We start from the raw sequence: 112,769 nt of genomic DNA on the forward strand, positions 1-112,769 counted from the left end.
CGGCCGATCCACTCCATCGCGAGCTTGAAGCCCTCCCCGACCTCACCGAGCACGTTGGCGTGCGGGACGCGCACGCCGTCGAAGCTCATCGACGCCGGGGTGGAGGGGCCCATCGTGTGGATCGGCGAGGACTCCCACCCCATCGACCGGTCCACGAGGAACGCGGTGAACCCGCCGCGGTGCCCCTTCTCCGCGTCGGTCACCGCGATGACGATCGAGAAGTCCGCCTCCACGCCCTTGGTGATGAACGTCTTCTCGCCGTCCAGCACCCAGTGGTCGCCGTCCTGCTTGGCGCGCATCCGGATCGCGGTCGCGTCGGAGCCGGCGTTCGGCTCGGTGATCGCGAAGCACGACACCCGGTCCCCGGCGAGCGTGGGCTTGAGGAACTCCTCCTGCTGCGCGGCGGTCGCGCGGAAGAGGATGTTGTCGGCCTCACCACCGAAGACGAACGGCACGAAGGTGCGCCCGACCTCGGTCCACAGCAGGCTCTGCGTGACCGCGGGGAGCGCGGCCCCGCCGAACGCCTCCGGGGTGCCGATGCCCCAGAACCCGAACTCCTGCGCCTTGCTCTGCAGCGCGCGCAGGTCCTCGGCCGGGAGGCCCTTCTCGCCGCGATGCTCGCGCGCGAGGACGTCGTTCTCCAGCGGCATCACCTCGCGGGCGATGAAGTCCCGGGCGGTGTCGCGGATCGCCTGCTGGTCGTCCGAGAGGGAGAAGTCGAGGGTCATCGGAGGCCGCCGTCGATCGCCAGGGTCTGGCCGGTCACGTGGCGTGCGTCGTCGCTGGCGAGGAACGCGATCACGGACGCGACGTCCTCCGGCTGCCCGACGCGCCGCAGCGGCGTGCGCTCCGCGGTCGAAGCCTCGAGCTCGGCGGGGTCGAGGCCCTGCCGGCGTGCGGTCGCGCGCGTCATGTCGGTGGCGATGTAGCCCGGGGCGACGGCGTTCACGCGGATCCCGAACGGCCCGAGCTCGAGCGCCATCGTCGCCGTGAGGCCCTTGATGCCGGCCTTCGCCGCGGCGTAGTTGGACTGGCCACGATTGCCCAGCGCCGACCGGCTCGACAGGCTCACGACCGCACCCGACTTCGCCTTGACCATGTGCCTCTGCACCGCTTGCGTGCAGAGGAACACGGACTTCAGGTTCACGTCGATGACGGCGTCCCAGTCGTCCTCGCTCAGGCGGAACAACAGGTCGTCGCGGGTGATCCCCGCGTTGTTGACCAGCACGTCGATCCGACCGTGGTGGTCGATCACCTCGGAGATCGCGCGTTCGACGTCGTCGCGGCTGGAGACGTCGGCCTGCACCGCCCACGCGCTGCCACCCGCGTCGACCAACGGGGCCGCGACGGCCTTCGCGGCGTCGAGCTCCCGGTCGAGGAGGACGACGGTCGCGCCCTCGGACGTCAGCCGCCGGGCGACGGCGGCCCCGATGCCCCCTGCGGCACCGGTCACGAGCGCCACGCGCTCCGCGAATCTTGCGGACATCCTGCTCCTCCGGACTTCGGGAATCCGACCCCTACTGGCCGGTAGGGCGATGCTACCCCGCGGCACCCGGAGCCAGGAGAACGATCACGGCGGTTCGTCCCGACGAGGGGGTTGCGGGGAAGTCGCAGCGAGCGATGGTGGGGGGCGTGGGGTCAGAGGAGCCCGTCCCTGGCGGCGCCCCAGGCGGTCGGGACGGTCGGGCGGAACCCGAGCTCGCGGGCGAGGGTCGCGTCCATGCGACCGGCCCACGGGTTCGCGAGGGGCTCGGCCGAGCCCTCGATCGGGTCCCCGCCGAGCTCGGTCATCTCGAGGACGGTCAGCGGGGCGTCGTCGGCGACGTTCACGATGCGGCCGTCCATCGCACCCGTGAGCGCGAGCGTGATCGCGGCCGCGACGTCGCGGTGGTGGGCGACCGAGTAGCTGTTCGCCGGGTGCAGGCCGAAGCGCGGGGCGAGCTCGGTCATCGACGCCAGGTGGCCGTCGCCCTCGCCGTAGACGAACGGCAGGCGCAGGATCGACCACGTCAGCCCGCTCTCGCGGAGGTGGTCCTCGGCGGCCAGCTTGCTCGCCGGGTAGGCGGCGGTCGGGGAGCACGCGTCGCCCTCCCGGCTCGGTCGCGAGGTCGAGTGGTCATAGACGTTGCCCGTGCTGGTCATCACGAGCCGCGCGGCGGGAGCCGCCGCATGGACGGCGGTCACGAGGTTCCTGGTGCCCTCGAGGTTCACCCGCCAGATGGCGTCCTCGTCGGGGGTGCGGAAGAGCGCGCCGAGGTGGACGACGGCATCGACGCCGTCGGCCGCCGCACGGAGTGCGTCGGGGTCATCCAGGTCCCCCCGGAACGCGGTCGCACCGCTCGGCAGGTCGGTGTCGCGCCGGACGAGCGCACGGCAGTCGTGGCCGGCGTCGACGAGGCGGGGCAGCAGGCGCGAGCCGACGAGCCCGGTGGCGCCGGTGAGGAGGAGGGTCGGCATTTTGATCCTATCGCTGATCATCAGTAATTCTGACGATCAGCGTAGCACTAGACTCGGGCGATGCCCAGCGACGAAGATCTCGGTCCGCAGCTGAGTGGTCGTCTCGGCTACCTGCTCAAGCGCGCGCACCTCGGCCTCGCGGAGCTGCACGAGGAGGTCCTCGCGCCGTTCGGGGTCAGCGACCGGGAGCTCGCGATCCTCCTGCTGCTCGACGGCCGCGAGCCCGAGTCGCAGCAGCAGCTGGCGCACCGGCTCGGCGTCGACCGGACGACGATGGTCGCGCTGATCGACGCCCTCGAGCGCAAGGAGCTCGTGGCGCGCCGTCCCGATCCGGCCGACCGCCGACGCAACGTCATCGCCCTGACGGACGCGGGGCAGCAGACGCGACGCGACGCGACCAGGGCCAGCGACGAGGCCGAGCGGCGTCTCCTGCACGACCTCGACGACGCGGAGGCCGATCGGTTCCGCGCCCTCCTGCGACGCGTCGCGCGGCCCCGCCGCGACTGACGCGCCGGTCCGGCGGGGCGCGACCTCGGGCGACGCGTCTCCCCGCGCGCCGGTGACCCTCGAGGCTCAGACCCAGAAGTCCGGGACCCGGATCGTGTCGCCGCTCGGTGCCTTCCGTCCCCCGACGCACAGGAGCTCCAGGCCGTCGTCGCCCGCCTCGAACGCCCGCACGACCGGCGGCGCGACCCGCACGACGTCCCCGGCGACGACGTCGACGATCTCGTCGTCGAGCTTCGCGCGGCCGGAACCGGCGACGACGACGTAGACCTCCTCCTGCTCGCGGTGCGCGTGGCCGAACGGCATCCGCTTGCCCGGCGCGTAGGTGAAGCGGCTGACGCCGAGGTCCTTCGAGCCGACGGCGTTCCGGGAGAACCGCCACTGCATGTCGGCATCGGTGCTGCGGTCCTGCAGGTCCGCGAAGTTCTTCCTCGTCCAGTCCGCCATCCCCGGATCCTCGCCGACGCGGGGCCGCCGCGGCTGGGAACGGGCCTCGACGTCTGCGATCGTCGCCCCATGCCGGCGACGAAGCACATCGGGATCCTGCTCTTCGACGACGTCGAGGAGCTCGACGCGGTCGGGCCGTGGGAGGTCCTCGCGTTCTGGACGCGGACCTTCCCGGACGACGGCTGGAGCGTCTCCTGCATCGCCCGCGAGGCGGGACCGGTGCGGTGCGCGAAGGGCCTGACGATCCACGCCCACCACGCGATCGACGACGCGCCGCCGCTCGACGTCCTCGTGCACCCCGGCGGGCAGGGGACCCGGCCGCAGCTCCGCGACGAGGCGCACCTGGACTGGCTGCGCGCCGCCCGCCGCGAGGTCCCGCTCCTGACGAGCGTCTGCACCGGATCGCTGTCCTACGCCGCCGCCGGGCTCCTCACCGGGCGCCCGGCGACCACGCACCACGGCGCGCTCGGCCTGCTTGCGGAGCTCGACCCGACGATCGACGTCCGCCCCGACGACCGCTTCGTCGACGACGGCGACGTCATCACCTCCGCCGGGGTCTCCGCGGGCATCGACATGGCGCTGCACCTCGTCGCCCGCCTGGGGAGCCCGGATCGCGCGCGCGAGGTCCGGCGGGGCATCCAGTACGACCCGCAGCCGCCCGTCTGAGGGCCGCCGCGGCCCGCCACCGCGTACACCCGCGACCCGCCGGGCTTGGACGGGGCGACCACGCGGCGGCGCCCGGCGTGCGGTGGGATGGAGATGAGCCGACCGGTGCCCGCGCGCCGCGTCACCGTCGATGCCCCGCACGCCCGCCACGACCCTCTCCGAACCACCGTCCACCCCGGGCGGCGCTCCGCGTGCGGGGGCGGCCGGCGGCCCGGCCCGCGGAGCGACGGGATGACCGTGGCGCCCGCGGACGACCGCGTGGGCGAGGCGGACGGCGGGACGACCGCCGTCGTCTTCCCGCGCACGAAGTTCCACCGACCACCGGCCCGTGACGAGCACGTGCCCCGCGAGCTGCTGCTCGACCGCATCGACCGCAGCGGCGCCCGGATGCTCTCCGTCACCGCGCCGCCGGGCTTCGGCAAGAGCACGCTCCTGGCGCAGTGGGCCGCCACCCGGGAGGACCCGGCGCGCAGCGCGTGGGTCTCCGTCGACGCGGACGACCGCGGCGCGCGCCTGTGGGCCGCGGTCCTGGCGGCGCTGCGGCCGGTCCTCGGCGACGCGCTCGACGACGCGTTGCGGGCGTCGACGGCCCCCGATGCCGACCTGCGCGACGACGTGCTGGTCGCCCTGCTCGACGCGCTGGCGGCGACGGACGAGCCCGTCGCGCTCGTCCTCGACGACGTCCACGTCGTGCTCGACGACCAGCGCACCCGGTCGAGCGTCGACTGGGTGCTCGACCGCCTGCCCGACCCGCACGCCGTCGCGCTCGGCTCGCGGCGCACCGCGGACCTGCGGGCGCTCGGTCGCAGAAGGGTCCGCGGGGAGCTGTTCGAGGTCCGGACCGACGAGCTGCGGTTCGACCGCGACGAGAGCGCCGCGTTCGTCCGTGACGGCCTCGGGCTCGACCTCGACGACGACGCGCTGGACGTCCTCGGCGACCGCGTCGAGGGGTGGCCCGCGGCGCTCTACCTCGCCGCGCTCCGGGTCCGGATGGGCGAGCCGATCGCCGAGCTCCTCGGCGGCAGCCTCGGCCGGGGTGACGAGGAGCTCTTCGGCGGCCTGGCGGACGAGGTGCTCGCGTCCTGGCCGCCCCACCACCGGCGCTTCGTCCGCGAGGCGTCGATCCTGCCGCGGTTCACCGCCGACCTCTGCGTCCGCACGCTCGGCGGCGACCCCGACGAGACGCGTCAGGCGTTCCGGGAGCTCACGCGCACGTCGCTCCTCCTGATCCCGCTGGACCGCGGCCGCACGTGGTTCCGCTGCCACCACCTGCTGCGCGACGTCCTCCGCGGCCGGCTCGAGGACGAGGAGCCCGAGCGGGCCCGCGAGCTCCACGTGCGCGCCGGAGCGTGGCTGGAGAGCGAGGGCGGCGAGAGCGAGCTCTACGAGGCGCTCGAGCACTACCTGGCGGCGCGCAGCTGGGAACCCGCGGCCGAGCTCCTGGCCACCCACGCGCTCCGCCTCGTCGGCTTCGGGGTCCTCGCCGCCCGCGCCCGCGACTGGCTCGCCCGGTTCCCGCCCGAGCTGCGGCACCGCGACGCGCGCCTCGCGTACGTGGCGGCCCTCGTCGCGGCGGTCGACGGCGACCGCGCCGGCCGCGACGCCTGGCTCTCGAGCGGCGCCGAGGCCGGGTGGGACGGCCCGATGCCCGACGGCACCGCGTCCTACGCCCTGGCGGCGGACGCCCTCACCGCGCTGGTCTGCTTCGACGACGTCGGGACCGCGCTGGCCGCCGGCGCCCGGGTCCTCGACGCGCTGCCCCGCGCCGCGCCGGCCCGATCCGCCGTCGAGGCCGCGACCGCCTGGCACGAGCTGCTGCGCGGCCACCTCGACGCCGCGGAGGCCCTGGCCTACCGCGCGCTCGCCGGGCAGGAGCTGCTGCCGGCGGTCGGCCTGCCGCTCGTCGGCCCGCTCTCGGCCGCCGTCGTCGCCCTCGTGGCGCTCGACCGCGGGGACGTCGACGTCGCCGCCGGGTACGTCGCCGACGCGGAGACCGCGCTCCAGCACGGGCCGCTCCGCACCGCCCCGCAGGCCCTCCCGGTCGTGGCCGCCCGCGCCCGCCTGGCGCTCGTCCACGGTCGCAGCGGCGACGCCGTCCTCCTCTGCCGCGCCGGGCTCGAGCACGCGCGCGGCTGGCGCGACCCGTCGCTGATGGTCCCGGCGCTCCTCGTCGAGCTGGCCCGGGCGTGCACGGCGGAGGGCGACCACGACGGGGCGGCGGAGGCCCTGCGCGAGGCCCGGGAGCGCGTCGACCCGGCGCGCGACCCCGGCGCGCTGCGGGCCTCGATCGCCGCGCTCCCGGCGGGCCGGCAGGTCCGTGCCGCGGGGAGCGGCGCCGAGCTCAGCGAGCGCGAGCTCGACGTCCTGCGCGCGCTCGCCGGGTCGGGCAGCCTGCGCGACGTCGCCGCCGGGCTCCGCGTGTCGCACAACACCGTGAAGACCCACGCGCGCACGCTCTACGCGAAGCTCGGCGTGGCCTCGCGGGCCGACGCCGTCGCCGCGGGCCGGGAGCTCGGTCTGCTCGGACGAGGGGGGCGGCCGTGAGCCTCGGCGACCGGACCGTGATGGTGGTCGAGGACCACCAGTTCCAGCGGCTGACGATGCTCCAGATCCTCGCGAACCTCGGGGCCGGGGAGATCCTCGAGGCCGCCGACGGCGAGGGGGCGCTCGAACTCGTCGACGGTGGGCAGGTCCCGGACGTCGTGCTCTGCGACCTCGACATGCCGGGGATCGACGGGGTCGCGTTCCTCCGCGAGCTCGTCGCCCGCGGCGTCGCCGCCGACGTCGTGATCGTCTCCGGGCTCGAGGGCGACCGCCTGGCCGCGGCGGAGGCCGAGACCCGCGCGGCCGGCGTCCTGCTGCGCGGCACGATCGTCAAGCCGCTGACCGCCCGCCGCCTGCTGTCGGTGCTGTCGTGAGCCCGTCCGGCCGCCGCGCCCCGTCCATCCGCCAGGCGCTCGGCGGGCTGCTCGGGATCGTCGTCGTGCTCGCCGTCGCGCTCCTCTTCGTCACGGTGCTGCAGCTGCGCACCGCGAACGACCGGACGACGGCCGAGCAGTCGCGGATGACGTCGTTCCGGCTCGCCGACCAGATGCGGCAGACGTCCAACGACCTGACGCGGATGGTCCGCCTCTACGTCTCGACCGGCCAGCCGCGGTACCGCGGCTACTACGACCAGATCCTCGCGATCCGTGCCGGCGAGGCACCGCGGCCGGTGCACTACGACTCGTCGTTCTGGGACCGCGTGCTGTCCCGCGGGTCGAAGGGGATCGCGACCGGCCCGCCGGTCTCGCTCAGCGAGCTGATGCGCCGAGCGCACTTCTCGACCGAGGAGTTCCGGGCGCTCGGCGCCTCGCTCGACGCCTCCAACGCGCTGGCGACGACCGAGCTGCAGGTCATGACCCGCGTGGCGCCGCGGATCCGGCGCGGCGTCGACGCGGACTACGCCCGCGACGTGCGCGGGCAGTACCGACGTCTGGTGGACGCCGAGTACCACCTGATGAAGGACCGGATCATGGAGGCGATCGAGCGGTTCACGAGCGTCGTCGACCGCCGCACCGGCGCCCGCGCCGACGCGCTCCAGGCCCGCACCAACCGGCTGCTCGTCGCGCAGGGCTCGCTCCTCGCGCTCCTCGTCCTGGCGTTCGCGTTCGTCCTCGCCTACTCGGCCCGCGCCGTCGTCCGGCCGCTCGGGCGCCTCACCGCCGTCGCCCGCCGCATCCGCCAGGGCGACTGGTCGGAGCGCGCGACCCCGGCCGAGGGCGTCCGCGAGCTGCGGCAGCTCGCCGGCGACTTCGACGAGATGGCCGACGCCGTCCAGCGCGACCAGAGCGACCTCCTGCGCGCCCGCGAGGCCGCGGAGACCGCCGACCGCGCGAAGTCGGCGTTCCTGGCGATGGTCTCCCACGAGCTCCGCACGCCGCTGGTCGCCGTCACGGGCACCCTCGAGGTCCTCGCCCTCGACGAGCTCGAGGACCGCCAGCGCGAGCTCGTCGACGTGGCGCTGCGCTCCGCGTCGACCCTCCTGGCGGTGATCGGCGACGTCCTCGACTTCTCGAAGATCGAGTCCGGCCACCTCGACCTCGATCCGCGTCCGGTGGTCGTCGGACGGGTCGTCGAGGAGCTCGCCGCGCAGTACCGCCACACCGCCTCGGCGAAGGGCGTCCGCCTGCGTGCCCGGGTCGACCCGGCGCTCGCGCCCGTCCACCGCGTCGACGCCGACCGCCTGCGACAGGTCCTCGGCAACCTGCTCTCCAACGCCATCAAGTACACGCCGGGCGGCGCGGTCGACCTGCGGCTCACGGTCGGCGGGCCGGGTGCGGCCGGGTCGCCGACCTGCGAGCAGGCGGGGGCGGACCCGGACGCCACGGGGTCCGGCGTGGCCCGGGCGGCCGCCGCGGGCGATCACGACGACCTCGGCGTCCCCGGGACCGACGGGCCGGGCGATCGGTGCGTGCCCGTCCAGCACGTCACGTTCGAGGTCCGGGACACCGGGATCGGCGTCGCGCCGGAGGACCAGGAGCGGCTGTTCGCCCCGTTCGCGCAGGTCCGCGCCCGGACGGACGGCACGGGCCTCGGGCTCGTGATCGCCCGGCAGCTGACCGAGGCGATGGGCGGCAGCCTGACGATGGAGAGCGCGGTCGGCGCGGGCACGACGATGCGCGTGGCGCTCGACCTCCCGGTCTCCGACGAGGCCGAGCAGCACCTGCTCGCGACCCCTCCCGGCGGCACCACCGCGCGCCGGCGCCTGCCGACCCGGGCGGAGTGCGAAGCCGACCGCTCCCTCGTCCTGCTCGTCGAGGATCACCCCGTCAACCGCGAGGTCCTCCAGCACCAGCTCGAGACGATCGGCTTCGTCACCGACGTCGCCGCCGACGCGGGCGAGGCCCTCGAGCACCTCCGCGCCACCCGGTACGGGCTCGTCCTCAGCGACGTCCAGCTGCCCGACCGCGACGGCTACGCGCTCGTCCGCGCGTGGCGGGCGGAGGAGCGCGCGATCCCCGGCCGCGAGCGCGTCCCGATCGTCGCCCTCACCGCCAGCGCGGTGCACGGCGAGGAGGAGCGCTGCCGGGCTGCCGGGATGGACGACCTCGTCACGAAGCCCGCGCCGATGGCCGTCCTCGCCGGGACCCTGCGCCGCTGGCTCCCGCACGTCGCCTGGTCGGAGTCCGTCGTCACCGGCGCACCGGGCGGCACCGGCTTCGACCTCGACGTCCTGCGCGAGCTGACCGAGGGCGACGTCGAGCTGGAGGAGCGGCTGCTCCGGACCTACGCGGAGTCGATGCGGGAGGACCTCTCCGCAGCCGACCGCGTGCTCGAGGACGGCGACCGGACCGCCCTGCGCCGCGTCGCGCACCAGGTCGTCGGCGCGAGCCGGACGGTGGGCGCGCGGCGCATCGCCGACGCGGCCCTCAGGCTGCAGCGCGCCCTCGACGACGGCGACCCCGACCCCGTCGAGCTGGAACGCCTGGTCGAGGCGCTCCGGCAGGCGACCGGGGCGCTCGTGGCGGTGGCGTAGCCTCGGTCCATGAGCGGCACGATCGACGGGGTGGACGACGAGACGGTGCGGGCGCTGCTGGCCACGCCGCGGACGTGGGCGGTCGTCGGCTGCTCCCCGCGTCCCGACCGCGACAGCCACCGGATCGCGGCGCTCCTGCGCTCGTGGGGCAACACGATCGTCCCGATCCACCCGCAGGCGGACGAGATCCTCGGCGAGCGCGCGTACCCGTCGCTCGCCGCCGCACGGGCCGACCACGCGATCGATGTCGTCGACGTCTTCCGGCGCTCCGAGGAGGCCGGGGTGCACGTCGACGAGGCCGTGGAGGTCGGGGCGACCGCCGCGTGGCTCCAGCTCGGGGTGATCGACGTCGATGCGGCGGCCCGCGGGAGGGCGGCCGGGCTGACCGTCGTGATGAACCGCTGCCCCGCGATCGAGGGCCCGCGGCTGCGGAGTTGAGCGCCCGTGCACCCCCCGATCGTCCGGGTTCGCGAAAGAGGGCGCATCCACGCGCGAGATCGTGGAGTATTGGCAGGTAGTGGTCGTCTGCAGCGGCCACTGCTGTCCGTGTTGTCGATCCCCGCTGAGCGCCCGCGCGCGTCGGACACGGACGAAACGCGAATGCGTTTCCCACTGGCCGGGCCCTCGCTGACGAGCGAGGGCTCGCGTCGTTCCGGGGCCGTTCTCGACGGTCTGGCCCCTCCGGCGTACGAGGCTCGCCCGGTGGTCCCCCGCCCCGTCGCCGCCGGACGCGTCCGGTCACCGGCGCACATCGCGCTGCTCGTCCTCCTGCTCCTCCTCGCCGCGGTCGCGGCCGGACCGGCGTCCGCCGCGGCCCCCTCGGGCAAGCCGTACGTGGCCCTCGGCGACTCCTACTCGTCGGGGCCCGGCCTCGAACCGACGCGCGAGCCCGGCTGCGCGCGGTCGGCCGTGAACTACGCCTCGGTCCTCGCGCGGGAGCTCGGCCTCGGCGCCGAGCGACGCGGCCGCTGGGCCGACTACAGCTGTGCCGGGGCCACCGCGGCCGGACCGGGCACGAGCGTCCCCGTGCAGGTCGGCTGGGCCGCGGCGGACCGCACGATCGGGCCCGCGACCCGCGTCGTCACGTTCACCGCCGGCGGCAACGATCCGTGGGCGGGACGCGACCACGACACGCTCTACGACGTCCTCGCGGCATGCGTGCGCGCCGGGACGCCGTGCGGCCCCGCCCGCCGCGCGGGACCCTTGGCGCAGCTGCTCCCCGACGCGCTGACGGACCTGCTCCCGAGCGACCTGATGCGCGCCGTCGCCTCCGTCCTGGCCGGCGACGACGAGCGCTCGCGGTGGCTGTCGCCCGACGACCTGACGCCGGGCCGCATGACCGCGACGCTGCGCCCGGCGGTCGCCGCGATCCGGGCCCGGGCCCCGCGCGCGACGATCGCGGTCGTCGGCTACCCGCGCGTGGTCCCGCCCACGGGGTCGTCCGGGTGCGCGGGGCCCGTCGGCCTGGGGTGGGCGCTCGACGCCGACGAGGTCACGTACCTCGACGCGCTGCTGGCCGCCTACGACCGGGCGCAGCGCGCGGCCGCGGCGGCGCTGGGCCGCTCGTCCGGGCCGGTCCGCTTCGTCGACGTGCGCACGCCCAGCGCCGGGCACGACCTGTGCGCCGGCGACGCCGCCTGGGTCAGCGCCCCGGTCCTCGGCGGCCTCGGGTTCCTCGGCGAGAGCCTCCACCCGAAGGACGCGGGGATGGCCGAGATCGCCGGGCTCGTCGAGCGCGCCACGTCGGTCGAGGGGCTCCGGCCGCGGCGGCGGTGAGGCGCTTCAGCAGTTGGACGACGGCCGCCGCGCGTGGAGCGGGTCGGCGTAGGTGATCCGCCACTTCCCGTCCACGCGGACCAGCGTGTAGACGAAGTCGAAGCGCCAGCAGCCGTCCTTGTCCAGCGTCCGCAGGCCGACCCCGACCCGGCCCGACGACGCCCCGGCGCTCAGCCGCGTCACGCGGTCGAACTTCACGCGACGGAGCCCGTCCTGCGTGGCGATCGGAACCCACCGGGCGGCCGGACCGGCCTTCCGCAGGGCGCTGCCCGTCAGGAACCCGTGGGCCTTGTAGTAGTCGTTGTCGGCCCGTGCCTGCCAGTGGCGGCGGAGCGTCTGCTCCATCGCGCCGGTGTTCGTCTCGGTCCGCCAGGTCTGGTGCTCGGCGCCGATCAGGCCCTCGTTCGTGCTGCTCGTCGTCCGCTGCCGCCCGTTGGGCGGACGGGTGGGTTCCGGCGGCGGCGACGCCTCGGTCGTCGGCGGTGCGCCCTCCGTGGTCGGCGGGTCCTCGCCGGTCGACGGATCCGTCGTGGTCCCGCCGGACCCGGTGGTGGTGCCGCTCCCCGTGGTCGTGGCGGTGGTGCTCCCGCCGGAACCGGTCCCGGTCCCACGGGTCGTCGTGGTGTCCGGCCGCGGCCCGGTCGTCACCGCGGCCTCGGTGCTCGTCGTCGGATCGCCGTCGTCCTGCGAGAGGACGATCGCCGCGGCACCGCCGACGATCGCGAGCGCGAGGACCAGCACCGCGGCGATCAGTCCGCCACGGCCGCGGCCCGGCGACGGTGCGCCCGGCGGTGGGGTCTGCGACCACGCGTTCGACGGCGGTGGCCCGCCGAGCGGCGCGCCCTGCGGCGGTGGGCCGGAGGACGAGCCGGTGCCCGGCCGGCCTGCGGCGGGGTGGACGGCGGTCGGGTCGTCCGCGGGGTGCGGGCCGCCGGGGACGCCCGCTGGGAAGCCGGCGGGCGGACCGCCGGGGCCGGGGCGGTCGGCGCCCGCGGCACCGGCGCCCGGGGTGGCGGACGCGGGGTGGCCGGGCCGATCGCCGGTACCGGGATGGGCGACCGTGGGGGCCTCGGTTCCGGTGCCGGCGGCCCCGGTGGGCGTCGCCGGGAGCGGCCCACGGCCGGCTCCGGTCCGTGGGCCGGACGCGCACCCGGTCACGGCACAGCCCTCGCCCTCGACCCAGCAGTCGTCGTGGTGGACCGCGCTGCACGTCCCGCACTGCACGACCTGGGCGCCGGACTTCAGCGGGAACCGGCAGTACGGGCAGGAGCGGCCGACGTCGTCCTGGGTCGCCGTGCGGCTGGTGGGTTCGGACATGGCTCGGGCGGTCGGACGCGGGCGGAGGCCCCGGGACGGTGGACGGTGTGGGCGGCGCTCCCCGCGGACGACGCCGGCGCGTGGAGTGCGACGAGGTCGAGGGCGGGGCGCGCCCGTGGACGGCGTGCGCGGAAGCATGACGGCCGGCGGGGCCCGGCGCCAGGGGCCGTTCGGCGGATCTGCCGGTGCGGGGCCGGGGACGATGTCCTAGTGTCCGGCCCGATGCCGGCGCCGCGCACACGGAAGCTCGCTCCCGGGGCGGCGTCGCGCGGCCGGGCGCTCGCGCACGGGACGGCGGTCGCCCTGGTGCTCGGCCTCGCCGGGTGCGGCGGTGGCGACGACCCGGACCCGACCCCGCGCGCGGCGACCACGCAGGAGGCCCCGCCCGTCGAGACCCGCGCCGCCGCCACGACCACCACGACGCCGACGACGACGGAGGCCGCGCCGACGACGACCGCGGAGGCCCCCGCCACGGCGTCGGAGCTGTCGGACGCCGAGGCGCTCGGGCAGATGGTCGTCGCGCGGTTCACCGGGACGACGCCGTCGAGCGCGCTGCTGGGGCGGATCGAGCGCGGCGAGGCCGGAGGCGTGATCCTCTTCAAGGACAACGTCACGGGCGGCACCGCGCAGGTGCAGCGGCTCGTCCGGCGACTCCAGGCCGCCGCGCGTCGGGGGGACCGTCCGCCGCTCCTGGTCGCGATCGACCAGGAGGGCGGTGAGATCCGGCGCCTGCCCGGGCCGCCCGCCGCCGACGCCGCGAACATGGGCACCGCGACGGAGGTCCGTCGCCAGGGCCGCCTGACCGCCCGCGCGCTGGAGCGCGTCGGCGTCAACCTCGACCTCGCACCGCTGGCCGACGTCTCCAGCGGGCCGTCGTCGTTCCTCGGCGATCGTGCCTTCGGGAGGTCGCCGTCGCGGGTCGCCTCGCGGGCGTGCGCGTTCGCCGACGGGCTCCGGTCCGGCGGCGTCGGTGCCACGCTCAAGCACTTCCCCGGGCTGGGCCGCGCGACGACGAACACCGACTTCGACCGCACGCGGATCCCCGGGTCGCTGTCGACGATCCGCCGCGACTACGCCGCGTACGAGCGGTGCGGGAAGGCGGCGACGACGATCGTGATGATGAGCAGCGCGATCTACCCCGACGCGCTCGGCCCCGACCCGGCCGTGATCACCCCCGCCGCGTACCGCCGCGAGCTCCGCCGCGCCACCGGCGGCGACCCGCTCACGATCAGCGACGACCTGGAGACCCCGGCGGTCCAGGCGCACTCCCGGCCGTCGCGACGCGCGGTGAACGCCGGACTGGACCTGCTCCTCTACGCCCGCACCGAGCGGGCCTCGGCGCAGGCGTACGGGGTGCTCGTGAAGGACGTCGCGGCCGGGCGGATCGAGGCGGCGCGGGTGCAGGACGCGGCTCGGCGGATCGTCGCGCTGAAGCGGCGGATCGCCGAGTAGCGGCCGGTCTGCGGGTGTCCGGGCGCCCCGCCGATGAGTCCGGCGCGCCGCGGCGGTCCACCCTCCACGGACCTCCGGCACGAGGAGCACGATGAGCACCCTGATCTACTCGGCGACGATGTCGTTGGACGGCTTCATCGCCGGTCCCGGCGGCGACATGTCGTGGCTGACCCCGCACCTGGAGGGGCCGAACCCGGACGCCGACGCGCTGGTCCCGCGCGTCGGGGCGGTGCTCGTCGGCGGCACGACGTTCCGGGGTGACGACCCCAATCGCGGCGACGCCGAGAAGGAGGGTGCGTTCAGCGGCGGATGGGAGGGACCGCACGTCGTCCTGACCCGTCGTCCTCCGGTCCGTCCCGCAGCCGGACTGACGTTCGTGAGCGACGTCGGCGAGGCGATCACGACTGCCCGTGAGGCCGCGGGGGACCTCGACGTCCACGTTCTCGGGGCGGTGACGGCTCGGGCCTGCCTCGACGCGGGCGCCCTGGACGAGATCGTCGTCTTCGTCGCGCCGGTCCTCTTGGGCGACGGCGTCCGGCTCTTCGAACGGCCGGGCGGCACCGACGTCCGCCTGGAGCGGCTGGCGGCGGGCGGCCCGCCGAACGCGTCGTACCTGCGGTACCGCGTCCTGCGCTGAGCGGGAGGCCCCGAAGGCGGTCGTCCGGGCGTTCCGGGGTCGCGGATGGTCGGTCTCCGACCATCGGTGACCGTGGCGTCCGAGACGGCGGTTGGCTCGGGGTTCGGGAGGTCACGGATGGTCGGTCTCCGACCATCGGTGACCGTGGCACCCGGGTCGCCGGCGGCCACGGGGGTCGGCGGTCGTCGGTGGTCGGTCTCCGACCATCGGTGACCGTGGCACCCGGGTCGCCGGTCCGCGGGCCGCCCCGAACCCCGACCACCCACCGACCGGGTGACCCCGTCCTTCACCTGGGGTGAGGGACGCCGCCGACGGGTGAGGCGTCGGCCTCCCGCTCACCCCCGCGGGGGCCTAGCAGCCCCGGGGGTGAGGTGAACGGCGCCGTGGTCGTCCCGACAGGCGCCCCGACGTCGTCCATCGGGCGCACGGCGACCGGCCCGGCGGGCGGGACGCTCCTCCTGTCCAGTCCACCGACGTCGCGACCGCCTCTCCTTGGGCGGTCGCGGCGCTCGGCGGACCGGACGGGCGTCGTCCTCACCGGCGGCGCCCTGACCGTCATCCCGGCCGGCCCACACCGACCGGACAGGACCCGGCCGGCCCACACCGACCGGGCAGGACCCCGGCCGGCCCACACCGTCCGGGCGACATCCCCGCCGGTGCACCCCGGCAGGGCAGGACCCCGGCCGGCGACCCCGACCGGGCAGCACCCCGGCCGGCCCACACCGCCCGGGTCCACCGCCGGCCGGGTCCGCCCCGGCCGCCAACCCTGGAGGCCGTCGTGCCAGCACGACCGAAGCACCGCACCGCACGTACATGGATGGCGACCGGGCTGCTCTGCGCAGTCGGGATGTTCGCCACCGGCTGCGCCGGAGACGACGACACGACCACCGCGTCGAGCACCAGCGGCGGCAACACGATCAAGGTCGGCGTCCTGCACTCGCTGTCGGGCACGATGGCCATCTCCGAGGTCTCGGTGAAGGACTCCGAGCTCCTCGCGATGGAGGAGATCAACGCCAAGGGCGGCGTGCTCGGCAAGAAGCTCGAGCCGGTCATCGAGGACGGCGCGTCCGACTGGCCGACGTTCGCCGAGAAGGCCCAGAAGCTCATCTCGCAGGACAAGGTCGCAGCCACCTTCGGCGGCTGGACGTCGGCGTCGCGCAAGGCGATGCTCCCCGTCTTCGAGCGCAACAAGTCGCTCCTGTACTACCCGGTCCAGTACGAGGGCCTCGAGGCCTCGCCGTACATCTTCTACACCGGTGCGACGACCAACCAGCAGATCATCCCGGCGCTCGAGTACCTGAAGGAGCAGAAGAAGACGAAGACGATCTACCTCGTCGGCTCCGACTACGTCTTCCCGCGCACCGCCAACAAGGAGATCAAGGCCTGGGCCAAGGCCAACGGCATGAAGGTCCTCGGCGAGGAGTACGCGCCGCTGGGCTCGACCGAGTTCTCGACGATCGTGAACAAGGTCAAGGCCGCGAAGCCCGACGCGATCTTCAACACCCTGAACGGCGACTCGAACGTCGCGTTCTTCAAGCAGCTCGAGGGCGCCGGCCTGCCGTCGAGCAAGCTGCCGGTCGTCTCCGTCTCGGTCGCCGAGGACGAGGTCCGTGGCATCGGCGCCTCGAAGGTCAAGGGCCAGCTCGTGGCGTGGAACTACTACCAGACGACCAAGGGCGCGACGAACGACGCGTTCGTCAAGGCGTACAAGGCGAAGTACGGCCAGAAGCGCGTCACCGACGACCCGATCGAGGCCGGCTACGTCGGCGTGAAGCTCTGGGCCGCCGCGGTCGAGAAGGCCGGCTCCACCGACCCCGAGAAGGTCAAGGCCGCGTCCAAGGGCCTGACGATGGACGCCCCCGAGGGCAAGGTCACGATCGACGGCGAGAACCAGCACATCTACAAGACCGCCCGGATCGGCGTCATCAACGACAAGGGCCTGATCGACACGGTCTGGGAGTCCAAGGGCCCGATCAAGCCCGACCCGTTCCTGAAGACCTACCCCTGGGCCGAGGGCCTCTAGGACGGACCCGGAGGCCGGTCGCGGCCGCCCGGATCCCACCCGACCGTCCGGGCCGGCGCGCACGCAGCGCGCCGGCCCGGACACGGTGCCGGCGGCGACGCCCCGGCGCCTGCGTCGTGGGACCGGGGTGCCTCGTCCACCCGACCTCCGCCCGTCCCGGCCACCCGAAAGGAGCCCCCGTGGAACAGCTGCTCTCCCAGATCTTCGTCGGTCTCAGCATCGGCTCGATCCTGCTGCTCGTCGCGCTCGGCCTGACGTTCACGTTCGGCCAGATGGGCGTCATCAACATGGCGCACGGCGAGTTCATCATGGCCGGCGCGTACACGACCTACGTGCTGCAGCAGGCGCTCGGCGACGGCGCGACCGCCACCGCCTTCCTCCTCGCCATCCCGGTCGCGCTCGTCGTCGCCGGCACCATGGGCCTGCTCCTCGAGGTCCTCCTCATCAAGCGGCTCTACGGGCGACCGCTCGACACGCTGCTGGTCACCTGGGGCGTCGCCCTGATCCTCCAGCAGGCCGCCCGTGACATCTTCGGCGCCCAGAACGTCGAGGTGAAGAGCCCCGGCTGGCTCGACGGCGGCACCACCCTGATCGGCGTCGACGTCGCCTACAACCGGCTCTTCATCATGGCCCTCGCGGTCGCCGCGACCGCCGGCGCCTGGTACGTCGTGTCGAAGCTCAAGCAGGGCCGCCGGATGCGCGCGGTCATGCAGAACCGGCAGCTCGCCGCGGCCTCGGGCGTGAAGACCGCGAGCGTCGACCGCCGCACGTTCTTCCTCGGCTCCGGCCTCGCCGGCGTCGCGGGCGTCGCGCTGACCCAGCTCGGCTCGGTCGGCCCGACGCTCGGCACGAACTACATCATCGACGCGTTCCTGGTCGTCGTCGCCGGCGGGCTCGGGAAGCTCCGCGGCGCCGTGATCGCGGCCGTCGTCCTCGGGCTCTGCAACTCGCTGATCGAGTACTGGACCGAGGCCAGCCTGGCGAAGGTCATCGTCTTCGCGCTGATCGTCGCGTTCCTGCAGTTCCGGCCACAGGGCATCGTCGCCCAGGAGACGAGGGGTCTCGCATGAACACGTCCACGGACACCACCGGCGCGGCGAAGGCCGCGCCGGCCGGCGGGACGGGCACGCCCGGTCCCGGCTGGTTCAAGCGCCGCGTGATCGGTACGAAGGCCGACGTCGTGCCCCGGATCACCTTCGCGGTCGTCGCGTTCCTGCTGATCGTCGTCGCGCCGGGGATGCTCACCGCGTTCCGGCTCGACCTGCTCGCGAAGTACCTCGTCTTCGCGATCGTCGCGGTCGGGATCGCGCTGGCCTGGGGGCGCGGCGGGATGCTCGTCCTCGGCCAGGGCCTGTTCTTCGGCCTCGGCGGCTACGTCATGGCGATGCACCTCCAGTTGGCGGACGCCGGACCGGGGGAGAAGCCGATGTTCATGAGCCTCACCGGCGCCTCCGACCTGCCGGGGCTGTGGGAGCCGTTCCGCTCCCCGGTCTTCACCCTGGTGATGGTCGTCGCCCTGCCGATGGCCGTCGCGACGCTCCTCGGGCTGCTCGTCTTCCGCAGCCGCGTCCGCGGGCCGTACTTCGCGATCCTGACCCAGGCGCTCGCCGCGGCGTTCGTGATCCTCCTCGTCGGCCAGCAGGACCTGACGGGCGGCACGAACGGCCTGACGGTCTCCACGTTCTTCGGCCTGGACCTGGCGAAGAACAGCGACAAGCTGACGCTCTACTTCATCGTGCTCGCGGTCCTGCTGGTCGTCTTCCTGATCGCCCGGCAGATGGTCAAGAGCCGCTACGGCCAGCTGCTCGTCGCGGTCCGGGACGGGGAGGACCGCGTGCGGTTCCTCGGCTACAGCCCGACGACGGTGAAGGTCGTGGCGTTCGCGACCGCCGCCGGCATGGCGGGCGTCGCCGGGGCGCTGTTCGTGCCGATCGTCGGGATCATCTCGCCGACGTCGCTCGGCATCGTGCCGTCGATCGAGATGGTCATCTGGGTCGCCGTCGGCGGCCGGGTCTCGATGGCCGGGGCGATCGCGGGTGCGCTGCTCGTGAACTTCGCGAAGACGGAGCTCAGCGAGGCGATGCCCTCCGGCTGGCTCTACGCGCAGGGCCTGCTGTTCATCCTCGTCGTCGCGTTCGCGCCGCGCGGGCTGGCGGGCGTCGGCGACTGGTGGCGCGAGAACCGCGACCGCTTCGACCGCTTCCGACCCGGGGCACGCACGGCCGCACCCGCGTCCGGCGCGGCCGCGGGGGAGGGCGCATGAGCCGCCGCACGACCACCGGGGCGCCGAGCGCCGGGGACCACCGGACCGCGAGGCACGCATGAGCACCGACACGGCGACCGCGGCTCCCACCCGGCGCGACCCGACGGCCCCCTGGCCGATCCTGCAGATCCGCGGGCTGGGGGTGACGTTCGGCGGCTTCCAGGCGCTGACCGACGTCGACCTCGACGCGCGGCAGGGTGAGGTCCACTTCCTGATCGGCCCCAACGGCGCCGGCAAGACGACGCTCGTCGACATCATCACCGGCCTCACGAAGCCGACGACGGGGTCGGTGAGGTTCGACGACGTCGAGCTCACCGGCCACAAGGAGCACCGGATCGTCCACCTCGGCGTCGGGCGCTCGTTCCAGGCGGCGACGGTCTTCGAGGCGCTGACCGTCGCGGAGAACCTCGACATCGCCGCGAGCTTCCGCATGGGCCTGCGCGGCCTGCTCCGGCAGGCGCGCGGCCGGCGGCCGGAGGTCGCGGAGGCGCTCGAGGTCACCGGCCTCCACGACGTCGCCGACCGCCCCGCGGGCGCGCTCGCCCACGGCCAGAAGCAGTGGCTCGAGATCGGGATGCTCCTGACCCAGAAGCCGCGGCTCCTGCTGCTCGACGAGCCCGTCGCCGGCATGAGCCCCGACGAGCGGACCCGCACGGGCGACCTCGTCCGCTACGTCGCGAAGGACTGCACGGTCCTCGTCGTCGAGCACGACATGGACTTCATGCGGCGGTTCGCCGACCGCGTGACCGTCCTGCACGAGGGGAAGGTCCTGAAGGCGGACGCGACGGTCGCCGAGGTCCAGGCCGACCCGGTCGTCCAGGAGGTCTACATCGGCCGTGCGAAGGACGACCGCAACTCGGTCTCGCGGGCGGCCGCGGCGACCGACACCACGACGGAGGAGACGGCATGAGGCTCGCGGCCACCAGGCTCGACGTCGCCCACGGGCGCACGCAGGTCCTGTTCGACGTGGACATGGCCTTCGAGGAGGGCGGCAGCACGTGCATCCTCGGGCGCAACGGCGCCGGGAAGACGTCCTTGATGAACGCGATCATGGGCGTCCTGCCGGTGCGCTCGGGCACGGTCACGCTCGACGGGGACGACATCACCGGCAAGGCGCCGTGGGACCGCGTGCACGCCGGGATCGGCTACGCGCCGCAGGAGCGCTCGGGCTTCGGCGGCATGTCCGTCGCCGAGAACCTCGCGGTCGTGCTCGAGGCCCGCAAGGGTGCGAAGCGCTCCGACATCGACGAGGTCCTCGACCTCTTCCCGCGCCTGAAGCCGCTGCTCAAGCGCCCGGTCGCGTTCCTCTCCGGCGGCCAGCGCCAGCAGCTCGCGATCGCCCGCGCGCTCCTGACGAAGCCCCGGCTGCTCCTGCTCGACGAACCGACCGAGGGCATCCAGCCGTCGATCGTCGCCGAGATCGAGGAGTCGATCCTGGCGCTGCGCGACCGCGACGGCATCGGCCTCTTGATCGCCGAGCAGTACGTCGAGATGGCGCTCCGGATGGCCGAGGACTACGTCGTGCTCGAGGCCGGTCACGTCGTCGCGAGCGGGAGGACCGCGGACATGGACGAGGCCGCGGCCGGGAAGCTGCTGGCGATCTGACGCCCCGGCCCGGTCCGGCCGCACGGCGTCGCGGTCGCCGCCAGAGGGGGGAGTGGCGGCGACCGCGTGGGGAGCGGGGGACTCCGGTGCGGTGGCCGGGTCGCACCCGTGGGGGCGGGCGGGACGGCCCCGATGGTGCGGGCCGGACGGGGGGATCCGGGAACCGCGGGCGGGACAGGCCGTGGGATCAATGTATGCGCCACGCGTGCCGTCGTGGCCGGTCTCTCACGACCTCCTCATGGTCCGCGGCGGCCCCGGCGGCGGCGTCGGGACCATCGGGTACGATCCGCGCGCCGTGCAGCGTCGGCGGGTCCCGTCCGCGACGCGTCGCGGTTCCGCGGGCCGTGCCCGGTGCCCGTCAGAAGCCCGCCGTGCCGTCCCGACCGTCCTCGCCCCGACACCCGCGGCCCCGAGTCCGCCCGCCCCGGTCGTCGTCGCGCCCAGCCCGTCCGTCACCCCGCGCGCTGGTGGCGGTCGTGGTCGCCCTGCTCGCGGCCGTCCTCGTGGTCGTCGGCCCCCGCGCCGCGACCCCGGAGGCCGGCGCCGCCGCCGTCCCGCCGGACTGCCTGCGCGCCAACGCGGGTCCGAACAGCACCCAGGCGCTCCGGACGGAGGTCTCGCCCGACGGCGTCGTCGTCCCCGAGCGGGTCTCGCTCGCCACGCAGCGGATCGGGCTCGGCGCCTGGAGCTACTTCGGCGACCAGCGCTCCGTCGTCTTCGGGCCGTGGATCTACACGGGCTGGATCACGACGACGGGCCTCGTCCGCGTCGGCCGCTTCAAGCCCGGCGCCGCGAAGCCCGTCCAGACCGTCACGCTGGGCCGCACCGGCAGCGACGACCACAACAACCCGAGCCTGATGGTCACGTCGAAGGGCCGGATCGCCGCGTTCTTCAGCCCGCACTCCGGGCGGTATCTGCCCCACGGCACCGCGGCGCAGCTCTACTACCGCTTCACCGAGAAGCCGGGTGCGATCAAGGACTGGACGCCCGCGAAGCCGCTCCCGGTCAACGCGCCCGGACAGCTCGGGTTCACCTACCCCAACCCGATCGGGCTGAGCGCCGACAAGACCTTCCTCGCGTGGCGCGGCGGCTGCTGGAAGCCGACGTTCGCCCTGCGCGAGGGCACGACGTGGGGGCCGGCGCGGGAGATCGTGCAGGGGCCGTCGGGCCAGCGCCCGTACGCGAAGTACGCGGCCGGCCTGCCCGGAAGCGGCGTCGTCCACATGTGTTACACGGAGAGCCACCCGAAGCAGAGCAGGACGGGGATCCACTGCCTCGAGTACAAGGACCGCCGCTTCAGCAAGGCGGACGGCACGCGCGTCGCGGGCCTCTCGGAGCTCCCGATCCCGGCGGCGAACGGGGACTCCGTCTACCCGTATGACCCGAAGCTCGGGAAGGCGTGGGTGATGGACGTCGGCGACGACGGCCAGGGGCGCCCCGTCGTGCTCTTCTCCGTCGGCTACTACCGGACGTGGCAGCGCTTCATGTACGGCCGGTGGACGGGGACCCGGTGGCAGGTCACCGAGATCACCCCGGCGTTCTCCGACAACAAGCAGCGCCACACCGCGGGGCTGTTCGAGACGGGCGGCATGACGCTCGACCCGCAGGACCCGGGCACGGTCTACCTCGGGCGCGTGATCGACCACCGCGCGAAGGTCGAGAAGTGGGTCACGCCCGACCAGGGGCTCACGTGGCAGCGGGCGCAGCGGATCAGCCCGACCGGGCAGAACTGCTTCCGGCCGACGGCGACGGTCCTGAAGGGCGGGACGACCGTCCTCATGGTCTGCGGGACCCTCCGCAGCTGGACGAGCTTCGACACGAAGATCCTCGCCGTGACGCTCGGTCCGCCCGGGTCGACCCCGCCACCGGCGGACCCGACGCCGAACCGCAACCCGCCGGTGACGACGCCGGCGGTCCCGTCGGCGCCGGCCGCGTCGCCGACGCCCGTGGGCTGACGGACGCCGGCGGGCCGGTCGGCACGGGCCGGGCACCCCGAACGAGCATCATGGGTCGAGGACGCGGCGCCCCGACGTCCCCCAGGAGCACCGCATGTCCGCCGACCGTCCCGAGCCCCCACCCCACGCCGCGTCGACGGGCGCCGCAGCGTCGTCCGCCGCCACCGCGCCCACGGCAGACGCGCCCCCGCCCGCCCTCGAGCGCATGACCCCGCGCGCCTGGGCCGTCCTCCTCGTCCTCTCCGGCGCGATCTTCCTGGAGGGCCTCGACGTCTCGATGATGGGGGTCGCGCTGCCGTCGATCCGCGAGGACCTCGACCTCTCGACCGCCACGCTGCAGTGGGTCGTCAGCGCGTACGTGCTCGGCTACGGCGGGTTCGTCCTGCTCGGCGGGCGCGCCGCGGACCTCCTCGGACGCCGCAGGATGTTCCTCCTGTGGTTGTCGATCTTCCTCGTCTTCTCCGGCCTCGGCGGGCTCGCGCAGGACGGGCCGACGCTGATCGCCGCGCGCTTCGTCACCGGGGTCGCCGCGGGGTTCATGACGCCGGCGGGCCTCTCGATCATCACGACGAGCTTCGCGGCCGGCGACGCCCGCAACCGCGCGCTGATCGTCTACGGCGCCGCGGGGGCGGCCGGCTTCTCGATGGGCATGGTCGCGGGCGGCCTCCTGACCTCGATCGGCTGGCGCTGGGTCTTCTTCGCGCCCGTCGTGATGGCGGCCGGCATCCTCGTCGTCGCGCTCCGGATCCTCCCCGAGACCGCCCGGCCCGCGCGCGTCCGCCAGCGGGTCGACGTGGGCGGGGCGGTGACGGTCACCGCGGCGATGCTGCTCCTCGTGTTCGGGGTCGTCCGCGCTCCGGACGTCGACGCGGTCCTGACCGTCGCGACGCTGCTCGCCAGCGGCGTCCTCTTGGCCGCGTTCGTCGCGATCGAGCGACGCGCCCCTGCACCGCTGCTCCGCCTCGGGATCCTCCGCACCGGCGCGCTCGTGCGGTCGAACGTCGGGGCCGTGCTCTTCATGGGCGCGTTCGTGGGCTTCCAGTTCATCGTCGTCCTCTACCTGCAGGAGCTCCGCGGCTGGACGCCCCTGGAGACCGGTCTCGCGCTCCTGGTCTGCGGGATCGACGTCGTGCTCGCCCCGACGTTGACACCGCGCCTGGTGCGCCGGTTCGGCAACCTCGCCGTCCTCGTCGCGGGCATGGTCGTGGCCGCCGTCGCCTACGCCTCGTTCATCGGGATCGGCGCCGACCGCACGTACCTCGCGATGCTGCCGACGTTCGTCCTGATCGGGATCGCGTTCGCGCTCACCTACGGGCCCCTCGCGATCGCCGCGACGGAGCACGCTCCGGACGACGAGCAGGGCCTCGCCAGCGCGCTCCTGAACATGGCGATCCAGTTCGGCGCGGCCCTCGGGGTCGCGGCGGTGACGATGGTCGACGTGGCCGCGACGGGCGGACCCGGCTCGCACGCCGGCCTGCTGGACGGCTACCGGGCGGCGCTCGTCGTCCCGGTCGTCGCGGTCGCGCTCGGTGCGGCGATCGCGGGCTACGGGCTGCTGCGCGGACGCCGGGCCCCGATCGCGGCCGGCGCGTAGGGTTCGAAGGAGGATCGTGGTCCGCGTCGGCCGCCCGGCGGGCCGACGCCACCGGGCCGGAGGTCACGGATGGTCGGATGGCGACCGACGACGACCTCGCGCCCTCGGGCCGACCGACCGGAGGTCACGGATGGCCGGAGAGCGACCGACGACGACCTCGCTCAGCCCGCCGCGCGCGACCCGACCGCCCGGCCGGTGAGCGCGGTGCGCACCGCGGCGAGCGCGGGGGCCCGGCGCGTCGCCGGCGCGGACCCGGTGCCGGGCGCGACGGGCCCCCCGGGGTGGCGCGCGTGGTCGGCGACGAGGACCCGTCGGACCTCGGCGAGGCGACGCGAGGCCGCGGGCCGCGTGGTGGTCCGGCGCGGGCCGCCCCCGACCATCGGACGGGCGGGGGCGGCGCGGGCGGTGAGCTCCTGATGCTGGGGGCCGGGACGCATGTGGATCCAGCCTAGGCCGCACGGCGCGCCGCGCCTTGGGCCGGTCGTACAAGCCTGGGCCCGCCCGGTGAGCCCGGCCGGACCGCGGCCGCGGGGGCGCGGTCCGGCGCCGACGGGCATCGGGGCGGGACCTCAGGCGGTCGCGCCGGCGGTCACGGCGCGATGGATCTCGGCGACCTGCTCCGCGATCGCGGGGACCTGACGGAGGATCGCCATCTCGCCCTGCAGCTCGGTGAGGAGGGCACGGACGTCCGTGAGCGTCGAGGTCGTCTCCGCGAGGGTGCGCTCGACGGTCTTAAGCGTGCCCTCGACCGAGGTCAACGTGCCGCTGACCGTCGTGAGCGTGCCGTCGACCGTCGTGAGCGTCCCGCTGACCGTCGACAGGGTGCCGTCGACGCGGCCGAGCACGACGTCGACGTTCTCGATCGTGCGGTCGGCACGGCCGATCAGCTCGGCGGGGTTCTTCGGGATGAAGCGGGCCACGGCTGGTGTCCTCCGATGTCGAAGCTACTGGCGGTAGGATCCTAGTCCGCGCCGGTACCGGCGTCCAGTGCGGTCGCCCCCGCGCGCGTGCCGCCGTCAGTCCAGCGCCGAGCACCCCGGCAGGACGACGGTCGCGACCGTCTTCTTGGCCACCACGAAGACGGCCTTCCGGTAGACGGGGGTCCCGTCGGAGCAGACGGTCAGCCGGCTGAGCGAGACGGTGCCGGTCCCGCGGACGGTCGCCGCGGCGCGGGAGCCACGGCGGTGCCGCTGCTTCACGGTGATCCGGCCCTTGCCGACAGCGGTCCCGTCGGACCAGCCGCTCCAGTGGAGACGCCCGGCGCGGACGGTCTTCGACGCCGCGAACGAGCGGGGCCCCTCGAGCGCTCTGCCGCGCCGGTCGATCACGACCGCCTCGATCGGGTCGTCGTCCTCGGTGGCGTCGTCGTCGGCGCTGCCGTCGTCGTCCGGGCCGCCGTCGTCGCCGATGGTCTCCCCGGACCCGTCGTCGGCGGTGGGGTCGTCGTCGACGGCGGGGTCCTCGGTGACCACGTCGTCACCGGTCGCGTCGTCGTCCCCGGCGCGCAGCAGCGTCGCGCTCGCGGCCGACGCCGGACCCGCGGCGGCCCACGACGGACCGCCGTCCGCGAGCGCCGCGCCGGGCGTCAGGGCCAGGCCGGCCGCAGCGACGCCCGCGACGAGGACGCCGAGGGCGGCGAGTCGTGGTGCGGAGGCGGTGGCGGACGGGTCGCGTGGGTCGGTCGCGGTCATGGGGCGACGGTAGATCCGCGCCGCCCCGCCGGTCATCCGCGACGGACGGACGGCGCTCCCGGAGGTGGACGGACGTCCCCTGCGGATCCGCGACGGCCGGCCGACGGGGCCGGGCCGGCCGCGGCTCCGCGGCGGCCGGTCGATCAGTCGGCCGCCGCAGATCCGGTGACGCCGGCCGACGGCCCCCGCCGGTGTCCTCTCCTACCGACTGCGGACCTTCACCGTGAACGGCCAGAACGTCGTGCCCGTGCCGCCGGCGTTCGACGCCTGGACGGCGCAGCTGACGGACCAGCCGCGGTCGGTCGAGCGCAGCGTGTAGGTCGACTTCGAGGTCAGGCCGCGGTTGCGCTCCTTCTTGCCCTTCACGAAGACGAAGGCGTACTTGAACTTCGAGCCGCTGCGCCACGAGCCGCGGCGGCAGCGGACCGTGCGTCCGACGCGAGCGGAGCTGCCGGTCAGCTTGACGCTGCGTCCGCCGCGCGGCGAGAGCGGGGTCTCGGCGGCGGTCACGTCGCGCTCCTGCAGCGCGGCGTCGATGAAGCTGCGGATCTCGGGGGCGGCGACGTTGGCGTAGAGGTTGCGGCCCTCCTCGCACGCCTCGCCCGACGTGTCGATCACGCCGGCGAGGTACGGCGCGCTCGCGGGCCCGGTGGCCGCGGTGCCGCCGCTGTCGCCCTGGCAGGCGCCGCGCCCGGACTGGTCGGAGCAGAGGAGGATCGCGGGGGCGTCCGTGCCGGCGGCGCTGACGCTCTTGTCCTGCTGGCAGAAGCCGATCGGGATCGCGGTGACGTCGACCTTGCGCAGCGTGCCGTAGTCGTCGCCGTTCGTCGTGCTCAGCCCGAAGCCCGTGAGTCGCACTGCCCGCGAGGTGTAGGCGTACTTCGACCTCGGGAACAGCGACGTGTTCACGGCCGGGAGCGGCAGGGCGCGGGTGCGGCCGGTCGCGAAGTTCAGCGGGGTCTTCAGCGTGACGACCGCGACGTCGTCGTCGAACTCGGCCGGCAGGTAGCGCGGGTGGGTGCGGACCGCCGAGGCGCCGACGATGGTGGCCCCCGGGTCCGACGCCGCGGCCGCGAAGGAGGCGGAGCCCGCGACGATCTGGACCTGGGACGGCTGGGCCTTCGTGCCGTCGCTCTCGATGAAGCAGTGGGCGGCGGTCAGGACGTGCGTCGGGTCGAGGATCGTCCCGCTGCAGCCCTCGCCGCTGTCGGCGGTCAGCGACGTGTAGACCGCGACGGTGTACGGCGCGCCGAGGCTGTCGGGCAGCTGGGTGCCGCCCACGATGCGCGGGCTCGCCGCCGCACCGGACGCCTGCGGGGCGGGCAGCGGCGTCGCGTCGAGCGCGGCGCTCGCGGGGACGGCGGCCGCCAGGCAGGCGACCAGCGCTCCCACGAGGGTGGCGAGGGTGCGCACGGCGGAACGTGGGGAACGGGGCGTCATCGTGGGTCTCCTACCCGGGCGCGGCGTACGCCGCGCGCGTCGAACTCCCGCAACCGTAGTCGGGGTGGAGGCGTCCGCGTCGCAGGGCCTCGCGCGCAGGGAGCGTGTCCACGTCTGCACCCGCGACGCACGGGCCGGGGCCCGCCCCGCCTGCGGGTGGACCGTGCCCCGTCGCGGTCCAGTGCGGTTCGGGCCCGCGACGCACGGGCCGGGGCCCGCACCGCCTGCGGGTGGACCGTGCCCCGTCGCGGTCCAGTGCGGTTCGGGCCCGCGACGCACGGGCCGGGGCCCGCACCGCCTGCGGGTGGACCGTGCCCCGTCGCGGTCCAGTGCGGTTCGGGCCCGCGACGCACGGGCCGGGGCCCGCACCGATGTCTTCAGTGCGGGACGTGCGTGGTGAGGACCTCGGCGCCGTCCTCGGTCACGAGCAGCGTCTGCTCCTCCTGCGCGCAGCGGGAGCCGTCGATCGTCACCGCGGTCCAGCCGTCGGCCTCCCACACCCGCGCGTCGGGGCTGCCGAGGGTCAGCATCGGCTCGATCGTCAGCGTCTGGCCGGGGAAGAAGCGCTCGGTCCCGCGGCGGTCGTAGTTGTGCTGGATGTGCAGGCCGTCGTGGAAGTCCGGGCCGATCCCGTGGCCGCCGAACTGGTGGACGATCCCGAAGCGCTTGCGGACGACCTTCTCGATCGCCTTGCCCACGTCCCGCGTCTGCCCGCCGGGCCGGACCGCAGCGATGCCGGCCTCGAGCGCCCGCCGGGTGGCCTCCATCAGGTCCTTCGCGTGCTGGTCGACCTCGCCGACCGCGAAGGTCTGGTTGAGGTCGCCGTGGACGCCCCCGTAGTAGGCGGTGACGTCGATGGTGACGATGTCGCCGTCGCAGAGCTCGGTCCGCAGGTCGGGGATCCCGTGGCAGATGACCTCGTTGATCGAGATGCACGTCGACTTCGGGTATCCGCGGTAGTTCAGCGTCGACGGGTAGGCGCCACGGGCGATCATCGTCTCGTGGGCGGCCTCGTCCAGCGCGTCGGTGACGACGCCGGGAGCGATCGCGGCGGCCGCGGCGGCTAGGGCCTCGGAGGCGATGTCCGAGGCGATCCGCATGTTCGCGAGCTCCTCGGCGGTGCGGGCGCGGGGCGGCGACGTCGGGCCGGGCTCGCCGAGCAGCGCGTACGACGGGCGCGCGATCGTGCGCGGGACCTTCCGCCGGGGTGAGAGCGGGCCGGGACGGAGCTGCGGGCGCGTCTGCATCACCTGCACAGGCTACGCCGACGCGTCCCGTCCGGCCGCGACGGACGGACGTCCGACCGGGGGATCGCCCGGTCCCGGGGCGCTCGGCCCACTCCGCACAGATGCGCGTGAACCGGCTGTTACCCTCGGTCGTGGTGCTGCGGTGAAACTCCGCTCCCGACTCCCGGCGCCGGCGCATGGTTTCCACTACCGATCACCGTGAAGGCCCCCGCGACGAATGCGGCGTCTTCGGCGTCTACGCCCCCGGGCACGACGTCTCCAAGCTCGCCTACTACGGCCTCTACGCGCTCCAGCACCGCGGCCAGGAGTCCGCGGGCATCGCGGCGGCCGACCTCGGCGGCTTCATCATCACCCAGCGTGCGCTGGGGCTGGTGTCGCAGGTCTTCAAGGAGCACGACCTGCGGGCCCTGACCGGCGACATCGCGGTCGGCCACACGCGGTACTCGACGACGGGCGGCAACGACTGGGAGAACTCCCAGCCGGTCCACCGCAACGATCGCCGGGAGCTCGCGCTCGCCCACAACGGCAATCTCGTCAACGCGGTCGAGCTGCACACCGAGCTGGCCGCTCAGGGCGTCACGTTCCGGGCGACGACCGACTCGGAGATCATGGCCGCGCTCCTGGCCACGACGGAGGCCGCGTCGCTGGCGGACGCCATCGTCGACGTCATGCCGCGGCTGAAGGGCGCGTACTCGACGGTCGTCATGGACCGCGACCGCGTCCACGCGTTCCGCGACCCGCAGGGCATCCGGCCGATGGTGCTCGGGCAGATCTCCGAGGGCGCCTGGGTCGTGGCGTCGGAGACCTGCGCCCTCGACATCATCGGTGCCACGTACGTGCGCGACGTCGAGCCGGGCGAGCTCGTGATCCTCGACGAGCGCGGCGTCACGAGCATCATGGTCCAGCCGGGGCAGCGCGAGTCGTTCTGCCTCTTCGAGTACATCTACTTCGCCCGCCCGGACTCGCGGATGAAGGGCAACCTGCTGCAGTCGAGCCGCGGTCGCATGGGCGAGATCCTCGCCCGCGAGGCCCCGGTGCCCGGCGCCGACCTCGTCGTGCCGGTGCCCGACTCCGGGATCCCCGCGGCGCGCGGCTTCTCGCGCGCCACCGGCATCCCGATGGAGGACGGGTTCGTGAAGAACCGCTACGTCCAGCGCACCTTCATCCAGCCCGGCAACGAGCTCCGTCAGCAGGGTCTGCGGCTGAAGTTCAACCCGCTGCCCGAGGTCATCGGCGGCAAGAGCCTCGTGGTCGTCGACGACTCGATCGTCCGCGGCAACACCACCCGGCAGCTCGTGAAGATGCTGAAGGACGCCGGCGCGCGGGAGGTCCACTTCCGGATCACCGCCCCGCCGATCCGGAACCCCTGCCACTACGGGGTCGACATGTCCGCCCGCGAGGAGATGGTCGCCCACGAGCGCACCGTCGAGGAGATCCGCGAGCACATCGGCTGCGACTCCGTGGCGTACCTGTCGCTCGAGGGCGTCTACGAGGCCGTCCGCGGCGATCGGGCCGGGCACTGCGACGCCTGCTTCACGGGGGAGTACCCGCTCGCGGGCACCGAGGACCACCTCGGCAAGTTCGCGCTGGAGCACCAGCTGCCGATGGTTGCCCGGTAGGGCGGAGGCGCCCCGGCCGTCGACGGTCCCGTCAGCGGCTGAGCCGCACCGTGCGCTGCACGGTCGAGCCGGTGCTCCTGCAGGCGCCCGAGGAGCTCTCGGCGCAGACCCTGACGGTGTAGCGGCCGGCCGGGGTCGCCCGGGTGCGCGATGCCCTGGGGGCTCTCGCGCACGTGAGCCGCGACGGGATGCGGCCCTTGAACGAGGCGGTCCCGGTGGCGGTCCGCCGGCTCCCCACCGGGGCCGAGCAGGTGCGGGTCCGTCCGGCGACGCTGAGCTGTCGCGTCACCCGCGCCCGGTACCCCGGGGCGCGGACGAGGTTCGTCGCGCGGAACGTCGCGGTGCGGCCGACGCGCGCCGACGCGGGGCCCTTCAACGTGGCCTTGGGCAGGCTGGGCCGTGCGGCGTAGACGGCCTTCGCGACCGCCGTGTGGGCGGCGAGCGTCGGGTGGACGGGGTCGGCCCCGGAGTCGCCGGTCCGGGCGAACCAGCGCGTCCCGGCCTCCTGGCAGATGTCGTGCCCGGCGGTCGCCTTCGTCGTGTCGACGAAGCCGATGCCGAGCGCCTGCGCCGCCGCGGGCTGCGCGCCGAAGAGCGCGTTCGTCGCCGCCCGCGCGTAGGCGTTGGAGCCGGCTGCCGCCGGCGTGGTGACGAGCTGGTCGGTGCGGCAGATCGGGTCGGTCGACGGCAGCACCTGGGCGTACTCTACGAGTGCGATCCTCGCCTTCGGTGCCAGGGCCCGGATCCGGTCGAGCGCCGGCTTGGCGCGGGTCACGTACGCGGCGGCCGTGACGCTGCCGGGGCGCTGGTACTGGTCGGCCGGCGGGTTCGCGCCGCAGGACGGGTTGTCGAGGCAGAGGATCGCGCCGGCGAAGAGCCCGAGGCCGCCGGAGTCCCAGCGGTCGTTGCCGCCCGCGGTGAAGGTGACGAAGCGCGTGCGGTCGCCGAGGACACCCGCCTTCTCGGCCAGCGCGACCTCGCCGAGCAGGTCGACGGGGGAGAGCAGCGCCGGGCCCGACAGCGTGGCGTTCGCGCACGAGAGGTCCGCCCAGTCGCCGGTGCGCTCGGCGCCGAGGTCGAGCTTCTTCGCGACCTGCGCCGGGTAGTTCTGCGCCGAGCGCGTGCACGCGGCGGGCTCGCCGGCGTGCGCGGGCCGTTGGTCGGCCATTCCGAGACCGGACGTGTAGGAGTCGCCGAAGGCGACGTACGTGCGACCCTCGGCCGCCCCGGCGGGCGCGGCCAGCGCGGTGCCGCCGGCGAGCGCGACGAGGATCGCCAGCGCGCCACGGAGGAGGGGACGGGGACGGGAGGCGGGGGACATGGTGGTGCGTGCACGGTACTCGCTGCGGTGTCCCGTCGGTGCCGGATCCTCGCCGCCGCCGCGTGCCGGTCCCGCGTCGTCCCGGGGCCGCGGCCACGAGACGGAGCGGAGGCCGTCCGTGCCGATCCCGTGCCGGACCGGTGCCGGACCGGCACCGGTCCGCTGTCGTCTTCCCGCGCCTCTACCGTGCAGGTCGATGCCGGTCGCGTCCCGCCAGGAAGACCCGCTGCTCGGCACGCTGAGCGGGGTCTTCGGCTTCCCCGGGTTCCGGCCGGGACAGGAGGACGCCGCGCGCGCGGCGTTCGGTGGTCGCGACGCCCTGGTCGTCATGCCGACGGGCGCGGGCAAGTCGCTCACCTACCAGCTGCCGGCGCTGTGCCGCGAGGACCTGGCGATCGTCGTCTCCCCGCTCGTGTCGCTGATGCGCGACCAGGTCGACCAGCTCAACGGCCGCGTCCTGCAGCGGGACGCGGAGGCCGCGCCGCCCGCCGCGCTGCTCAGCGGGCAGCAGGACCCGGCGGAGAACGCGCGGACGGTCGAGCGCGCGGTGGCGGGCGACGTCCGGCTGCTCTACGTGGCCCCGGAGCGCTTCGGGTCCGCGGCGTTCCTCGACCGCATCCGGCACGCGTCGGTCGGGCTCTTCGTCGTCGACGAGGCCCACTGCGTGTCGCAGTGGGGCCACGACTTCCGGCCCGACTACTTCCGGCTGGCCGACGCCGCGCGCTGGCTCGGGGCCACGTCGATCCTCGCCGCCACCGCGACGGCGACGCCCCAGGTGGCCGACGACATCGAGCGCCGCCTGCACCTCGACGACCCGGTCCACGTCCGGACGGGCTTCGACCGTCCGGCCCTGTCGTTCGTCGTCCGCCGGTGCTCCGGGCAGGTCGAGCGCCGCGGACGGCTGCTGGCGGCGCTCGCGGCGCCGGACGCCCTGCCGGCGATCGTCTACGCCGGCACCCGCGACAACGCCGACCGCCTCGCGACCGATCTGGGGGAGGCCCTCGGCGTCGAGGCCGTCGCCTACCACGCGGGCCTGGACCGCGAGACCCGCGACCGCGCCCAGCGCCGGTTCATGGGCGGCGAGGTCCCGCTCGTCTGCGCGACGAACGCATTCGGGATGGGCGTCGACAAGGCCGACGTCCGCACCGTCGTCCACGACAGCGCACCGCCGTCGATCGAGGCCTGGTACCAGGAGGCCGGGCGCGCGGGCCGGGACGGCGCGCCGGCGACGGCCTTCATGCTCGCCGACGGCCGCGACAAGGGGCTGCACCGCTACTTCATCGAGCGCGGCGAGGTCGACGAGCAGACGCTCGACCGGATCGCCGACGCGCTGCAGCGGTCCTCGCACGAGAACCGCTTCGACGTGACGGTCCAGCAGCTCGGCGTCGACGGGGAGACCGCGCGTGCGGTGTTCGGGCACCTGACCCAGGCGGGGATGGTCCAGCCCGCACCGGGTCCGCCGGACCGCCTGAAGGGCCGGCTGCTCGGGCCCCACGACGATCGCGTGCGGTACGAGGTCCGGGCGCTCGCGGCGGAGGCCCAGCAGAAGCGCTGGGCGCAGTACCGCGCGCTGTGGGCGTTCGTGGAGAGCGACGTCTGCCGGCGCGGGGCGGTGCTGCGGCACTTCGGCGACCCGTCGGTGGGGGCGGGCGACGAGGTCCACGGCGACACGACGGGCTCTCCGGCGCGCGGCCGCGCGGGTCGGCCGACGGTGCCGTGCTGCGACGCCTGCGCGCCCGTGCTGCTGCCGGACGCCGGGACGACGGGCGGCGGGCGCGTCGCCGCGGGACGGCGGGACTCCGCGGGCGCCCGGTCGGCGGCGCAACGACTGACGGGCGGGGCGCGGTCGCTGGAGGGCGCGGAGCGCGCGGCCGTCGACGCGTCGATCCTCGAGGTCGTCCGCGACGCCGACCCGCCGATCGGCCGCACGCGGATCGCCGAGGTGCTGCGCGGCAGCCGCTCGCGCAAGCTGCTGGACGGCGGGTACCACGGGCTGCCTGCCTACGCCCGGCACGCCGACCTCCGCACCGGCGACCTGCTGCTCCGGATCGACGAGCTCCTCGAGTCCGGGGCGATCGCGACCTCCGGCGGGGCCTACCCGACGATCGGGGCGGGCCCGGCGCGCACCACCGTCGCCGGCGACTGACGGACCGTCCGGGCGACGGTCGCCGGGACGGGCCGCCCGGCGGCGTCCGTCGCGCCCGCCGTATCCTCGGCGGCCCGATGGCCGCCGCACCCGATCCCGTCGCACGACCGCTCCGCGTGGGGGTCCTCGCCTCCGGCGAGGGGACGAACCTGCAGGCGCTGCTCGACACCGTCCACGGCCGCGAGGCGCACGTCGCGGCGCTGGCGTGCGACAAGCCCGACGCCCGGGCGCTGATCCGGGCGGCCGGCGCCGGGGTCCCGTCGAAGGTCTTCCCGCGCGCGGACTTCGCCACCCGCGAGGACCGCGACACCGCGATCGCCGCGTGGCTCGTCGCCGAGGGCGTGGAGCTCGTCGTCCTCGCGGGCTACATGGCGATCCTGACCCCGGTCTTCGTCGGCGCGTTCGAGGACCGCATCGTCAACGTCCACCCGTCGCTGCTCCCCGCCTTCCCGGGGATCCGGGCGATCGAGCAGGCCGTCGACCACGGCGTCGAGGTCTTCGGCGTCACCGTCCACCTGGTCGACGACGGCGTCGACACCGGCCGGATCCTGCTGCAGGACGCGATCCGCATCCCGGGGACACCGAGCGCGGCCGAGGTCCACGAGGCTCTGCGCCCGCTGGAGCACCGGCTGCTGCCGGAGGCGGTCCGCCGGGCGGCCGCCGGGCCGCTCTGAGGACACGCGCCCGGCGCGGCGTCCCGGCACCGCGCCGGGACGTGACCCGTCCCGACGCCCACGCGCCGGGACGGGACGGACGCCGCGCGGTCAGCCGACCTTCAGCGCGCCCTTGGCGGTGCGGGACACGTTCCCGGCCCCGTCGATGCTGACCGCGCGGACCACGTAGCGGCCCTTCGGCAGCCGGCGGGCGGGGATCCGCACGTTCCAGCTGCTGCGGCCGCGGGCGACCAGCGACAGCGGCGCGCCGCACGTCAGGCCCTTCGTCAGACGCCCGGCGTCGGTCAGGAACCGGCACTTCGAGCCGCTGCGGAGGCTGATGCTGACCTGGACCCGCTCGACGACGCCCTTCGCCGCGCCCTTGGACCGCGTCGCGACGCACCCGGTGTCGGTGGCGGTCCCGCGCAGCGCGACCGTCCTCGCGGCACGGACCGTCCGAGCGGCGAGCTTCGTGGTCGGGCGGGCGCGGTCGACGCAGACCTTCGGCTTCGCGGCGGCCGCGGTCACCGCGGGCCGGTCGGTGACGACCGCGTCGAGCTTGGGCAGGACCGGGTCGCCGGCCATCCGCGTCAGCGGCACCGTGGCGGGGCCGGTCGACCCTGCGGCCGCCGGGTCGGCGGGCTCCTGGAACGCCAGGTCCGCCAGCTGGATCGCGCCCGTGGCCGGAACGCCTGCTCCGCCGAACCGCAGCTCCACCCGGTCGAGCGTCTTCAGGTCGATCCCGGTGAACGCGGACAGCGGGATCCGCTGGCCCTGCAGCGCGATGTGTCGCGGCTGCGTCGTGCTCGTGTTCTGGCCGAGCGTCGACTCGATGCCGCGCGTGTGGTCGGTGAGCTTGACCTCCTTCTCGGCCCCCGAGCGGTCGACGAGGGCGATCCGCAGGTCCTGGACCGGCCTGCCCGCGACGAGGCTGGTCGGGTTGGCGTCCCAGTTGAAGCCCGTGCTCAGCGGGTTCCGGGCGACGTCCGTGAACTGGTACGCCGCGCGGAAGCTCAGCGAGCGGAACCGCGTCGCGTCGCGGGCGTCACCGCGCAGGCCGGCCGACAGCGTCGCCGGTCCGTCCCAGGCCAGCGCGAGCTGCGGGCCCATCGAGCGGTTGTACGAGTTGGCCGTCGACGATCCGACGTTCGGGCCGGCGCACGCCTTGATCGGGGTCGTCGTCTGGGTGGACGGCGGGTTCGCGGACTGCGGGTTCGCGAACGGGTCCGGGTTGCACCAGTCGAACGTCGCGAACCCGGAGCCGGTGTACGTGCCGCCGGCGTCGTCCTTCGCCGTCGGGCTGGCGGTCGTCGGGACGGCACCGGATCCGGGCCGGACGATGTCCTGCCGCTCCGCGGCGGGCGCGATGTACGAGTACTTGATGAGGTCGGGACAGGCGATCGCCTTCGACGACGGGTCGCTCGGGCACGCGGACGCGGGGGTGCCGCTCTCGCCGGTGATCCACGGCTTCAGCGCGGACTCGCCGCCGCCGTACAGGCGGAGGAAGAGCTCCATCGTCGCCAGGCCGGTGGCCCGCTGCTCGGCCATCGTGAGGCGCCGTGCGGTGGCCGGCGTGGAACCGCAGGCGCTGTCCGAGCCGGTGCGGTCGCTCGCGACCCAGCGCGTGTTGTACCAGTTGTGGTTCGCGCCCTCGACGTAGAACCCGTACTTCGCGAACGGGTCGTCGTCGTTCCCGTACTTGCTGCGCTCGAACGCGTTCCAGCCGCTGATCGAGCTGACGTCGCCGTCGCAGGCCGGGGCCAGCGTCGCGTAGTTCGTGCCCTGCGGGTACTGCTTGTTGCGGTCGATCGGGGCGAGCGCGAACGCGCCGGTGAGGTTGTAGCGGGCGCCCGGGCGCTGGCGGTTGTAGGTGATGTACTGGGTGACGCCCTCACCGCCACGCGAGTGGCCCATGATCGCGACGCGGCTGAAGTCGAGCTTCCCGATCAGGTTCGAGCCGACGGCACCGGGACCGGGCGTCGTGTTCCAGCTCTTCAGGAGGTCGAGCGAGTTGGCGATGATCTGGGCGCGTGCCAGGCCGCCGGCGTCGATCGAGCCGGTGACGTTGTCGAACGTGACGAGCGCGCCGGCCGAGACGGAGATCACGACGTAGCCGTGCGACGCGAGGTCGTCGGCCATGTACTCGTAGCCCTCCCACGACGGCCAGAAGCCGGTCACGGGGTTCGGCGGCACCTTGCTCGGGCACGTCCCGGCGGGGAACGCCTGGGTCGAGCCCGCGCCGCCGTCGGTGCCGGCGGCGCCGACGCAGGCGTTGTGCCGGCCGTGCTGGAGCAGGATGACCGGGTAGGGCCCGGCGCCGCGGGGGCCGTCACCGGTCGGCCAGGTGACCGTGCCCTCGAGCGGCTGCGGGAAGCTGTTGCCGTTGCCGGTGGTGCTGTCGCCGGGGTTCAGGCCGGTGAGCCCGTTGCTGCAGGCGACGGGCGTCGGCGAGGTGGAGCCGGTGCCGCAGCCGGTGCTCGTCACCGTCAGCTGGAGGTTTCCGGCGTTGTAATAGCTCCGGTTGACCTCGTACGGACCCTTGGCCAGCGGATCGGCGGGGTCCGCGGCGATGGCACCCTGCGTGGCGGCCAGCGACGTGGCGAGGGCGGCGACCGTCGCGAGGACGGCGGCGAGGCGTGAACGCCGACGGGCGAGGCCTGATCGGGGTGCGGCTGATGGCTCGAGCACGTGCGTGGTCTCCGGGCCGGTCGCTCGGGGCGACCGACGATCTGGGGTCGTGGCGATTCGCCCGAAGGTGGGCCCTGAGGCAGCGGCCCGCCGCACCCGCGCCGCTCGGCCGCGGCGGTGGGAATCGGGCGAAGACGGCGACCTTATGGCGTCCGTTCGTGCGCGTTCGTGGTCATTTGGCGCGTCGGCAGTCATCGGCCTTCGACGCGTGGCCAAACATGCATCGGTACGCCTTGGTACTCCTGTTCTGGTATCTAAAAAACCCTGGAAAAGGCCGGTATACGGTGGTTCATGCGCCGATGGCGCCCGTGGCGCGCCGGCGATAGGGTCGGCCGTCCATCGGGAGAACGAGAGACGCTCTTGCGCACACGAACGCACAATTTCGATAGCGAGTCTGGCCATTCAACGAGCCGTTCAGGTCGCCCACGCATGGGGACCCTGTCCACCTCCGCGGTGCTCGCCTGCCTCGCCCTGGGTGCCACCGCGACGGCCGCCGACGCGAACGTCCTGCGGGTCGACGACGACCGCGTGCAGTGCCCGGCGGCGGACTTCACGTCCCTCGTCGACGCGGTCGCCGCGGCCTCGCAGGGGGACACGATCCGCGTGTGCGACGGCGTCTACCCCGTCCCCGGCGGGGTCGGGTCGTCCGGGCTGAAGATCGAGAAGAACCTCAAGCTCCTCGGTGCCGGGGCGGACAAGGTCTTCGTGCAGCCCGACGGCTCCGCGCCGTCGACCGCGGCGACGACGCCGAACGAGCGCGACGAGTTCGGCAACGTCATCACGGTGAAGCGGCGTCTCGTCGAGCTCTCCGACGTCCAGATCTCGGGGCTCACCGTGCGCGGCAGCGGCACGGCCGTCGAGGCCGGGATCGCGATGATCGACGTGAACGAGAGCAGGATCGGTGACGTCCGGGTGACCGGGATCGCCCCGGACACCGGCCCCGGCACCGGGCTCTTCGTCGGGCCGATGGCGTCGCAGGGGCACGGCATCGTGCTCGCCAACACGATCGAGGGGACGGTCAACGCGGCCACGGTCGAGCGCGTGGCCGTCGACGGGTTCAACAAGGCCGGCATCGTCGTCGACAGTCGGACGCTCGCCGGGACGGGCGAGCGCACGAACACCATGCGCGCGACGATCTCGGACAGCCGCATCACCGGTGCGGGCACCTCCCCGCTCGTCGCCCAGGACGGCGTCGAGGGGTGGGGGCGCAGCACCGCGCTCGTCCTGAGCCGCACCCTCGTCACGGGGGTCGCCGGTCCGACGGCGACCCCGGGCGCCGGCGCCGGCGTGTACCTCCGGGGCGTCGATCCCGGCAGCGTGGTCGGGGGCGTGCGCACGGCGTCCAACACGATCTCCGGCAACACGTTCGGCGCATGGGCGGGGACCTTCGACGGCACCGCCCCGGCGCCCGTCGCCATCGACGCGCGCTCGAACTACTGGGGCAGCAGCAACGGCCCCAGCCTGCCGCCCACCAAGTCCGGCGGCGACTTCGCCGGGGCGGGCGCTCCCACCTATGGGGCCGGCCTGACGACCGCGCCCTTCCTCGGGACCGCCCCGACCGCCCCCGTCGCCCCGGGCGTCGCGCCCGACGCGGCCCCGACCGGGCGGTTCGACACGCTGACGGACGGCACGAAGGTCGTCGTCGGGGACACCGTCCCGCTCGACGTCGTCGCGGACGACGACTTCGGGGTCACGAGCGTCGCGTTCGCCGTCGACGGCGTGCCGCTGACGAGCGTCGGCACCTTCCCCTACGAGGCCGACTGGGTCCCGGCGGCCGCCGACGACGGCGCGGTGCACCGCGTGACCGCGGTCGTCACCGACTCGGCCGGCCGGACGACCGAGGTCACCGCCCGCGTTCAGGTCGGCGACCTGCCGGTGCCGCCGGAGCCGGTGACCCCGACGACACCCGTGCCGCCGGTCGTCCCGGCGACGCCGGACGTCCCCGCGCCTCCCGGCCCGGTGACGCCGCCCGTGCCGGTCGTGCCGTCGAAGGCGCCGACGCCTGCCGCCCCGGTGGTCTCGAAGTCCACGGTGCGCTCCTCGCGGTCCCGCAAGGTGCTGGTGCGCGTCCGTTGCGGCGCGACGAAGGGCTCGGCCTCGTGCAAGGGCGTGCTCCGCCTGGAGTCCGGGAGGCGCCGGCTCGGCTCGCGGTCGTTCTCGATCCGCGCCGGGCGGACCACCGCCGTGACGGTGACGCTCTCGCGTTCCGCGTACGAGCTCCTGACGCGCCGCAACCGCCTGCGGGCGTCGGTCACGCTGCGGGCCCGGGACAGCACCGGGGCGCTGCGGGCCACGACGGCCCGCGTGACGCTGCTGCCGTAGGTGCTCACGAGGGGCCGGCCGCCGCGGGCCGGCCCCTCACTTCGCCTGTGCGGCCCTGTCCTTCTCGATCTTCCTGCGGGCCGCCTCGATCTGCGCCTTCGCCGCGTCCGGGATCACCCCGGCGGCGTCGAGCCGGTCGACGATCCGCAGCGCGGTCTCCTGGGTCCGGAGCGCGAGCGCCTTGATCCGGGCGCTGCCCTCGGCGGCGCTGAGCTTCTTGGCCTGCACGTCGCGGACGGTCGCCACCACCTGCTGCTGCAGGGCCGCGGCCTGCTTCTGGCTCGCCGCGACGTCGCGACGGAGCGCGGCTCCGGCCGCCGGACCGAGCTTCCTGCTCGCGGCCGCGGTCTGGTCCGCGAGCCGGGAGAGGTCCGGCGTCGACGGTCCGGTGGGGGTGGTCGGGGCGAGCTGGTCCGCCAGGGCCGCGGTCGCGTCCCGCTCCGGGGCCGGGACGGACCGGGTCCCCGCGGCGGACGTCGTGGTCGTGCTCGTCGTCGTGGCCGTGCCGGCGCTCGCGGTCGTCGCGGTCGCGGTCTCCGAGGAGTCGTCCCCGCCCCCGCAGGCCGCCAGGCCGAGCGTCGTCGACAGCAGGCCCGCGAGGGCGAATGCGCGAAGCCTGGGCATCTCCCGATCATGCCGCATGGCGCGACGCCCTGGCGCCGTCCGCAGGCGTCCGGGTGCGGGTCGCGTCGCATCGGCGCGCGACCCCGTCGGCGGGCGGGACCTCCTGCTGCCGTCCCGGGGCGCTACTTCGCCTGCGCGGCCTTGTCCTTCTCGAGCTGCCGGCGGGCGGTCTCGACCTGCTGCTTCGCCCCGGCCGGCAGCGCGCCCGCCTTGTCGAGCTCGTCGGCGACCGCGAGCGCGGCCTCCTGGATCTGGATGCGCACGACGCCGATCCGCTCGTTGCCCTCGGCGTTGGTGATCCGCTTGGCCTTGACGTCCTCGGCGATCTTCACCAGCTGCGCCTGCAGGTCCGTCGCCTTCTTCTGCTGTGCGGCGACGTCCTTCTTCAGCTGCGCCGATCCGTCGGCGCCCAGCTTCTCGCTGGCCTGCGTGGCGGCCGCGGCGAGCTGGTCGGCGTCCTCCTTCTTCACGCCCTGCTTCTGGAGCGCGGCGGACTGGTCGGACGCCTTGGAGTCCTCGTCGTCGTCCCCACCGCCGCACGCGGAGAGCCCGAGCGTGGCGACGAGGAGGCCGGCGACCGCAATAGGACGAAATCCGATCATGAATCGCATCATGGCGCACTCGGCGGGTCCGGGGCGTTGCGCGCGCGGGCCCTCCTGCCGTCCGGGACGGGACCGGCCGGGTCCGGACGGGGGACGACGACTATCCTCGGCCGGGCCATGCCGGATCCGCTCGAGACGACCGCCCCCGACCGCGTCCCGGTGCGCCGAGCGTTGCTCTCGGTGTCCGACAAGACCGGTCTGGCCGAGCTGGCGCAGGCCCTGCACGACGCCGGGACGGAGCTGATCTCGACCGGCGGCACCGCGAAGGCGATCAGCGACGCGGGCCTGCCCGTGATCGCCGTGGAGTCGATCACCGGCTTCCCGGAGATGATGGACGGCCGGGTCAAGACGCTCGACCCGCACCTCTTCGCCGGCATCCTCGGCGTCCGCGATCTCGACACGCACGCGACGGCCGCCGCCGAGCACGGCATCGGCTGGATCGACCTCGTGGTCGTGAACCTCTACCCCTTCGAGGCGACGGTCGCCAAGCCCGACGTCTCGCTCGCCGCCGCGATCGAGAACATCGACATCGGCGGCCCGTCGCTGATCCGCGCGGCCGCGAAGAACCACGGCTACGCCGGCATCCTCACCGACCCCGCGCAGTACCCCGCGGTGATCGAGGAGCTCAAGACGTCCGGCGACGGTTCGCTGGGGATCGTCACCCGCCGCAACCTCGCGCTGCAGGCCTACGCGACGACGGCGCGCTACGACGCCGCGATCTCCGGCTTCCTGCAGGACCAGGAGGAGTTCGACGGCTCGCAGCTGCCGCTCGGCCACCCCTGCGGGCACCCCGCGTCGGGCGGCCGGGTGCCGTTCCCGGCCCAGTTCTCCCGCGGCTACGTCCGCGACCGCACGCTGCGCTACGGCGAGAACCCGCACCAGCGGGGCGCGTACTACCGCCGCGCCGGCGCCCCGGCCCACCTGCTGGGCGGCGTCGAGCAGCTCCACGGCAAGGAGCTCTCGTTCAACAACCTGCTCGACCTCGAGGCGTCCCGTGCGATCGCCCGCGAGTTCGACGAGCCCGCCGCGGTCATCGTCAAGCACAACAACCCGTGCGGCGCCGCGATCGGCGACTCCAGCCTGCAGGCGTTCCAGCGCGCCCTGGCCTGCGATCCGGTCTCGGCGTTCGGCGGCATCGTCACGCTGACCCGCCCGGTCGACCTCGCCGCGGCCGAGGCGCTGTCGAAGCTCTTCGTCGAGGTGCTCTTCGCCCCGGCGTTCGACGACGACGCCCTCGCGCTCCTGTCCGAGAAGCCCAACGTGCGGCTCCTGACCGGCGACGACGCCGCGCTGAAGGGCCTCGAGCGCCTCGACGTCCGCTCGGTCGCCGGCGGCGTCCTCGTGCAGGACACCGACGAGGTCCAGATCGACCCGGCCACGATGTCCGTCTCGACGAAGGCCCTGCCGACCGACGCCCAGTGGCGCGACATGCTCTTCGCCTGGCGGGTCATGCGGCACGTGAAGTCCAACGCGATCGTCTACGCGAAGGACGGCGCGACCGTCGGCATCGGCGCCGGGCAGATGAGCCGCGTGGACTCGGCCCGCATCGCCGCCGAGAAGGCCGCCGAGCACGGGCTCGACCTCACCGGCGCCGCCATGGCGTCCGACGCGTTCTTCCCGTTCCCCGACGGCCTGGAGATCGGCCTGCAGGCCGGCGTCACCGCCGTCATCCAGCCGGGCGGCTCGATGCGCGACGAGCTCTCGATCGAGGCGGCCGACAAGGCGGGCGCGACGATGGTCTTCACCGGGCGGCGCCACTTCCGCCACTAGGGCGGGTGCCACCCGCGGCGTGGTCCGGGGAAGGGTTTCGGACGCAGGGACAACGAGCGCCGGTCAACATCGCCGTAACCTCTCCCGCATGAGCCGCGATCAGGACCGCGTCCAGCGCTTTCACTCCGGCGGGCCGTGGGAGACCGAGGTCGGCTACTCACGGGCGATCCGCGTCGGCGACCGCGTGCTGGTGTCCGGGACGACCGCCGCGCGCGGCGACGAGCCGATCCCCGAGGACGTCGGCGAGCAGGCCCGGCTCGCGCTGGGGACGATCGAGCGCGCGCTGGAGCAGGCCGGGTCCGAGCTGCGGGACGTCATCCGCTCCCGGGTCTTCGTCGTCGACCTGCCGACGAACGGTCCGGCCGTGCTCGAGGCCTACGGCGCGGCGCTGCGCGGCGCGCGGCCGACCATCTCGACGCTCGGCATCGTCGCCCTCGTCGACCCGCGGCTGAAGGTCGAGATCGAGGTCGAGGCGATCGTCGGCGCCGGCGCGGTCTACGAGGGCTGAGGCCCGGCGACCGTCGCGGCCGCGCCGCCCGGGGGCCACACGTCGACCATCCGGCCCGGCACCGCGGTGCCGATCCACGCGTTCCAGGTCTCGTCGTCCGCGGAGCGCTCGAGCACGAGGCGGCGGGACGGCATCTCCTCGCGGGTGAAGACGACGCGCTCCACGTCGGCGTCCGAGACCGGCTGCAGGCCGCCCCGCCGGGAGCGCTGGCGCTCGCCCGTCGCGTCGACCGGGCCGGCGTCCGCGGCGAGGCGGACCCACTCGTGGTTGCGCCACGTCAGGCGCTCGGCGCCCGGGTCCAGGGTGTCCGGCCGCTCGGCGCGCACGGCGAAGACGACCTCGTCGTCGCGCCCGGCGGTCTGCAGCCAGCCGCCCTGGCCGCGGTCGTCCAGGTGCCACGCCGACCACGCCTCGCCGCCCTCCGGGGTCACGTGCTGGACGCCGCGCACGAACCACCGCTGCCGGTCGAACTGCAGCTCGACGCCGATCGCCAGGTGGTCGAGCCCGACGAACGCCGTGCCGTCGTGGGCGGGCATCCCACGCTCGCGCACCGCCGCCTCGTTCCGCGTCGCGATGCGCAGCGGCACGACGAACGCGACGAGCGACGCGACGGCGAGGAGCCCCATGACGATCGCGAGCAGCACCCCGCGAGGATAGGGCGGATCGCGGCGACGGCGGCCCGCGACGACCGGCGGCCCGGCGGTGCGGCGTGCCACCGCGCCCACGTCGCTGCGACCATGGGCGACGACCGCCCGGACCGATGCCGTCCGGGGGCGCACCGTCCGCCACCGACCTCCGCCCGCCGATGACCGACGTCCCCGACCTCGCCGACCACCCCGCCGACGACGCCGACGCCGTCCTGGTCCGGCTGCGCGCGACCGTCCGCGGCACCCCCGAGGAGGTCTGGTGGTCGGTCGCCACCGGCGCGGGGATCGGCACCTGGTACGTCCCGGCGAAGGTCCAGTCCCGCGTCGGGGGCGCGGTCGTCACCGACCACGGGCCCTTCGGCCACAGCCACGGGGTCGTCACCGCGTACGACCCGCCGCGCCGGTTCGCCTACGAGGAGCGCGCGTGGGGGCAAGAGGTCCCGCCGTGGCGGACGGAGGTCCTCGTCGAGCCCGGCCCCGGCGGCGTCTGCGAGGTCCGGCTGACGAGCGGCCTGACGACCGACGGCCCCCGCTACCGCGACGCGATCGGGCTGACCGAGGAGGCCTGGGTCGCCGGGCTGCGGAACCTGCGGCTGGCCCGCGAGCACTTCCCGGGACAGGAGGCCGGGGGCGTCTTCGTCGTCCGCGGCGTACGGGCACCGCAGGGCGAGGCGTGGGCGGCGCTCCTGCGCGCGCTCGGCCTGGCGGACGCGGTCGTCGGGGACGAGGTCGCCGCGACGGAGGGCGCGCCGGCGCTCGCCGGGGTCGTCGAGGAGGTCCGGCCGACGAGCCTGCTGCTGCGGACGACCGCGCCCGCACCGGGCTTCGTCGAGCTCTCCGCCCACACCTGGACGACGACGTCGCTGCTCGTCCACGCCCACCTCTTCGGACCGGCGGGCTCGGCGGTCGCGGAGGCCGAGCGTCCCCGCTGGGACGCCTGGCTGCACGCGCGCTTCCCGGGCGCGAAGCCGACGTAGGGCCCCCGGCTAGTAGTCCGCCCACCCCTTGCGGGTGTAGTCGAGGATCGCCGGGCGGTTCAGCGTCGTCGGGCGGACGTCCCGGGGGCCGCGGTCGGCGGGGAAGGTCGCGGCGGCCCGCAGGGTCGCCTGGTCGAGGAACCGCAGGCCGGGCGGGGGAGGGGAGCCGACCGACAGCGGCGGGGCCTGCGGGGCGCTCGCCGGGCCGGCGAGCCAGAAGCCCCAGTCGCCGAACGTCGGGACGTCCACGTGGTACGGCCGGCCGCGCCAGCCCGCGAGCTGCAGGGTCTTCCCGACCGACCAGAACGCGTCCGCGGCGAAGTACGGCGAGCCCGACTGGACGACCGCGACGCCGCCGGGGGCGAGCACGCGGCTGCGGACCATGCCGTACATCTCGGCGCTGTAGAGCCGGGCGAGGCCCTGGTCGTCAGGGTCGGGGAAGTCGACGATCACCGCGTCGTAGCGGTCCCCGGTGCCGCCCTTCGGGTGGTCGCGGACCCAGTTGAAGGCGTCGCCGTTGGTGACCCGGACCCGCGGGTCGTCGAACGATCCGTGGTTCAGCCGCCGCAGGCGCGGGTCGGTGCGGGCGAGCCGCGTCATCGCCGGGTCGAGGTCGACGAGGTGGGCCGACGCGACCTCGCGGTGGCGCAGGACCTCGCGCAGCGCCATGCCGTCGCCGCCGCCGAGGACGAGGACCTTCAGGCCCCGCGACCGGGCCTCCGGCGTCGTCGCCGCCAGGGCCGGGTGGACGAGGGCCTCGTGGTACCGGTACTCGTCGCGGCTGGAGAGCTGGAGGTCGCCGTTCAGGTACAGCCGCACGTCGGGCGTCCCCTTGAACGTCAGGCTCTCGGTGACGTCGATCTCCTGGTACGGGGTGCGCTCCGAGACGACGATCGGGTCGTCGTAGAGCTGCTGGCGGGCGGAGACCTCGAACCGGCCCGCGTAGGCGAGACCCAGCACCACGGCGACCAGGCCCGCCGCGAGCAGGCCCGTGGACGCGATCGCCCCGCGCCGCGTCAGGTCGCCCCGGAAGACGACGAAGATGATGAGTGCGGCGCAGAGGAGGTTGACGAGGCCGGCCGCCAGGGCCCCGCGCATCTGGCCGAGCAGCGGCAGCAGCACGAACGGGAACGCCAGGCCGCCGACGAGCGCGCCGACGTAGTCCGCAGCCGTGAGGTCGGCGAGCGCGCGGGCCGCCGCCTGCCGGCGCACCCGCTGGAGGAGCTCCATCAGGAGCGGCAGCTCGGCACCGACGAGCGCGCCGCAGACCAGCGAGGCGACGATCACGGCCGGCGTGTAGACCCCGGCGTACGCGAAGGCGGCGTAGCAGGCGAGGACGGAGAACCCGCCCGCCACCGCGACGCCGGTCTCGACCACGACGAACGCCGCGAGCGGCCGCCCGAGCAGCGGCTTGGCGGCCAGCGCGCCGAGCCCGAGCGCGAAGACGAACAGCGAGACGACCAGAGACGTCTGCGTGACGGTGGCGCCGACGAGGACGCCGCCCAGGGCGATCAGCGCGAGCTCGTAGACGAGGGCGCACGCGGCGCACGCGCCGGCGGCGAGCAGCAGGAGCGCCCGGACGGAGCGGGGCGAGGCACCGGCGCCGGACGTCGTGCCCTCCGCCGTGGAGGCGCCGGCGGCCGGGCCGCCGGGACCCGCCGCGGCCGGCGTCGCGTCCCCGGTCGGGCCCGGGACGGCGCCCGCGGCGCCGTCGGCGCTCACGAGATGGAGGCGGCGACCACGGCCCCGACGGCGAGGTGCGTGACCACGGTGATCCAGACCGCCGGGTGGTGGTCGTCGTGGGCGACCATCTCGCCGAGGTCGCCCGGCGTCAGGAGGTCGACGACCTTGAAGACGAGCCCGATGAGGATCACCCCGAGCAGCCCGTAGCCGAACGCGTCGACGAGCCCCTTGCCGAGGTCGTCGTCGGAGCTCAGGATCGCGACGACGACGGTCATCGTGTTCGCCGCGAGCCCCGACGCCAGGACGGCGGTCAGGTCGCGGTTGCGGTCGGTCCAGATCTGCTTCTTCAGGTCGCCCGGGGTCGCGAGGTCGACGGCGACGAAGCCGGCGACGAGCACGAGCAGGCCGACGACGGAGTAGGCGGCGGCGCTGCCGAGGCCGTTCAGGAGGTCGTTCAGGGTGTCGTTCATCGGCCTAGGGGGTGGTGGTCGTGGAGGGCGGGGCCTTCGACGGGCCGGCGTCCTCGCCCTTGCGCGTGCCGAGGAACCCGCGGACGAGCAGGAATAGCGCGACGAGCAGCAGCCCGACGGCGATCGCGATCCCGACGCCGTGCGCCCGGATCCAGTCGGAGCCCGGTGAGCCCGTCAGGCGGTCGTCGTTCGGAGCGGCCCCGGTGGGGGCGACGGCGGTCTCCTCGGCGGGCTCCGCGCCGTCGAGCACGAGGGGGAGCGCGGCGGTCAGGTTGCGCAGCGCGAGGTCGTCGTCGTTCCCGAGCAGGTCGCCGTCCGAGACCCCGGTGAGGCCCTCGAGCCGCTTCGTGGCCTCGGAGCCGGTGAGTCCGGGCACGTCCGTCACGACGCTCCAGCCGGCGCTGTCCTCGGACTCCGACGACGAGCTCGTGTAGTTCAGGCTCACGTTCACCACGACGTAGCCCTTCGCGCAGGACGGCCCGCCGGGGCGCTGGTCGGGCCCGTCGTTCGACAGCACCTCGTCGCGGTCGGCGGCGCCGGACCCGGAGAGCGACACCTGGTAGCCGAAGCAGACGTCGGTGTCGTCCGTCGCCTCCGCGAGCGTCTGGGCGAGCTCGACGCGGTCGGCGGCGTCGAGCAGGATCCCGGGGCCCGCCTGCTCGGCGGTCAGCACGGGCTGCGTGGACGTCGGGGCGGTCGGGTCCACGGGCAGGGTGGTCGTGCTCGACGGCGATGTCGTGGCCCCGGAGCCGGGGAGCTGCGTCGTCGGTGCCGTGGTCGACTGCGCGGCCGCGGGTCCGGCGGTCGCGGCGAACAGCGCCGCCGTCAGGACGGTCGCCAGCGCCCGGCGGCGTGGTCCGGCCGGGCGTCCGGTCCGGTCGGGGCCGGTGCCCGTCGTGGAACGCCGGGACGTCACTTGCCCGTCCCCGGTCCGCCGCCCCGGAAGCCCTCGGCCCGCCCGGAGTACGTGCCGAAGTAGCCGCCGACGAACGGGTACCAGTGCGCGTAGCCGCGCTCGGCGTCGTCGACGCTGATCTCGCTCCCGCCGCCCGTCCGCGGGCGGATCGCGATCAGGTCGTCGGAGTAGCGGAGGAAGACGCCGCCGGGATCCGTCAGGCGGTCGGCGGGCTTCCACGCGTCGGTCAGGCGCTTCGTGACGCGCTCCACCCGCTCGGAGGTCCGGTAGACGTCGGAGCCGTTCCGCTTGCCCGCGGAGGCGTAGTGGTCCTTGACCCAGCTGCGCGGCGACGAGCCGCAGGACGACAGGCCGCCGATCAGCAGGCCGAGCGCGACCAGCAGCAGCACGCCGCCGGCGACGAGCGCCAGGGGGGACTTGCCGCGGAGGCTCATCGGGCGGCCCCGGCGAGGAGCAGGGCGGCCGCCGAGGAGCGGGTCCGGACGACCTCGCCGCGCTCGGGGTAGAGGTGCCAGGTGTCCCACGACACGCCGTCCTGGCGGACGACGGCGCGCAGCCCGGTGGTGGCGCCGGGGACGCCCGGGAACGCGGCCACGAGGCCGTGGGGATCGGCGGCCAGGAGGTCGTGGAGCTCGTCCGAGAGCGCCACCACGGCGTCGGTGCCGGGGACGTCGACGTGGGCCGAGAAGCGGTACCGGACGCCGTGGTCGTCGACGCGGTCGGGTGCCACGGCGAGCGGCCTGCCGGCAGTCAGGCCGCAGGCGACGGTCTCGGTCACGGTGGTCCCGTCGGGGAGGGCGATCCCGACGGCGTGGGAGGCCCCGAGGACCGCGAGCCGCAGCGCGCACGGTGACGCGGGGACGTCGAGCGTCGCGAGGGCCTCCGGGGCCGGACCGCCCGGCCGCAGCGACCACCCGAGCTCGGCGGCGGCCGCGTCGCGGAACGGGACGTCGATCAGCGTGCGCACGTCAGCGCCCGTCCTCTCGTCGGTCGTGGGCCGGGTCCGGGTCCTCGTCGCGGTGCGACCGCAGCGACTCGAGCGCGAGCTCGGCACGGCGGGCCAGGTCGCGCAGCTGCTCGATCCGGGGCTCCAGCGCGACGGCGCGGCGCTCCTGCAGCGCGGCGTCCTCGGCGAGTCCGGCGAGGCCCGGGGCCTCCGCGCGGTCGCGCAGCCGGCGGCTCTCCTGCAGGGCCTTCGCCCGGACCGTCACGACGGCCGCGACGGCCTCGCGCGCGGCGGACAGGGCCTGCTCGGCCGAGCGGATCGCGTCGGACGCCGACGGGTCGCCGGTCGGCCCGCCGGCGGCGCCGTCGGTCACGGTCGGTGCTCCGTCGCGACGCCGTCGGCGCCCCTCACCGGGCGCCCTCGGCGGCCGACCCGGCGGGGTAGATCTCCAGCAGGTGCGCGGCGACCTGGGTCCCGGTCGAGACCTCCCAGGAGCCGTCCTTGGACCAGCGCTCGAAGCCGAGCATCCGGCCGCCCTCGGCCGCGTAGTCGGCGTACCAGGCGGTGCCGACCGCCGGCAGCCCGGTCGTCCCCGCGGTCGTGTACGCCGCCTTGCCCGACTCGACCTTCCTGTAGGTGCGGCCGTCGTGGGTCACGGAGCCGCGCGTGGGGGCGAGGTCCCCGGGGGCCGCGACGCCCTGCCAGAACGCGACGTCGGTGCCGTCGGAGAGGTCCACCGACAGCCACGTCTTGACGTCGCTGCCGGCGTCCAGGTGGTACTCGGTCCACTCCGAGCCCTCCTCGTTGAAGCGGATCTCGCCCCGGACGACGTAGTCGTGGCCGTCGTGGGCGACGACCGCGCCGACGCCGAGGCCGGCCGTCGGGCCGCCCGAGCGGTCCGCGAGGGGGTCCTTCGGCGTGGGGAGGACCAGCTGATCCCCCTTCGCCACCGTGGCGCGCGCCCAGAGGAAGAGCAGCGCGGCGACGATGACGATGATCAGGATGATGGTCATCTGGCCTTCCATGGCGCGGAGCCTAGCGGGAGTGCGCCAGTTCGACGAGCGGCCGCACCGATCCGCGTACCGCGCACGCTTCGCGACCGATCCCGCGGTGTACGCCTCTCAGCAGGCGGTTCGCACCCGTCCGTCGGATCCCCCAACATGGTCGGTCGCGTGACCACCGCTCTCCCCACACCCCCCGGCCTGCGCGTCTGGCAGCAGGAGGTCCTCGAGAAGATGGCCGCCTGGGAGCGCGGCGTCTTCCTGATCGCCGCCGCGCCGGGCGCCGGCAAGACCCGTCCGGCGCTCGAGCAGGCCGTCCGGATGCTCTACGCCCGGCAGGCCGACCGCATCGCGCTGATCTGCCCGACGGCGCCGCTGACCCGGCAGTGGGCGGAGGCCGCGGGCCGGCTCGGCGTCCACCTGGCGCCCGACGCGCCGGAGCTCACGCCCCCGGCCGGATTCCACGGCGTCGCCGTCACGTACGCGCGGGTGGCGATGTCCGCCGAGCGGTTCGCGGCGCAGTGCACGGAGTCGACGATCGTGATCGCCGACGAGGCCCACCACCTCGGCGAGGAGCTCGCGTGGGGCAAGGGCTTCGACCTCGCCCTCGGGAAGGCGCGCCGGTGGCTGCTGCTGTCGGGCACGCCGTTCCGCTCGGACCAGTCCGCGATCCCGGGCGTCGAGTACGACAGCGACGGCGTCACGCAGCCGGACTACGCCTACGGCTACGCGGACGCGGTCCGCGACGGCGTCTGCCGCCCGGTGTCGTTCATCCCCTTCGACGGCACGATGTCGTGGCAGTCCGGCGACGACACGGTCGAGGCGTCGTTCGCGGACGCGGTGTCGTCCGACCAGCGCGCGCGGCGGTACCGGACGGCGATCTCGACCGACCTCGAGGGTGCCCTGCCGAAGATCCTCCGCGAGGCCGACCAGCGGCTCGCGCGCCTGCGGGCGGACTCGCACCCGGACGCCGGGGGCCTCGTCGTCGCCGCCGACGGCGACCACGCGCGCGCCGTCGCCGCGACGCTGCACCGGATCACGGGCACGCCCCCGACGGTGGTCATGCACACCGACGCCATGGCGCACCGCAAGCTCGAGGCGTTCACGAACAGCACCGACCCGTGGATCGTCGCGGTGAACATGGTCTCGGAGGGCGTCGACATCCCGCGCCTGCGCGTCGGCGTCTACGCCACCGCGGCCAAGACGGCGATGATCTTCCGGCAGATCGTCGGCCGCTTCGTGCGCACGATCCCGAACCGGCCGATCGAGGGCTCCTGGCTCTACATCCCGGCGGAGCCGACCCTGCGCGCCCACGCGGGCGAGATCGCGAAGGAGCTCGTGCCGTTCCTGCGGCGCAAGGAGGACGCCGACCCCGACGCCCCCGAGCAGCTCCTCGACGAGCCGTCGGACAAGGCGGAGGACGAGCTCGGCCTCGTGGCGGAGTTCAAGGCCCTGAACGCCGACATGGCCGCCGAGGCGCAGCTCGACCTGTTCGGCGGCGCGACGCCCCTGAAGCCGCAGGCGGCCGCCGGGACGGGGATGGCCGGCTCGACGGGGGCGACGACCGGCGCCCCGATCCAGCCCGTCGGGGCCGGGCCGGGCGGCCACGCCTTCGACGCGGGCGGCGGGGTCGGAGCGTTCGCCGCCACCGAGGTCCCGCTCTGGCAGCAGCGCCAGCGCCTGCGGGAGACCCGCCACCGGCTGGTCGGCGAGCTCGGACGCACCCGCAGGGCGACCCAGCGCGAGGTCAACGCCTGGGTGAACAAGCAGATCGGCATCACCCGCGTCCAGGACGCCACGGTCGAGCAGCTCGAGTCCTCGATCGACCTGATCGAGCGGGCGCTGATGGGGAAGGCGTAGCGCGGGCCCACCGCGGGGTCCCGTCCCGGTCCCGCGACCTTGTGCGCCGCAGCGGGAAGGAGAACGATGGGCCCACCCCGTCGTCGTGCCCCGGAGCCCCCTGTGCCCAGCCCCTCGCCCCGCTCATCCCGTCGCCCGGCCCGCCGGCGTCCCGGAGTCGCAGCGCTGCTCGCCGTCGTGGGCCTCGCGATCGCCGCGTCGCCCGCCGCGGCCGCACCGGCCGTCGACGGGATCTACGACCTGCCCGGCGTCCCCCGGCAGCTCGCCTCCGACGGGACCTCCGTCTGGGTGACGACCGACGACCCCGCCGCGGACGTCGCGCGGGTCGACGCGTCGGGGACGGTCACGCCGTTCGACCTCCCCGGGATCGCCGGGCCCGTCGGCATCACGAAGGGCCCCGACGGCCTGATGTGGCTGACCACCACGGGCGGCGTCGCGCGGTTCTCCCCGGCGAACCCCGCGGGCGCGGAGGCCTTCCCCGTCGCGACGATCACCGATCCGCGCCGGATCGTCAGCGGACCCGACGGCGCCCTCTGGACCGCGTCGAACGACAAGGTCGTCCGCATCCCGACGGCGGCGCCCGCCACGGCCACCGCGTTCACGGTCCCCGGGATGGGGGCCCGGGGCATCGCGTCCGGGACCGACGGACACCTGTGGGTCGCGGACTTCGGCCAGCAGCAGGCCGTCCGGATGGCGACCGACGGGACGTTCACCACCACCGCGCTCGGGGACGCCCCGCAGGAGGTCGCCGCCGGCCCGAACGGCCAGGTCGCCGCGACGACCCCGACGACCCCGCCGCACAGGGTCTCGCTGCTGACGGGCACGTCCGCGGCGGTCCCGACGCTCGTGCCGGGCGACCCGTTCGGCATCACCTACGCCGAGGACGGCGCCTACTGGACCGCGCGGTTCGCCGACTCGACGCTCGGCCGCGTCGGCACCGACGGGCAGCTCACCACCCTCGCCGGGCTGCCCGCGAACTCGGGGCCCCGCCAGCTCACCACCGGGCCGAACGGCACGCTCTGGGTCGGCCTGGAGAACGTGAAGAAGATCGCGCGGGTCACGGGCGTCACGGCGCCGACGACCGGCGGCGGGGGCACGGGCGGCACCGGTGGCGGCGGGACGGGCGGCACCGGATCGACCCCCGACACGACCGCGCCCACCGTCACGCGGCTGTCGCTGTCGCGCACCGTCTTCCGCACGGGCGCGGCGCTCCGGGCGCCGTCGCGCCGTCGGGCGGGGATCGGCACGCGGCTGCGGCTGACGCTCTCGGAGGCCGCCACGGTCCGAGTGGTCGTCGAGCGCCGGACCACCGGTCGCCGTCGCGGGAGCTCGTGCGTCGCCCCGTCGCGGGCCCGCCGCGGCGCGCGGTCCTGCGTCCGGTACGTGGGCGTCAGCGCGCTGAGCCAGGCCGGGAAGGCCGGCCAGAACGACGTCGCCTTCACGGGCCGCGTGTCCGGGCGGGCCCTCGTCGCCGCCCGGTACCGCCTGCGGATCACCGCCGCCGACGCCGCCGGGAACCGCTCGACGGAGACGGTGCGCAGGGTGCGGGTCGTCCGGCGGTAGGGGCGGCGCCGCTCACGGACGACGGGTGCGTCCGTCGTCGTCCGATCGCCGGACGGGTAGCCTCGTCGACATGTCCCGCCGCATGACGCTCTGCGCGATCTTCCCGTACGCGGCCGCGCTGGTCGCGTTCGCGCTCGGCGCCTGACGGGACGCCGCCGCTGCTCCGGATTCGTCACGAACCCGTGAAGGTCCCGGCCTCCGGGGGTCGGGTCGCGGACCCGCGTATAGGGTCGTCCGACGCGCACCCGCGCCCCTCGATCACGACCCGGAGTCCACCATGGACGTCACCGTCCGCCACGCCCCGAGCTTCGCCGTCGCCCGCCTGAACCTGGCGTCCGGCGAGTCCCTGAACGCCGAGTCCGGGGCCATGATGGCGACCTCGGCGGGGGTCGAGATCGAGGCGAAGATGCGGGGTGGCCTCAAGGGCGCCTTCAAGCGCAGCGTGCTGGGCGGCGAGTCGGTCTTCGTCACGAAGTTCACGGCCCCGTCGCAGGGCGGCTGGGTCGACGTCGCCGCACGGCTGCCCGGCGACGTCGTCGTGCTCCCCGTCCACGGGGCGCTCAGCGTCGCCCGGGGCGGGTACCTCGCGGCGGACGAGGGCGTCGACATCGACGCGAAGTGGGGCGGCCTGAAGAACCTGGCCGGCGGCGAGGGCGGGTTCCTCGTCCGCGTGCAGGGCGAGGGCCAGGTCGTGGTGGCCGCCTACGGCGCGATCGACGTCGTCGAGCTGCAGGCCGGCGAGTCGTTCGTCCTCGACTCCGGGCACATGGTCGCCTACGAGGACGGCGTCGAGATGCAGCTCCGCCGCGCGGCGTCCGGCGGGCTGATCCAGTCGGCCAAGAGCGGCGAGGGCCTCGTCTTCGAGTTCACGGGGCCGGGCCGGGTCTGGACGCAGAGCCGCAACCCGGGCGAGTTCATCGGCTGGCTGACGGCCGAGCTGCCGTTCTCGCGGGGCTGATCCGGGCCCGGGACCCCGCCCGGGCACGCTCCACCTCGGGATCCACCCGCTGGTGGATGGCGTTCCGCCGCCCGGATCGTCAGCATGCGCCGCGCCCTTCGTGCGTGCGCGCCGGGGCACGCGTCAGATCCCCGAGGAGCACCCCGCGATGCATCGTTCAGCACCACCGACCGGCGGGCTCGCCGTCGGCCTCCGTCCCGTGCGCCGTCCAGCGGCCGGGCGCCCGGCCCGCCGGGCGGTCCCGGCGCTGCTGCTGGTCCTCGTCGCGCTCGTCCTGCAGGTCGGCGCGACCCCGGCGCACGCCGCCGAGCCGCCGAACCAGAACGACCCGTGTTCCCGCGCCGGCCGCGACAGCTGCGGCACCACCGGCGTCGGGGCGTACAAGACGTACAAGTTCGGGGTCCGCTGGTTCGGCAACTACCGGGGCGCGATCCCGGACGTGAGCCTCCCGGCGTGGTGCATCGACCTGCGGTTCTGGTACCCGTCCGCGAAGTTCGGCTACGCCAAGCGCAGCACCGCCGGCCTGCGCAGCAAGGAGGGCAAGACCCTCTCGGCCGCCGAGCTCCGGCAGATGTCGTGGGCGATCTGGAACAAGGGCCGCAGCGGCTCGAAGTCCCAGACGGGCGCCGTGATGCTCTACGTCCACAGCCTGATGGGCGACGGCGCCCCGGGCGAGGTCGACCCGAGGGCGATCGGCGTGAAGGGCACCTACGACCGGATCGTGCGCGACGCCAAGACGTTCGCGGGCCCGTACAAGATCGATCTGAAGACCGCCGCGAAGGCCACGGCGGGTGACAAGGTGACCGCGAAGGTCCGCGTCCTGGCGGCCTCGGGCCGCGCGGTGCCGGGCGTGACGCTCAGCCTCGCGGGCTCCGACGGCGCGACCGGCCTGCCCGCGCAGGTGAAGACCGGCTCCGACGGGTCCGCCACCGTGGCCGGGACCGCCGACGACGTGAAGAACGGCCTGCGCCTGAAGGTCGCGGCCCAGGGCCTCGCCGCCAACGCGCCGGACCTCTACGTCCCGACGAAGGGCGCCGCCGCCCGCAGCGGCCAGCGCCTGGTCGTCCCCGCGTCGGCCACGGTGCAGGCGGAGGCCACCACGGCGGTCGCCCCGGCGCAGATCAAGGTCGCCACGGCCGCGACGCCCGCGGCGATCCTGCTCGGCGAGCAGAACCGCGACACCGTCACGCTCTCCGGCGCCCCCGCCTCGTGGAAGGGGCAGGTCACGGTCCGGGCCTACGGCCCGACCCGCACCCCGGAGGAGCTCCGCTGCGACGCGCCTCCGGTCGCCGAGGTCACGTACACGGCCGGCGTCGGTGCGACCCCCGCGCCGCCGATCACCCCGACCGCACCCGGCTGGTACGGCTACCAGGTGACGGTGGCGGGGACCCCGGAGGTCCTCGGGACGACCACGCCGTGCGCGGTCCCGGAGGAGCGCTTCCGGGTCGAGGTCCAGCCGGCCGTGCGCACGGAGGTCAGCTCGACCGTCGCCGAACCCGGCGTCGCGCTGAGCGACAAGGCGTTCGTCACCGGCCTGTCCGGCGAGTCCGCGACGGTCGGGGCCAAGCTCTACGGCCCGTACCCGACCCGCGAGGGCATGACCTGCACCGACACCCCGGCGTGGCAGGGCTCGTTCACGGCCCCCGGTGACGGCACCTACCTGACCGACCCGGTCATGCTGAGCGTCCCGGGCTACTACACGTACCGCGAGGACATCCCGGCCCAGGGCTTCGTCCGCGCGTTCCAGGCCCCGTGCGGTGAGGCGTCGGAGACGTCGATCGTCCGCGGCGCCCCGCAGGTCACGACGAAGATCAGCAGCCAGGACACCGCGGTCGGCAGCGAGGTCACGGACACCGCGGTCGTCACGGGGCTCGGCAAGCTCGCGGCGACGGTGAACGTCGAGCTGTGGGGGCCGTACCCGACGAAGGCGGCGATGACCTGCCAGGGCACGCCGTTCTGGACGGGCACCGTGGCGGCCAACGGCGACGGCAGCTACGTCACCGCGCCGGTCAAGCTCGACCGCGCCGGCTACTACACGTACCGCGAGTCGATCGCGCCGACCGAGGCCTTCGCCGGCACGCAGACCGCGTGCGGCGAGGAGGCCGAGACCACGATCGCCCGCGCCGTCCCGAAGGTCGTGACGAAGGTCTCCGCCCCGGTGATCAAGCCGGGCACGTCGATCTTCGACCGCCTCCAGGTCACCGGCCTGGGGGCGACCCCGGCGAACGTCGAGGTCGAGCTGTTCGGCCCGTTCCACACCCGCGCGTCGATCCGCTGCACCGGCACGCCGTTCTGGAAGGGCACCGTCGCCGTCAAGGGCGACGGGAACTACGAGACCCCGAAGGTCGCCGTCCCGAAGGCCGGCTTCTACACCTACCGCGAGCGCATCGTGGGCTCCGAGTCGACGACCGGCACGGAGACCGCATGCGCCGAGGAGGCCGAGACCGCCCTGGCGCAGCCGCTGATCCCGACGGGCGGGACGCGCGCTGCGAACGGGAAGCCCGCGACGACCGACCCGGCGACGGACGCCACGAAGTCCGACGGCGGCTCGCGCCCGACGTCGGTCACGCTGTCCCGCCTGAACGTGCGCGCGGCGATCACGCCGGTCGCGATCGACCTCGGTGACGGCTCGCTCCACGTCCCGAACGACATCAAGCGCGCCGGCTGGTGGGCCGACGGCGCGTCGCCCGGATCGAAGGCCGGCTCGACGCTGATCGCCGGGCACATCGACAGCGCGAAGCGCGGGGCGGGCGCGTTCTTCCGCCTCAACCGGGCGCGCCGCGGCGACTCCGTGCAGGTCAAGAGCCTCGACGGGAAGACCCACAGCTACCGGGTCACGAACGTCCGACGGGTGCTCAAGGCGAAGCTGCCGGCGAGCATCTTCAGCCGGACGGGCGCGCCCCGCCTGGAGCTCGTCACGTGCGGCGGGCCGTTCGCGAACGGCCACTACCGCGACAACGTGATCGTGACGGCGGTGCCGCGGTAGGGGGCGGCCGGCCCTGAGGGGCCGGCCGGTCGACGCCTGCTCGTCGAGTTGTGTCCGCTCAGGGGACACAACTCGACCCGGACGGGCCGGCCGCCTACGGCAGGTCGGCGACGACGTCCACCAGCGGCTTCTTGATGCCGGTGATGAACGGGAGCTCCTCGCGCGTGTGCCGGCGGGCGTCGGCGCCGCGGAGGTCGCGCATGAGGTCGACGATCCGCTCGAGCTCGTCGGCCTCGAAGGCCAGGAGCCATTCGTAGTCGTTGAGGGCGAACGCGCTGATGGTGTTGGCGCGGACGTCCTTGTAGCCGGCGGCCATCATGCCGTGCTCGCGCAGCATCTTCGAGCGCTCGGCGGGCTCGAGCAGGTACCACTCCAGCGACCGCACGAACGGGTAGACCGAGAGGTACTTCTTCGGGTCGGTGCCCTCGAGGTACGCCGGGATGTGGCTCTTGTTGAACTCGGCCTCGCGGTGCACGCCGATCGACGTCCACCACGGGTCGAGCGCCTGCCCGAGCTTCGTGCGATTGAACGCGACGAGCGCGTCCTGCAGCGCGTCGGCGCTCGGGCCGATCAGCCACAGCAGCACGTCGACCTCGGCCCGGAACCCGACCGTCGAGTACGCGCCGCGCAGGATCGCGTCGCCGCCGGTGATCGCGGCCTCGGCGTCGGCGGCGAGCTGCTCGCGGCCGTCCTGGTCGACCCGACGGTGCCCGCGCGCCGCCTTGAACGACGCGTACATCGCGTACAGGTTCGTGTGGTCCGTCTGCGTGCTCATCGCGGGCGACGATAGCGGCGTGGCGAACCCTGGCGGCGGGCCGAGCCGCGGAGCCCTCGGGTGCATCGCCGCCGCGGCCCGTCCACCGGCGGACGTGTGACCACGTCGTGAAGCCGGCCGCGAGGCGTGGAGCGACGAGCGGCGAGGTGCCAGGATCGGGGTGGCGCCGACGGAAGGCCCACCCGCGCCGGACCCGGCGCGTCGGGGTCCCCGCCGTCGCGATCCCCCCAGAAACGCACACCGCGGAGTTCCCCCGTGACTCGGAAGTCGTCATCCCGCCGCGGCCGGCAGGCCGCGGACGCGCCCGCCCGGTCCGTCATCGAACGGCCGCCCACCCTCGAGGAGCTCGGAGCCGGTCCGCCGGCCGCGACCCCGCCGCCGACCCGCTCCCAGCGTCGCCAGATGCTGCTGGCGGCCGTCGCCGGGGTGGCGGTCTTCGGCGCCGGTGGGCCGGCGGTCGCCGGCCCGACCGCCTCGGCCGCGGACCCGGGCCCCGAGCAGGCGGACGTCCCGCGCGCGGGCGTGCCGTCGGCGAAGGCCCGGTGGTGCGGCGTCCCGTTCGTCGTCGCCGCGCGGCCGATCGCGTGCCTGCCCACCCACGACGGCCCCCGCGGCTCCGCGGACGGGGGGTCGTCGGACGGCGCACCCGGTACGGGCGACGGTCCGCCCGCGGGAACGGTCGTCCCGGGAGGCTCCGGCACGCCACCCGTCGACCGGCCGTCGTCGGCGGACGGCGGGGCCCCCGACCTCGTCGGGGACCCGGATCACCGGTCGACGACCGCGCCGCCGGTCCCGGACGCCGCGGCCACGCCGGACGACCGCCCGTCCGACGCCGTCGACGGGCCGTGGACGGCACCGGCCGAGGTGCAGCCGGCTGCACCAGCCGATGAGCAGCCCGCCGCGCCCGCCGAGGGGCAGCCCGCCGCGCCGGACGATGAACAGCCCGCCGCGCCGGACAACCCTGCCCCGAACGCGATCGGTGGTCCGGACGACCGGCCGTCGACGGCTCCGGCCGCGGGGCAGCCCGCCGCGCCGGACGACTCCACGCCGAACGCGGTCGGTGGTCCGGACGACCGGCCGTCGACGGCCCCGGCCGACGAGCAGCCGGCCGCACCGGATGACCGGGCGCCGAATGCGATCGGTGGTCCGGACGACCGGCCGTCGACCACCCCGGCCGACGACCAGCCGGCGGCGCCGGACGACTCCACGCCGGACGCGATCGGCGGTCCGGACGACAGGCCGTCGACCACCCCGGCCGGCGACCGGTCGGCCGCGCCGGACGATCGCGCGCCCAACGCGATCGGCGGACCCGACGACCGGCCGTCGGCGACCGCCGCCGGAGCGGAGGACCCCTCGGACCGCGGCTACCAGGTCGGTGCGACGGCCTTCGACGGGTTCGGGCTCGGAGGACGCGTCGCGTTCAACGACGATCGCGTCGCGTTCACCGGCATCGTCGGCGTCGGGACGGGTGCGTCGGTCACCGCGGGCGTCGCCGACGTCCCGACCGAGAACAGCGTCGGGATCCGCGGCCGCGCGTCGCAGAACGTGCCAGGGACCCCGCTGTCCGTCGGCGTCGAGGGGGAGCTCGGGACCGACGGCTTCACGGGCACGGTGCTGGGGAACGGCAGGACGGGCAACCCGCTGTCCCACGGTCAGGTCGCCGGCTCGATGCACGTCGCCCCGGACGGCACGGTGAGCTTCTCCCACACCGAGGCCGGGCGCTACAGCTGGTCGTCCGAGCTGTCGGCCTCGCTCACGGGCACGGTGGTCGTGGACCGCGAGACCGTCGAGGCGCCGTTCCGCGCGCTCGGCGAGGCGGAGCTCGCGAAGGCCGAGGCGAACAAGGCGATGGGCGACGCCGTGGTCGGCGCGATCGGCTCCGGCTTCTCCTCGCTCGGCTCGGCGATCAGCGGGGCCTTCAGCCCGGATCCCGGACCGGAGGCCCCGACCGCGGACGTCGACGCGATGGGAGGCGGCGTCGGCACCTACGGCGCACCAGACGACGCCTCGACCTCGAGCCGCTCGGCCCCGGGCGACGAGCGCGGGACGGTCACGGGCAACGTCGCGAACGCGCCGTCGACGTCGAGCCGCTCGGAGCCGGGCGACGAGCGCGGGACCGAGACCGGCAACGTTGCGAACGCCCCGACGACGGCGACGAACGCGGGGGACTCCGACACCGGCTCGACCGCGGACGTCGACGCGATGGGGAACAGCGTCGGCACGAGCTACGGCTCGTCCGACGCCGACGCGTCCGCCGCGGGACCCTCCTCCACGGACTCCTCGTCGAGCCGGTCGGATCCCGGTGACGAGCGGGGCACCGACACGGGCAACGTCGCGAACGCCCCGTCCTCGGACGCCGGGTCGCCCTCCGCGTCGGGTTCGGCCGCCTCGGAGTCCGACGACGGCCGCGGCGGGGACACCGGGAACGCGTCGAATGCGTCCTCGTCCGGGTCCTCGTCGTCCTCCGGGTCCTCGGGGTCGTCGTCCTCCGGTTCGGGGTCGTCGTCCTCCGGCTCGGGCTCCTCGTCCTCCTCGGACGCGGGGTCCGACGACGGGCGCGGTGGGGACACCGGGAACGCGTCGAACGCCTCGTCGTCCGGACCTTCCGGTTCGTCGTCCTCGGGCTCGGGCTCGGGCTCGTCGTCCTCCTCGGACGCGGGCTCCTACGACGGGCGAGGCGGGGACACCGGCAACGCGTCGAACGCGTCGTCCGGCTCCTCGTCGTCCTCCGGCTCCTCCGGGTCGTCCGGTTCTTCCTCGTCCTCGTCCTCCTCGGACGCGGGCTCCGACGACGGGCGGGGCGGGGACACCGGGAACGCGGCGAACGCGTCCACCGGCGGTGGCGGCGGCTGGTAGCGGTCCGCGGCGGGCGGTGGGTGCCGCCCGCCGCGCGCCGGACACCGGTCCGGCGCACGATCGGCGGCGCCACACCTCCGCGGTGCCGGAGCCCCGACGGGCGCTCCGGACGGTGCGCCGTCCTCCCGGGGTCGCGCGCAGTGGGCCGCCTGGGACTCGAACCCAGAACCACGGGCTTAAAAGGCCCTTGCTCTACCATTGAGCTAGCAGCCCCCGACGGCGAAGGGTACCCACGGCGGGGGCAGGGCGCACCTCCGCGACGCCCGCGGGCCGCCCGTCAGGGACGCCGATCCAGACCCCTCCGGGCGCGTGGTCCCCGGACGAGCCCCGTGCCCGCCGCCCGGACGCTCGAGACCCCGGCGTCGGTGCGCACCGACACAGCATGCCGCGCCCGGCGCACGGGTAGCCACGGCCCATGGGCAGCTCCGACATCCCCGCCGGCGACGACGCCGAGATCCGCCGCATCGAACGCGAGCGCGAGGCCAACCGGCCGCTCGAAGAGGCCGGGGAGGGCGAGTCCGAGGGCTTCGAGCTCGCCGAGGAGGCGCTGGTCGAGAACGCGTCGCACGGCGACGAGCACGGCACCGCGAAGATCACGCGCGACGCCCGCACGGGGGAGGACCTCGGAGGTGCCCCCGACGAGGAGCTGTACGGCGAGGCCGACGAGGAGGCCCCGGCGGACCTCGGCCCTGGCACCGACGCGGACGCCTGACCGACGCCGGGGCGCGCCCGGCACCTCGGTCCCGGCGATCCCGTTCTACACTTCCCGGGCGACCTGCCCCCATGGTGTAGCGGTTAGCACGCCAGCCTTTCACGCTGGTAGCGAGAGTTCGATTCTCTCTGGGGGTACTCGAGGCGGGCGTTTCACCTCGAACCTCGTCCTCGAGACCGGAGGTTGCGCACCGGTTCGCCGAAGAGGATCCTGAACCGGTCGGAGGTGGAGCGTCGCCACGGCGTTCGTCGAACCTCTCGAACACCGACATGCCTGCACCACGAGCCTCGGATCCCATCGATGTGGTCGACGACCAGGACCGGGTCGTCGGGACTGCGCCGCGGGGAACGGTGCTCGACGACGGGATGAACTTCCGCACGGCACACGTGCTCCTGTTCTCGGCCGACCTGCGCAGCCTCCTGCTGCAGCGACTCGCGTCGGGGCGTGATCGTCACGCGGGGCGTTGGGGATCGTCGGTCGCCGCCTACCTCCAGCACGGCGAGTCGTACCGCCAGGCGGCGGAACGGCGCGTGCAGGAAGAGCTGGGGATCGTCCCGGCTCTCGAGGACCTCGGGACGGTGCCGACACGGGATCGAGACTCCACGAAGTTCGTGTCGGTCTTCTCCGGTGAGGTCGGCGATCGTACCGTGCAAGGCGATGGCACGCACATCGACGAACTGCGGCAGTGGTCGCTCGACGAGATCGATCGGACGCTCGCGGACGACCCGGACGCCTTCACCCCGACGTTCCGCGTGGTCTACGCACGCTTCGTCGATCGGGCCGCAGGCTGAGCGGAGCGCGCATGGCCGACCCCGACGCGCTGCTGTACGCGCAGTACGGAAGGGCGGTCGAGGAGTACCGGTTTCAGGTGGACCTGAACTGGCGCCGGTCGCAGTCGTACTTCGTGTTGTGCGCCGCGGTGCTCGCCGCGTGTTTCGCGGTGCTCTCCGCCGGCGAACGAGTCCCCGACGCGCTCGGGGTCCTCGCGTTCGCCGCGAGTCTCGCGATCACGATCGTCGCGGCAGCGGCCAGCCACACGCAGACCGGGTACTACCGGGCGGCTCGCCAGTCCGTGGCTGATCTCGAGGGTCGGCTCGGCATCTCCGAGTTCGGGCTTCGGACGACTCCCGGGATGGGGTCACCGGTCGCGCGGCGGTACGGCAGGGTCACGACGTTGCAGAACCTCGTGTTCGCCGTCCTCGGACTGGTGAGCGTCGTCGGAGCGTTCGCCGCGGCCGGCGTCGTCGGAGACCGGAAGGACGCCGATGCACCGGAGCCTGCGCGGACGACCTGCACGGCCCGGTCCTCGGACTCGGGTGCGCGTCGCTCGACGACCGGTGGCGTGGTCCTGACCTGTCGGACCACCGCAGGGTGACCGCGGCGGGGCCCGCCCGGCCGAGGCGCCCCGCCGCTCACCCGTTGTGCCCGTGGCCCGCGAGGAGCATCATTCGCCTCCGTGCCCGCGTCCGATCCCGCCCCGCAGCGCCCCGAGGGCCGACCGGTCGGGCGACGGGCGTTCCTCGGGATCGTCGGCGTGGGGATCTCGTCGCTCGTCTGGGGCGACACCGCGACCCGCTGGCTGTCCGGTGCGGCCGACGCGCTGCCCGGCCCGGTCCGCGGGATCCTCCCGTCGAGCGGCTGGCGGATCTACGCGATCAACCCGCCGTACCCCCGGTACGACCCCGCCACCTGGCGGCTGCAGGTCGACGGCCTCGTCGAACGCCCGCGCAGCTTCTCGATGGCCGAGCTGCAGGCGCTCCCGCGGGCCGACCAGACGTCGGACTTCCACTGCGTCACGGGCTGGTCGGTCGACGACGTCCACTGGGGCGGCGTCCGGTTCAAGGACCTCCTGGCCGCGGTGGGGCCCACGGCCGGGGCGGTCGGCCTGTCGTTCGTGTCCGCCGAGGAGGACTACGTCGACACGCTCACGCTGCAACAGGCGGCGGTGCCCGACGCGATGCTCGCCTACGAGATGGACCACGCGCCGATCTCCCGGCCGCACGGCGCCCCGGTGCGCGTGGTGATGCCGCAGATGTACGGCTACAAGGGCGTCAAGTGGCTGCAGCGGATCACGGTCGTGGACCGGATCGAGGACGGCTACTGGGAAGGCCGCGGCTACGACCGCGACGCCTGGGTCGGGAAGTCCAACGACTTCAGCAAGGGCCTGTGAGCGCCGGGGCGGCGGGTGCCGACGGGCCCGGCGGCCCCGCGGTCGCGACGGCACCGCCCGTCCGGGGGCCCGCGCCGGCGCAGACGTTCCCGGCCGGCGCCCGCGTCCACCGCTTCGGCGGCAGCGAGCGCGCCGTCCACTGGATCCATGCCGCCGCGTTCTTCGTCCTCACCGGGTCCGGGCTCGTCATGTACCTGCCGGCGCTCTCGGAGCGCGTCGGCGACCGCCCGACCCTGAAGGCGATCCACCTGACCGCCGCCGTCCTGTGGGTCACCGCGCTGGCGGTGGTGGCGATCCTCGGCGACCGGCCCGCGCTGCGCGAGGCGGTCCGCGAGCTCGAGCGGTTCGACGACGACGACCGGAACTGGCTGCTGCGACGCGGGCGCCCGCGCGGGTGGCGGCGCCTGATCCCGCAGGGGCGCTTCAACGCCGCGGAGAAGGCGCACGCCGTGGTGCAGGCGGCGCTCGCCGTGCTCTTCGTCCTCTCGGGCGTGCTCCTCTGGCTCGGCGAGCGGGACACCACCTTCCGGCTGCCGGGCACGGTCGCGCTGCACGACGCGTCGATGTACGTGGCCGTGGTCCTCGTCCTCGGGCACCTGTACCTGGCGCTGCTGCACCCGCCGACCCGACCGGCGCTCCGCGGGATCCTGCGGGGCGACGTCGACGCGGCGTGGGCCCGCGAGCACCACCGCAAGTGGGACGCAGCGGTGGTCGGCGACGTCGCGCCGGACCGCGTCCGGCGGCCCGGGGCCGCGTCGGTCCTCGCGGCAGTCGTGGCGGTGGCCGCCGGCCTGGCGGTCGTGGTCCTCGTCGTGCTCTGACCCCGACCGTCGAACATGGCGCGTCGGCGTTCGGTGGTTCCACCGATGCGGAACGGGCGGACACCCGGTTCGATGCTCCGCATGATCCGCGTCCGCCGTTCATCGACGTCGACCCTCGCGGCGGTCGCCGCCACCGCTGCGGCCGTGGCCGCCACGGCCCTCGTCCCGGCGTCCGCCGGCGCCGTCCCGAAGCTCGCGACCTACCGGGCGAGCGTCGTCGTCCAGGGCGGGATGACCACGAAGCTCCGGCACGACACACTTGCGACGTGCGCCCCCGGGCAGGCCTGGCTCTCGACGAACACCGTGGACATGGACGTGCGGGCGACGGTCACCGTCCGGGCCGTCGGGGACGTCGTCGGAGCCCGCGCCCGCCGCGCGAAGGGCATCGAGCACGCGGGGGTGATCAGCGACTATCAGGAGTCCAACGCCTGCGCGCCCGCGGCTCCCGTGCGCCTGACCCGCCCGAGCTGCAGGACCTTCACCCTGCCGACCATGCCGATGGGGCTCGGCTCGCAGGGACGCAGCGCGCAGGTGGCCTTCGGTCGTACCGGCGGCCCCTCGCAGGCCCGCGGCGCCTGCGACGTCCCGCGGATCACCACGACGGCCGGGTCGGCCGACCTCTCGCTGCTCGAGCACCCCGGGTCGGGCCTCGTGCTGCCGTTCGACGTCTCCCGGTCGTCGTTCCGGACGCTCGGTCGCGGCAAGAAGCTGATCCGCCGGCTGCGGGTCACGGGGGAGTGCGGCGCGGCGCGCGTGCGGACGGGCAGCGCGGTCTCCTCGCTGGGGCCGCTGGACCACGGCGACTGCACCGTCGACGGGACCTTCAACGTGGAGATCACGCGCCTGCGGTGACCGGTCCGGCCGGACGATCCCGTCGCGACGTACGGCCGGCCGGGCGCGGACCCGGCCGGTGCATGCTCGCGCGGCCCAGGAGGGCCCGTCCCGGCCGCGGCCGAACGGGCGGTGATGCGCCCGGGCCGCCGGGCCTCACACCCGGTCGGGACGGACCGTCTGGTAGAGGAACGCGCCGGCGACGGCACCGACGATCGGGCCGACGAAGAAGATCCAGATGTCGTCCCACTTGCCGGCCAGGAGGTCGGGGCCGAAGGTGCGGGCGGGGTTGACCGACGTCCCGGTGACGGCGATGCCGAGCAGGTGGATCGCCGCGAGGGTGAAGCCGATCGCGAGGGCCGCGAAGCCGGGCGTCACGCGCTTGTCGGTCGCGACGCTGACGATCACGAACAGGAAGATCGCGGTCATCACGGCCTCGACGAGCAGCGCCGAGCCGGTGCCGACTCCGTCGGCGACGGCGTTGTTGCCGAGCGCGTCGGCGTGGGGGAACACGCCCTTCAGGGCGGCGGCGGCGAGGATCGCGCCGGCGAACTGCGCACCGATGTACGCCGGGGCGGCGGAGCGCTCGTGCCGGCCGATCGCGGTCAGGGCGATCGTCACGGCGGGGTTGAGGTGGCCGCCGCTGATGTGGCCGGTCGCGTAGATCGCGCCGGTGATGCCGAGGCCGAAGCCGAGGGCGATCCCGGTGTACTGCAGCGCCGCGCCCTCGCCCGGGATCGCGCCGGTCAGGGCGATCGCCGACCCGCAGCCGAGGAAGACGAGGATGAAGGTGCCGATGGCCTCCGCGAGCGCGCGCTGTGGGAGCGACGGGTCGAGGGGCTCGGTCGGTTCGATGGTGCTCATGGGGATCCGTTTCCGTGGGGATGGAGTGCGAGACCCGGGCGTGCGCCGAGGCGCGCTCCGGTGAGGCCGGAGCCCGGGTCACCCCCTTGTCGACCGATGCCGAGGCCCTCCCCCCGACGGATTCGACCCGCCGTCCCGCGTCCCCGGACCGCCCGGGTCGCGTCCGCCGCGGTCAGACCCCGCGCAGCAGCCCGCCGTCGACCGGCAGCGCGGTCCCCGTGATGTAGGCCGCGCGCGCCGAGCAGAGGAACGCCGCGGCGGCCGCCATCTCCTCCGGCTCGCCCATGCGGCCGGCGGGCACGGCGTCGCGGGCGGCGGCCTGCGCCCGCTCGAGCGAGCCGTGCATCTCGGCCATCCGGCTCGTCGCGATCCGGCCGGTCAGGAGCGTGTTGATCGTGACGCCGTCGGCCGCGACCTCGCGCGCCAGGGTCTTGAACGCCGACAGCGCCGCGGAGCGCTCGGCGTTGGAGAGGACGATGTTCGACAGCGGCTCCCGCACCGACGTCGAGGCGATCCCGACGACCCGGCCCCAGCGACGCTCCCGCATGCCGGGAAGCGTGCGGCGCAGCAGGGCCATCGGCGAGCGCACGAGGTTGCGGTGCGCGGCCTCCCACTGCTCGTCGTCGAACGCCAGCGGGTCGGGGCCGGCGGGCGGCCCGCCGGTGTTCACGACCACGATGTCGATCGGGCCGACCGCCGCCTCGGCCGCGTCGACGAGTCCGTCGGCGCCGGCCACGTCCGAGGTGTCCCAGGCGATCCCCGCGGCGGCCCCGACCTCGGCCGCCGCGGCCCGGGTGCGCTCGGGGTCCCGCGAGGAGAGCACGACCTGCACGCCCTCCGCCACGAGCGCCGCGGCGATCGCCCGCCCGATCCCCGCCGACGCGCCGCCTACGATCGCCGTCCGTCCTGCGATGCCGAGATCCATGCGCCGGAGTATCGCGGGCGCACCGTCAGCGTCCGATTCGCACCCGCCCCGCCGAGAGGGCCACGGTCCGCGTCACCCCGAGCGCCTCGCGGAAGCGGGCGTCGTGGCTCGCGACGACGAGCGCGCCCGGCCAGTCCCGGAGCGCTGCCTCGAGCGCTTCCAGCGACGCGAGGTCGAGGTGGTTCGTCGGCTCGTCGAGCAGCAGGCACGTCGTCCGCCGCAGCGCCAGGACGGCGAGCTCCGCACGGGTCAGCTCCCCCGGCGACAGCGTCGCGGCGGGCCGGACGACGACGTCGGCGGCCAGCCCGAACGTCGCCATCGCCGTCCGGGCGTCCGTCGGGTCGGCACCCGCCAGGGCGGCGACGGCGTCGGCGACGGACGCGTCCCCGTCCCCGGCCAGGAGCGCCCTCCGGGCCTGCCCGAGCGTGGCGACGACGGCCCCCGGGGCCACGCTCCGCCGACCCTCGTCGGGATCGAGGTCGCCGGCGAGCGCGGCCAGGACCGTCGACTTCCCGCTCCCGTTCGGGCCCTGGAGGAGCACGCGATCGCCGTGCTCGATCTCGAGGTCGAGCGGCCCCACGGCGAACGAGCCCCGTCGCAGGACGGTGCCCTCGAGCGCCACCGCCCACGGGGCCCGGCGCTCGGCGGCGGAGAGCACGAGCCGCAGCCGGGCCGGCACGCGCGGCTTCTCGGGGAGCGGTCGGTCGGCCCGGCCCTCGACGACCCGGGCGCGCCGCTGCATGCCCTCGGCCCGCATGCGCACCCACTCCTTCGCGTGCTTGTCGCCGTCGTGCGTGGCCCCGCCGGCCTTCCGGAACGACGCCGACGCGCGGGCGCGCGTCTCGGTCGCCGCGGCCCGCAGCGCGGTGCGCTCGTGGACCGCGTCCTGATGCTCGGCGACGGCCCGGCGCCGGGCCTCGGCCCGCTCGTGCTCCCACGACGCGAACCCGCCGCCGTGATGGAGCGCGGTCCCCGGTGCCGCGTCGGGGTCGCCGAGCACGACGAGCTCGGTGGCGACGTCGGTCAGGAGCGCCCGGTCGTGGGAGACGACGACGAGCCCGCCGCGGTGCTCGCGGACCACCCGGCGCAGGACGTCGAGCCCGTCGTCGTCCAGGTGGTTCGTCGGCTCGTCGAGCAGCACGACGTCGTGGCGGCTGCTGCGCAGGACGGCGAGCCCGACCCGCGCGGCCTGGCCGCCCGACAGCCGGTGCAGCGGCCGGTCCAGCAGGTCGGGGTCCAGGCCGACCTCGTCCGCGGCGGCCGACAGCCGCGCGTCGGCGTCGTCGCCGCCCAGGGCCAGCCAGCGGTCCAGCGCGACCGCGTGCGGCTCGATCGCGTCGAGGTCGCCGTCGGCCAGGCGCGCGGCGAGCCGGTCGACCTCGCGCGCCGCCGCGGCGACCCCGAGGCGCTGCAGGGCCACCTCGCGGGCGGGCCGCCGGTCGGCGTGGTCGGCGAGCTGCGGCAGGTGGCCGACGGACCCGTGGGCGTCGACGGTGCCGTCGTCGGGCGCCTCGAGCCCGGCGAGGACGCGCAGCAGCGTCGTCTTGCCGGAGCCGTTGGGCCCGATCAGGCCGGTGCGGGAGGTGGTGTGGACGCGGACGTCGACGCCGGACAGCACGGTGCGGGGACCGTGGTGGCGGGTGACGGCGCGGGCGTCGAGCAGGATCGACGGCATGGGGACTCCTCGGGGTGTCCGGCGGGACGTCGTCCTGCTGACGAGGACGCGACCCGGCGGGCGGGCGGACGGCGTGCGGGACCGCGGCGAGCACCCGGGAACGGATTCCGGGCGGTCGGTCGTGGCGGCGGTCGAGCTAGGCGGTGCGCATAGGGAGGTCCCGAGGACCTCCGGGGAGGGTAGACCGACGCGCGCGGGACGTCAACGGCGCGCCGCGACGTCCGCCGCGAGCAGCCCGGGGATCACGCGCTCGCGGTGGTCGAAGATGCGGTCGACGTCGCGGAGCACGAACAGCCGCCGCGCGAGGGCGCCCGCCGGCCCCAGGCCGACGCCGTGGTGGACGAGGTCGGTCATCGTCGTGCCGCCGTCGCCCGTCGGCGCGAACCGGTGCTCGTGGTGCCAGAGCCCGAACGGCCCGATCAGCTGGACGTCGACGAAGCGGTGCGGCGGGTCCCAGACCTGGATCACGCTCGTCCAGCGCAGCGGCACGCCGTGGAGGCGCAGCGCGTACTGGATCACCGTGCCGGTCGCCATCTCCACCGGCATCGGCGTGATCGTGCGGAAGCGCAGGAGCGGCGGGGTGATCGCGTCGAGGTTCGCCGCGTCCGCGAAGAACGGGAAGACCTGCTCCGGGGTCCCGTCGAGGCGCTGGGTGCGATGGAGGACGTCGACGCGCATCGGGTGGGGGTACGACGTTCCCGGGCCGACCGGACGCCGCGACCGCCGCCCGGCGGCCCGTCCCCCGTCCGTCGCGCCCCGCGCCCTCGCGGCACGACTAGCATCGCCCCGATGCCCCCGGCCGCCAGGACCTCCTCCCGCCGCCGTCCGCCGCACGACGTGGCCGACCTCTCGCTCGCGACGGCCGGCGAGGCGCGGATCGACTGGGCCGACGCCCAGATGCCGGTCCTGGCGCAGGTCCGCTCGCGGTTCGGGGCCGAGCGCCCCCTCGACGGCCTCCGCGTCGCCGCCTGCCTCCACGTGACGGCGGAGACCGGGAACCTCGTCCGCACGCTCCGGGCCGGCGGGGCGGACGTGTGGCTCGCGGCCGCGAACCCGCTCTCGACGCAGGACGAGGTCGCGGCCGCGCTGGTCCTCGCCGACGGCGTCGCCGTCCACGCCCGCCGGAGGATCGACCGCGCGACCTACGCGCGGCACCAGGAGACCGTCGCGGCCTGCGGCGGCCCCGGACCGCACCTGACGATGGACGACGGCGGCGACCTCCTCGCGCTCCTGCACGAGCCGGCGGCGGACGGCGCCCCGACCCGCGCATCGGCCGACCTCATCGGCGGCACCGAGGAGACGACCGCCGGGGCGATCCGGCTGCGCGCCATGGCCCGCCGCGGGGAGCTCCCCGTCCCGGTCCTCGCGGTCCACGAGGCCGACACCCACCGCGTGGTGGAGAACCGCCACGGCACCGGCCAGTCCGCGCTCGACGGGATCCTCCGCGCGACGAACGTGCTGCTCGCCGGCCGGACGCTCGTCGTCATGGGCTACGGCTCGTGCGGCCGCGGCGTCGCCGCCCGGGCGCGCGGCATGGGCGCCGCCGTGACGGTCTGCGAAGTGGATCCGATCAAGGCGCTGGAGGCGAAGCTCGAGGGCTTCGACGTCGCGCCCTCGCTCGTCGCGGCGGAGCGCGGCGACATCTTCGTGACCGTCACCGGCAACCGCGACGTCCTGACCCGCGAGCACTTCGAGCGGATGCGCGACGGGACGATCCTCGCCAACGCCGGGCACTTCGACGTCGAGATCTCGCTCGGCGACCTGGCCGCCGCGGCCGACGGGCCCCCGGTCGAGGTCCGTCCCCTGGTCGAGCGCTACGTCGTCGGCGGCCGGCGCCTGCACCTGCTGGCCGGCGGACGCGTCGTCAACCTGGCGGCCGCCGAGGGCTACCCGGCGTCGGTCATGGACCTCTCGTTCACGAACCAGGCGCTCGCGGTCGAGGCGCTCGTCCGCCAGCCGGGCAGGTTCGCGCCCGGCGTCCACCGCGTGCCGCAGGAGATGGACGCCGAGATGGCGCTCCTGAAGCTCGAGAGCCTCGGCCTGGGCATCGACGTCCTCAGCGACGCGCAGTCCGCCTACGGCCGCTCCTGGGGCTGAGGCCGCGGCGGCGGCAGCGCCGCGCGCCGCGACCGCAGCGCCGGCCGGGATCCGTCGTTCCGCGGGTCAGTAGTCCGTGCCGACCGCGACCGGCTTCGAGCGGCTGAGCACGTTGCCCGCGGCGTCGAGCGCCTCGACCGCGACGATCTTGTCGCCGCCACCCGGACCGCCGTACCGCAGGAGCGTCTCGAAACCGGCGCGCGGCACGGTCTGGCGCGGGACGAGCGAGGTCGCCGACGCCCCGCCGACCGCGCGCCACGCGGCCACGGTGGTCGCGCCGTTCCACGAGACCCGGACGGCGACGCTCCTGCTGCTGCGCCGCGCGACGGCCTTCGGGGCGCTCAGCGGCTGCGAGGTCCAGTCGGCGCGGTACGCCCGGTACGACTCTGTCCGCGTCGACGCGTACTTCGCCTCGAAGAGCTGCTGGCCGGTGGGGGAGAACTCGGACACGTTGTCCCCGGTGCCGCCCCAGCCGACGAACCAGTTGCCGTTCGGGAGCGCCTGCAGGTTGCCCTGCGTGTTGTTGATCTTCGTCACCGGGTTGACGAACTGGCGCGCGACGGTCGCGGTCCGCTTCGCGTCGTCGAGCTTCAGCACGAGGCCCTTGGAGCGCTTGCCCTTGTCGTTGAGCACCGAGCTGACGTTGTCGAACAGCGAGATCGTGCCGTCGGGCTGCCGGTGGGCGTCGTGCTGCCAGTGGAACGCGGCCCCGGGGCCCATCTTGTAGCTCGAGTCCTTGCCGCCGAGCTTCCAGACGATCTTCTTCGTCTTCTTGTCGATCTTGTAGATCGTGTGCGTGTGCCGGGCGGACACCAGCACGTTCCCGTCGCTGTCGAGGTTCACCGAGTTGGCGTGGATGAAGTCATAGGCGACCTCCGGCCGCGCGGGGAGCGGCAGGTAGGACTCCTTCGGCGACACGGCGTCGGTCGACACCCAGTCCCAGACGACCTTGTTCGTCTTCAGGTCGACCTCCTGGATGGTGTTCCGCATCACCAGGTCGTTCTTCTTGCCGCCCTTGACGGCGGTCGTGCTCTGGCGGACCGGCTTGTACGAGATCAGGAGCGCGGTGCCCTGCGGCGTGAGCGTGAACTCGTGGAAGTCCGCCTGCCGCTTCCCGTCCGGGCTGACGGTGGCCAGCACCCGGAAGTTCTGGTCCAGCACCTTGAACGCGCCGAACCCGTAGCCGCGGAGCGCGCCGCCCTCCCAGTACGTGATGACCGGCTTGCCGTCCAGCAGCTGCGGCTTGAGGTCGAGGATCGAGTTGCCCTTGCCGGCCGGCTGGAACCACACCGGCGAGCCCGAGTTGTCGAAGACCATGGCGCCGGAGTCGATCCCCCCGCCCTTGGGCGTCGTGAAGACGTAGCCGGGCGCCGTGTTCGTCGCCGGCGTGGTGACCCGCACGGTGGTCGGCTTGAGGTCCGGCCGGCTCGGGTAGATCGTGGTGGCGTCCGCGACCGGGGCGAGGGCGGCGAGTCCGGCCAGCGCGGTCGTGACGGCGGCCGCCCGGCGGCCCGGCCTCCGGCTCGACGGACGGTGGGGCGGGACGGCTGATGGCGCGGGCATGGTGCTCCTGAGCGGGGGGAACGCCGACGTCGCGCCTGGTGCGCGCCGCGGGACCGCCGTACTCCGGGGAGGGCGGACGGTGCGGGCGATCCTCCCACGCGGTTCACGCTTTCGCGCCGATTCTTCGTTTCGGCGCCGCGCCGGCGCGGCCGGTCCGGATCCCCCGACCGTCGGCGTCGCGACGGTCCGGGCCCGGCTCGGTCCCCGGCTCTGTGTCTCAGGATGGGTTGGCCGGTGAGGTTGCCGGTGAGAGGCCGTTCAGCCGAGGTCGACCGCCTCGATCAGCCCCGGGGGGTCGGTCCGCGACGGGCCGGTCGGGAACGCGAGCCGCACGAGGCGCTGCCCGTCGACCGCGACGTGGGCGATCACGGGCGGGACGACCGTCGCCGACAGCTCGTCGAGCGCCTGCGCGACGGCGACGAGGCTCGGGCGCACCCGGATCCGCCACGCGTCGACCTTGCCGGCGGGCACCGCGACCTTCTCGCGCTTCTCGACCCGGACGTCCAGCGGCCAGTACACGACCGCCGTGAGCCACACCGGCGGCACGAAGCGGGCCTTCTCGGCCAGCGGCAGCACCCGGAACGCGAGCGCCAGGGCGGGGGCGGGGACCATCTCGCGCGGGTAGGCCGAGATGTCACCGCCCATCTGCGGGACCTGGACGTCGCGGAACGCCGCCGACTCGGCGAACACCTCGCGGTCCTTGTCGGTCAGCTCGATCGACTGCGACTGGGCCAGGAGCGCGCCCGAGCGCCGCCGGAACCGGGTCTCGACGGTGCCCGCGAGCCGCCCGAACGCCTCCCCGCGGATCTCCTGGACGAGCTCCCGGTCGCCGTCGGGGCGGAGCGTCAGCGTGCCGGTGCCGACCTCCTCCCCGTCCACGAGCCCGCGGAACGTCGTCGTCTCGGGGCCCTCGAGCTCGGGATCCGGCAGCGCGTCTTCCATGGGCGGGCACGATGGCAGGTGCGGCGGACCGGGTCGGTGCCCGCCCGGCCACGACGGCGCGCCGCGGCGGGCCGTCCACCGCGCACCCCGGCGCCCGGCGGCCGGGCGGTCCGTGCGCCCACGCACGGTGGGCCGATAGGCGGTTGAGGCGCCACGTCGAGACGGTGTACGTTCGCCCGATGTCGACGCACCCCCGATCACGTCCCCGCCGATCCTCGGCCCTCGTCGCCGTCCTCGGCGCTCTCGCGCTCGGGGCCGCCGGATGCGGGTCCGACGACGCGACGACGACCACCGACGACTCCGCGGCCCGGACGACCACCGCCACGACGACCGCGGCGAGCCCGACCACCGCGACGACGGCCGCGACCGCGACGACCACCGCGGTGGCGCCGACGACCACGACCGCGGCCACGTCCGCGTCGACCACGACGCCCGCCGCGGCGGGCGGACTCCCGGAAGGCGATCCCGCCGCCGAGAAGATCGACCCGTGCTCCCTGCTGACGGACGCGGACGTGGTCGGCGCCGGTGGCAAGGCCGGGGTCCACCGCCCGGACGAGAACGACGTCGGGAAGGGCTGCGACCACGGCGTCCTGACCATCTACGTCGGCGAGCTTCACCCGAACTTCACCGCCTTCGGGGGCGAGAAGGTCCCCGGCGTCGGCGACGAGGCGTACTACCGCAAGCAGTGGCACGACCTGCGGACCCGGGTCGGCGGCGTCCGGGTCGACGTCCAGTGCCGGCTGTGCAGCGGCAGCGAGCTGCCGACGCTGAAGAAGCTGGCGGGCAGGGCCGTCTCCCGCCTGCCGTAGGGGCTGCCGCGGCCGGGGCGGCGCCACCCGTCGTAACCTTGACACGATCGTGGTAAGGTTACGAAGTCCCGCATGGACGCACTGACGATCAACGAAGCGGCGGAGACCACGGGTTGGAGCCCGCGGATGCTCCGCTACATCGAACGCATGGGGCTCGTCGAGCCCGAGCGGTCGACGGGCGGCTATCGCCTGTACGGCCCGGGTGAGCTCCAGCGCCTGCGCACGTTGCGCGGGCTGCTGGACGAGCACGGGCTGGCTCTCGGAGAAGTCGGGTTCGCCCGCCGGATGCAGCACGACGACGCGCTGCGGACGACGGTCGAGGACTGGCTCGAGGCCGAGCCGTCGCGTCCCGCCCACGTGCCCGCCGACGACTGGCTCACGTGGGAGCAGGACAAGCACGAGCGACTGGTGGCAGAGGCCGCACGTCGCGCCGACACCACCGCCAGCAACCTCACGGAGACCCTATGAGCACCGTCCTTTCGAAGAACGATTTCAAGGTCCGCGACCTCTCGCTGGCCGCCGCCGGTCGCAAGCAGATCGAGCTCGCCGAGCACGAGATGCCCGGCCTGATGTCGACGCGCGAGGAGTTCGCCGCGTCGCAGCCGCTCAAGGGCGCGCGCATCATCGGCTCGCTGCACATGACCACGCAGACGGCCGTCCTGATCGAGACCCTCACGGCGCTGGGCGCCGAGGTCCGCTGGGTCTCCTGCAACATCTTCTCGACCGACGACCAGGCCGCCGCGGCCGTCGCCGTCGGCCCGAACGGCACCCCCGAGGACCCGCAGGGCGTCCCGGTCTTCGCCTGGAAGGGCGAGACGCTGGAGGAGTACTGGTGGTGCACGGAGCAGGCCGTCGCCGGCTGGCCCGCCGACGCCCCGGCGAACATGATCCTGGACGACGGCGGCGACGCCACGATGCTCATCCACAAGGGCGTCGAGTTCGAGAAGGCCGGCGCCGTGCCGGACCCCTCGACCGGTGAGTCCGAGGAGTTCCAGATCTTCCTCTCGCTGCTGACGAAGTCGGTCGCCGAGGCGCCGGAGCGCTACACCGAGATCGCCAAGCACATCCAGGGCGTGACCGAGGAGACCACCACGGGCGTGCACCGCCTGTACGAGCTCGCCAAGCAGGGCGGCCTCCTCTTCCCGGCGATCAACGTCAACGACGCCGTCACGAAGTCGAAGTTCGACAACCTCTACGGCTGCCGCCACTCGCTGGTCGACGGCCTGAACCGCGCGACCGACGTCATGATCGCCGGCAAGCGCGCCGTGATCTGCGGCTACGGCGACGTCGGCAAGGGCTCCGCCGCCTCGCTCCGCGGCCAGGGCGCCCGCGTCATCGTCACCGAGATCGACCCGATCAACGCGCTCCAGGCGGCGATGGAGGGCTACCAGGTCACCACGCTCGAGGACGTCATCGGTGAGGCCGACATCGTCGTCACGACGACCGGCAACAAGGACATCCTCACCAAGGAGCACCTCGCCGCGCTGAAGAACAAGGCGATCGTCGCGAACATCGGCCACTTCGACAACGAGATCGACATCGCCGGTCTCGGGTCGATCCCGGGCATCGAGCGCATCGAGGTCAAGCCGCAGGTCCACGAGTGGGTCTTCCCCGACGGCCACTCGATCATCGTGCTCTCCGAGGGTCGCCTGATGAACCTCGGCAACGCGACGGGCCACCCCTCGTTCGTGATGTCGAACTCGTTCACGAACCAGACGATCGCCCAGATCGAGCTGTTCGCGAACAACCAGGACGGCAAGTACGAGAACCAGGTCTACGTGCTCCCGAAGCACCTCGACGAGAAGGTCGCCCGTCTGCACCTCGACGCCCTCGGCGTCAAGCTGACGACGCTCTCGCAGTCGCAGGCCGACTACATCGGCGTCCCGGTCGAGGGCCCCTACAAGCCCGACCACTACCGGTACTGATCTGACTCGGTCTCGCCGCCCCTGAGGGTGTCGCCGGATCCTCGGCAGCACGTGCGTACAGCTCTCGGATTCCGCTCCTACTCAGGGACGGCGATACCTTCGCCAGCTCAGCACCGGTTCCCGCGCTCACCCTGAGCGCGGGGACCTTCCCGAGTCATCTCGGAACCCACGATTCAGCACACGACGGGCGGCCCACGGGCCGCCCGTCGTCGTTCCGCGGTGGCGTGGACGCGGGCAGGCCGGCGGGGGTCGATGCGCCGATGGCTCGCGATACGGGCCAATGACGCATCGGTCGACCGTGAGACCTGGACCGATGCGCCGGTGGCCCGTCATGCGGGCCGATGACGCATCGGTCGCCCCGGTTCGCCCCGCGCCGCCGGCCCCTCGCGAGCATCGCGATATATCGCGCTATTGACGTTCGAAGCAAAGCGATATATCGTGATGGAACACCAACCACGAAGGAGCGTCCTCATGGACAGCAAGCGATGCACCACCAGCAGCACCCCGTCCGACGAGACCCGCGCGGACGATCGTCCGCGGCGTCGCCACGGACGGCATGGCGGACCGCGGCACCGCCGGTGCGCACCGCCCGACGGCTTCGGCGGGCCCGGGGGGGTCGGGCCCGAGGGCTTCGGACCTGGGGATCCCGGTCCCGGCGGGTTCGGCTTCGACGGCTTCGACCGCGCGGGCGGCGACGCCCCCGGGCGCGGCCACGGGCCCTGGGCCCGGTACGACGACGGCCCCGGGGGCCCGGGCTTCGGTCCGGGTCGCGGTCGCGGGCCGGGCGGTCCGGGTCGCGGTCGCGGTCGCGGGCCGGGCGGCCGTGGCCCCGGCGGGCCCGGGGGCGGCCGCGGGGGCGACCCCGAGCTCCCCGGGTTCCTCCCGCCCGGCGCCCGCGTCGGCCGCGGTGACATCCGGGCCGGCATCCTCGTGCTCCTGCTCGAGGGGCCGATGCACGGGTACCAGCTCATCCACGAGCTCCGCGAGCGCAGCGGCGGCGTCTGGCGCCCGAGCCCCGGCTCGGTCTACCCGACGCTCAAGCGGCTCTCGGCCGAGGGGCTCGTGACGAGCGAGGAGGGGGAGGGGCGCGGTCACCGCCGGGCGTTCTCCCTGTCCGCCACGGGCGAGGAGGAGGCCACGCGCCTGGCCGCCGAGTCCACGCCGTGGGAGGCCCTGGTCGACGACGACGACCGCGGCGCCCTCGAGCTCCGCGACCTCGTCGTCAGCGTCGTCGACGCGGCGCGGCAGGTCGTCCGCGTCGCCGAGCCCGAGCAGGCGGCCGCCGCGAAGGACGTCCTCGTCGAGGCCCGCCGGAAGCTCTACGGCATCCTCGCCGCGGAGCCCACGGCGACGGCCGACGCCGCGGCCGCATCGCCGACCGACCCCGCGGGCCCGACCGGTCCCGACGTGTCGGCCGGTGGCGCGCCGGCCACGGACGATCCCGAGGCCGACCCGGCCTGAGCGGTCGGCCGCACGCCGGGTCGCGGCGCCCGCCGCGACCCGGTCGTGCACCCTGTCGGCATGGTCACCGACGCCGCCGTCCGCGCGGACCCGATGCTGCGGCGCGTCGCGATCGTGCTCGGCGTGATCTTCGTGATCGCGTCGACGCCGAAGTTCCTCGCCTACGGCTGGGAGCGTGACGCGTTCGTCCGCTTCGACCTCCCGGCCCCGGGAGCGATGGTGCTCCTGGCCGGCGTCCTCGAGCTCGTCGGCGGTGCCCTCCTGATCGCCCGGCGGCAGGTGGTCGCGAGCTGCCTCGTCCTGTCGGCGGTGATGCTCGTGGCGTTCGTCGCCGGCGGGATCCTCGCCGGCGACGAGATCCCCAGCCTGACCGTGGCCCCGCTGCTGCTGGTCGCGATGCTCTGGGTGGCGACCGTCGCGGTCCGCCGTGCGCGGCGCGGCGCCGGCCACCTGTAGCTCCGGCTACCGCTCGTCGTACGCCCGCTGCGCGGCCCCGACCTCGTCCATCGAGCCCTCGAGCAGTTCGATCAGGCCGAGGAGGTGCTCCGCCACCGACGTCCCCAGCGGCGTCAGGCGGTACTCGACCCGCGGCGGGATCGTCGCCTGGACGTCACGGAGCACGAACCCGTCGCGCTCGAGCGCCTGCAGCGTCTGCGCGAGCATCTTCTCGCTGACCCCGTCGACGCGCCGGCGCAGGGCGTTGAACCTCGTGGGGCCCTGGTGGAGCGCGCCGAGCGCGAGCGCGCCCCAGCGTCCGGTGACGTCCTGCAGCACGGGGCGGGACGTGCACGCCCGCGCGAAGACGTCGGGTTCGAGCGTCGGGTCGACGTCGTCCTGTGGGCCGACGTGGTCCGGCGGGCTGGGTGCCCCGGATCCCGGGGAGGCGGTACGCGCCATCGCTCCATGGTAGCCGAGGATCGATCCGGGCGCCGTGCATAGCAAAACACAAGCACTATCGAAAAGTTTGTGCAATGCTTTCGGCAGGCGGTCGACTCGGCCGCGCATCCCTACCCCGCACCTCGGAGCACCACATGACCACCATCGCCGTCACCGCCGCCACCGGACAGCTCGGCCGGCTCGTCGTCGCCGCCCTGCTGGACCGTGGCGTCGAGCCCGGGTCGATCGTCGCGGCGGTCCGCACGCCCGAGAAGGCCGCGGACCTCGCGGCGCTCGGCGTCGACGTCCGCGAGGCCGACTACACGCGGCCGGACACGCTCGTCGCGGCGCTGCAGGGCGTCGACCGCGTGCTCGTGATCTCGTCGGACCAGATCGGGGACCGCGCGGCGTCGCAGGCGAACGTGGTCGCCGCCGCCGAACAGGCCGGCGTCGCGCTGCTGGCCTACACGAGCATCCTCAACGCGGACTCCACCGCGATGCTCCTCGCCGCCGACCACCGGGCGACCGAGGCCCGCCTCCGCGAGTCCGACCTCCCGGTCGTCCTGCTCCGCAACGGCTGGTACACGGAGAACTACACCGGCCAGCTCGCGACGACGCTGGAGCACGGGCTGGTCGGCGCCTCGGGCGACGGCCGGGTCCAGGTCGCGCCGCGGAAGGACTTCGCCGAGGCGGCCGCGATCGTCCTGACCGGCGACGGCCACGAGGGCCGGACCTACGAGCTGGCCGGAGACGATGAGCTGTCGATGCCCGAGCTCGCGACCCTGTTCGCCGACGCCACCGGGCGCGAGGTCGCGTACCAGGACGTCCCGGTGCCGGTCCTCGCCGAGATCCTCGCCGGCGCCGGGCTCCCGGCCCCGCTGAACGAGATCCTCGCCGACTCGAGCGCGGGCGTCGGGCGCGGCGAGCTGCAGAACGGCAGCGGCGACCTCGCCCGCCTTCTGGGCCGCCCGACCACGCCGGCCGTCGACACGGTCCGCGAGGCGGCCGCCGCCGTCGCGGTCTGATCGCGGCCGCGGTCCGGCCGCGGTCGGCCAGGCAGGCGACGGGGGAGCGGTCCCGGCGGATCGTGCGTCCGGTCACCCCGTTCCGGCCCGGCCGACGCATGCCGGCCCGGTCCGGACCGCCCTCAGGCCAGCAGGTCCTTGAGGGCGGCCAGCGCGGCGTCGCGGGCCTCCCGCGCCGCCGGGCTGAGCGGGGCCAACGCCAGCCAGCCGTGGATCAGCGACGGGTTCTCGAGGTGGCGGACCGTCACGCCGGCGGCCGCCAGGGCCTTCGCGTACGCGTCGCCGTCGTCGCGCAGCGGGTCGAAGCCGGCGGTCGCCACCACTGCGGGGGCGAGGCCCTCGAGGTTCCCGGACGCCGGCGCGGCCCGGGCGTCGGCGAGCCCCGCGGCGATGTCCTGCTCGCCGGCGTACGCCTGCTCGAACCAGCGCATGTCGGAGGCGGTGAGGAAGTAGCCCTCGCCGTTCTCCTCGTGCGACGGGTAGGTGGTCGCCGGGTCGGTGACCGGGTAGATCAGGAGCTGGGCGGCGAGCGGGAGCCCCGCATCGCGTCGGGTCTGCGCGACGACCGCCGAGAGGTTGCCGCCGGCCGAGTCGCCACCGACGGCGAGCCGGTCGTCGCCGCCGAGCTCGTCGAGGTGCTCGCCGACCCACGTCGTGGCCGCGATCGCGTCCTCGACGGCGGCCGGGAACGGGTGCTCCGGTGCGAGGCGGTAGTCGATGCTCACCGTCACGACGTCGGCGCCCGCGGCGACCGCCTTGACCTGTCCGTCGTAGCTGACGGCGTCGCCGAGCGCGAAGCCGCCGCCGTGGACGAAGACCAGCGTGGCGTGGGGGCCGGGGGTCGCGGGCCGGTAGACCCGGGCGGGGATCGGTCCGGCGCCGGACGGGATCTCGATGGTCTCCGGGTCCGGCACGCCGGTGGGCGCCTCGGCCATCGCGAGGCCCCCGAGCATCTGCGCCATCAGCGTGCGGGCGGCAGCGATGTCCCCGCCGGCCATGAGGCCTCCGGACGCGCCGTTCGCCTCCATCTGGTTCAGCAGGGCGGCGATCGGCGGGTCGAGCGGCATCGGGCGATGCTACCGCGGGTCGCGATCGGGCCCCGGTGCCCCGCCGCGGCGGACGTCGACCGCTGGACGAGCGCCTACGCGCCAATATGTAGTTTCTCGTGCAACTTTCGTAGGTTCTGTGGACACCCGGCGTCTTCGTGTTCAAGCGCCCACCGCGGTGGGCGCCACGCCCGAGCTTCACGCCGGGCGGGACAGGCATCGAGGGCACGGTCGGCGATGGGGGATCTCGACCGTGCCCCCGAGCTCTTTCGTCTCCCGCGGCCCACCGGCCGCCACCTCGCAGGAGCAGGACCCGGTCAGACGGCCGTGCCGGCGCGTGCGCGCTCCCGGCGGACCACGAGCCACGCGAGGATCAGCCCGAGGGCGCCGGTCGCGATGTTCAGCCCGATCGCGAACAGCGCGTGGGGTCCGGTCAGGTCGTCCGCGTTGGCGCCGAGCAGCGCGTAGGAGAACCCGCGCGGGCCCGAGGCGACGAGCGTCCCCAGCGCGACGTCGCGGGTCCGCACGCCCGCCAGCCCGAAGGCGTGGGAGAACGGCCCGTCCGGGACGGCGGGGAGCAGGCGCTGGATGACGACGGCGGAGAACCCGTGGCGCCGGGCGAACGAGGTGATCGCCCGCATCCGCTCGCCCGAGACGACGTCGAGCGCGTCCCCGCCGGCGCGCGCCGACGCACCGCGGGCCAGCACCGCGGTGACGACCGCGGCGGCGAGCGACAGGAGCGCACCGGTCGCGGCGCCGAAGAGCAGCCCGGCGGTCGCGGCGAGCACCGCGCCCGGGACGAGCGCGGCGCCGAGGATCCCGGAGACGACGATGTACGCGGCAGGCGCGGCGATCCCGACCTCGTCGACCCACGAGCGGATCCGCTGGGCGTCCAGCACACCACCGAGGTTGAACAGGACGAGCAGGACCGCGAGCGACGCGGTCAGCGCGGCGAGGCGCAGGAGGGCTGCGCGACGCGCGGACATCGGGGCACATGATGCCGGTGTCCGGCGATCCGGCCGTCACCCGCGGATCGACGCCCCGGCGATCGGGACCCGGGGCCGGCGTGCCGGGCGGAGGAGTGGGCGCGGCCCGAGTCGAACGGGCGACCTCCCGGGTGTAAACCGGATGCTCTGACCAGCTGAGCTACGCGCCCGGAGGCTGCTGCAGGGTACCGCGCGTCCGGCCGCGGTGGCGGGCACGCACGCACCGGGTCGGCACGGTGGACGTTCCGCGCTACGCTGGGTCCTCGCCCATGTCGGACACCTCGAAGATCGCGAAGAACCTCCAGGCGTTCCAGATGGCCATCAACGCCCACGACCGGGAGAACCCGACGCACAACGCGTACGGGATCGGCCTGGCGGCGTTCGACATGGACCGTCTCGGGCTCGACGAGGGCGAGCAGATCCTCCCGGGGATCACCATCCACTGCGACGCCGGCGTCTCCGGCAACTTCCGCGTGCTCTGCGACGGCGACCACGACGAGGACCTGGAAGAGGTCGAGGAGGCCGAGGTCGTCGAGGCCGTCAGCGTTCGCTCCGGTGGTCGCTCGGACGACGGGCTCGACACCATCCCGCCGCCGTCGGAGTGGTGAGCGGGACCGCGGCGGGCTGACCGTCGCGGGCGCGGGGCGGTCCGCGCGTCGGGCGCCGCAGCCCGCCGCGCGCGGACCGGCCACGGCGCCGGACCTCGCGCCTCACCGGAGGGTGCGCGCCACCGACGACGACGGGCCCCCGAGGGGGCCCGTCGTCGTACCGCACCGAGGTGCCGGTCGAGGGCCCGCGGCCGGGGGCCGCGGGCCCGGAGGCTCAGGAGTCCTGCGACCCGTCCTCGCCCTCGGGCGTCTCGGCGGGCGTGCCCTCGGCCTCGGCCAGGGCGGCGCGGAGCTTCGCGCCGAGCTCGCCGCCGATGCCGGACTCGCCGACGGAGAAGACGCCGCCCGGGATCGGGGGCTCGCGACGCTCGCGACGTCCACCACGGTCGCCGAAGCCGCCGGGGCCGCCGCGACCGGGACCGCCGGGACCACCCGGGCCGCCGGGACGCGACGGGCGCCGGGGTGCGGCGGCGGAGCTGACGTCCTGCGGGCGGGCGAGGGAGAGGAGCGCCCACGCGGCCTTCTGGTCCTCGCCACCGGAGACGGTGACGTCGACGCGGCGGGCGCGCTCGGCGTAGACCTGCTGCGCCGGCCGGTCGCCCTGGAGCGCCGTGTTCACGCGGGCGATACCGAGCAGCTCGATGGCGGCCTTGACCTGCTCGCGCTGGTCCTGCGTGCCGCTGACCGCGCGGCGGGCGATCGAGACGATGTCCCGGGCGCGGACGGCCGCGAGGACGATCCAGGCGGCCTGGTCGTCGGTCTCCGGCGTGGCGCCGTAGGCGCGGCGGCCGAACTCGCGGCCCGACGAGCCCTCGCCGGCGAGGATGTCGGCGACCTCGAAGCGGCCGGCCGTCTCGACGGCCCAGGTGATGGCCTCCGGGTCCGGGTCCATCGCGCGCAGGATCTCGAGGCGCTGGCGGAGGAAGACCTCGTCCCACGCGAAGCGGCGACGACCCCCGGGGCCGCCCTGCCCGCCACCGCGGCCGGAGCGCTTGCCGCGCGACCGGCGACGCTTCTTCTTCTCGCCGCCCTGGCCCTGCTCGCCGCCCGGCGCCTCGCCCTCCGTCGACGGTGCGCTGTCGGCAGGTGCGTCGCCGTCGATCGGCGCCTCCGTGGCCTGCTCGCCCGTCGGGGCGTCGGTGGCCGACGGAGCCGGCTCCGAGCCGGTCTGCTCGGCGGGTGCGGCGGCGTCGCCCGCGGGTGCGTCATCCGCGGGCGCGGTGCCCGCGGGGGCGGTGTCGGCGGCCTGCGGGTCTGTGGTCGTCACCGCCGGGGAGGCCGCGGCCGGCGGGCCCGCGGCGGCGGCGTCGATCGCGGGATCACCGCCGCCGGAGGCGGAGCCGTCGCCGGCAGGGGCTTCGGGGGCGGCGGCCTCCGCGGCCGGGGCGGGTGCCTCGGCGTCGGGGGCCTGCGGGGCCGCGGCGTCCTGCGGGGTGCCCTCGGGCACCTGCGGATCGACCTGCGGCTCGGAGTCTTCGGGAGCAACCACGGGACCGCAACGCTACCGCGCGACCCGCACGGGCGCAGCCGCCCGTGCTCGTCGTCGCCCGCACGGGCCTGGGATAGCCTCCCGGGGGTGCCGGTCGGTGTCGTCATCCCCGTGTACGGGTTCAGCCCCTACCTCGCCCAGACGCTCGACGCGGTCGTGGGACAGGACACGCCCCCCGCGGACGTGGTGGTCGTCGACGACGGCTCCCCGACCCCGGTGGCGCTGCCCCCCGAACGGGAGGGTCGGATCCGCCTGGTGCGCCTGGACGAGCGGTCCGGTCCGGGCGCGGCCCGCAACGCCGGCGTCGCGGCGCTCGCGCCGGCGGTCGACCTCGTCGCGTTCTGCGACCACGACGACGTGTGGAGCCACGGCTACCTCGCCGCGCACGCCCGGGCGCTCGCCCATCACCCCGAGGCCTCCATCCTGACCGGCGACACGCTCATCGTCGGGCCGGACGACCGGGTCACCGGCGAGCAGTGGCAGGGGCTGCACCGCGGAGGCCACCGGCCCGAGCTCGTGCTGCCGACGATCTACGAGCGCCATCCGCTCTGCACCTCGGCCACCGTCGTCCGACGCTCCGCCTTCGACGACGTCGGCGGGTTCGACGCCTCGCTGCCGCAGGCGGAGGACCTCGACCTGTGGCTGCGGCTGCTCGCCGACGACCACGGCCTGGTCTCCGTCCTCGGGGCGACCGTCCGCTACCGGCGCCATCCGTCGGGCCTGACCCACGACCTCGTCTCGCTCGCGGAGTCGCTCCTGCGCGTCCACCGGCGGCACGCCGGGCACGTCCGTGAGACCGTCGCGCGACGCGCCGAGGCGGCCGACCGGCGCGGGCGGGCGGCCGGGCTGGCACGGGTCGGGCGCTACGACGAGGCCCGGGAGGAGTACGCCGCGGCGGACGCGCTGCTGCCGCCGCTCCTCGGCGAGCGGCTCCGCGCCGGCGTGCTGGCGGTCCCCGGGCTGCGCGCACGCGTCGGCCGGCGACGGCCGTACGGCGTCTGACCGTCGGGGGTGGATCCCGCGGATCCGGGTCGACGGGCACCGCAACAGCGTTCGCTCACCGGCCGTGAACCCGCGCCACGACTGGTGATCCGGGGCGGCGGACACGGCGCACCCGATTCGTGCATACTTCTCGTTCCCCGAGGGGGCGTAGCTCAGTTGGTTAGAGCGCTGCCCTGTCACGGCAGAGGTCGCGGGTTCGAGTCCCGTCGCTCCCGCTCCCAGAGGGATCAGAAGCCCCCGCATCGTCGGGGGTTTCGTCGTTCTCGGGCACCTCGTGGCGAACCGGACCGGCGGGGCGTGACCCGACCGTCCGCCCGGACGCGCCGCGACGGCTCCGGGGCGCGGTCCGGTCGGTCCCACCGCCGCCCGGTGGGTGCCGCGAAGGACGCGATTGTCGTTGCTACCGGCGGTAGGTATGGTGCCCCCATGCCCCGGAACCTCGGTCCCCGCTCGTGACCCGCCGCCGGAAGGGTCGGCTGGACGACGTCCGCCACGGCCTGCTGACGCTCGGGTCGCGGACGCCGAACACCCCCGGGCGCATCGTCCGCCGGATCGCCGCCGGCGGGCTCGCGGGCGCCGTCCGCGGGAAGGTCGTGCTCGTCACCGGCGCGTCGTCGGGGATCGGCGAGGCCACCGCGCTGCGCCTGGGCGAGGCCGGTGCGACGGTCGTGCTCGTCGCGCGCTCCGAGGACGCCCTGCGCGACGTCGCCTCCCGCATCGAGTCCGCCGGCGGGCGTGCCGACGTGCGTCCGTGCGACCTCACCGACCTCGACGCCGTGGGGCGGCTGACGGACGCGGTCCTCGCCGACCATGGGGCCGTCGACGTGCTCGTCAACAACGCCGGTCGCTCGATCCGGCGGGCGATCGCGGACTCCTACGACCGCATGCACGACTTCGAGCGGACGATGCAGATCAACTACTACGGGCCGGTGAAGCTCACGCTCGGCCTCCTTCCCGCGATGCGCGCCCAGGGCCGCGGGCAGATCGTCAACGTGCTCTCCGAGGGACTCCTGCTCCAGACCCCGAAGTTCGCCGCCTACCTGGCGTCGAAGTCGGCGCTCGACTCGTTCTCTCGGTGCGTCGCCAACGAGGTCCGCGGCGACGGCGTCCGGATCACGGGCGTGCACATGCCGCTCGTGCGCACCCCGATGATCGCGCCGACGAAGGCCTACGCCCGCGTCCCGGCGCTCCGCCCGGAGGAGGCCGCGGACCTCATCTGCGAGGGCATCGTCACCCGGGCCTTCGCCGTCACGGCCCGCGAGGGCATCGCGCTGCAGGTCGCCCGGAGCCTGGCTCCGGGGACGCTCGAGGCCGGCATCTCCCTCGTCACGCGACGGCTCGGCGGTCCCGCCGGGCGCACGGGCGGCGTGGAGGCGACGGGCGAGCGGCGCATCCCGGCCGAGCGCTGAGGCGCACCCGGCCGGCCGCTGCCGGTGGTGCAGGAGCCTGCCGGCGGGCGGGAGGAATCGGCAGCGGTCAGGTCGACCGCCGCCGGTGGTGCAGGAACCTGTCGTCGGACAGCACGAATCCGCAGCGCGCCGGGTCAGACGGCCGCCGGGCCGCCGGCCGGTCCGTCGTCGCCCGTCGTTCCCGCCCCGTCCTTCGACGCCAGCAGGCCGAGGTAGGCGGTGCGGGCCTCGAACGTGCGGGCCATCTGGTCCGTCAGCTCGTCGAGGAACTCCTCGCGGTACGCCGAGTCGGTGAGGACCGAGATCGCGTAGTAGAGGCCGGAGAGCGCGCCGATCGCAGCCGATACCCGCAGCAGCTCGTGGGTGATCCGCACCGGGACCCCGACGTCCGGCGGTGACCAGGAGACGACCTCGCCCTTCGTCCCGATCCACGACTCGGTGACGTCGGAGCCGATCACGAGCATCCCGAAGGCGACGAAGAACGCCGTGATCGCGACCGTCACGACCAGCACCTGCAGGCCGTGGCTGATCAGCATCACGAGGCCGACGTTCGCCCGCTGCGGCCGGCGCAGCGGCTCGACGTCGGTCTCGGACTCCGCGGCGACACCGGCCTCGAGCGCCCGCACCTCGCGCGGGATCCGCACCGCGAGGAACGCCAGGACGACGAGGAACAGGAGCGTGCCGGTGGCCAGCATCGAGACGTCCTCCATCTCCCCGAACACCTGCCACATCTCCGTGTTGATGAAGAGGACCACGGCGAACAGCAGGAGCAGCGGCAACGCCCGGGCCAGGAGCGCGACCGACTGCGCGAGCTGGCCCGCCAGCCGTCGGATCGCCCACAGGACGATCGCGCCGATGCCGAAGCCGAAGCCCAGGGCGACGACCCCGAGCACGAAGAGGTTGCCCGCGGCGGTGACGACCGCGCTCGCCCACTGCCCGTTGAAGACCAGCGGCAGGGCGGCGGGCACCAGGACGAACCCGGCGAGTTCCGCCGGCCCGAGGTCCTCGGGGATCGTCAGCGCCGGCCGTCCGCGCCGTCGGTTCACGAGCGCCACGGCGACGAGCGAGAACGCCACCGCCCCCGCGATCGCAGCGAGGTTCAGCAGCACCGGCCAGTCGAGGTTCAGCGCCCCGAGCAGCTCCACGACGAAGATGAGGGCGAGGAGCGGGAACGCCCGGTTGAAGGCGTCGGTGCGCGCGGACCAGTCCTCGATGAAGAGGGGGAGCCCGGCGCGCCGGAACTGCTGCTCGTAGCGCTGAAGCTCGCTCTCCACGCCGTCATCCAACCGGCCGCGCCGGACGACGCCCCGCGCCGCGACCACCGGCGACGGCGGCGACGAGCGCGACGGCGAGCCCCGCGACGGCCAGCACCAGGGCGTCGGTGCGCAGGCCGCCGAGGAGCTCGTCCCACACGGCGGCGGCCACGTCGCGGTCGCCGCCCGAGAGCCCCGACAGGGTGATGGTGCGTCCCACGAGCTCGGCGACGAGCAAGAAGGCGGCGGCACCGAGCACCCCGAGCCCGCAGCGCAGGGCGGTCGGGCCGCGGGCGGGGGACACGAGGAGCGCCAGGAACAGCGCGGCCGTCGCGGCCAGCAGGAACGGGCGGCCGAGACCGCTGAGGCGCTCCGCGCGCTCGGTGCGGACCGCGGCCGTGCGACTCCGTTCGAACCGGAAGATCGGGACGTCACCGGCGCGTCGCAGCACCGTGGTCACGGGGGCGGGCAGCGGCCCGGTCGCGCTCGTGGTGATCCCCGCGACGTCGGTGACGGTGAACGCCACGGTCCAGCGGCGGTCGTCGAGGGTCCGTTTCAGCCCGATGCGTGCGGTCTCGCGCCACGCGCGGCGGAAGCCGTCGGAGCCGACGACGGCGGCCGCACGGGGCGCGACCGCGGACCGGACCGTCGGCGCGGCGGCGGGGGCGACCCGCGTCACCTCGCGCGTGATCGCCCGGACCGCCGCCTCGGAGAGCGCGTCGCGCACGGCGGCGCGACGGAGGACGGCCTCGGCGTGTTCGGCGAACGCCGCGGGTCGGGTGGCCTGGTGGACCTGGCGCAGCGGGAGGCCGAGCGCCACGAGGAGCGTGCCCAGGAGGACGAGGAGCACGGCGGCGTGACGGCGGGCCACCCCGGCATCGTCGCAGGGCCGCGCGACGGCGCGCGGGTCAGCCGGCGAGGGCCGTGACGCCGGCGTCGCGCAGCTCGACGGGCATCGTGATCGACCGGCGGTCGGTCGACAGGCGGTCCACGAGCGCCACGCCGGTGTCGCACCAGGGGCAACGGCGGTCGCCACCGACGAGGACGTGCTCGGTGCAGTCCGGGCACCAGCCGCGCTCGATCGCGTGGTCCTCGAGGCTGGCCGGGTCGATCCCGGCGCGCTCGGCGATCGTCGCGCACACGTGGGTGACGCGCGCGCCGTTGCCGGCGCGGCCCATCGTGATCTGCTCGACGAACCGGGAGCCGCGGGGGAGGTCGATGCCGAGGTCGGCCGCGAGCCGGTCTGGTCCGCGCTCCACGAGGAGGTCGCCGAGCCGGGCCTGGAGCGTGCCGGCCAGCGGCACGTGCAGCACGGCGAACGTCTCCGGCCCGTGGGTGACGATGTCCTCGACGCTGCCGCGCTCCAGGAAGTGGGCGTGCTGCCCGCGCGTGGTCCGCATCGCGACGACCGCCCCGAGCCGGCGCCGGCACAGCCGGAAGCGCGTGCACGTGGCGTCCACCCCGTGACGCTCGACCGAGGAGCGCAGGAGCAGGGCCGTGGGGCGGATGTCGACCCGATCACGGGCCGGCGTGGTGGCGGATGGAGCACTCATAGGGGGACGGCCGACCGACGGGCGGGGCCCGTCGTCCCGGTCCGGGTCAGCATACGTCCGCGGCGGTCCCGTGTGTGAACGGTGTAGACGATGGGAACGCCCGTGGCGCCGTCCATCACGGTCGTCCGAGGCGACCCAGCGGTCTTCCGCACGGCGTGCGTCGTGTCCGCGCCGCCCGGTCGCCGAGGTCCACCGATCGGTGGACGTCGTGGCGCAGGAGACCTCCACCGATCGGTGGAGGCGGAGGCGCCGGGTGCTCCGGGCGACTCCGGGCCGATGCGGTCCGTCGCGCGAGGACCGTCGCGGGCCCGGTGCTGGGATGCGTACGGGGCCGGCGCCGTAGTCATGCGACCCGGAGGTACGTTCCGTCGCGTGCTCGATCTGGGACCTGGGAGGTACCGGATCGGGAACGGGGGTCGGCCGGCCTGGCGGTCCGGGGTCGCGTGCTCGATCTGGGACCTGGGAGGTACCGGATCGGGAACGGGGCCGGACGCGGTCCGCGACCGCGCTCGTCAGTCGACGACCTTGTAGCCGGCCTCGGTGACGGCGGCCACGACGGCCTCCTCGTCGACGTCGCTCCCGTGGACCGCCACACGACCCGTGGCGAGATCGACGTCCACGGCCGAGACCCCGGCGACCTCGGAGACCTCCTCCGTCACGGAGGCGACGCAGTGCTGGCAGGTCATGCCCGTCACGACGTACTGCAGCGGGGCTTCGGCGGTGCTCATCGAGGGGGTCCTCCGGGATCGGCGTTCATACCCAAGGGGGGTATGGATCGAGGCTAGCACCGTCGCCCGCCCCGCCCCTGCGGGCGCGGCGTGGTCCAGGGCGGCACCGCCCGAACGGCCCGCGCCGCCCGGGCGCGCGGCCCGGCCGGCCCCACCATCACGGGGTGACGGGGAACCGGCGGTACGTCCGGGTCTCGGACGTGCGCCCGCCGTACCGCGTCGTCGCGGAGGCCCGGACGCGCAGCGTGACCGTGCTCGACGCCCGGCGCCGGATCGCCCGGTCGAACCGCGCGGTCAGGCCGACGTCGAGCGTCCGCGCGCCGCGGCGGCGCAGCAGGACGGTGGCGGTCTGCGACCCGCTGCCGCCACCGGTCACGCGCAGCGGGAACGTCGCCCGGCACGCCCGGCTGCAGTCCACCGGGATCCGGACGCGGCCGGGGGTCGTCGACAGGTCGAACACGGGGCGCCCCCACCGCAGCACCGGCGGTCGGGCCCCGCTGCGCGTCGAGCGGTCGCGACCCCCGCGGCGCAGGACCGCGACCTGGGGACGGCCGTCGGACACGCGCGGGAACGCCAGGATCGCGCGTCCGCCCCGGGCGGCGGCGAGCGGGCGGGACGACGGGCCGTCGAACAGGCCCGGGAGGTTCCCGCCGCCCAGCGCCGAGACGGCACGGGGCGCGTCGAACGATCGGCGCCCGGGCGTGCGGACCGCCGTGTGGACGGCGTCGTGGTACCCGAACGCGATCACGGCACCGCCGTCCTCGGCGACGGCCGCGCGGACCGACGGGCTGATCGTGCGGTCGCCGGCGACGCCCTTCGCGTTGATGACCCGCGGGACCCGGACGGTGCGCAAGGGCTTCGCGCCACGACGGCCCGCCGCCCGGACGGCGGTGTTGAGCTCGCTCGGGCCCCGGCGCCACGCGACGAGCCGCTCGCTCCCGGCGACGGCGACGGCCGGCGAGTCCACGACCGCCGCGGTGTCGAGCACCCTGGGTCCCGCGAAGGCACCCGGACCGGGGCGGTCGACGGCGATCAGCTGCCGGAGCGGCTGTCCCGCCGGCTGCGCGACGGCGGCGGCGAGCACCCGGCCCCGGGATCCCGCGGCGACGGCCACGTCGGTGGCCGGGGCTCCGAGGATCGAGCCCGACGGCGTCGTGCCGTCGGGCTCGCGCACCCGGACCTCGGCCACGCCGTCCCGCAGCCAGCCGGCGATCGTGGTGCCGTCGTCGCCGATCGCGATCGACAGCGCGGACGAGCCGGGGGCGGAGACGGCGACCGGTGCGCTCAGCTCCCCGCCGGCAGGACGGACCTGCAGGTACGACGTGCCGTCGACGGCGGTCAGCCCGACGGCGACGTCCCCGCGGGCGTTGCGCGCCGTCCGGAGCGTCGTCGACCCGGCGGGGGCGGGCAGGCCGATCGGTGGTCCGAACGCCGCGCCGGCCCCGCGGACGTCGAGCTCGGGCGGGGCGTAGAACTCCGCGGACCCGGGCGGCGCGACGCGCGAGCCGACGACGGCCGACGAGCCGCGCGCATCGACGTCCAGGTCGATCGCGGAGAGCCCGGCGAGGTCCGTCCGGCGGCTCCCGACCGCCGTCCCGCGGAGGACCCGGGCGCCGAGCACGACGCGGTCGCCCGCCGTCGGCGACGGGTCGGTCTGCCCCAGGACCGCGCCGTTCCCCCGCCCGTCGATCGCGACGGCGACGGGCGCGAACCCGTCGCCCGGGAGCGACCGCGGCGTCGTCCAGCCGGCCTGCGCCGCGGGCGCGACGACGAGGCCGGCGAGGACGAGGCCCCCGACGATCAGGGATGAGCGGGGCGGCGGGACGGCACGCATCCTGCACGGGTACCCCGTAGACCGGACCGGTACCGCCGGGCACCGTCGACGCCCCTGCGTCCGGGGGGTACCCTCCGTGCGTCCGCGACCCGGCGCCGCTCCCGCGGACCGGCCGCCGACGACCGCACATGCCGCGCTCCTCCCCGCCGACCGACGCCATCCCCGAGCCGGTGACCGTCACCGAGCCCCGCCGGGCCGGCCGTGGCCTCGTGCCCGCCGTCGCCGCCCGCGGGGTCCGCGGCGCGCTCGACGGGCTCGTCGCGGCGGCCGGGCAGGTCGGCCGCACGGCGCTGGCCCCCGCGGCCGCCCCGGCCCGGGGGATCCTCGCCGCAGCGGGGGCCGCCGCCCGCGCCCGGATCGGCCGGGCCGACCTCGACGACCGCGACAGCCTGCTGGTCCGGGACGTCATGCCGGTGGCGTGGATGGTCGCCAGCACGTGGTTCCGGGCGGAGGTCCGCGGCCTGCACCACATCCCGCGCGACGAGCCGGTGCTGCTCGTCGGCAACCACTCCGGCGGCAACGTCACCCCGGACTCGTTCGTCTTCGCGCTCGGGTTCGCGAGCCACTTCGGGCCCGAGCGCCCGATGCACGTGCTCGTCCACAACCTCGTCTCCGCCTACCCGGGGCTCGGGTTCCTGCGGCGCCTGGGCACGCTGAACGCGGACCCCCGGGTCGCGAAGGAGGCCCTCGCGGCCGGGTCGTGCGTGCTGGTCTACCCGGGTGGCGACCACGAGGCGCACCGCCCGAGCACGCAGTCCACGCGCATCGACTTCGGCGGACGCTCGGGCTTCGTCCAGCTCGCCCTCGACGCCGGCGTCCCGATCGTCCCCGTCGTCTCGATCGGCGGCCAGGAGACGGCGCTGTTCCTCGGCCGGGGCGAGCGGCTCGCCACCTTCCTCGGTGCGGACCGCCACCTGCGGCTCAAGTCGATGCCGATCTCGCTCGCGTTCCCGTGGGGCCTGAACGTCGGCGATCTCCTCGGGCACGTCCCGTTGCCGTCCAAGATCGTCGTGCAGGTGCTGCCGCCGATCGACCTCCGCGCACGCTTCGGCGAGCACCCGGACCAGCAGGAGGTCTACGACCACGTGACCGGCACGATGCAGGAGATGCTCACCGAGCTCGGGCGTCGACGGCGGATCCCGGTCGTCGGGTGGGAGCGCCGATGAGGCTCGCGGAGCGCATCGACGTGCCCGTGGCGCCGGAGCGGGCGTGGCGGACGATCATCGACCCGCGCGTGATCGCGCGGACGCTGCCGGGACTCGTCTCCTTCACGGTCCTCGGCGAGGGACCGCTGAAGCAGGGCACCCGGGTCCGGTCCGTCCTCGCGATCGGCGCCGCGGAGCTCGGGTCCGAGCTCGAGGTGACGGTGCTCCGCGACGGACGCGACCTCGTGGCCGTCGGCGTCACCGGCATCGACCTCCACGTCGCCGTGCGCGTCCGGCCCCAGGGCGACGGCGCCCGCATCACCGTGCGCGCCGGCTACAACCCGCCCGGTGGCGTGCCGGGCGCCCTGGCCGGGCTCGTCGCGCTGCCGGAGATGCGGCGCCGCCTGCGCGAGATGCTCCGCGGCGTCGAGCGCCTGCTGCTGTCCGAGGAGCCCGCCCAGCCGCTGCCGGGACCGCTCCAGCTCGCGACGTCCGCCGTCCGGTCGGTCCGTGTGCTCGGCCGCGCGGGGATCCTGCGCCCGATGCGCCCGGACAAGTACGCCACGATCGCCCGCCAGTTCGCGCGCTGGGGGGCGACGCCGGCCGGCGCGTACGCGGCCGCGGCCACCCGCGACCCGCACCGGATGGCGCTGATCGACGGCGACCGCGCGCTGACCTACGCGGAGCTCGACCAGCGCAGCACGGCGCTGGCCGTCGCGCTCCGCGACCGCGGGGTCGCGGAGGGGCACCGGGTCGCGATCGTCTGCCGCAACCACCGCGGGTTCGTCGAGGCGCTCGTCGCGGTCAGCAAGGCCGGGGCCGACGCGCTGCTCGTCAACACCGGCTTCGCCGCGCCGCAGATCCGCGCGGTGTTCGACCGGGAGCGCCCCACGGCGCTCGTCTGCGACGCCGACCTGCTGGGCGTCATGGACGAGGCCCTCGGGGCGGCGACGGGGGCGCAGGGTGCGCGGGGCGCGGACGGGATCTCCCGGGTCGTGTCGGCGTGGGACGAGGACCACCCGCCCAGGAGCGGCGTGCGGTCCCTCGAGGAGCTGATCGTCGAGGGCGCCGACCGTCCGCTGCCGGCTCCCGGATCGCCGGGGCGCGTCGTCCTGCTGACGTCCGGCACGACCGGCGTCCCGAAGGGCACCCGCCGCGCCCGCGTGTCGCTCGACGCGCCCGTCTCGTTCCTCGACCGCATGGCGTACCGCGACGGGGGCACCTTCCTGATCGCGCCGCCGCTGTTCCACGCCTGGGGGTTCGCGAACCTCCTGATGGCGCTGCTGCTCGGGTCCACGGTCGTGCTGCGCCGGGACTTCGACCCCGAGGACGTCCTGCGGTCCGTGGCGCGCCACGGCGTCGACGTCCTCGTGGCGGTGCCGGTGATGCTCGGGCGGATCCTCGAGCTCGACCCCGCCGTCCGGGACGGCTACGACGTCTCGCGGCTGCGCGTCACCGCGTCGTCGGGCTCCGCGCTCCCCGGGGACCTCGCGACCCGGTGGATGGACGCCTTCGGTGACGGCCTCTACAGCCTGTACGGCGCGACCGAGGTCGGCTGGGGTGCGATCGCCGACCCGGCGGACCTCCGCGCCGCGCCCTCGACGGCCGGCCGGATCCCGCGCGGCGCGTCCGTCCGCATCTTCGACCGCGGCGGCGTGCCGCTGCCCAGCCACCGCACCGGGCGGATCCACGTCGGCGGCGGGATGACGAACGACCGGTACACCGACGGCACGCGGCTGCCGCAGCGGGACGGGCTGACGCAGACCGGGGACGTCGGCTACCTCGACGACCTGGGCCGCCTGTTCGTGCTCGGCCGCGAGGACGACATGATCGTCTCCGGCGGCGAGAACGTGTACCCGCGCAGCGTCGAGGACGTGCTCTCGGCGCATCCCGCCGTCTCCGAGGTCGCCGCGATCGGCGTACCGGACGACGTCTACGGCGAGCGGATCGCGGTGTTCGTGGTCAAGGCCCCCGGGGCGCGGCTGAGCGCGAAGGCGGTGCGCGACCACGTCCGTGCGGAGCGGCCCCGGTTCGAGGTCCCGCGCGATGTCGTGTTCCGGGACGCGCTGCCGCGGAACGCCACGGGCAAGATCCTGCGGCGCGAGCTCCGGGCCGCAGGGAGCTGATCTCCGGTTCCCCGAAGAGCTCCCGGGGGCCGGACCCGACGATCCGATCCCGCTGCGCAGGACGTCCCGATACGCTCGGAGGGTGAGCGTCGGTCCCCCACCCGCGAGCACGCCCCGCCTCCCGGGAGCGTCATCGATCCCGGCCCGTCCCGGTGGCCGTCGTGCATCCGGCATCGCCGCGGGCCGCGTACCCGCGACGGTCGACGTGCCCCGCCCCGCCTCCTTCCCCGGCGCCCGAGCAGGTGCCCGATGAGCCGCCGTCCCGGTGAGCCGCACGCGCCCGACGCCGCGGTCGAGCTCGAGGGTCGCGTCCTGCCCGGTGCTGGTCTGACGGTCGCCGAGCGGATGGCGATGGAGGCCGCGGTCCCGGAGCTGAAGCCGCGGGTGCGCGAGATCGTCGACGTCGCCCGGGAGATCCTCGACGAGGAGGGCGTCGACGCGATCTCGATGCGGGCGATCGCCACGCGCCTCGAGGTGCGGGCGCCGTCGCTCTACAAGCACCTGCCCGACAAGCAGGCGATCCTCGACGTCCTGACCGCGGACATCCTGCACGAGAACGGCGTCGTCATGCGGGCGGCGATCGCCGGCACCGACGACCCGGTCGGCGCGATCTTCGCGGCCTTCCGCCGGTGGGTGCTCGAGCACCCCGAGCGGTACGCCGCGTGCATGGCCGGACCCCTCGCCGACACGCCGCTCGTCCGCTCGGCGGCGCTCTACAGCGGCGACCCGCTGCGCTGGATCATGCGCGACGACCTCGACGGCGCGATCACGTTCTGGGCGTTCGCGCACGGCCTGGTCGACCTCGAGATCCGCGGTCGGCTGCCCGCGGTGTACGACACGGACGTCCTGTGGTCGTGGGGCGTCGCACGGCTCCGGCACGCGGACGACGGCGCGGCGACGCCCGACGTCCGCGCCGAGGACGCCGCGGCCGCCGCCCGGCGCGGGCTGGTGCCGGTGCCGGAGCCGCTGTCCGAGCGGGCGGCCCGCATCGTCGACGCCGCGCGCGAGCTCCTGGACGCCGAGGGCGAGGAGCGCATGTCGATGCGCGGGATCGCCGACCGGCTCGACGTCCGCGCGCCGTCGCTCTACAAGCACTTCCCGGACAAGGAGGCGCTCGAGAAGGCGATCATCGCCTCGGTGCTCGACGAGCAGGCCGCGCTGTGGCGCGCGGCCTCCGCCGACGCCCGGGCCGCGGGCGAGGACCCGCTCCTCGCGATCATCGAGCGCTTCCGCCTGTGGGCGCTCGAGCACCCCCACCTGCACCGGCTGGTCACCGTCGGGCCGCCCGACCGCGGGCCGCTGGTCGCCTCCGCGGAGCTCCAGGCCTCGCTGCCGCTGCTCGACGCCTGCGACGGCAGCGGGGTCGCCGCCGTCAGCGTGTGGGCGTTCGCGTGCGGGATGATCGATCTCGAGCTCAAGGACCGCATGCCTCCGGGCTACGCGCTCGACGCGATCCGGCGTCGCGGCGTCGGCGCGCTCCGCGCCACGCCGTTCGCGCCGGCGGAGGGGTCCGACCGATGAGCACGGACGCCGAGCGGGAGCTCGGGGGGCGGGTGCTCCCCGGTGCCGGGCTGTCCGTCCCCGAGCGGCTGGCCGTCGAGGCCGCGGTCCCGGAGCTCAAGCCGCGGGTGCGCGAGATCGTCGACGTCGCCCGCGTGCTGATGGAGGAGGAGGGCGTCGCCGCGCTCTCCATGCGCGCGATCGCCGGCCGCGTCGGCATCCGCGCCCCCTCCATCTACAAGCACCTGCCGGACAAGCAGGCGATCCTCGACGTCCTCGTCGCCGACGTCCTGCGCGAGAATGGCGACGTCCTCCGCGAGGCGATCTCCGGTGCGGACGACCAGCTCGGGGCGTTGCTCCACGCGTTCCGGCGCTGGGCGCTGGCGAACCCCGCCGGCTACGAGCTGGTCATGGACGGGCCGCTCGGCGACTCGCCGCTGGTGATGTCCGCGGCGCTCCACAGCGGTGATCCCCTGCGCTGGGTCATGCGCGACGACCTCGAGGGCGCGATCGTCCTGTGGGCCTTCGCGCACGGTCTCACGGGGCTCGAGATCTCCGGGCGCATGCCGGTCCCGTACGACCCCGAGCCCGTGTGGGCGTGGGGCGTCGAGCGGCTGCGCCACCCCGAGGACGACACCCCGACCCCCGCGGTCCCGAGCGTCGGACCCGCGGCCGCCGCGCAGTTCCGCGCGCAGCTGCCCGACGACGTCGCGTTGACCCCGCGCGCCGCCCAGATCGTCGCGGTCGCCCGCGACCTGCTGGAGGAGGAGGGCGAGGAGGGCATGTCGATGCGCCGGATCGCCGCGCGGCTCGGCGTGCGCGCGCCGTCGCTCTACAAGCACCTGCCCGACAAGCAGGCCCTGGAGAACGCGATCGTCGCGTCGATCCTCGACGACCAGGCCCGGGACGCCCGCGACGGCCTGGACCGGGCCGACGCCGAGGGGCTCGACCCGCTGACCACCATCGTCGACGGGCTCTACGCGTGGGCGCTCGAGCACCCCGCCCTGCACCGGCTGAACCTGCGGGGCCCGCTCGACCCGGGACCCCTCGTCCGGTCCGCGGAGATCCGCTCCGCCGGGCCGCTCCTGCGGGCGTGCGGCGGCGACGGGGTGGCCGCGGTCACGATCTGGGCGTTCCTCGTCGGGCTGCTCTCGCTCCAGATCAACGGCCGGATCCCGCCCGAGTACGAGCTCGACGCCGTCCGGCGCCGGGGCGTGGAGGCGCTCCGCCCGTCGGCGAGCCCGGCGGACGGCGCGTGAGCAGCACCGCCCGACCACAGCGGGTCCTGACGTCGTCCGACGACGACCTGCGCGAGGTCCGCGAGGAGGAGCTCGCGACCCTCGAGGTGCCGGTCCTCAGCGACCGTGCGCAGCAGATCGTCGAGGTCGGCCTGGAGCTCCTGGAGGAGGACGGGCCCGAGGGCGTGTCGATGCGGCTGGTGGCCGCGCGCCTGGGCGTCCGGGCCCCGTCGCTCTACAAGCATCTGCCGGGCAAGCAGGCGATGGAGAACGCGATGATCGCGATCGGCCTGCGGCGTCAGGGCGCGGCGTGCGAGCAGGGCATGCGCGAGCACGAGGACGACCCGCTCTGGGGCGTCGTCACCGCCTTCCGCCGGTGGGCGCTCGACCACCCGCACCTCTACGAGCTGATGATGGCTCAGCCGCTGGACCCCGGGCCGCTGGTGCGGTCCGCGGAGCTCACGGCGGGCCGGGCGATCCGCGAGGTCATGGACGGCGACGTCGTCGGCGCGCTGACGATGTGGTCGTTCGGGCACGGACTGGTCGCGCTGGAGCTCAACGGCCGCCTGCCTCCCGGCGCGGACGTCGAGCAGCTCTGGCGTCGCGGCACCGACGCCCTCCGACCGCGCTGAGCCCGCGGCCGCGGACGGTGGTCGTCCTCGTGCGCACGGGACGGCCGACGCCGCGGACTACGATCGCCCGGTGACGTCGTCCCAGACCCCGTTGCGCCTGACGGTCCCGCAGGCCCGTCGCATCGCGCTGGCCGCGCAGGGCTTCGCCGACCGGCTGCACCGCAACCCGCCCGGGACGCCGACCGGGGCGCACCTGCAGCGCGTGCTCGACCGGGTCGGGCTGCTGCAGATCGACTCGGTGAACGTGATCGCGCGGGCGCACCTGCTGCCGGTCTTCAGCCGGATGGGGCCGTACGACTTGGCGCTGCTGGAGCGCGCGACGGCCCGCCGGCCGCGGCGCCTCGTCGAGTACTGGGGTCACGAGGCGTCGTTCGTGCCGCCGGAGACCCACCGGCTGCTGCGCTGGCGGATGGCCCGGATCGCCGAGGAGGGCTGGGGGATGATCCGCCGGGCGGGCGAGCAGCCGGAGCTCCTCTCCGCGGTCGAGGCGGAGATCGAGGCCCACGGGCCGCTGACCGCGGTCGAGCTCGAGCGCCGGCTGGAGGCCGATGCCGAGGCGGGGCTCCTCGACCTCGGGAACCGCCAGGGCAACGGCTACGCGTGGAACTGGTCGGGCATCAAGCGCGCCCTGGAGTACCTCTTCTTCACCGGGCGCGTGACCTCCGCCGGCCGCACGCCGCAGTTCGAGCGCCGCTACGACCTGCCCGGGCGCGTCCTGCCGCCCGCCGTCCACGAGGCGCCCGACCCCGAGCCCGCGGACGCGCAGCGCGAGCTGATCCGGATCGCGGCGCAGGCCCACGGCGTGGCGACGGAGCAGTGCCTGCGCGACTACTTCCGCCTGAGCCCCGCGCAGGCGAAGCCGGCGATCGCAGCACTGGTCGAGGTCGGCGAGCTCCTGCCGGCGACGATCGACGGCTGGAAGCGCCCCGCGTACCTCCACGTGGACGCCCGCCGTCCCCGCACGGTCGACGCCCGCGCGCTCCTGGCGCCCTTCGACCCCCTGATCTTCGAGCGGACCCGCACCGAGCACCTCTTCGGCTTCCGCTACCGCCTGGAGATCTACGTGCCGCGCGAGAAGCGCGTCCACGGCTACTACGTCCTGCCGTTCCTCCTCGGCGACCGCCTCGTCGCCCGCGTGGACCTGAAGGCCGACCGCGCGGCGGGCCGCCTGCTCGTGCGGTCGGCGCACGTCGAGGGCCACGTCCGCGACCGGGAGCACGTGGCGACGGAGCTCCACGCGGAGCTGCGGTCGATGGCCGGCTGGGTCGGGCTGGGCGAGGTCGTCGTGGAGGACCGCGGGGACCTCGCGCCGGAGCTGGCGCGGGCGGACTCCGGAAGTCCTTGAAAAGGGACACAACGGTCGTAAGGTCCCGTACGATGGACTCATGGGCAGGAAGACCATCTCACCGGTCGCCCGGCACGCCGGCGATTTGCTGGGGGCGTCGGTCCGTGCGGGGCGGATCGATCGAGGGTGGACGATCGACCTGCTCGCCGAGCGCGCACAGGTCGACCGCAAGACCGTGATGAGGGTCGAGCGCGGGGATCCGGGTGTCGCACTGGGCACCGCGCTCGACTGCGCGTCGTTGGTCGGCGTCGCCCTGTTCTACGACGACGAACGCCGCCTCGCGGCAGAAGTGGCCCGCGGGAGGGCCCCGTTGATCGGCCGTCGCGTCCGCCCCGCGGCGGGCCCGGAGCCGAATCTTGACTTCTGAGGCCTACGTCTGGGCGTGGTTGCCGGGCGCGACGGAGCCGGTCCCGGTCGGCGTGGCGCGGGAGCGTGGGCCGCTCGTCGAGTTCGCGTACGGATCCCGGTATCTGCAGCGCGCCGACGCGATGGCGCTCTGGGACGAGGAGCTCCCGCTGCGGGGCGGCTTCCAGGAGCCGCTGCCGGGGCTCCAGATCGCCGGCTGCCTGAGCGACGCCGGCCCGGACAGCTGGGGGCGCAGGGTGATCCTCAACCGACTCGCGGGCCGTGATGCCGACTTCGACGCCCTGTCGCCGCTCACCTACCTGACGGCGGCGGGACCCGATCGCATCGGTGCGCTGGACTTCCAGCCGTCCCCGCGGGAGTACGTTCCTCGCGGGTCGCCGTCGGCGTCGCTCGGGGACCTCCTGGAGATGGTCGAGAACGTCGAGATGGGTCGGCCCGTGCCCGCTGCCCTCGAGGACGCCGTGCGGGCCGGATCGTCGGTCGGCGGCGCGCGACCGAAGGCGCTCCTGCGGGACGGTCCGCGAAGCCTGATCGCGAAGTTCAGCGCCCCGACAGACACGTGGCCGATGGTCCGCGGCGAGTTCCTGGCGATGCGGATGGCCGCCCGGTGTGGCCTAGACGTCGCGGAGGTGGAGCTCGAGCGGGTCGCCGATCGCGACGTCCTGCTGGTCGAGCGCTTCGATCGCGTGCCCGGGACGACGCAGCGGCGCGCTGTCGTCTCGGCGCTCACGCTGCTGCAGATCGGGGAGATGTGGCCGGCGGCCGCTGCCTATGGCGATCTGGCGGAGCTGATGCGCCGCCGATTCTCGGCGCCGCGAGAGAGCCGGCGGGAGCTGTTCTCGCGCATGGTCTTCAACGTCCTGTGCGGGAACACCGACGACCACGCCCGCAACCACGCGGCATTCTGGGATGGTCGGGAGCTGACGCTGACCCCGGCCTACGACATCTGCCCCTTCCTGCGCTCGGGAGGGGAGGCGTCCCAGGCGATGCGCCTCGGCACCGGCGAGGACCCCGGTCGCCTGTCCAACGTGGGGGAATGCGTCGCTCGAGCCGACCTGTATGGCCTGACCCGGGACGACGCGCTCGAGATCGCCCACGCCCAGCTCGACACCATCCGCGCCGCCTGGGACGAGGCCTGCGACGAGGCCCGCCTCGCGACCACTGAACGTCGGCTCCTGGGCCGGGTCTTCCCGCACGAGTACGCGCTGTACGACCTGGAGGGGTGAGCCGACGCGCTCTGGGCAGAATCCTGCCTCGCTCGGAACTCTGGAGCCGCAGCGAGGCGGGACGGTCGCCCGGGCGACTGCACTCGGTGGGGAACGGGCTGGGACAGACGACCCACCGGTCCAGGAGTACCAGCGGCCGAGCTTCGAAACGTGTCGTGTCATTGCCGGAGAGCGGCGGCTGGATGTCGCAAAACGATTGTTTTCGGACACCCCATCGCGACAACGAACTCCGCGCGACCGCATGTGACCTGCAGCGTTATCTGGCGGCGTTTTCGTAGCGCTATTCGGTTCCGATGACGAGGGTGCTGCGTGCGGCCTCGATGACGTCGGTGGTGATAACGGTGAGGTCGTTGATCTTCATGATCCGTGCGACCTGGGTGAAGAGGCGGTGCAGGAGCCTGAAGTTGCCGCGGGTGATGCGGCTGATGGCGGCGATGGCTTGCGCGTCGGTGAAGTCGTCGAGATCGAGTGTGAGGCCGAGCCTGCGCCAGTGGCGCGCGAGAACGAACGCGAGTTCCTCGTCGGTCAGCGGCCTGTACTGGTGCGCGAAGCCGATGCGGCTGTAGAGCTGCGGGAACGCGGCGAAGCGCTTCTCGAGGCCGGGCATGCCGATCAGCAGCAGGCCGATCGGGCGGCGGTCGAATCGGTCGCGGAGGTCTTCCAACGCGGGGCCGGAGAGTCGTTCCGCTTCATCGATCACGATCAGCTGTACGTGGTGCAGACGCCGGCCGCGGCTGACGACGATTCCCTCTCGGACCTGATCGTCGATCAGGATGTCCGCGCGTATGAGGAGCTGATCGAGGTCGGCGACGAGCTTGGCGTAGGTCACCTTCACGGCCGGGGTGTAGAAGATCGTGCGCGAGCGAGCCAAGGAGGCCCCGATCTGGCGTTCCTCGTCCCTTCGAACTCCCCAATCGTCGAAGAACTCTTCGGCCGCGTCCCAGTGGGCGTACCGACGCGCGGAGAGCGTCTTGCCGACCCCGGCGGGCCCGAAGCAGAGGCCGATGAAGGCCTCGCGCCGAACGGCGTTGGCGAACTCGACGAACCGCCGGTGCTCCTTCGTCGCGATGAACTCGCCGGTGCGACGGCGCAGGCGTGTCGCGGAGTCATCCATCGCTCGGGGCATCCTCGGCGTAGGTGTGTAGGACCCGACGCGGGCCCGGCGGCGAGGTTGGCACGGATCGAGGTCGCGGTCGGGACGCTTCGGGTGCGCCGCGCGGCAGGTACTCCGCAACGGCGGCTCGACCGTCAGCGATCCTGGCGCGAGCCGCTCGCCGATGAGCGACGCGGGCCGCCTGGACGTCCTTCAGGGTGATGGCACCTCCGGCATGCTCCGGACTGACGGCCCGGCAGAGAAACCAGTCGTCGAGGAACACCCGGACCTGGCTGAGGTCCCGAGGGTCAAAGCGGATCGTGACCGCCCGCCCGACGTAGCCGGCGAGCGTGGGGTCGAAGTACCGAAGGCCTTGGAAGCGGATGCCGTCGCGGTGCACGACGCGCGCCCGGGCGACCATCACCAGCAGCAGGTCGAGGGCCTCGAGCGTCGGCGGCCGCCGAGGAAGCCACCCATCGGCGAGCCACGCCGCAACGGGCGTCGAGCCAAGCTCTGGATGGACGCGCTGGTGGTAGGTGCCGGTGATCCACTTGCCGATCGCCGCGTCGAGCTGTGCGAGCGAGAGCGCCGGTGCCGAGGCGGGTTCGCCGCGGACCAGGTGGCCGGGAAGGTCGGGCAACAGCTCTTGGGTGACGGTCCCGAAGAGCCGCTCGACCTTCCCTCGGCCCTGGGGGCGTGCGATCGCGGAGTAGACGAGCTGGACGTGCAGATCGACGGCGACCTGCTCGATGTGGTGGCTGGTGAAGTCGCTGCCGTGATCGACGTGCAGGACGTCGGGCAGTCCGTGGACCGGCCATCCCGGGTCGGGCTTCATCCAGACTGCATGGCGAAGCGCGAGCGAGAGGTTCAGCGCCGACGGTGCCCCGAGGAACACGGAGTACCCCGCGACCGCCCGGGAGTGGTCGTCGAGGATCAACGTCAGCCACGGTCGGGCCGGGCGCCCGTCGGCGTCGAGGACGAGCAGGTCGAGCTCGGTGTGGTCGGCTTGCCAGATGTCGTTCGGGCGTTCCGCTCGTCGGCGGAACACCAGCTCGAAGCGATCACGGAACACCTCAGGTCCGTCGTGGGCGAGCGAGACGACCGCCGGATCGATCGCCGCGACGATCGCGGCTACCGTGGAGTACGACGGCACCGGCCACCCACGCTCGTTGGCCGCGACCGCGATCCGCCGCGCAATGGTCGCCGCCGACGGCGGCGGCCGCCGTAGCGCCAGGCCTTCGATCAGGGCGACGAGTTCGGGGCGCGTTCTGCGCACCCCGCTGTCGGAGCGCTGCCGTCTGGCCAGCGCGGCAAGCCCGCCTGCTTCGTAGCGCGCAAGCCACCGTCGCGCCGTCGACGGCGCGACCCCCGCCGCCGCCGCGGAGCGTGCCAAGGGCACTCCTTCTTCGATGGTCGGGCGCAGGACCGTCCAGCGATCCATTGCGGCCGCGCGCGCGTCTTCGGAGAGGGCCGTCAGTGACTGCAGGCGACCCTCGTCCATCGCTACCTCTCGGGCTCGCGATCCGCGGGCGGCACCCCGGCGGCGGTCGCGACCTCGGGCGGACGAGGCGGCAGGTGGCGATAGAGACTCGTCCTCGCAATCCCGGTCTTCTCGACGATCTCCGCGATCGTGCTCCCGGTGTCGCGCAGATGCGCAGCCCACGCGAGCTTCGACGGGTCAACGACGACGGGCCGGCCGATCCGCCGACCCTTCGCGGTCGCGACGGCGCGGGCGTGCGCGGCGCGCTCCATCGTGTACGTGCGCTCCATCTGACCGAAGAGCGCCAAGAGCACGACGGCGAGCTGCGCCATCGGATCGTCCGGGTTGCTCGAGTCGACCTTGATCGGGTCGGCGAGGTTGCGAACCCCGATCCCCTTCTCGGCGAGCTCGTGGATCAGGTTCAGGGTGTCGCGAACGGTGCGGCCGAGCCGGTCGAGGGTGTGCACGACGATGACGTCGCCCTCGCGCGCGTACGCGATCACGTCGCGGAGACCGGGCCGGTCGGTGGTGGCCCCGGACTTCTTGTCGACGTAGATCCGGTCGCGCGGGATCCCGACCTGCTCGAGCGCATCGATCTGCCGATCGAGGTCCTGCTTCACCGTCGAAACGCGCGCGTACCCGAGATCCACACCGTGACCGTACCGGAGGTCTCGGCCGTACGGGAGAAACGGAACGCCATTTCGGCACTGACCTCTGGGACGGTCCTCGCTCAGCTTCTATCGACGGCGCCGCATCGCGCCGGCGGGCGTCCCACAACCAAGGATGTGGAACGGCCAGGGTGATGTCTCGGATCACCGCGTCCACGTTGATGCGGTACGCCCGCAGAGGTTGGCGATACCGCCTACGCCGGTGGTCGGTCTCTGGTCTGCTCCCGCATCGCGAGGAGCGCCGGCGGCCTCGTCGCGGCCAGGTAAGCGTCGACGTTTTGGCGGTCGCTGCAGTCGGGCTACGCGGCGGAGGCGCGACGTCGGCCGTCGAGCATGAGGATCAGCAGGCGGGGGGACGCGGGCCAGGCTGCTTCGATCAGGGGCCGCGGGACGCTGCGTGCAGCGAAACGCATGAGCAGGACGACCGCGACGACGTCGTCCAGGGGGCCGATGACGGGCAGGAACTCCGGGAGCAGGTCGATCGGGGACAGCACCCAGAGCACGGCGATCAACAGGGCGACCTTCGCGCGCCGCGGGACCGCCGGGTCCTTTCGCAGGGCACGCGCGGTGCTGACGCACGCGGGAAGGAACTCGAGCAGGTCTTTCAGGAGCCCGGGCGGGAGGCGCCGGGCGAAGAGCACCATGCCCAGGCAGCTGAGGACCCAGATGGTGAAGGTGACTCCGGCGATCCATAGGGCGGTGACCACGATGCGTATCTCCGGCGATTGGGGCTAGGGGCCTGCGGTGACGGTGATCGTGGACGTCGGCTTCGGGGCGGTGCCGATGACGGGGGTGACCTTCAGCGTCACGGGGCCGGTGGTGTTCTTCGGCAGCGGCAGGGTGACGGGCTGGTGGTCGTCGGTGGCGATCGCGTAGGTCGTGGAGACCGTCTTGCCGTTGGCGGTCGCGGTGAGCGTGCCGCCGCATCCGTCCTTGCCCACCGAGCAGACCAACGACGGCGCGATCACACCGTGGTTGTCGGCGGCCATCGTGCCGCTGGGCAGCGCGACCGTCGACGTCGCTGCAGCTTGTTCGGTCGGCGTCTTGGTCGACGAGCTCCCCGACGCCAGCGCTTCGTTGCCGGTCGGGCTGTTGTTGCCCCTCGGGTCAAAGCACGAGTCGAACTCGAAGGCGGGGTTGGTGACGTCCCTGCCCCGGGTGTCGGTGATCGTGAGGGCCCCGACGTACTTGGACGGGCCGCCTGCGGTGTAGCAATCGTTGGAATGGACGTTGAGCTCGAACTTCGCGGAGCCGTCGGGCAGCGGCACGTTGGGGTCCACCCAGGCCATCATGCAGATCCAGTCCGAGCCGGGGCCGTGGTCGGCGACCTTCGGGCCGCCCTTGTCACAGGAGGCCTTGGCGTGCAGCGACTGCACGGTGATGCCCCGGTGGCCGAGGATCTTGGCCTGCTTGACGTAGATGTTGGAGAACGTGCGGGGCAGGTCGCGCTCCAGGCGGGCCTTCGTGATGCTGCTCTGGCCGCCGGAGGCGACGGCGGCGAGGATCGCCAGGACGAGGATCGCGACGCCGAGGGTCGCTGCGGTCTTGCGAGTGAGAATGCGGGACATGGGGTCAGCCTCCGGTGATGTCGCGACGGAGCAGCGAGACGTACGAGATGGCCAGCGCGGCGATCGCCCAGACGGCGGACACGATCAGGCCGGCGATGAGCGGCGAGTGGAAAGCCGGCTCGGCGAAGAGGCCGTGCCAGGACTCCAGCGACGTGGTGAGGAGCAGCGGCCGGATCCGGTCGATGCCGCCGACCGCTCCGAGGAGCTGCATGAGGAGCGCGATGACGACGGGTGCGGCGATCCCGAACGCGGTGGAGCGGGTGCGGATCGAGAGCAGGATCGCCAGGCAGGTGAACCCGATCATCGGCGCCAGCGAGCTCGCCCACGCCTCGGCGACGAGACGCGCGGCGGTCCCCGACGGGATGATCTGGCCGGTCAGGCCGGTGAGCGGCTGATGACCGACGATGACGATGCTCGAGACGATCGTGCTGGCGGCAAGGACGATCGTGGCGACGATCGCGAACGCCAGGGCGGTGATCGTCTTGGCCCAGAAGATCTGCGCGCGGCTCGCGGAGCGCGTGAGGATCGTCTTCCACGTGCCGTGCTGATCCTCCGACGCGAAGATGTCACCCGCCACGATCGCGGTCAGGAGCGGCAGCACCCACTGACCGGCGAAGCCGAGGACCAAGAGCGGGACGGCGAACCCGGAGTCATGGATGAAGCGACCGTAGAGCGTGTCCTTCGGCGGCCGTCCCTGCCCGTTGATGACGATCACGATGATGATCGGCGCGATCAGGCAGAACAACAGCGCCCAGCGGGCCCGGGCCTGCGCGGCGAGCTTGGAGAGCTCCCAGCGCAGCGCGGCGCCGACACCAGCGCGTCGGTGGGAGACGGGAGTGGTCGCGACGGGCGGTACGGTCGCGGTGCCGGTAGCGCTCATCGGGGGGCTCCGGTAGTGGATGCACCGAGCTCTGCCGGCACGCCGGAGGGGGAGGACTCGGTGAGCATGAAGAACAGGGATTCGAGCGGCGCCTCGTCGAGGCTCAGCGCGCGGAGCCGGATGCCACTGGTGATCAGCGCGGCGACGTAGTCGTCGATGCTGGCCTGCGGCCCGTAGGCCAGAAGACCGTGGCCGTCGGGGGCCGTCCCGATGGTCAGGTCTCGGTGGGTCTTGGCGAGCGCCAGGGCGGCGTGGTCGTCGCCGGTCTGCAGGCGGTGGCCCTGTTCGGGGGCGCGTTCGCGGAGCTCGGCGATCTGGCCGTGGAAGACGACCGATCCCCGGCTCATGATCGTGACGTTGTCGCAGATCTCTTCGACCTCGAGCATGTCGTGCGAACTGAGAAGCACGGTCAGGCCGCTGTCGGCGAGGCGCTTGATCAGCGCGCGCATGTCGCGCATGCCGGCGGGGTCCAGGCCGTTGGCGGGCTCGTCGAGGACGAGCAGCTGGGGGTTGCGAACGAGGCTGGCGGCGACGCCGAGGCGTTGGCGCATCCCGAACGAGTAGCCGCCGACCTTGTCTCCGGCGCGGTCGGCGAGGTCGACGATCTCGAGGACCTCGTCGATTCGGCCGGGCTCGACACCGCCGTCGAGGAGGACGAGGCCTTCGAGGTTCCGGCGGCCGGAGAGGTAGGGATAGAACTTCGGGCTCTCGATGAACCCGGCCACGCCGTCGAGGCTGCGGGTGCCGGACTCCTTGAACGTCTGCCCGAAGACCTTCAGCGTGCCGGCGTCAGGGCGGATCAGCCCGAAGAGCATCCGCAGAAACGTGGTCTTGCCCGCCCCGTTGGGACCCAGGACCCCGTAGACCTCGCCCTTGGCCACGCGCATCGAGATCGCGTCCACGGCCGTCAGGTCGCCGTAGCGTTTGGCCACGTCGACGGCATCGACCGCCAGGATCTCACTCATGGTCGGGGAGCTTGAAGACGCTCTATGACGACTTCGTGACGGACTGGCTGTAGGGCATGCTGCAGCCATGCACGTGCTCGTCGTCGAGGACGACCAACGCCTCGCCGACGTGCTCCGCCGCGGCCTTCAAGAAGCCGACCACCACGTCCAGGTACGCCACGACGGCCTCGAGGGGCTCGCGTTGGTCGGCACCGAGCGCTTCGACGTCGTTGTCCTGGACTGGATGCTTCCGGGTCTCGACGGCCCGTCGATGGTCCGGGCGATGCGGGAGCGTGGGGACCGCACACCCGTTCTGATGCTGACCGCTCGCCATGCGGTACCCGACCGCATCGGTGGTCTGGACGCCGGCGCGGATGACTACCTGGCCAAGCCGTTCTCCTTTGACGAGCTGCTCGCCCGGTTGCGTGCGATCGGTCGGCGCACCGGCCACGGCGAGCTCCTGACCGTCGGGGACGTCACGATCGATCGCGACCGCCGAGCGGTCGTGGTGGCCGGGGCGACGGTGGATCTGACCGCCCGCGAGTTCGCGCTTTTGTTGCTGTTGGCCGAGCGGGCCGGGCGGATCGTCAGCCGGATGGAGATCCTCGACGCGGTTTGGGACGGCAACACCGACCTGCGCTCCAACGCCATCGACGTCCACGTCGCCCGGCTGCGCGGCAAGGTCGACCGGCCGTTCGGGCGCGAGAGCATCGAGACCGTCCGCGGCATCGGGTTCCGTCTGACAGCGCCGCAGGCATGAGCCGGCCGAAGGCCCGTGGATGGTTGCGCCGGTTGCCGGTCCGCGCGCGCCTGGTCGTCGGCTTCGTCCTCTCGATGGTCGTCGTCCTCACCGGGGCGGGTGCGTTCGTCTTCTGGCGCGTGCAGTTCGCGCTGGACAACCGCCTGAACGAGGACCTCGCCGCCCAGACCTCCGCCGTGCGGGACGCCGCGCGCAGATCGAAGCCGGCCGCCGCACTGGCATCGCTTGGGGCGCAGGCCCGGGATGCGCAGCTGCTCGCCGCCGACGGCCGTGTGCTCGCGGCCGGGCCCGGGCTCCGCGATCACCGTCCCCTGCTGACCGCGCAGCAGCTCAAGACCGCACTCGTGCGGGAGATCGGGGCGGGGCGGGGCGGCATGTTTTCTCCGCGCGGGCGCCACCTTCGGATCCGCGCCGTCCCGGTCCAGTCCACAGCGACCGGTGGCGCCGCCGTCGCGGTCTCCTTCGTTCGCCTGGACCAACGTGACGAAGCCCTGCGCGAGCTCCTCGTCCAGCTCGCGCTCGCCAATCTCCTCGCGTTGGCGCTCGCCTCTGGGGTCGGATATCGACTCGCCCGCGGAGCCCTCGATCCCGTCGAGCGATATCGCGTTCAGGCCGAGCAGATCGCGAGTGGCGCCACCGGCGTTCGGATCGACGTCCCCGACGGTCCGCGCGACGAAATCGCCCGCCTCGGCACGACGCTGAACGCCATGCTCGCCGCGCAGGAACGAGCCGCGGAACGTCAGCAGCAGTTCGTCGACGACGCCAGCCACGAACTCCGCACGCCGCTCAGCGCCCTCAGCGCCGAGGTTGAACTCGCGCTCAGTCGCCATCGCCCAGCCGAAGAGCTTCGAGACGCGCTTGAACTCATCGCCTCCGACACCGCCCGGCTGGCCGCCCTGGCCGACGAGCTCCTCACGCTCGGATCCCTCGGAAGCACGACCCCGACCGCCGAGCCGATCCTCGTCGCCGACGCTCTGGGTCGCGCCGCCCGCCGCGCCCGTTCGCAGCTCGGCGGCGATCCCACCCGGACGGTGCTCGCCGACGCTCCCGACAAGCTGCAGGTCTGGGGGGATCCCGTGCTCCTGGACCGCGCCCTCGGCAACATCGTCGACAACGCCGTCCGCCACGGGGCCGGCACCATCACGCTCTCCGCCCGCGCACTGGACGACCAGGAGGTCCCGAGCTGCATCATGCGGGTGCACGATCAAGGAACCGAGATGCGCCCGGACTTCTTGCCCCACGCTGCCGAACGGTTTCGCCGCGACGAACACGCCCGGTCCGGCACCGGCACCGGTCTCGGGCTGTCCCTCGTCGACGCGATCACCGCCGCTCACCGCGGCCAGCTGCGCATCTGCAGCACGGGCCGACATCACCTGGGGCCCTCAGCGGATGGGCGACTCGCCACGTTTCCTTGTCAGCACCCCGAACTAGGAACAACGATCAGCGTGCTGCTGCCAGGCACATCGCGACGCACCGCAACGTCATCCGTCAGCGCCGGATAGCGACACAAGAACCCCGCCACCTAGCGATCCACTTCACAGAGAACCGCGGACGGGTCCGACGGTCCGGGTTTGTGTCTTAGACGGTCGTTTGTGACACCGGAATCGCACGTGTCCCAGACGACGGCGGAGTCACTCGGTGGGTGCACCATCGTCTTGTGAGCGGCCCGGAGGGCCGCTTTGCGAAGCGAAGGCAGGGTGGTGGCGATGGGGCTGTCGAGGGCTCAGCAAGATGAGGTGTGGGTCCGTTGGCGGACCGGCATCTCGTTGCGGGCGGTCGCGCGGGAGATGAACCTCGGCCCCGCTCCGGTGCGGGTGTATGTGCAGTCCGTTGGCGGGAAGCAGCCCGCGCCGCGGGTGCGGTCGCCGAAGGCGCTATCCGCGCTCGAGCGGGAAGAGATCTCGCGCGGCCTGGCCGGCGGCCGATCGTTCCGGGCGATCGCGGTGCAGCTAGGGCGCAACCACACGACGATCGGGCGGGAAGTCGCCCGCAACGGCGGCAGGGATCGGTACCGCGCGGAACTCGCCAAGCGCCGGGCGCTCGAGCGGGGCTGTCGGCCGAAGCACGCGAAACTCAGGTCCAACGCGCGGTTGCGGGCGGTGGTCGAGGAGAAGCTCGGCGTGAAGTGGTCGCCGCGACAGATCTCCAACTGGCTGCGGCTGCAGTACCCCGATGATGCAGAGATGCAGATCTCGCACGAGACGATCTACATGTCGTTGTTCGTGCAGTCCCGCGGTGCGCTGCGCCGCGAGCTCGCGAAGCAGTTGCGGACCGGTCGGATGACCCGCAAGCCCGTCGGTCAGAAGAAGTCCGGCCAAGGACGCGGCCAGATCAACGGCCAGATCAACATCTCGCAACGGCCTGCCGAGATCGAGGACCGAGCGGCACCGGGGCACTGGGAAGGCGACCTCGTGATGGGCAACGTGCCGTCGGCGATCGCGACCCTGGTGGAGCGTCAGACGCGGTACGTGCAGCTCGTCCGGCTGCCCGCTGGCTACAAGGCCGAGCCGGTCCGCGATGCCCTGATCCAGAGCATCCAGCGGCTCCCGACGCATCTGCGCAAATCGTTGACGTGGGACCAGGGCAAGGAAATGGCCCACCACCTCCAGTTCTCGGTCGCAACCGGCGTTGACGTCTACTTCTGCGATCCGCACAGCCCGTGGCAGCGCGGCTCCAACGAGAACACCAACGGGCTACTCAGGCAGTACTTCCCCAAGCGCCACTTCGACTTCACCAACGTCACGCAGGAGGAGCTCGACAACGTCGCCGCCGAGCTCAACGGCCGGCCGCGCGAGACGCTCGGCTGGAAGACCCCCGCCCAGATGCTCGCCGCGCTGATACCGGTCCCCTGCGGCCCCGGTCGATAGTCAGGGCGCGGCGGCGAGGAGCAGCGATCACCGAGAGGCACGGTTGAAGAACTGGCTTCGGCCAGCGTGGTCAAAACGCCAGGTGTTGTGCTCGCGGACCAGCGTCAGGGTGCCGCGGTCGCGCTGGCCCGGGCTCCGCCTGAAACGGATCGTCGCTCGGCGACCATGAACATCGACACGGGCATCGCCGTCACGGGCCTGCTGCATCGCGCGCTCGTATCGCCGCCGCGACTCGCCTCGACGTGACACAGCGCCCCCGATCAAGGCAACACAGAATCGACGTGCGGTCGCATTCCCGCGCCGCGCGTTCGCGACCTCGCGCTCCGCGCCGGGGTCCTGGGTCGCCACATCCGCGATCGCGGTCAGACCGCGCGACGTAGCGTGATCGCAAACCGCGCGGACGTCCCGACGCACGACCCCTTCCAGGAGCGCCACCGCTCGATCGCGGACTGCTTGCTCTCGCGACCCTGAAGTCTCGCCCTTCAACACCAGCACGCCGACGACGACCGCCGTCACGACGAGCACAATGGATACGACTGATCCGGCCACACCACGCACGCGGGACACGCCCCCAACAGTAGAGCGGTCCAGTCGCTTGCGCAGCACCTCCCGTGGCTCCCGAGGCGCCCTCGCGGCCCCGACTCCGAGCACGGGGGTGCCGGCACTCGACCCTCCGGGCCTCCTGCCGGCACCCGACCACACCGACCAGCAAGACTGCATCACGACCGGGTGGTGCACCCACCCCGTGACACCGCAACTGTTTGTGACACGAGGGTGGAGCCAGCGGCGTCCGCGCGCCTCGATCCGCCAATGTGGCAGGACGTTCGGCACCCCCATTCCCGGACGCACGGACCTTGGCGACCTGTTCGCAAGGGTGACGTGTCGTAGATCCGTCTAGGCGACCCGAACGTGGTGCAGCGCACGGGTGCGGGTTCCTATGCGTCCCGTGTTCTTTTCGTCGAGCAAGGAGCTTTCACGGTCGAGGCCCTGGCCTCTCGTGATCGACGCCGCAGCGGATTTCGCAGACGTCCGACACGTGACCCGCTCGTCGCTGCCGCCATCGAGCTCGGCCGGTTCACCGCAGCCAAGCTCAACATGCCTACCCATCGACGTCGCGAATCGACCCGAGGGTGGGGAGCGGTAGAGGGTCGAAAGCAGTACGCGATCTGGTCGAACGGAGCAGGGTGCGCTCGCTCCCGACGCCACTGACGGCAGACCGGATCTGGCAGCTGCCGGCCTCACCCGGCGCGGAGGGCCGACCGGGTACCCAGTGCTCAACGCGCGGCGCGGGGGAGTCGTAGGCGTCGAGGTCAACCTGACCCGCGAGCGTCGAGACTGAGCCCACGCTTGCGAACCCTGCCTTTAGAGTCCCTATCGTTCGCTCCCGTCCCGAGGACTCACCAGATGATGGCTCTCCGACTGCGTCTGCTTCTCGTCGTAAGCATGATCGCTTCCATCGGCACCTTCGCAACAGCCGCGAACGCGCGGACCTACACCTATGACGGCTTGCACGACAAGCTCACTTACAAGTCGCGGACGTGGGCGGGTGGAGGAACCGCAGGCAGCCCACGGGCCAAGTTGCTGAAGTGGACTTGGGGCGATCGCAAAGCGGTGGGTCGCGGGATCCTGATCGTACGAAGCTGCAATGACACTTGCGTCGATGCGACTTTCACTGAGTACACAGGGAAGGTGACGTTCACCAGCCCCGCGACATGTCGCACGAGGGCTGGGCGGGCTTATCGGTATTTCCGGACGGTCAAGTTCTCCGTCGATGAGCCGGACCGCACACGAACGACCACGCTTCGTTATCCCCGCAGCCAGTTGAACGCCTACGGTTGCCATCG

Annotated in this window: 101 protein-coding genes and 4 tRNA genes (1 of these 105 cut by a window edge); 57 read left to right on the top strand and 48 right to left on the bottom strand. The window is 74.3% G+C overall.

Features of this window, described 5'->3' with window-relative positions; translation table 11 throughout:
• The 3 genes from PATMI_RS0110115 to PATMI_RS0110125 form a co-directional block, all read right to left on the bottom strand.
• On the bottom strand, window positions 1–728 hold the 5' portion of the coding sequence (locus tag PATMI_RS0110115) for an acyl-CoA dehydrogenase family protein (RefSeq protein WP_026910806.1). It extends 448 nt beyond the left edge of the window; the window shows 728 of its 1,176 coding nt (coding positions 1–728); the start codon lies at window positions 726–728; its stop codon lies off the left edge, out of view.
• The gene (gene fabG, locus PATMI_RS0110120) at window positions 725–1,486 is read right to left on the bottom strand and encodes a 3-oxoacyl-ACP reductase FabG (protein ID WP_026910807.1); all 762 of its coding nucleotides are present in this window, start codon (window positions 1,484–1,486) and stop codon (window positions 725–727) included. Before fabG ends, PATMI_RS0110115 begins: the two co-directional genes overlap by 4 nt.
• Before the next feature lie 152 nt (window positions 1,487–1,638).
• Window positions 1,639–2,457 (bottom strand): NAD-dependent epimerase/dehydratase family protein, encoded by an 819-nt coding sequence (locus tag PATMI_RS0110125; RefSeq protein WP_026910808.1) that lies wholly within the window; start codon window positions 2,455–2,457, stop codon window positions 1,639–1,641.
• Window positions 2,458–2,517: 60 nt separating this feature from the next.
• Here PATMI_RS0110125 and PATMI_RS0110130 point away from each other — a divergent pair, with 60 nt between their 5' ends.
• On the top strand, window positions 2,518–2,964 hold the full coding sequence (locus PATMI_RS0110130) for a MarR family winged helix-turn-helix transcriptional regulator (protein WP_026910809.1): 447 nt from the start codon (window positions 2,518–2,520) through the stop codon (window positions 2,962–2,964).
• 66 nt (window positions 2,965–3,030) lie between these two features.
• On the opposite strand, the gene PATMI_RS34320 is transcribed toward PATMI_RS0110130, so the two are convergent.
• Window positions 3,031–3,408: a cupin domain-containing protein gene (locus tag PATMI_RS34320; RefSeq protein WP_051471298.1), complete on the bottom strand. Its 378-nt coding sequence runs from the start codon at window positions 3,406–3,408 to the stop codon at window positions 3,031–3,033.
• A 69-nt stretch (window positions 3,409–3,477) separates the two neighbouring features.
• Here PATMI_RS34320 and PATMI_RS0110140 point away from each other — a divergent pair, with 69 nt between their 5' ends.
• The 6 genes from PATMI_RS0110140 to PATMI_RS0110165 all read left to right on the top strand — a co-directional run bounded on the left by PATMI_RS0110140 (window position 3,478) and on the right by PATMI_RS0110165 (window position 11,368).
• Entirely contained in the window at window positions 3,478–4,074 is a 597-nt protein-coding gene (locus PATMI_RS0110140; RefSeq protein WP_026910810.1) for a DJ-1/PfpI family protein, read from the top strand.
• A gap of 231 nt (window positions 4,075–4,305) precedes the next feature.
• Window positions 4,306–6,618, top strand: coding sequence for a winged helix-turn-helix domain-containing protein (locus tag PATMI_RS0110145; protein WP_169738348.1), 2,313 nt, complete (start codon window positions 4,306–4,308; stop codon window positions 6,616–6,618).
• Window positions 6,615–6,992, top strand: coding sequence for a response regulator (locus PATMI_RS0110150; protein ID WP_026910812.1), 378 nt, complete (start codon window positions 6,615–6,617; stop codon window positions 6,990–6,992). Before PATMI_RS0110145 ends, PATMI_RS0110150 begins: the two co-directional genes overlap by 4 nt.
• On the top strand, window positions 6,989–9,592 hold the full coding sequence (locus PATMI_RS0110155) for an ATP-binding protein (RefSeq protein WP_026910813.1): 2,604 nt from the start codon (window positions 6,989–6,991) through the stop codon (window positions 9,590–9,592). Before PATMI_RS0110150 ends, PATMI_RS0110155 begins: the two co-directional genes overlap by 4 nt.
• Window positions 9,593–9,601: 9 nt before the next feature.
• Window positions 9,602–10,030 carry a CoA-binding protein gene (locus PATMI_RS0110160; protein ID WP_026910814.1) on the top strand — a complete coding sequence of 143 codons (429 nt, stop codon included), beginning with the start codon at window positions 9,602–9,604 and terminating at the stop codon, window positions 10,028–10,030.
• A gap of 264 nt (window positions 10,031–10,294) precedes the next feature.
• Window positions 10,295–11,368, top strand: a complete 1,074-nt coding sequence (locus PATMI_RS0110165; protein ID WP_026910815.1) for an SGNH/GDSL hydrolase family protein — start codon at window positions 10,295–10,297, stop codon at window positions 11,366–11,368.
• 6 nt (window positions 11,369–11,374) lie between these two features.
• On the opposite strand, the gene PATMI_RS38510 is transcribed toward PATMI_RS0110165, so the two are convergent.
• Window positions 11,375–12,685, bottom strand: a complete 1,311-nt coding sequence (locus tag PATMI_RS38510) for an RING finger protein (RefSeq protein ID WP_026910816.1) — start codon at window positions 12,683–12,685, stop codon at window positions 11,375–11,377.
• Window positions 12,686–12,907: 222 nt separating this feature from the next.
• Here PATMI_RS38510 and PATMI_RS0110175 point away from each other — a divergent pair, with 222 nt between their 5' ends.
• The 9 genes from PATMI_RS0110175 (at window position 12,908) to PATMI_RS0110215 (ending at window position 24,214) form a co-directional block, all read left to right on the top strand.
• Window positions 12,908–14,137 (top strand): glycoside hydrolase family 3 N-terminal domain-containing protein, encoded by a 1,230-nt coding sequence (locus PATMI_RS0110175; protein WP_157260706.1) that lies wholly within the window; start codon window positions 12,908–12,910, stop codon window positions 14,135–14,137.
• A 91-nt stretch (window positions 14,138–14,228) separates the two neighbouring features.
• Window positions 14,229–14,774: a dihydrofolate reductase family protein gene (locus tag PATMI_RS0110180; protein WP_026910818.1), complete on the top strand. Its 546-nt coding sequence runs from the start codon at window positions 14,229–14,231 to the stop codon at window positions 14,772–14,774.
• Between the two features lie 847 nt (window positions 14,775–15,621).
• On the top strand, window positions 15,622–16,797 hold the full coding sequence (gene urtA, locus PATMI_RS0110185) for an urea ABC transporter substrate-binding protein (protein WP_342673048.1): 1,176 nt from the start codon (window positions 15,622–15,624) through the stop codon (window positions 16,795–16,797).
• A 179-nt stretch (window positions 16,798–16,976) separates the two neighbouring features.
• Window positions 16,977–17,867: an urea ABC transporter permease subunit UrtB gene (urtB, locus tag PATMI_RS0110190; protein WP_026910820.1), complete on the top strand. Its 891-nt coding sequence runs from the start codon at window positions 16,977–16,979 to the stop codon at window positions 17,865–17,867.
• Window positions 17,864–19,060: an urea ABC transporter permease subunit UrtC gene (gene urtC, locus PATMI_RS0110195; protein WP_084269841.1), complete on the top strand. Its 1,197-nt coding sequence runs from the start codon at window positions 17,864–17,866 to the stop codon at window positions 19,058–19,060. Before urtB ends, urtC begins: the two co-directional genes overlap by 4 nt.
• A gap of 58 nt (window positions 19,061–19,118) precedes the next feature.
• A complete protein-coding gene (urtD, locus tag PATMI_RS28995) occupies window positions 19,119–19,970 on the top strand; it encodes an urea ABC transporter ATP-binding protein UrtD (RefSeq protein WP_051471299.1) in 852 nt (283 codons plus the stop codon).
• Entirely contained in the window at window positions 19,967–20,665 is a 699-nt protein-coding gene (locus PATMI_RS0110205; protein ID WP_026910822.1) for an ATP-binding cassette domain-containing protein, read from the top strand. Before urtD ends, PATMI_RS0110205 begins: the two co-directional genes overlap by 4 nt.
• 467 nt (window positions 20,666–21,132) lie before the next feature.
• Window positions 21,133–22,620 carry a BNR-4 repeat-containing protein gene (locus tag PATMI_RS0110210; RefSeq protein WP_026910823.1) on the top strand — a complete coding sequence of 496 codons (1,488 nt, stop codon included), beginning with the start codon at window positions 21,133–21,135 and terminating at the stop codon, window positions 22,618–22,620.
• Window positions 22,621–22,825: 205 nt separating this feature from the next.
• Complete coding sequence (locus tag PATMI_RS0110215; protein WP_026910824.1) at window positions 22,826–24,214, top strand: MFS transporter; 1,389 nt, start codon at window positions 22,826–22,828, stop codon at window positions 24,212–24,214.
• A 161-nt stretch (window positions 24,215–24,375) separates the two neighbouring features.
• Here PATMI_RS0110215 and PATMI_RS0110220 read toward each other — a convergent pair whose 3' ends face one another.
• From PATMI_RS0110220 to map, 5 genes are all read right to left on the bottom strand, one after another.
• Window positions 24,376–24,651, bottom strand: a complete 276-nt coding sequence (locus PATMI_RS0110220) for a hypothetical protein (RefSeq protein WP_026910825.1) — start codon at window positions 24,649–24,651, stop codon at window positions 24,376–24,378.
• Window positions 24,652–24,783: 132 nt separating this feature from the next.
• A complete protein-coding gene (locus PATMI_RS0110225; protein ID WP_026910826.1) occupies window positions 24,784–25,134 on the bottom strand; it encodes a hypothetical protein in 351 nt (116 codons plus the stop codon).
• Window positions 25,135–25,230: 96 nt separating this feature from the next.
• Window positions 25,231–25,905 carry a hypothetical protein gene (locus tag PATMI_RS0110230; RefSeq protein ID WP_026910827.1) on the bottom strand — a complete coding sequence of 225 codons (675 nt, stop codon included), beginning with the start codon at window positions 25,903–25,905 and terminating at the stop codon, window positions 25,231–25,233.
• Between the two features lie 201 nt (window positions 25,906–26,106).
• Window positions 26,107–27,345 (bottom strand): S1 family peptidase, encoded by a 1,239-nt coding sequence (locus PATMI_RS0110235; protein ID WP_084269843.1) that lies wholly within the window; start codon window positions 27,343–27,345, stop codon window positions 26,107–26,109.
• A gap of 377 nt (window positions 27,346–27,722) precedes the next feature.
• Window positions 27,723–28,592 carry a type I methionyl aminopeptidase gene (gene map, locus PATMI_RS0110240; protein WP_026910829.1) on the bottom strand — a complete coding sequence of 290 codons (870 nt, stop codon included), beginning with the start codon at window positions 28,590–28,592 and terminating at the stop codon, window positions 27,723–27,725.
• Window positions 28,593–28,768: 176 nt separating this feature from the next.
• On the opposite strand from map, the gene purF reads away from it, so the two are divergent.
• Entirely contained in the window at window positions 28,769–30,211 is a 1,443-nt protein-coding gene (gene purF / locus PATMI_RS0110245; RefSeq protein ID WP_026910830.1) for an amidophosphoribosyltransferase, read from the top strand.
• 31 nt (window positions 30,212–30,242) lie between these two features.
• Here purF and PATMI_RS0110250 read toward each other — a convergent pair whose 3' ends face one another.
• The gene (locus PATMI_RS0110250; RefSeq protein ID WP_026910831.1) at window positions 30,243–31,532 is read right to left on the bottom strand and encodes an SGNH/GDSL hydrolase family protein; all 1,290 of its coding nucleotides are present in this window, start codon (window positions 31,530–31,532) and stop codon (window positions 30,243–30,245) included.
• A 196-nt stretch (window positions 31,533–31,728) separates the two neighbouring features.
• Between PATMI_RS0110250 and PATMI_RS29000 the strand changes: the two genes are divergently transcribed.
• Window positions 31,729–33,678, top strand: coding sequence for a RecQ family ATP-dependent DNA helicase (locus PATMI_RS29000; protein WP_051471300.1), 1,950 nt, complete (start codon window positions 31,729–31,731; stop codon window positions 33,676–33,678).
• Between the two features lie 77 nt (window positions 33,679–33,755).
• Window positions 33,756–34,352, top strand: a complete 597-nt coding sequence (gene purN, locus PATMI_RS29005) for a phosphoribosylglycinamide formyltransferase (protein WP_051471301.1) — start codon at window positions 33,756–33,758, stop codon at window positions 34,350–34,352.
• A gap of 90 nt (window positions 34,353–34,442) precedes the next feature.
• Here purN and PATMI_RS0110265 read toward each other — a convergent pair whose 3' ends face one another.
• Window positions 34,443–37,019, bottom strand: coding sequence for a poly(ethylene terephthalate) hydrolase family protein (locus PATMI_RS0110265; RefSeq protein ID WP_026910832.1), 2,577 nt, complete (start codon window positions 37,017–37,019; stop codon window positions 34,443–34,445).
• Between the two features lie 429 nt (window positions 37,020–37,448).
• On the opposite strand from PATMI_RS0110265, the gene PATMI_RS0110270 reads away from it, so the two are divergent.
• Window positions 37,449–39,341, top strand: a complete 1,893-nt coding sequence (locus PATMI_RS0110270; protein ID WP_036725653.1) for an Ig-like domain-containing protein — start codon at window positions 37,449–37,451, stop codon at window positions 39,339–39,341.
• A gap of 36 nt (window positions 39,342–39,377) precedes the next feature.
• On the opposite strand, the gene PATMI_RS34325 is transcribed toward PATMI_RS0110270, so the two are convergent.
• Both PATMI_RS34325 and PATMI_RS0110280 read right to left on the bottom strand, forming a co-directional pair.
• The gene (locus PATMI_RS34325) at window positions 39,378–39,965 is read right to left on the bottom strand and encodes a hypothetical protein (RefSeq protein ID WP_026910834.1); all 588 of its coding nucleotides are present in this window, start codon (window positions 39,963–39,965) and stop codon (window positions 39,378–39,380) included.
• A gap of 122 nt (window positions 39,966–40,087) precedes the next feature.
• Window positions 40,088–40,567, bottom strand: a complete 480-nt coding sequence (locus tag PATMI_RS0110280; protein ID WP_026910835.1) for a hypothetical protein — start codon at window positions 40,565–40,567, stop codon at window positions 40,088–40,090.
• Window positions 40,568–40,684: 117 nt separating this feature from the next.
• Between PATMI_RS0110280 and purH the strand changes: the two genes are divergently transcribed.
• Both purH and PATMI_RS0110290 read left to right on the top strand, forming a co-directional pair.
• Window positions 40,685–42,337: a bifunctional phosphoribosylaminoimidazolecarboxamide formyltransferase/IMP cyclohydrolase gene (gene purH, locus PATMI_RS0110285; protein ID WP_026910836.1), complete on the top strand. Its 1,653-nt coding sequence runs from the start codon at window positions 40,685–40,687 to the stop codon at window positions 42,335–42,337.
• Between the two features lie 88 nt (window positions 42,338–42,425).
• A complete protein-coding gene (locus PATMI_RS0110290; protein ID WP_026910837.1) occupies window positions 42,426–42,845 on the top strand; it encodes a Rid family hydrolase in 420 nt (139 codons plus the stop codon).
• Here the strand turns inward: PATMI_RS0110290 and PATMI_RS0110295 are convergent.
• Window positions 42,833–43,489 carry a hypothetical protein gene (locus PATMI_RS0110295; RefSeq protein ID WP_026910838.1) on the bottom strand — a complete coding sequence of 219 codons (657 nt, stop codon included), beginning with the start codon at window positions 43,487–43,489 and terminating at the stop codon, window positions 42,833–42,835. The genes PATMI_RS0110290 and PATMI_RS0110295 overlap by 13 nt on opposite strands.
• 161 nt (window positions 43,490–43,650) lie before the next feature.
• Here PATMI_RS0110295 and PATMI_RS0110300 point away from each other — a divergent pair, with 161 nt between their 5' ends.
• Window positions 43,651–44,469 (top strand): SRPBCC family protein, encoded by an 819-nt coding sequence (locus PATMI_RS0110300; protein WP_169738349.1) that lies wholly within the window; start codon window positions 43,651–43,653, stop codon window positions 44,467–44,469.
• Window positions 44,470–44,478: 9 nt separating this feature from the next.
• Here PATMI_RS0110300 and PATMI_RS29015 read toward each other — a convergent pair whose 3' ends face one another.
• Genes PATMI_RS29015 through PATMI_RS0110335 form a run of 7 tightly spaced genes read right to left on the bottom strand, consistent with a single transcriptional unit; the run spans window position 44,479 to window position 49,509 of the window.
• Window positions 44,479–46,191, bottom strand: coding sequence for a polyamine aminopropyltransferase (locus PATMI_RS29015; RefSeq protein WP_084269844.1), 1,713 nt, complete (start codon window positions 46,189–46,191; stop codon window positions 44,479–44,481).
• Entirely contained in the window at window positions 46,188–46,622 is a 435-nt protein-coding gene (locus PATMI_RS0110310; RefSeq protein ID WP_051471303.1) for a DUF350 domain-containing protein, read from the bottom strand. Before PATMI_RS0110310 ends, PATMI_RS29015 begins: the two co-directional genes overlap by 4 nt.
• A gap of 4 nt (window positions 46,623–46,626) precedes the next feature.
• Window positions 46,627–47,538, bottom strand: a complete 912-nt coding sequence (locus PATMI_RS0110315) for a hypothetical protein (RefSeq protein WP_026910841.1) — start codon at window positions 47,536–47,538, stop codon at window positions 46,627–46,629.
• Window positions 47,535–47,972 carry a DUF4247 domain-containing protein gene (locus PATMI_RS0110320; protein WP_026910842.1) on the bottom strand — a complete coding sequence of 146 codons (438 nt, stop codon included), beginning with the start codon at window positions 47,970–47,972 and terminating at the stop codon, window positions 47,535–47,537. Before PATMI_RS0110320 ends, PATMI_RS0110315 begins: the two co-directional genes overlap by 4 nt.
• Window positions 47,969–48,505: a DUF2617 family protein gene (locus PATMI_RS0110325; RefSeq protein WP_026910843.1), complete on the bottom strand. Its 537-nt coding sequence runs from the start codon at window positions 48,503–48,505 to the stop codon at window positions 47,969–47,971. Before PATMI_RS0110325 ends, PATMI_RS0110320 begins: the two co-directional genes overlap by 4 nt.
• Before the next feature lies 1 nt (window position 48,506).
• On the bottom strand, window positions 48,507–48,857 hold the full coding sequence (locus PATMI_RS0110330) for a hypothetical protein (protein ID WP_026910844.1): 351 nt from the start codon (window positions 48,855–48,857) through the stop codon (window positions 48,507–48,509).
• 34 nt (window positions 48,858–48,891) lie between these two features.
• Window positions 48,892–49,509 (bottom strand): DUF4178 domain-containing protein, encoded by a 618-nt coding sequence (locus PATMI_RS0110335; protein WP_026910845.1) that lies wholly within the window; start codon window positions 49,507–49,509, stop codon window positions 48,892–48,894.
• A 147-nt stretch (window positions 49,510–49,656) separates the two neighbouring features.
• On the opposite strand from PATMI_RS0110335, the gene PATMI_RS36620 reads away from it, so the two are divergent.
• The 4 genes from PATMI_RS36620 to PATMI_RS35855 all read left to right on the top strand — a co-directional run bounded on the left by PATMI_RS36620 (window position 49,657) and on the right by PATMI_RS35855 (window position 56,852).
• A complete protein-coding gene (locus PATMI_RS36620) occupies window positions 49,657–51,345 on the top strand; it encodes a DEAD/DEAH box helicase (protein WP_157260707.1) in 1,689 nt (562 codons plus the stop codon).
• Window positions 51,346–51,522: 177 nt separating this feature from the next.
• Window positions 51,523–52,908, top strand: a complete 1,386-nt coding sequence (locus tag PATMI_RS34330; protein WP_051471307.1) for a Vgb family protein — start codon at window positions 51,523–51,525, stop codon at window positions 52,906–52,908.
• A gap of 277 nt (window positions 52,909–53,185) precedes the next feature.
• Window positions 53,186–53,866, top strand: a complete 681-nt coding sequence (locus PATMI_RS0110355; RefSeq protein WP_026910846.1) for a TIGR00266 family protein — start codon at window positions 53,186–53,188, stop codon at window positions 53,864–53,866.
• 148 nt (window positions 53,867–54,014) lie between these two features.
• Complete coding sequence (locus PATMI_RS35855) at window positions 54,015–56,852, top strand: sortase domain-containing protein (RefSeq protein WP_084269846.1); 2,838 nt, start codon at window positions 54,015–54,017, stop codon at window positions 56,850–56,852.
• A gap of 94 nt (window positions 56,853–56,946) precedes the next feature.
• On the opposite strand, the gene hemQ is transcribed toward PATMI_RS35855, so the two are convergent.
• Window positions 56,947–57,627, bottom strand: a complete 681-nt coding sequence (gene hemQ, locus PATMI_RS0110365; RefSeq protein ID WP_026910847.1) for a hydrogen peroxide-dependent heme synthase — start codon at window positions 57,625–57,627, stop codon at window positions 56,947–56,949.
• A gap of 402 nt (window positions 57,628–58,029) precedes the next feature.
• On the opposite strand from hemQ, the gene PATMI_RS0110370 reads away from it, so the two are divergent.
• Window positions 58,030–60,483: a hypothetical protein gene (locus PATMI_RS0110370; protein ID WP_026910848.1), complete on the top strand. Its 2,454-nt coding sequence runs from the start codon at window positions 58,030–58,032 to the stop codon at window positions 60,481–60,483.
• Window positions 60,484–60,624: 141 nt separating this feature from the next.
• Here the strand turns inward: PATMI_RS0110370 and PATMI_RS0110375 are convergent.
• Window positions 60,625–60,696: transfer RNA gene (locus PATMI_RS0110375), tRNA-Lys, on the bottom strand.
• 202 nt (window positions 60,697–60,898) lie between these two features.
• Here PATMI_RS0110375 and PATMI_RS0110380 point away from each other — a divergent pair.
• The 7 genes from PATMI_RS0110380 (at window position 60,899) to PATMI_RS0110410 (ending at window position 65,038) form a co-directional block, all read left to right on the top strand.
• Entirely contained in the window at window positions 60,899–61,195 is a 297-nt protein-coding gene (locus PATMI_RS0110380; RefSeq protein ID WP_026910849.1) for a hypothetical protein, read from the top strand.
• A 65-nt stretch (window positions 61,196–61,260) separates the two neighbouring features.
• Window positions 61,261–61,332, top strand: a tRNA-Glu gene (locus tag PATMI_RS0110385).
• 228 nt (window positions 61,333–61,560) lie between these two features.
• A complete protein-coding gene (locus PATMI_RS34335) occupies window positions 61,561–61,986 on the top strand; it encodes an NUDIX domain-containing protein (protein ID WP_169738350.1) in 426 nt (141 codons plus the stop codon).
• 11 nt (window positions 61,987–61,997) lie between these two features.
• Window positions 61,998–62,570 (top strand): RipA family octameric membrane protein, encoded by a 573-nt coding sequence (locus tag PATMI_RS0110395; RefSeq protein ID WP_026910850.1) that lies wholly within the window; start codon window positions 61,998–62,000, stop codon window positions 62,568–62,570.
• Window positions 62,571–62,651: 81 nt separating this feature from the next.
• Complete coding sequence (locus tag PATMI_RS29040) at window positions 62,652–63,365, top strand: molybdopterin-dependent oxidoreductase (RefSeq protein ID WP_036725657.1); 714 nt, start codon at window positions 62,652–62,654, stop codon at window positions 63,363–63,365.
• Window positions 63,362–64,186 (top strand): cytochrome b/b6 domain-containing protein, encoded by an 825-nt coding sequence (locus tag PATMI_RS0110405; protein WP_026910851.1) that lies wholly within the window; start codon window positions 63,362–63,364, stop codon window positions 64,184–64,186. The genes PATMI_RS29040 and PATMI_RS0110405 overlap by 4 nt, the downstream gene beginning before the upstream one ends.
• Before the next feature lie 81 nt (window positions 64,187–64,267).
• Window positions 64,268–65,038, top strand: a complete 771-nt coding sequence (locus tag PATMI_RS0110410) for a hypothetical protein (RefSeq protein WP_026910852.1) — start codon at window positions 64,268–64,270, stop codon at window positions 65,036–65,038.
• A gap of 135 nt (window positions 65,039–65,173) precedes the next feature.
• Here PATMI_RS0110410 and PATMI_RS0110415 read toward each other — a convergent pair whose 3' ends face one another.
• From PATMI_RS0110415 to PATMI_RS29045, 4 genes are all read right to left on the bottom strand, one after another.
• Window positions 65,174–65,881: an MIP/aquaporin family protein gene (locus PATMI_RS0110415; RefSeq protein ID WP_051471313.1), complete on the bottom strand. Its 708-nt coding sequence runs from the start codon at window positions 65,879–65,881 to the stop codon at window positions 65,174–65,176.
• A 172-nt stretch (window positions 65,882–66,053) separates the two neighbouring features.
• Window positions 66,054–66,806, bottom strand: coding sequence for an SDR family oxidoreductase (locus PATMI_RS0110420; RefSeq protein WP_026910854.1), 753 nt, complete (start codon window positions 66,804–66,806; stop codon window positions 66,054–66,056).
• Window positions 66,807–66,831: 25 nt separating this feature from the next.
• The gene (locus tag PATMI_RS0110425) at window positions 66,832–68,481 is read right to left on the bottom strand and encodes an ABC-F family ATP-binding cassette domain-containing protein (RefSeq protein WP_026910855.1); all 1,650 of its coding nucleotides are present in this window, start codon (window positions 68,479–68,481) and stop codon (window positions 66,832–66,834) included.
• A gap of 201 nt (window positions 68,482–68,682) precedes the next feature.
• Window positions 68,683–69,159, bottom strand: coding sequence for an SRPBCC family protein (locus tag PATMI_RS29045; protein WP_036725660.1), 477 nt, complete (start codon window positions 69,157–69,159; stop codon window positions 68,683–68,685).
• Window positions 69,160–69,270: 111 nt separating this feature from the next.
• Here PATMI_RS29045 and PATMI_RS0110435 point away from each other — a divergent pair, with 111 nt between their 5' ends.
• Window positions 69,271–70,578 carry an adenosylhomocysteinase gene (locus tag PATMI_RS0110435; protein WP_051471315.1) on the top strand — a complete coding sequence of 436 codons (1,308 nt, stop codon included), beginning with the start codon at window positions 69,271–69,273 and terminating at the stop codon, window positions 70,576–70,578.
• A gap of 66 nt (window positions 70,579–70,644) precedes the next feature.
• Here the strand turns inward: PATMI_RS0110435 and PATMI_RS29050 are convergent, their stop codons facing one another.
• Together PATMI_RS29050 and PATMI_RS34340 are read right to left on the bottom strand one after the other, a co-directional pair.
• Window positions 70,645–72,141, bottom strand: coding sequence for an arylsulfotransferase family protein (locus PATMI_RS29050; protein ID WP_051471316.1), 1,497 nt, complete (start codon window positions 72,139–72,141; stop codon window positions 70,645–70,647).
• Window positions 72,142–72,399: 258 nt separating this feature from the next.
• Entirely contained in the window at window positions 72,400–73,083 is a 684-nt protein-coding gene (locus PATMI_RS34340) for a hypothetical protein (RefSeq protein WP_026910857.1), read from the bottom strand.
• 179 nt (window positions 73,084–73,262) lie between these two features.
• On the opposite strand from PATMI_RS34340, the gene PATMI_RS34345 reads away from it, so the two are divergent.
• The 5 genes from PATMI_RS34345 (at window position 73,263) to PATMI_RS0110470 (ending at window position 77,734) form a co-directional block, all read left to right on the top strand.
• Entirely contained in the window at window positions 73,263–73,892 is a 630-nt protein-coding gene (locus tag PATMI_RS34345; protein WP_051471319.1) for a hypothetical protein, read from the top strand.
• 72 nt (window positions 73,893–73,964) lie between these two features.
• The gene (locus PATMI_RS0110455; RefSeq protein ID WP_026910858.1) at window positions 73,965–74,360 is read left to right on the top strand and encodes a MerR family transcriptional regulator; all 396 of its coding nucleotides are present in this window, start codon (window positions 73,965–73,967) and stop codon (window positions 74,358–74,360) included.
• Window positions 74,357–75,817 (top strand): adenosylhomocysteinase, encoded by a 1,461-nt coding sequence (gene ahcY / locus PATMI_RS0110460; protein WP_026910859.1) that lies wholly within the window; start codon window positions 74,357–74,359, stop codon window positions 75,815–75,817. Before PATMI_RS0110455 ends, ahcY begins: the two co-directional genes overlap by 4 nt.
• Before the next feature lie 471 nt (window positions 75,818–76,288).
• The gene (locus PATMI_RS34350; RefSeq protein ID WP_051471321.1) at window positions 76,289–77,278 is read left to right on the top strand and encodes a PadR family transcriptional regulator; all 990 of its coding nucleotides are present in this window, start codon (window positions 76,289–76,291) and stop codon (window positions 77,276–77,278) included.
• A gap of 60 nt (window positions 77,279–77,338) precedes the next feature.
• Complete coding sequence (locus PATMI_RS0110470) at window positions 77,339–77,734, top strand: DoxX family protein (RefSeq protein ID WP_026910860.1); 396 nt, start codon at window positions 77,339–77,341, stop codon at window positions 77,732–77,734.
• Window positions 77,735–77,740: 6 nt separating this feature from the next.
• Here the strand turns inward: PATMI_RS0110470 and PATMI_RS0110475 are convergent, their stop codons facing one another.
• Entirely contained in the window at window positions 77,741–78,175 is a 435-nt protein-coding gene (locus PATMI_RS0110475) for a winged helix-turn-helix transcriptional regulator (protein WP_026910861.1), read from the bottom strand.
• A gap of 134 nt (window positions 78,176–78,309) precedes the next feature.
• Here PATMI_RS0110475 and PATMI_RS0110480 point away from each other — a divergent pair, with 134 nt between their 5' ends.
• The gene (locus PATMI_RS0110480) at window positions 78,310–79,179 is read left to right on the top strand and encodes an SDR family oxidoreductase (RefSeq protein ID WP_026910862.1); all 870 of its coding nucleotides are present in this window, start codon (window positions 78,310–78,312) and stop codon (window positions 79,177–79,179) included.
• A 122-nt stretch (window positions 79,180–79,301) separates the two neighbouring features.
• On the opposite strand, the gene PATMI_RS29070 is transcribed toward PATMI_RS0110480, so the two are convergent.
• From PATMI_RS29070 to PATMI_RS0110495, 3 genes are all read right to left on the bottom strand, one after another.
• Window positions 79,302–80,246: an alpha/beta hydrolase gene (locus tag PATMI_RS29070; RefSeq protein ID WP_036725665.1), complete on the bottom strand. Its 945-nt coding sequence runs from the start codon at window positions 80,244–80,246 to the stop codon at window positions 79,302–79,304.
• Window positions 80,247–80,542: 296 nt separating this feature from the next.
• Complete coding sequence (locus PATMI_RS29075) at window positions 80,543–81,211, bottom strand: TVP38/TMEM64 family protein (RefSeq protein ID WP_051471323.1); 669 nt, start codon at window positions 81,209–81,211, stop codon at window positions 80,543–80,545.
• Window positions 81,212–81,307: 96 nt separating this feature from the next.
• Window positions 81,308–81,381: transfer RNA gene (locus tag PATMI_RS0110495), tRNA-Val, on the bottom strand.
• 99 nt (window positions 81,382–81,480) lie between these two features.
• Here PATMI_RS0110495 and PATMI_RS0110500 point away from each other — a divergent pair.
• The gene (locus tag PATMI_RS0110500) at window positions 81,481–81,819 is read left to right on the top strand and encodes a hypothetical protein (protein WP_026910863.1); all 339 of its coding nucleotides are present in this window, start codon (window positions 81,481–81,483) and stop codon (window positions 81,817–81,819) included.
• Between the two features lie 214 nt (window positions 81,820–82,033).
• On the opposite strand, the gene PATMI_RS37365 is transcribed toward PATMI_RS0110500, so the two are convergent.
• Entirely contained in the window at window positions 82,034–83,308 is a 1,275-nt protein-coding gene (locus PATMI_RS37365) for a hypothetical protein (RefSeq protein ID WP_169738351.1), read from the bottom strand.
• A gap of 87 nt (window positions 83,309–83,395) precedes the next feature.
• On the opposite strand from PATMI_RS37365, the gene PATMI_RS37370 reads away from it, so the two are divergent.
• The 3 genes from PATMI_RS37370 (at window position 83,396) to PATMI_RS29080 (ending at window position 85,719) form a co-directional block, all read left to right on the top strand.
• Complete coding sequence (locus PATMI_RS37370) at window positions 83,396–84,310, top strand: glycosyltransferase family 2 protein (RefSeq protein ID WP_026910865.1); 915 nt, start codon at window positions 83,396–83,398, stop codon at window positions 84,308–84,310.
• A gap of 141 nt (window positions 84,311–84,451) precedes the next feature.
• Window positions 84,452–84,525 (top strand) — tRNA-Asp (locus PATMI_RS0110515).
• Window positions 84,526–84,762: 237 nt separating this feature from the next.
• Window positions 84,763–85,719, top strand: a complete 957-nt coding sequence (locus PATMI_RS29080) for an SDR family NAD(P)-dependent oxidoreductase (RefSeq protein WP_157260708.1) — start codon at window positions 84,763–84,765, stop codon at window positions 85,717–85,719.
• Window positions 85,720–85,853: 134 nt separating this feature from the next.
• On the opposite strand, the gene PATMI_RS0110525 is transcribed toward PATMI_RS29080, so the two are convergent.
• From PATMI_RS0110525 to PATMI_RS0110545, 5 genes are all read right to left on the bottom strand, one after another.
• Window positions 85,854–86,993, bottom strand: a complete 1,140-nt coding sequence (locus tag PATMI_RS0110525; RefSeq protein WP_036727610.1) for a hypothetical protein — start codon at window positions 86,991–86,993, stop codon at window positions 85,854–85,856.
• Between the two features lie 4 nt (window positions 86,994–86,997).
• Window positions 86,998–87,843, bottom strand: a complete 846-nt coding sequence (locus PATMI_RS0110530; protein WP_026910867.1) for a hypothetical protein — start codon at window positions 87,841–87,843, stop codon at window positions 86,998–87,000.
• 37 nt (window positions 87,844–87,880) lie between these two features.
• Entirely contained in the window at window positions 87,881–88,525 is a 645-nt protein-coding gene (locus tag PATMI_RS0110535) for a hypothetical protein (protein WP_157260709.1), read from the bottom strand.
• A 512-nt stretch (window positions 88,526–89,037) separates the two neighbouring features.
• Window positions 89,038–89,253: a heavy-metal-associated domain-containing protein gene (locus PATMI_RS0110540; protein ID WP_026910869.1), complete on the bottom strand. Its 216-nt coding sequence runs from the start codon at window positions 89,251–89,253 to the stop codon at window positions 89,038–89,040.
• Between the two features lie 157 nt (window positions 89,254–89,410).
• Window positions 89,411–91,087 carry a hypothetical protein gene (locus PATMI_RS0110545; protein ID WP_026910870.1) on the bottom strand — a complete coding sequence of 559 codons (1,677 nt, stop codon included), beginning with the start codon at window positions 91,085–91,087 and terminating at the stop codon, window positions 89,411–89,413.
• 128 nt (window positions 91,088–91,215) lie between these two features.
• Between PATMI_RS0110545 and PATMI_RS0110550 the strand changes: the two genes are divergently transcribed.
• From PATMI_RS0110550 to PATMI_RS0110595, 8 genes are all read left to right on the top strand, one after another.
• Entirely contained in the window at window positions 91,216–92,253 is a 1,038-nt protein-coding gene (locus PATMI_RS0110550; protein WP_084269851.1) for a lysophospholipid acyltransferase family protein, read from the top strand.
• The gene (locus PATMI_RS29085) at window positions 92,250–94,358 is read left to right on the top strand and encodes an AMP-binding protein (RefSeq protein ID WP_026910872.1); all 2,109 of its coding nucleotides are present in this window, start codon (window positions 92,250–92,252) and stop codon (window positions 94,356–94,358) included. Before PATMI_RS0110550 ends, PATMI_RS29085 begins: the two co-directional genes overlap by 4 nt.
• Window positions 94,359–94,607: 249 nt before the next feature.
• Window positions 94,608–95,879, top strand: coding sequence for a TetR/AcrR family transcriptional regulator (locus PATMI_RS34355; protein ID WP_051471325.1), 1,272 nt, complete (start codon window positions 94,608–94,610; stop codon window positions 95,877–95,879).
• Window positions 95,876–97,117, top strand: a complete 1,242-nt coding sequence (locus PATMI_RS34360; protein WP_051471327.1) for a TetR/AcrR family transcriptional regulator — start codon at window positions 95,876–95,878, stop codon at window positions 97,115–97,117. Before PATMI_RS34355 ends, PATMI_RS34360 begins: the two co-directional genes overlap by 4 nt.
• Complete coding sequence (locus PATMI_RS0110580; RefSeq protein ID WP_051471329.1) at window positions 97,114–97,728, top strand: TetR/AcrR family transcriptional regulator; 615 nt, start codon at window positions 97,114–97,116, stop codon at window positions 97,726–97,728. The genes PATMI_RS34360 and PATMI_RS0110580 overlap by 4 nt, the downstream gene beginning before the upstream one ends.
• A gap of 70 nt (window positions 97,729–97,798) precedes the next feature.
• Window positions 97,799–99,073, top strand: coding sequence for a winged helix-turn-helix domain-containing protein (locus PATMI_RS0110585; RefSeq protein WP_026910874.1), 1,275 nt, complete (start codon window positions 97,799–97,801; stop codon window positions 99,071–99,073).
• Between the two features lie 40 nt (window positions 99,074–99,113).
• Window positions 99,114–99,440, top strand: a complete 327-nt coding sequence (locus PATMI_RS0110590) for a helix-turn-helix transcriptional regulator (RefSeq protein WP_026910875.1) — start codon at window positions 99,114–99,116, stop codon at window positions 99,438–99,440.
• Entirely contained in the window at window positions 99,430–100,665 is a 1,236-nt protein-coding gene (locus PATMI_RS0110595; protein WP_026910876.1) for a type II toxin-antitoxin system HipA family toxin, read from the top strand. Before PATMI_RS0110590 ends, PATMI_RS0110595 begins: the two co-directional genes overlap by 11 nt.
• Before the next feature lie 280 nt (window positions 100,666–100,945).
• Here the strand turns inward: PATMI_RS0110595 and PATMI_RS0110600 are convergent, their stop codons facing one another.
• The 7 genes from PATMI_RS0110600 to PATMI_RS0110630 form a co-directional block, all read right to left on the bottom strand.
• Window positions 100,946–101,779, bottom strand: coding sequence for an AAA family ATPase (locus PATMI_RS0110600; protein WP_051471331.1), 834 nt, complete (start codon window positions 101,777–101,779; stop codon window positions 100,946–100,948).
• A complete protein-coding gene (locus PATMI_RS0110605) occupies window positions 101,772–103,259 on the bottom strand; it encodes a Mu transposase C-terminal domain-containing protein (protein ID WP_026910878.1) in 1,488 nt (495 codons plus the stop codon). The genes PATMI_RS0110600 and PATMI_RS0110605 overlap by 8 nt, the downstream gene beginning before the upstream one ends.
• Window positions 103,260–103,261: 2 nt before the next feature.
• A complete protein-coding gene (locus PATMI_RS0110610) occupies window positions 103,262–103,888 on the bottom strand; it encodes a recombinase family protein (RefSeq protein WP_026910879.1) in 627 nt (208 codons plus the stop codon).
• Between the two features lie 317 nt (window positions 103,889–104,205).
• Window positions 104,206–104,550 carry a DUF1232 domain-containing protein gene (locus PATMI_RS0110615; RefSeq protein ID WP_084269853.1) on the bottom strand — a complete coding sequence of 115 codons (345 nt, stop codon included), beginning with the start codon at window positions 104,548–104,550 and terminating at the stop codon, window positions 104,206–104,208.
• An 87-nt stretch (window positions 104,551–104,637) separates the two neighbouring features.
• Window positions 104,638–105,474, bottom strand: a complete 837-nt coding sequence (locus tag PATMI_RS34365; protein ID WP_051471333.1) for a hypothetical protein — start codon at window positions 105,472–105,474, stop codon at window positions 104,638–104,640.
• Between the two features lie 4 nt (window positions 105,475–105,478).
• Window positions 105,479–106,354 carry an ABC transporter permease gene (locus PATMI_RS0110625; protein ID WP_026910881.1) on the bottom strand — a complete coding sequence of 292 codons (876 nt, stop codon included), beginning with the start codon at window positions 106,352–106,354 and terminating at the stop codon, window positions 105,479–105,481.
• On the bottom strand, window positions 106,351–107,319 hold the full coding sequence (locus PATMI_RS0110630) for an ABC transporter ATP-binding protein (RefSeq protein ID WP_026910882.1): 969 nt from the start codon (window positions 107,317–107,319) through the stop codon (window positions 106,351–106,353). The genes PATMI_RS0110625 and PATMI_RS0110630 overlap by 4 nt, the downstream gene beginning before the upstream one ends.
• Window positions 107,320–107,386: 67 nt before the next feature.
• Between PATMI_RS0110630 and PATMI_RS0110635 the strand changes: the two genes are divergently transcribed.
• The 3 genes from PATMI_RS0110635 (at window position 107,387) to PATMI_RS0110645 (ending at window position 110,925) form a co-directional block, all read left to right on the top strand.
• Window positions 107,387–108,058, top strand: a complete 672-nt coding sequence (locus tag PATMI_RS0110635) for a response regulator transcription factor (protein WP_026910883.1) — start codon at window positions 107,387–107,389, stop codon at window positions 108,056–108,058.
• Complete coding sequence (locus PATMI_RS0110640) at window positions 108,055–109,560, top strand: sensor histidine kinase (protein WP_084269854.1); 1,506 nt, start codon at window positions 108,055–108,057, stop codon at window positions 109,558–109,560. The genes PATMI_RS0110635 and PATMI_RS0110640 overlap by 4 nt, the downstream gene beginning before the upstream one ends.
• 204 nt (window positions 109,561–109,764) lie before the next feature.
• A complete protein-coding gene (locus PATMI_RS0110645) occupies window positions 109,765–110,925 on the top strand; it encodes an IS30 family transposase (RefSeq protein ID WP_036725675.1) in 1,161 nt (386 codons plus the stop codon).
• A gap of 27 nt (window positions 110,926–110,952) precedes the next feature.
• Here the strand turns inward: PATMI_RS0110645 and PATMI_RS36625 are convergent, their stop codons facing one another.
• Complete coding sequence (locus tag PATMI_RS36625; protein ID WP_157260710.1) at window positions 110,953–111,492, bottom strand: hypothetical protein; 540 nt, start codon at window positions 111,490–111,492, stop codon at window positions 110,953–110,955.
• Between the last annotated feature and the right edge of the window lie 1,277 nt (window positions 111,493–112,769).

Origin of the sequence: Patulibacter minatonensis DSM 18081, from assembly GCF_000519325.1 — a bacterium.
In the GTDB taxonomy this organism is placed as follows: Bacteria; Actinomycetota; Thermoleophilia; order Solirubrobacterales; family Solirubrobacteraceae; genus Patulibacter; species Patulibacter minatonensis.

Bases quoted from the DNA above. Each gene is read 5' to 3' on its own strand.
- PATMI_RS34325 (WP_026910834.1), bottom strand. From the start codon at position 39,965: ATGCCCAGGCTTCGCGCATTCGCCCTCGCGGGCCTGCTGTCGACGACG.
- urtD (WP_051471299.1), top strand. From the start codon at position 19,119: ATGAGCACCGACACGGCGACCGCGGCTCCCACCCGGCGCGACCCGACG.
- PATMI_RS0110635 (WP_026910883.1), top strand. From the start codon at position 107,387: ATGCACGTGCTCGTCGTCGAGGACGACCAACGCCTCGCCGACGTGCTC.
- ahcY (WP_026910859.1), top strand. From the start codon at position 74,357: ATGAGCACCGTCCTTTCGAAGAACGATTTCAAGGTCCGCGACCTCTCG.
- PATMI_RS0110535 (WP_157260709.1), bottom strand. From the start codon at position 88,525: ATGAGTGCTCCATCCGCCACCACGCCGGCCCGTGATCGGGTCGACATC.
- PATMI_RS0110425 (WP_026910855.1), bottom strand. From the start codon at position 68,481: ATGCCGTCGATCCTGCTCGACGCCCGCGCCGTCACCCGCCACCACGGT.
- PATMI_RS0110320 (WP_026910842.1), bottom strand. From the start codon at position 47,972: ATGAGCCTCCGCGGCAAGTCCCCCCTGGCGCTCGTCGCCGGCGGCGTG.
- PATMI_RS29075 (WP_051471323.1), bottom strand. From the start codon at position 81,211: ATGTCCGCGCGTCGCGCAGCCCTCCTGCGCCTCGCCGCGCTGACCGCG.
- map (WP_026910829.1), bottom strand. From the start codon at position 28,592: ATGCAGACGCGCCCGCAGCTCCGTCCCGGCCCGCTCTCACCCCGGCGG.
- PATMI_RS0110355 (WP_026910846.1), top strand. From the start codon at position 53,186: ATGGACGTCACCGTCCGCCACGCCCCGAGCTTCGCCGTCGCCCGCCTG.
- PATMI_RS0110220 (WP_026910825.1), bottom strand. From the start codon at position 24,651: ATGCGTCCCGGCCCCCAGCATCAGGAGCTCACCGCCCGCGCCGCCCCC.
- PATMI_RS0110630 (WP_026910882.1), bottom strand. From the start codon at position 107,319: ATGAGTGAGATCCTGGCGGTCGATGCCGTCGACGTGGCCAAACGCTAC.
- urtA (WP_342673048.1), top strand. From the start codon at position 15,622: ATGTTCGCCACCGGCTGCGCCGGAGACGACGACACGACCACCGCGTCG.
- PATMI_RS34350 (WP_051471321.1), top strand. From the start codon at position 76,289: ATGGACAGCAAGCGATGCACCACCAGCAGCACCCCGTCCGACGAGACC.
- purN (WP_051471301.1), top strand. From the start codon at position 33,756: ATGGCCGCCGCACCCGATCCCGTCGCACGACCGCTCCGCGTGGGGGTC.
- purF (WP_026910830.1), top strand. From the start codon at position 28,769: ATGGTTTCCACTACCGATCACCGTGAAGGCCCCCGCGACGAATGCGGC.
- PATMI_RS0110550 (WP_084269851.1), top strand. From the start codon at position 91,216: ATGCCGCGCTCCTCCCCGCCGACCGACGCCATCCCCGAGCCGGTGACC.
- PATMI_RS0110145 (WP_169738348.1), top strand. From the start codon at position 4,306: ATGACCGTGGCGCCCGCGGACGACCGCGTGGGCGAGGCGGACGGCGGG.
- PATMI_RS34335 (WP_169738350.1), top strand. From the start codon at position 61,561: ATGAACTTCCGCACGGCACACGTGCTCCTGTTCTCGGCCGACCTGCGC.
- PATMI_RS0110640 (WP_084269854.1), top strand. From the start codon at position 108,055: ATGAGCCGGCCGAAGGCCCGTGGATGGTTGCGCCGGTTGCCGGTCCGC.
- PATMI_RS0110290 (WP_026910837.1), top strand. From the start codon at position 42,426: ATGAGCCGCGATCAGGACCGCGTCCAGCGCTTTCACTCCGGCGGGCCG.
- PATMI_RS0110370 (WP_026910848.1), top strand. From the start codon at position 58,030: ATGCTGCTGGCGGCCGTCGCCGGGGTGGCGGTCTTCGGCGCCGGTGGG.
- PATMI_RS0110500 (WP_026910863.1), top strand. From the start codon at position 81,481: ATGTCGGACACCTCGAAGATCGCGAAGAACCTCCAGGCGTTCCAGATG.
- PATMI_RS35855 (WP_084269846.1), top strand. From the start codon at position 54,015: ATGCATCGTTCAGCACCACCGACCGGCGGGCTCGCCGTCGGCCTCCGT.
- PATMI_RS38510 (WP_026910816.1), bottom strand. From the start codon at position 12,685: ATGTCCGAACCCACCAGCCGCACGGCGACCCAGGACGACGTCGGCCGC.
- PATMI_RS34320 (WP_051471298.1), bottom strand. From the start codon at position 3,408: ATGGCGGACTGGACGAGGAAGAACTTCGCGGACCTGCAGGACCGCAGC.
- PATMI_RS0110160 (WP_026910814.1), top strand. From the start codon at position 9,602: ATGAGCGGCACGATCGACGGGGTGGACGACGAGACGGTGCGGGCGCTG.
- PATMI_RS29085 (WP_026910872.1), top strand. From the start codon at position 92,250: ATGAGGCTCGCGGAGCGCATCGACGTGCCCGTGGCGCCGGAGCGGGCG.
- PATMI_RS0110300 (WP_169738349.1), top strand. From the start codon at position 43,651: ATGACCGACGTCCCCGACCTCGCCGACCACCCCGCCGACGACGCCGAC.
- PATMI_RS0110475 (WP_026910861.1), bottom strand. From the start codon at position 78,175: ATGGCGCGTACCGCCTCCCCGGGATCCGGGGCACCCAGCCCGCCGGAC.
- PATMI_RS0110420 (WP_026910854.1), bottom strand. From the start codon at position 66,806: ATGGATCTCGGCATCGCAGGACGGACGGCGATCGTAGGCGGCGCGTCG.
- PATMI_RS0110540 (WP_026910869.1), bottom strand. From the start codon at position 89,253: ATGAGCACCGCCGAAGCCCCGCTGCAGTACGTCGTGACGGGCATGACC.
- PATMI_RS0110310 (WP_051471303.1), bottom strand. From the start codon at position 46,622: ATGAACGACACCCTGAACGACCTCCTGAACGGCCTCGGCAGCGCCGCC.
- PATMI_RS0110235 (WP_084269843.1), bottom strand. From the start codon at position 27,345: ATGACGCCCCGTTCCCCACGTTCCGCCGTGCGCACCCTCGCCACCCTC.
- fabG (WP_026910807.1), bottom strand. From the start codon at position 1,486: ATGTCCGCAAGATTCGCGGAGCGCGTGGCGCTCGTGACCGGTGCCGCA.
- PATMI_RS0110180 (WP_026910818.1), top strand. From the start codon at position 14,229: ATGAGCACCCTGATCTACTCGGCGACGATGTCGTTGGACGGCTTCATC.
- PATMI_RS0110455 (WP_026910858.1), top strand. From the start codon at position 73,965: ATGGACGCACTGACGATCAACGAAGCGGCGGAGACCACGGGTTGGAGC.
- PATMI_RS0110605 (WP_026910878.1), bottom strand. From the start codon at position 103,259: ATGGACGAGGGTCGCCTGCAGTCACTGACGGCCCTCTCCGAAGACGCG.
- PATMI_RS0110590 (WP_026910875.1), top strand. From the start codon at position 99,114: ATGGGCAGGAAGACCATCTCACCGGTCGCCCGGCACGCCGGCGATTTG.
- PATMI_RS0110395 (WP_026910850.1), top strand. From the start codon at position 61,998: ATGGCCGACCCCGACGCGCTGCTGTACGCGCAGTACGGAAGGGCGGTC.
- PATMI_RS0110380 (WP_026910849.1), top strand. From the start codon at position 60,899: ATGGGCAGCTCCGACATCCCCGCCGGCGACGACGCCGAGATCCGCCGC.
- PATMI_RS0110230 (WP_026910827.1), bottom strand. From the start codon at position 25,905: ATGACCGCGACCGACCCACGCGACCCGTCCGCCACCGCCTCCGCACCA.
- PATMI_RS0110480 (WP_026910862.1), top strand. From the start codon at position 78,310: ATGACCACCATCGCCGTCACCGCCGCCACCGGACAGCTCGGCCGGCTC.
- hemQ (WP_026910847.1), bottom strand. From the start codon at position 57,627: ATGAGCACGCAGACGGACCACACGAACCTGTACGCGATGTACGCGTCG.
- PATMI_RS0110615 (WP_084269853.1), bottom strand. From the start codon at position 104,550: ATGGTGCTCTTCGCCCGGCGCCTCCCGCCCGGGCTCCTGAAAGACCTG.
- PATMI_RS0110545 (WP_026910870.1), bottom strand. From the start codon at position 91,087: ATGCGTGCCGTCCCGCCGCCCCGCTCATCCCTGATCGTCGGGGGCCTC.
- purH (WP_026910836.1), top strand. From the start codon at position 40,685: ATGCCGGATCCGCTCGAGACGACCGCCCCCGACCGCGTCCCGGTGCGC.
- PATMI_RS29000 (WP_051471300.1), top strand. From the start codon at position 31,729: ATGCCGGTCGCGTCCCGCCAGGAAGACCCGCTGCTCGGCACGCTGAGC.
- PATMI_RS0110205 (WP_026910822.1), top strand. From the start codon at position 19,967: ATGAGGCTCGCGGCCACCAGGCTCGACGTCGCCCACGGGCGCACGCAG.
- PATMI_RS29070 (WP_036725665.1), bottom strand. From the start codon at position 80,246: ATGCCGCTCGACCCGCCGATCGCCGCCCTGCTGAACCAGATGGAGGCG.
- PATMI_RS34365 (WP_051471333.1), bottom strand. From the start codon at position 105,474: ATGTCCCGCATTCTCACTCGCAAGACCGCAGCGACCCTCGGCGTCGCG.
- PATMI_RS0110280 (WP_026910835.1), bottom strand. From the start codon at position 40,567: ATGATCGGATTTCGTCCTATTGCGGTCGCCGGCCTCCTCGTCGCCACG.
- PATMI_RS0110130 (WP_026910809.1), top strand. From the start codon at position 2,518: ATGCCCAGCGACGAAGATCTCGGTCCGCAGCTGAGTGGTCGTCTCGGC.
- PATMI_RS0110435 (WP_051471315.1), top strand. From the start codon at position 69,271: ATGCCCCCGGCCGCCAGGACCTCCTCCCGCCGCCGTCCGCCGCACGAC.
- urtC (WP_084269841.1), top strand. From the start codon at position 17,864: ATGAACACGTCCACGGACACCACCGGCGCGGCGAAGGCCGCGCCGGCC.
- PATMI_RS0110645 (WP_036725675.1), top strand. From the start codon at position 109,765: ATGGGGCTGTCGAGGGCTCAGCAAGATGAGGTGTGGGTCCGTTGGCGG.
- PATMI_RS0110140 (WP_026910810.1), top strand. From the start codon at position 3,478: ATGCCGGCGACGAAGCACATCGGGATCCTGCTCTTCGACGACGTCGAG.
- PATMI_RS34345 (WP_051471319.1), top strand. From the start codon at position 73,263: ATGTCGACGCACCCCCGATCACGTCCCCGCCGATCCTCGGCCCTCGTC.
- PATMI_RS0110625 (WP_026910881.1), bottom strand. From the start codon at position 106,354: ATGAGCGCTACCGGCACCGCGACCGTACCGCCCGTCGCGACCACTCCC.
- PATMI_RS29050 (WP_051471316.1), bottom strand. From the start codon at position 72,141: ATGCCCGCGCCATCAGCCGTCCCGCCCCACCGTCCGTCGAGCCGGAGG.
- PATMI_RS29045 (WP_036725660.1), bottom strand. From the start codon at position 69,159: ATGCGCGTCGACGTCCTCCATCGCACCCAGCGCCTCGACGGGACCCCG.
- PATMI_RS34340 (WP_026910857.1), bottom strand. From the start codon at position 73,083: ATGGAAGACGCGCTGCCGGATCCCGAGCTCGAGGGCCCCGAGACGACG.
- PATMI_RS0110335 (WP_026910845.1), bottom strand. From the start codon at position 49,509: ATGGAAGGCCAGATGACCATCATCCTGATCATCGTCATCGTCGCCGCG.
- PATMI_RS0110415 (WP_051471313.1), bottom strand. From the start codon at position 65,881: ATGAGCACCATCGAACCGACCGAGCCCCTCGACCCGTCGCTCCCACAG.
- PATMI_RS34360 (WP_051471327.1), top strand. From the start codon at position 95,876: ATGAGCACGGACGCCGAGCGGGAGCTCGGGGGGCGGGTGCTCCCCGGT.
- PATMI_RS0110215 (WP_026910824.1), top strand. From the start codon at position 22,826: ATGACCCCGCGCGCCTGGGCCGTCCTCCTCGTCCTCTCCGGCGCGATC.
- PATMI_RS0110600 (WP_051471331.1), bottom strand. From the start codon at position 101,779: ATGGATGACTCCGCGACACGCCTGCGCCGTCGCACCGGCGAGTTCATC.
- PATMI_RS0110175 (WP_157260706.1), top strand. From the start codon at position 12,908: ATGCCGGCGCCGCGCACACGGAAGCTCGCTCCCGGGGCGGCGTCGCGC.
- PATMI_RS0110410 (WP_026910852.1), top strand. From the start codon at position 64,268: ATGATCCGCGTCCGCCGTTCATCGACGTCGACCCTCGCGGCGGTCGCC.
- PATMI_RS0110250 (WP_026910831.1), bottom strand. From the start codon at position 31,532: ATGTCCCCCGCCTCCCGTCCCCGTCCCCTCCTCCGTGGCGCGCTGGCG.
- PATMI_RS34355 (WP_051471325.1), top strand. From the start codon at position 94,608: ATGAGCCGCCGTCCCGGTGAGCCGCACGCGCCCGACGCCGCGGTCGAG.
- PATMI_RS0110125 (WP_026910808.1), bottom strand. From the start codon at position 2,457: ATGCCGACCCTCCTCCTCACCGGCGCCACCGGGCTCGTCGGCTCGCGC.
- PATMI_RS0110470 (WP_026910860.1), top strand. From the start codon at position 77,339: ATGGTCACCGACGCCGCCGTCCGCGCGGACCCGATGCTGCGGCGCGTC.
- PATMI_RS0110270 (WP_036725653.1), top strand. From the start codon at position 37,449: ATGGGGACCCTGTCCACCTCCGCGGTGCTCGCCTGCCTCGCCCTGGGT.